This window comes from Variovorax paradoxus EPS (assembly GCF_000184745.1).
GTDB classification, from domain to species: Bacteria; Pseudomonadota; Gammaproteobacteria; order Burkholderiales; family Burkholderiaceae_C; genus Variovorax; species Variovorax paradoxus_C.
Map to the genome: position 1 here is coordinate 166096 of NC_014931.1, position 113463 is coordinate 279558.

The window sequence follows — 113463 nt, forward strand, 5'->3', positions numbered from 1 at the left end:
ACGAGGTCGACCTCGTCGCTGTCGATGCGGCGCACGAGTTCGCGGGCCTGTGCGTGTTGATCGTCGGACCAGAGACCGAAGCGGTCGACGAATGTGTTGGTGTTGCTGCTGCTCATGGCGCGCGTGCTCAGGCGGCGAGCCGTGCGGAGGCCCAGTCGGACTTCAGGCGCCGCGCGCGGTCGGCTTCCTGCCAGTAGGTCTCGGTGGCGGCTTCATCGACCACGTGGCCGATGCCGTCGATGGAGGGCGGGCCGGTCATCGTGCTGGCCTGTGCGGCGTCGATGAGCATCGGCGCGGTCTCGCCGGCCAGCGTGGCCTCGATGGCCTTCACCAGCACGCGGCGGTAGGCAATGATTCCCTTGTCGGTGCTGCCCAGGTGCTCGCGCGTGCGGTCCTGGATGGCTCCCTGCGACTCCACCGCCCACTGGTCGTGCACGTTGATGTCGTCGCCCATGCCGGTGTAGGTTTCGGTGAGCTGCTCGTCGATGCTGTAGCCGTAGTTGTTGCGCTTGTTCTTGCGCGAGGTGTAGTCGGGCAGCTCGTAGAGCTTCAGGCGCTGGTCGCGCATCTGCTGCTTGTCGACCGGGCCGGTGAAGCTGGTGAAGATGGCGTACCAGTAGCAGTGCGTGTCGTCGACCGGCACGTGCCACTGCGAGATGGTCATCTCCGCGCTCATCGGGATCACGAAGGCCTGCGGGAACACCACGTTGGTCACGCGCACGTGGGTGGTGTCCTCGGAGAGCTTGCGCAGCGCCTTCAGGCGGAAGCCGTAAGGCGCGGGCTCCACGCTGATCTCGGGCCGGTCGTACTCGCGCAGCACCTTGGTGATCGGCATGTCCGAATCGGCCGAGGCGCCGCGGAACTGCTTGCCGTAGCTCTCGGACGTGTCCTCGTCCTCGAAGAAGCGGTGCAGGTACGAGGCGTGCGCGGGGTCGATGCCCACTTCGAGCGCCTGCAGCCAGTTGCATTCGAACAGGCCCTTGAACGCGAAAGTGTGGGTGTCGGGGGCGACGAAGCAGTCGAAGTCAGGGAAGGCCGGGGGCTCGCCTTCGCCGATGTACGCGAAGACCACGCCCGCCTTTTCGACCACCGGATAGGCCGACTGCTTGATGCGGCTGCACAGCTTGCTGGTGGCGGGTTCGGCGGGCGTTTCGAGGCAGTTGCCCTTGGCGTCGAACAGCCAGCCGTGGAAGGCGCAGCGGATGCCGCCGTTTTCCAGCCGTCCGAAGGCGAGGTCGGCGCCGCGGTGCGGGCAGTCGCGGTCGAGCATGCCGAGCTGGCCGTTTTCGTCGCGGAACAGCACGAAGTCCTGGCCCATGAGTTTCACGGGCTTGACCGGGCGCGGGCCTGCCAGTTCGTCGGCCAGGGCCACTGGCTGCCAGTAGCGGCGCAGCAGCTTGCCGGCGGGGGCGTCAGGTCCGACGCGGGTGATGAGATCGTTTTGCTCGGCGCTGATCATCGTGCGGGCTCCATCGTGGGTCTTCGGAAAGAGGCTGCAAGACATTGCATGCAACTGTATGCATTGTCTTGGTGATCCTCGATCCGGGTCAAACTTTCATCTGCGGTTTTGCCCTGATTTGGGGCTTGTGGCGCTCGAAATCAGGGTTAATGCTGAGTGTGGCGTGTGTTTTTGACACTTCTTGTGACGTGATGCATGCAACAAGCGAGCCAGGGTAAATATCTTGCGTGCAATGATCGACCCGTCTCCTAGAATCCGCTCATTCCTGCTCCCGGCGCCTCCTGATGGACTCTCAACAATCCCGCGTGCTCGTGCAGTTGCGCGACATGATCCTCAAGGGTGAATTCGTGCCTGGAGAGCGGCTGGCCGAGATCCCGCTCGCCGAAAAGCTCGAAGCCTCGCGCACCCCGGTGCGCCTTGCGCTCGCCAGCCTCGAGCACGAAGGCCTCATCGAACAATCGCCCAGCGGCGGCTACCAGATGCGCCGCTTCACTTCGCAGGAAGTGGCCGACGCGATCCGCGTGCGCGGCGTGATCGAAGGTTTCGCGGCGCGCCTGCTGGCCGAAGACGGCGCATCGCGCCAGCTGCTGCGCGACCTGAAGGATTGCCTGGACGCCGGCGATCGGGCGGTGAACAAGCCCACGATGGAAATCGACGACTACGCCGCCTACGTCGAGATGAACGACCGCTTCCACAAGCTGATCGTCGAAGGCTGCGGCAACCTCGCGCTCAAGCGGGTGATGGACATGCTCGGCGGCCAGCCCTTCGCCGCGCCCAGCGCGATGCTGCCGATGCAGTCGTCGATGGAAGAGGGCCAGCAGTGGATGCGCCAGGCGCACCGTACGCACCATGCAATGGTGCAGGCCATCGAGCGTGGGCAGGGTTCGCGCGCACAGGCGCTGGGCGAGGAGCACGTCGAGATCGCGCGCATGAACCTCGATTACGCGCTGGAGCGGCCCGAGCTCGCGGCCGAGTTGATGCCGGGCATCAAGCTGGTTTCCAAAGGGCGCAACGCCTGAGTGGAACTGGCCGGTCTGCATCGAAGACCGGACGGTATTTCCGCACTCGCCCCGTCTGGCCGGCGACGGTCAAGACTAGAATTTCCGCATGACCACTGCTGCTGCCGCCCCCGCCAAGCCCTCGTTCAAGGAACAGATGCTGCAGGCCCGCGAAGAGGCCATCGTCCAGACCGCGAACCGTCTGCTCGCCGAGAAGGGTTTCGAATCGATGACGGTCGACGAGGTCGCGGCCTCCGTCGGCATCGCCAAGGCCAGTCTCTACAAGCACTTTCCCAGCAAGGAAGACCTCGCGGCCGCCGCGATGGTGCGCCTCATGCAGCGCACGCAGGATGTGCTGGCGTCGGTGCAGGTCGACCAGAAGCCCATCGACAAGCTGCGCGCCGTGGTGCGCTGGTCCATGGAAGCACAGCTGGCCGGCGAGATGCCATCGCTGCCGCACCAGAACTCGAGCCTGCGCGCCGCGCTGATGAACAACCGCGGCTATCTCGACCGGCTGGTTGCGATCAGCGACACGCTCGGCGGCTGGATCCAAGCCGCGCAGGCCGATGGCACGCTGAACCCGAAGCTGCCCGCGATTGCCGTGCTCTACACGCTGTTCGCTCGCGCCTGCGATCCGGTCCTCGGGTTTCTCAAGTCGAGCGGGCTGCAAAGCGATGCGGAGATCGTCGACCTGGTGCTCGGCACCTGTTTCGACGGGCTCGCCTCGCGCTGAACGCGCTTTCGTCCTTCGCCGTTCAACAGCCCCGCGGGATTTGCCGCCGCTTCTTCGCAGGCGGCGAAGTGTCGGATGGCCGCTATTTCACGTCGATGAGCAGGTCGGGCCTGTAGCCCTCTTGCTCGCCGTTGCGCTTGTAGCCCAGCGGATTGGCCACCACGCGGCAGCCGTCCTTCACATAGTCGAAGGCACAGTGCAGATGGCCGTGCAGCCAGAGCTGGGCGTTTGGCAGGAGTTCGTCCAGGGAATTGCAGAAACCGGCGGTGCCGGGCGTCAGACCGTAGCGCGGATCGGCGCTTGCCAATGTCGGCGCGAAGTGAGTGATGGCAACCGTGGTGCCGTCGAAAGGCTGGGCCAGCGCTTCGCGCAGCCACGCCTGGCACACGAGCGCCTGCTCGCGCAGCGGGCCGGACAGGAAGATTTCGCCGTGGCGCCGGGTGGCCATCTTTTCCAGATAGAAATCGGCAGCGCGCATCGCCTTGCCGCGCTTCTTGAGCGCTTCGGCCAAACCGTCGGTGGGTTCCACCAGCGCGTCGAAGTCGGCCCAGAGCGTGGTGCCGACGAAGCGGATGCCCTCGATGACGAGGGTTTCGCGCTCGAGCCACTGGATGTCGAGCTCGGCGCAGAGCGCGCGCAGGCGGTCGTGCGTCTCGTCGAAATCGGCGTTGTCGTATTCGTGGTTGCCCGGCACATAGATCACCGGCACCGGCCAGCCGTTGCGGGGCGAAAAACGGCCCAGGCCGAAGTCGGTGTCCGGGAGGCGGGAGCCTTCCTGGTACGAGCCGATGTCGCCCGCCAGAACCAGCAGATCGGCGCCCGGAATCGGCTCGGCGTGGAAGCGGGGGTTGGACTCCAGGTGCAGGTCGGAGAGCAGTTGAAGCTTCATCGTCGGGTCAGTCTAGGTGAATTGCCCCATGCATGAAGCGCATAAGGCCAGGGTTGTTTTCCTAGGGAAAACCCTTAATCTTGGAGCATCAACCACTCAGAGCACGGCCATAAGCCGCGCAACACCATGTTCAGCCTCCTCGCCCAAGTGGCCCGTTTCTTCCGTTCCTCCAGCGACAGCGCACCGGCCAGCCACGCCGCCACATTGATGGAAAGCGCCGACGTTCGCGCCGGCCGCGGTGCGCACCACGCGCAGGAACTGCGCGCTGCCGCATCCGCCTGGCTCAGCGTCGTCCGCTGATCGACCGACGCCGGTCAGTCGGGCACCTTCTGCCCGAGGATCGAGCCCGCGAAGGCTGCCGCGGCCGACCGCAACAGCGCGGTCCGCAGCCATTCATGCGCATGCCCATGCTGGGCGCGCCGGTGCCAGATGGCATCCACGTGCACCGGCGGCTGGTCGAAGGGCAGGTCGCGCAGCACCAATTGGTCGTCGATGCCGGTCACGGTCACGAAGTGGCGGGGCAGCACGGTCAAGAGGTCTGAATTAGCGACCACCCGGCCCGCCGTAAAGAACTGGTTCACCGTCACCACGATGCGCCGCTCGCGCCCCATGGCGCCGAGCGTCTGGTCGATGAAGCCGTATGGGCGCCCCGAGAAACTTACCAATAGATGCCGCGCGGCGCAGTAGTCGTCCAGCGTGAGCGGCGCGTTCGCGAGCGGATGGCCACGGCGCATCACGCATACATATTGGCCCAGGTAGAGCCGCTGGGTCTCGAACGGCACCCCCACTCCCGATTGGCCCCGCGCCGCCAAGCTGGCGATGACGGCCGGGAAGTAGCCGATCGCCATGTCGACCTCTTCGTTCTCCAGCATCCGGCGCGGATCGCGCGTGGTCAGCGGGAGCACGCGCAGGGAAATGGCGGGCGCTTCCTTTTCGGCGATCTGCACCAGGCCGGGAATCAACTCCGCCGCGGTGGCATCGGCCATGGCCAGCAGGAAGGTGGTGTCGGCGGTCGCTGCGTCGAACTCGCCTGGGGCCAGGGTGTGTTGCAGCTGGCGCAGCGCGTCGCGCACTGTGGGCCAGAGCGCCAGCGCCCGCGGCGTGGGCTCCACGCCAGCACCTGCGCGGCGCACCAGTTCGTCACCTATCACCTCGCGAAGGCGCCGCAGGGCATTGCTCACTGCCGGCTGGGTAATAGAGAGGTTGCGGGCGGCGCGCGTGAGGTTGCGCTCCGCCATAACCTCGTCGAAGACGCGAAGCAGGTTGAGGTCGAGCGTGCGAAAGTTGACATCCATCAGTGCTGTGAATGATAAACATCAGAAAGATAAAGTGGCAAAGCATTAGGGTAACCCCTAATATCACGGCATCGGCACTCGTTGCCATTCATCCCCGGAGGGATCGCACCATGACCAGCTTTGTCCACGTTGACCAACCTACTGTTCACCCCGGCGTCCGTCGCGCCGAAGTCCTGTTCGGCCAGATCCAGGCCGCCCGCGCAGGCGCCGAAGGCGCCCGTCCGCTGATCGCCTTGTTCATCGTTGCCATCGCTGCAGCGGTTCTGGTGGTCGCCGACACGCTCGTCTCCAACTGGAACGAAGGCGCATTGCTCGCCGCATGGACCATCTTCTGCCTCGCAGCGATCGCGTTGTTTGCCCTGTTCGCCAGCTCGGTGCGCAAGAGCAGCATCGCCAGCCTCTGGCAAGCTGCTGCCGAGCGCCGCGCTGCAAACCGGGCTGATGCACGTTTCATGGAAACTGCGAAGAACGACCCACGCGTGATGCAGGAACTGCAAGCTGCCGTGTGGCGCCAGCAATCGGAAGGCACTGTGCCTGCCGCTGCAGTTGCCAAGGTCGACGCGCTGGCTCGCATGAGCACCCGCTCGCAGGAAGCGCGCATGCCGACGCTCTATGAAGCGATGCGCCGCATGAACAGCTCGCGCTATTACTAAGCTGAGCTGAAGCTCGCTTTAGATAGATAGCCGCCTTCGGGCGGCTTTTTTCTTGTTTGGTCGAATCCTCCTTGGGCAGCTGCGGCTCGCTCTCCCTAGCTGCGGCTCGCTCTCCCTAGCTGCGGCTCGCTCTCCCTAGCCGCGGCTCGCTCTCCCTATTAGTTAGTAAGAGAAGAGCGTGCGGGCTGCGCGTGCGCTAAGGGGATCACGAGCGAGCTTGCCTGGCAAGTAGGGGTGGTTCGCATGCACCGCATGAGAACAAAACATCTCCGGAGTGGCGCCAAGCTGAAAAAGCGATGTATACTCGTGGGCTCGGCTGACAACGCATTGATGTGTTGTTCGGTGGTTGCCCTGGAAGGGGTGGTTGCTGAGGGTTGGCTGAGAAAAAGATTCTTCGAAGTTGACTGGATTGCAAAAAACAGTGCATAATCGAAGGCTCCGCTGAAACAGCTTCAGCGTCTCGCAGCGAAGGTTGCGGGGTGCAAATAAGAAGATGTTGAAAGCGAAAAAAGTTTGACGGTTCTGTAAAAACCGTGATAGACTACAAGGCTTCGCTGATCGCAGCAAAGCAAGACGAAGTAAACGATGAGTTGCTTCGGTGATCGTTAAAAATTTACAGCCGATAAGCGTGGGCGTTTGAAGGTAATTGCGTAAGTTCTTCGGAACAAGTCGCAAGACTTAAAAACGCTCATGAGATAGAAGTGAAGTTCACTTTAATTCTTTTTTTATGAGTTTTGCTTGACCGCGAGGTCAGGCGCAAAAATCAAGATCGAACTATAGAGTTTGATCCTGGCTCAGATTGAACGCTGGCGGCATGCCTTACACATGCAAGTCGAACGGCAGCGCGGGAGCAATCCTGGCGGCGAGTGGCGAACGGGTGAGTAATACATCGGAACGTGCCCAATCGTGGGGGATAACGCAGCGAAAGCTGTGCTAATACCGCATACGATCTACGGATGAAAGCAGGGGATCGCAAGACCTTGCGCGAATGGAGCGGCCGATGGCAGATTAGGTAGTTGGTGAGGTAAAGGCTCACCAAGCCTTCGATCTGTAGCTGGTCTGAGAGGACGACCAGCCACACTGGGACTGAGACACGGCCCAGACTCCTACGGGAGGCAGCAGTGGGGAATTTTGGACAATGGGCGAAAGCCTGATCCAGCCATGCCGCGTGCAGGATGAAGGCCTTCGGGTTGTAAACTGCTTTTGTACGGAACGAAACGGCCTTTTCTAATAAAGAGGGCTAATGACGGTACCGTAAGAATAAGCACCGGCTAACTACGTGCCAGCAGCCGCGGTAATACGTAGGGTGCAAGCGTTAATCGGAATTACTGGGCGTAAAGCGTGCGCAGGCGGTTATGTAAGACAGTTGTGAAATCCCCGGGCTCAACCTGGGAACTGCATCTGTGACTGCATAGCTAGAGTACGGTAGAGGGGGATGGAATTCCGCGTGTAGCAGTGAAATGCGTAGATATGCGGAGGAACACCGATGGCGAAGGCAATCCCCTGGACCTGTACTGACGCTCATGCACGAAAGCGTGGGGAGCAAACAGGATTAGATACCCTGGTAGTCCACGCCCTAAACGATGTCAACTGGTTGTTGGGTCTTCACTGACTCAGTAACGAAGCTAACGCGTGAAGTTGACCGCCTGGGGAGTACGGCCGCAAGGTTGAAACTCAAAGGAATTGACGGGGACCCGCACAAGCGGTGGATGATGTGGTTTAATTCGATGCAACGCGAAAAACCTTACCCACCTTTGACATGTACGGAATTCGCCAGAGATGGCTTAGTGCTCGAAAGAGAACCGTAACACAGGTGCTGCATGGCTGTCGTCAGCTCGTGTCGTGAGATGTTGGGTTAAGTCCCGCAACGAGCGCAACCCTTGTCATTAGTTGCTACATTCAGTTGGGCACTCTAATGAGACTGCCGGTGACAAACCGGAGGAAGGTGGGGATGACGTCAAGTCCTCATGGCCCTTATAGGTGGGGCTACACACGTCATACAATGGCTGGTACAAAGGGTTGCCAACCCGCGAGGGGGAGCTAATCCCATAAAACCAGTCGTAGTCCGGATCGCAGTCTGCAACTCGACTGCGTGAAGTCGGAATCGCTAGTAATCGTGGATCAGAATGTCACGGTGAATACGTTCCCGGGTCTTGTACACACCGCCCGTCACACCATGGGAGCGGGTTCTGCCAGAAGTAGTTAGCTTAACCGCAAGGAGGGCGATTACCACGGCAGGGTTCGTGACTGGGGTGAAGTCGTAACAAGGTAGCCGTATCGGAAGGTGCGGCTGGATCACCTCCTTTCTGGAAACAAGCAATTTAATTTAAACGCCCACACTTATCGGTTGTTGGAAGAAGTCGAAATCTTTATTGATTCTCGATTGGGTCTGTAGCTCAGCTGGTTAGAGCACCGTCTTGATAAGGCGGGGGTCGTTGGTTCGAGCCCAACTAGACCCACCAAATCTTCTGATTTCTCGTGTGAGAGTTTTGGGGGATTAGCTCAGCTGGGAGAGCACCTGCTTTGCAAGCAGGGGGTCGTCGGTTCGATCCCGTCATCCTCCACCAATAAATCGATACTTAAAATTCAACACCAAAGCGGCTTTGTGCGTGAGCATGAGGCTTCTTTGTTGTTGATCGAGATCTCTTGATCAATCGGCTGTTCTTTAAAAATTCATAGAGTCGAATCAGCGTTGCTGATGGAAACTGCACATTCGTAAAGGTTTAGTGCAGACCGTGCCATCAGCAACATAGAATTTTTGATTGCGTCAAAAGAAACTTCAATTTCGAGTCAAATCGAATTTTGAATGTAACGGCATAACGCGTCAGGTGAGAGACCTGACATATTCCTTGAAATGATTTTGTAGTTTCGCAAGAAACGTCAAAGTTATAGGGTCAAGTGAATAAGAGCACGTGGTGGATGCCTTGGCAATGATAGGCGACGAAGGACGTGATAGCCTGCGATAAGCTTCGGGGAGCTGGCAAATTAGCTTTGATCCGGAGATTTCCGAATGGGGAAACCCACCGAAAGGTATCGCATGATGAATACATAGTCATGCGAGGCGAACCGGGTGAACTGAAACATCTCAGTAGCTCGAGGAAAAGACATCAACCGAGATTCCGAAAGTAGTGGCGAGCGAAATCGGAAGAGCCTGTTAGTGATAGCACAAGACATAACGGAACAGTTTGGAAAGACTGGCCATAGCGGGTGATAGCCCCGTACGTGAAATGACCTGTGTGGTACTGAGCTAACGACAAGTAGGGCGGGACACGAGAAATCCTGTCTGAATATGGGGGGACCATCCTCCAAGGCTAAATACTCATCATTGACCGATAGTGAACTAGTACCGTGAGGGAAAGGCGAAAAGAACCCCGGGAGGGGAGTGAAATAGATCCTGAAACCGCGTGCTTACAAAAAGTAGGAGCCTCGTAAGGGGTGACTGCGTACCTTTTGTATAATGGGTCAGCGACTTACATTCAGTGGCAAGGTTAACCGAATAGGGAAGCCGTAGAGAAATCGAGTCCGAATAGGGCGATCAGTCGCTGGGTGTAGACCCGAAACCAAGTGATCTATCCATGGCCAGGATGAAGGTGCCGTAACAGGTACTGGAGGTCCGAACCGACTAGTGTTGCAAAACTAGCGGATGAGCTGTGGATAGGGGTGAAAGGCTAAACAAACTTGGAAATAGCTGGTTCTCTCCGAAAACTATTTAGGTAGTGCCTCAAGTATTACCATCGGGGGTAGAGCACTGTTTTGGCTAGGGGGTCATGGCGACTTACCAAACCAAGGCAAACTCCGAATACCGATGAGTACAGCTTGGGAGACAGAGCACCGGGTGCTAACGTCCGGACTCAAGAGGGAAACAACCCAGACCGCCAGCTAAGGTCCCTAAAATTGGCTAAGTGGGAAACGAAGTGGGAAGGCTAAAACAGTCAGGATGTTGGCTTAGAAGCAGCCATCATTTAAAGAAAGCGTAATAGCTCACTGATCGAGTCGTCCTGCGCGGAAGATGTAACGGGGCTAAGCCAGTTACCGAAGCTGCGGATTTGCAATTTATTGCAAGTGGTAGGAGAGCGTTCTGTAAGCCTGTGAAGGTGCGTTGTAAAGCGTGCTGGAGGTATCAGAAGTGCGAATGCTGACATGAGTAGCGTTAAAGGGGGTGAAAAGCCCCCTCGCCGTAAGCGCAAGGTTTTCTACGCAACGTTCATCGGCGTAGAGTGAGTCGGCCCCTAAGGCGAGGCAGAGATGCGTAGCTGATGGGAAACAGGTCAATATTCCTGTACCGTTATATAGTGCGATGTGGGGACGGATCTTAATAGGTCATCCAGTTATTGGATTATTCTGGTTTAGTTGGATGTAGGCGTGCATTAGGCAAATCCGGTGCACATATACCGAGGCCAACGATCGAGCGGACTTGTCCGTGAAGTGACTGAACGAGGTTCCAGGAAAAGCCACTAAGCTTCAGCTATATACGACCGTACCGCAAACCGACACTGGTGCGCGAGATGAGTATTCTAAGGCGCTTGAGAGAACTCAGGAGAAGGAACTCGGCAAATTGACACCGTAACTTCGGAAGAAGGTGTGCCCTATTAGTGTGTAGTGAACAACGAAGCATGAATGGGTTGCAAAAAATCGGTGGCTGCGACTGTTTATTAAAAACACAGCACTCTGCAAACACGAAAGTGGACGTATAGGGTGTGACGCCTGCCCGGTGCTGGAAGATTAAATGATGGGGTGCAAGCTCTTGATTGAAGTCCCAGTAAACGGCGGCCGTAACTATAACGGTCCTAAGGTAGCGAAATTCCTTGTCGGGTAAGTTCCGACCTGCACGAATGGCGTAACGATGGCCACACTGTCTCCTCCTGAGACTCAGCGAAGTTGAAATGTTTGTGATGATGCAATCTCCCCGCGGAAAGACGGAAAGACCCCATGAACCTTTACTGTAGCTTTGTATTGGACTTTGAACAGATCTGTGTAGGATAGGTGGGAGGCTTTGAAGCAGGGTCGCTAGATCTTGTGGAGCCAACGTTGAAATACCACCCTGGTGTGTTTGAGGTTCTAACCTAGGTCCATTATCTGGATCGGGGACAGTGCATGGTAGGCAGTTTGACTGGGGCGGTCTCCTCCCAAAGCGTAACGGAGGAGTTCGAAGGTACGCTAGTTACGGTCGGACATCGTGACGATAGTGCAATGGCATAAGCGTGCTTAACTGCGAGACTGACAAGTCGAGCAGATGCGAAAGCAGGACATAGTGATCCGGTGGTTCTGTATGGAAGGGCCATCGCTCAACGGATAAAAGGTACTCTGGGGATAACAGGCTGATACCGCCCAAGAGTTCATATCGACGGCGGTGTTTGGCACCTCGATGTCGGCTCATCTCATCCTGGGGCTGTAGCCGGTCCCAAGGGTATGGCTGTTCGCCATTTAAAGAGGTACGTGAGCTGGGTTTAAAACGTCGTGAGACAGTTTGGTCCCTATCTTCCGTGGGCGCTGCAGATTTGAGGAAGCCTGCTCCTAGTACGAGAGGACCGGAGTGGACACACCTCTGGTGTATCGGTTGTCACGCCAGTGGCATTGCCGAGTAGCTAAGTGTGGAAGAGATAACCGCTGAAAGCATCTAAGCGGGAAACTCGTTTCAAGATGAGATCTGCCGGGGCCTTGAGCCCCCTAAAGAGTCGTTCAAGACCAGGACGTTGATAGGTCAGGTGTGGAAGCGCAGTAATGCGTTAAGCTAACTGATACTAATTGCTCGTGCGGCTTGACCCTATAATTTTGATCATCAGATCAAGGTGTTATGCCAAGTTGACGCATTCAAAATACATTCAAGCAAGCGCAAGACAGTTGCGTGCTGATTCCAAACTCTATGAATTCGTTTATCTGATCACGTGATCAGGTAAGCAACCCTTTATGCCTGATGACCATAGCGAGTTGGTACCACTCCTTCCCATCCCGAACAGGACAGTGAAACGACTCAGCGCCGATGATAGTGCGGGTTCCCGTGTGAAAGTAGGTCATCGTCAGGCTCTTACAGCCCAGAAAACCCCAGTCAGCAATGACTGGGGTTTTTTGCATTTGGAAAAACCACTTCAATTACCGACGCCAAATCGTGAGTAATTGATGTTGGCTAAACCAGCGGCCAAGAAAAAGCCCGGTGGAGCAATCCACCGGGCTTTTTCTATTTAAGAACCGCTGAGGATCAGGCAGCCAAGCGCTGCTCAATAGCAGCCTTGGTCTCCGGCAATTCCTTTGGCAGGTGATGCGACAGTTGTTGGAACAACTCCGCGTGCAGCTTCAGTTCCGCTTGCCAGGCTGCCTTGTCGATGCTGGTCACAGTCGCGAATTGCTCGGCGCTGAATTCCAGCCCCGTCCAGTTCAGATCTTCATACCGCGGGCTCACACCAGTGATGTGCTCGACGCCTTCGGTCTTCTTGCCTTCGATGCGATCGATCATCCACTTCAGCACGCGCATGTTCTCGCCGTAACCAGGCCAGACGAACTTGCCGTCGGCGCCCTTGCGGAACCAGTTGGTCGTATAGATCTTCGGCAGCTTCGCGCCCGATGCTTCGAGCTTCTTGCCGACGTTGAGCCAATGCTGGAAGTAGTCGGCCATGTTGTAGCCGGCGAACGGCAGCATCGCGAACGGGTCGCGGCGCACCACGCCTTGCTGGCCGCCGGCGGCTGCCGTGGTTTCAGAGCCCATCGTTGCAGCCATGTAGACGCCTTCGACCCAGTTGTGGGCTTCGGTCACCAACGGAACGGTCGTCGAGCGGCGGCCGCCGAAGATGAAGGCGTCAATCGCCACACCCTTCGGATCGTCCCAGGCGTCATCCAATGCCGGGTTGTTGGTCGCGGCCACGGTGAAGCGCGAGTTGGGGTGCGCTGCCTTGGCGCCCGTTTCCTTGGCGATCTGCGGCGTCCAGTCCTTGCCCTGCCAGTCGGTCAGGTGCTCGGGCAGCGTCTTGGTGTCCTGCTCCATGCCTTCCCACCAGACGTCACCGTCGTCGGTCAGCGCGACATTCGTGAAGATCACGTCGCTGTTCAGGCTGTCCATGCAGTTCGGGTTGGTCAGCATGTTGGTGCCGGGCGCCACGCCGAAATAACCGGCTTCGGGATTGATCGCGTACAGGCGGCCGTCCTTGCCGGGTTTGATCCAGGCGATGTCGTCGCCGATGGTCGTGACCTTCCAGCCTTCGAAACCAGCGGGCGGCACCAGCATCGAGAAATTCGTCTTGCCGCAGGCACTCGGGAAAGCGGCGGCCACGTGGTACTTCTTGCCCTCGGGGTTCGTCACGCCGAGGATCAGCATGTGCTCGGCCAGCCAGCCTTCGTCGCGGCCCATGTTCGAGGCGATGCGCAGCGCGAAGCACTTCTTGCCCAGCAGCGCATTGCCGCCGTAGCCCGAGCCATAGCTCCAGATCTCGCGCGTCTCGGGGTAGTGAACGATGTACTTGGTCTTGTTGCAGGGCCAGGACACGTCCTTTTGCCCAGCTTCGAGCGGCGCACCCACGGTGTGCACGCAGGGCACGAACTCGCCGTCGGCGCCGAGCACCTCGTACACGGCCTTGCCCATGCGGGTCATGATGCGCATGTTGACCGCCACGTAAGGCGAGTCGGAGAGTTCGATGCCGATGTGTGCGATCGGCGAACCCAGCGGGCCCATGCTGAACGGCACCACATACATCGTGCGGCCCTTCATGCAGCCGTCGAAAAGCGGCTGCAGCGTCGCACGCATTTCGGCCGGGGCCATCCAGTTGTTGGTGGGGCCGGCGCTCTCTTTTTCGTTGGAACAGATGAAGGTGCGGTCTTCGACGCGCGCGACGTCGGTCGGGTCGGACACCGCGAGGAACGAATTGGGGCGCTTGGCGGGGTTGAGCTTCTTGAAGGTGCCCGCGTCGACCAGTTGTTGGCAGAGGCGGTCGTACTCCTCCTTGCTGCCGTCGCACCAGTAGATGGACTCGGGTTTGCACAGCGCGGCCATGTCGGCCACCCAGGCAATCAGTTTCGCGTTCTTGACGTATGAGGGCGCCTGAATGGTGAGGCCCTTCATCGTGGGTGCGTTCATCGGAAATCTCCTAAGTTGAAAAATCGTCTTTCCGAACGGGACGCCGTGCCTGCATGGGCGCGGAGGTCCGTTTGAGAAAACGTTTCGCGAAGGGAGATTGCGCTGCCGCGGGCCGCACCGCCCGCGGACGACAGCCCAAGAGGCTGTCAGGCCAAGTAGACAGCGATGGATGCCAGCAGAAGCATCAGCACGCCGCCAGCGAGCGGCAGCACGATCGGCATCAGGTGAACGACCGATTCGACGGCGTCTTTTTCGACGGCGGCGGCGTGGCCGGGCTCGACGGGAGTGGGGTTGGACATCGGGAAGTACCTCGAATACACAAATGACAAAACTGCGGGCATTTTACCGGCGAGGCCCTGCGGAGCGGTCTAGGGGGTTGCGAGCCCTTGTGGACATCTCAATGCTGCTCCTCGGCCTCGAAGCCGGCGTCTTTCAGTGCAGTCAACACGCTGGCCAGGTGCGCCCTTCCGCGGGTTTGCAGGACCAGCTCGATATCCACGTTCTGGGCCGCGAGCATGGTGAAGGCGCGCTGATGGTGAACCTCGTCGACGTTAGCGCCCGCTTCGGCGACAGTTGCCGTGATCTCGGCCAGTGAGCCCGGCACGTCGCGCGCACTCACACGCACCCGCGCCAGCCGCCCGGCCCTGACCATGCCGCGCTCGATGATGGCCGCAAGCAGCAGCGGATCGATGTTTCCGCCCGAGAGCACCAGCCCGACGCGCTTGCCCTTGAAGCGTTCCGGATGCCGGATCAGCGCCGCAAGGCCCGCAGCACCCGCACCTTCGACCAGGGTCTTTTCGATCTCGAGCAGCATCAGCACGCCCTGCTCGATGTCGCCTTCGTCCACCAGCACCAGGTCGTCGACCTTGCTCGCGATGATTTCCTGCGTCAGCACGCCCGGCGTACCCACCGCGATGCCTTCGGCGATGGTGCTCTTGCCCTGCGCGTGGTGCGTGCCCTTGATGGCGTTGACCATGCCCGGGAAGCGCGTGGTCTGCACGCCGACGATCTCGATGCCGGGCTTGCGATCGCGTGCCGCGACCGCCATGCCGGCGATGAGCCCGCCGCCGCCGACCGCCACGACCAGCGTGTCGAGGTCGGGCACCGCGTCGAGCATTTCGAGTGCGACAGTGCCCTGGCCGGCGATGATGGCTTCGTCGTCGTAGGGGTGCACGAAGGCCAGTCCTTCGCGCTCGGCAAGCTCCAATGCATGCGCGCGCGCCGCATCGAGCGTGTCGCCGTGCAGCACCACCTCGGCGCCAAAGCCGCGGGTGCGCTCGATCTTCACGCCGGGCGTGAAGCGCGGCATCACGATCAGCGCCCGAAGGCCCAGCCGCTGCGCGTGATAGGCCACACCCTGCGCGTGGTTGCCGGCCGACATGGCGATCACGCCGCGCGTGCCCGCCTCCGACAGGTCGACCAGCTTGTTGCAGGCACCCCGCTCCTTGAAGGAGGATGTGAACTGCAGGTTCTCGAATTTCAGGAACACCTGCGCGCCGACGATTTCGGAGAGCGTGCGTGATTCGACACAGGGCGTATTGAGCACCTGACCCTGGAGGCGCACCGCGGCGCGCCGGATTTCTTCGATTCCGACCATGGCGCGCATTGTGGGCTGGAATCGCCAGATCAGGGTTTTTACCCTTTCGGCGTCTTCCCGAAGCCAAAAGTCTGCGTTATGGTCTCTCCACGAATTTCCTCATTGGAGGTTTCCTGATGGTCAAGCGTGCGGGTGTCGATGTAGTGGCTGCTGCGGTACGCGGGCAGGCATTGCCTTCGCCTGGACTCAAGGAGGCACCGGTGCTCGAGCTCATGTGCTCGCACTTCGTGCTCACGCTCGCAGCCAAGCAGGGGCCGCGCTTCAATGTGCGGCGCGATATCAACGGATTGCTCTCGCTCACGGGGCGTCACCTCGTGTGGCCCGCCCCGGTGCTGCAGCGATTGCGCGAGTTCCTTGGCAGACGCTGTGCGGGCAACGAAGCGTGGAAGGGCGTCGAGAATTTCGATGGCCGCACGCTGCTCGAACGCCACGGCGTGTGGCGCGGCCCGTATGAAGAAGGCACGCTCTTCTTCTATCTCGACGAATACGCGAAGGACCAGCCGAAGGACCTGCTCTCGGTGCTCGCCGTCACGCGCGACTGGCTCACGCATGCGCTGCGCAAGCAATCGACATTGGTCGAGAAGAACATCGATGCGCTCGCGGGCCTGCTGCAACTCAACAAGGCCGAGCGCGCGCTGCTGCTCTACGGCACGCTCGCGCGTTACCAGCGCGACCTGCGCTCGCTGCTGGTCGAGTTCAAGGTCAACAACGCGCCCGAGGCGTACGCCGCCATCGCCGACATCGCGGGCGTCAACGCGAGCGAAGTGGGCGAGGCCTTGCGCGCGGGCTCGCGGCTCGAGCGCATCGGTCTCGTCGAGAACCTGATCTCCGAGCACAACATCACCGACCTCGCCGATCTGATGAAGGTCAGCGAGAAGCTTCCGCCGGTGCTGATGCGCGAATACCGCGACCACAACGAATTGATGGCGGTGTTCACGCGGCCGTCGGCCAAGAGCGCGCTCACGCCGCACGATTTTTCCTTCGTCGAGGAAGACGCGCAGATGCTCGTCACGCTGCTGCGCGCCGCGGTTGCGCGCAAGGAGCCCGGCGTCAACGTGCTGCTCTACGGCCCGCCCGGCACCGGCAAGACCGAGCTCGCGAAAGTGGTCGCGCAGGCCGCGGGCCTCGAGCTCTTCGAGGTCGAATATGCCGACCGCGACGGTAACTCGCTGAGCGGCCGCGACCGCTACCGCTCTCTGCAGATCGCCCAGGTGTTCCTGAAGGGCAGCGCGCAGGCCGCGTTGCTGTTCGACGAAGTCGAGGACGTGTTCCCCCCGATCAGCACCGAAGCTGCGCAGTTCATGGCGCGGGCCGAGCAGATTCCGTCGTCCACCAGCGGCAGCGTGAGCGGCAAGGCGTGGGTCAACCAGATCCTCGAAGCCAACCCGGTGCCGACGCTGTGGGTCACCAACCGCATCGAGCAGATCGACCCTGCGTTCCGCCGCCGCTTCGCCTACCACCTCGAACTCAAGTCGCCGCCGCCCGGCGCGCGTGAGCAGCTCGTGAAGAAGACGCTCGAAGGCGTGGTCGTGTCCGAGGCGTTCACCGCCAAGCTCGCCGAGCGCAAGGGCCTCACGCCCGCGCAGATTCGCACCGCTGTGCGCTTCGCCGGGCTTGCGAAGACCGACGACGCCTCGATGGAAGGCCTCATCGAGCGGCAACTGCGCAACGCCGACCTGGCGCTGGGCACGCTGGACACCGGTCGCGGCGAGCGCCGAAACGTCACCACCTACGACCTCGACATGCTCAACGTCGAGACCCGCTTCGAGATTCCGCGCATCGTCGAGGCGCTCAAGGCGCGCGGCCATGGCACGCTGTGCTTCTACGGCGCGCCGGGCACCGGCAAGACCGCGCTGGCCGAGCACATCGCGCGGGCCGTGGGCCGGCCGCTCATCATCAAGCAGGCCAGCGACCTCATGAGCAAGTACGTCGGCGAGACCGAGCAGAACATGGCCGCCATGTTCAAGGAAGCCGAGGCCGAAAAAGCCGTGCTGTTGCTGGACGAGGCCGACTCCTTCCTGCAGGACCGGCGCGGCGCGCAGCGCACCTACGAGGTCACCGAAGTCAACGAGATGCTGCAGGGCATGGAGCGCTTCAACGGCGTGTTCGTCTGCACCACCAACCTCTTGGACCGGCTCGACCAGGCGGCCCTGCGGCGCTTCACCTTCAAGATCAAGTTCAAGCCGCTCACGGCCGCGCAGCGCGAGCGCATGTTCGTGACCGAAGCGCTGGCGGGCGATGCGGCGCTCCTGACCGGCGAAGTGAAAACGCGGCTCGCGCAACTGGCGCAGCTGTGCCCGGGGGATTTCGCGGCGGTGAAACGCCAGACCGATATCCTCGCGGTCGAATTTTCGGCTGCGGAGTTTCTCGACCAGCTCGAGGCCGAGCACCGCATCAAGCCCGAGGTCCGGGAATCGCGCGGCATGGGCTTCGTCCAGTAGCAAAGATCAACAGGCAGGGTGCTCCGTCAACGCGGGCACGAGGAGGATTCCATGGGCTCTCGCACCACAGACCTGCGGCGGCTGCCGCGTCCCGGCGCATGGGCTGCTGCGGCAGCGCTTGCCATCGCCGGCCTCCTGGCGGGTTGCGGAGGTGGCGGTGGAGGAGGAGGTGGGGGCGGCGGTTTCCCCATCGTCGGTGGTGCGCCGCCACCGGGCGGCACTCCACCCACCAACGGCGGCGGCGGTGGCCTTGTTCCATCGTCGGAAGTCGCCGGCCAGTGCGCCGCGCCGCGCCGAGGCATCGACCCCGCAACCGGCACCGCCTATCCCGACACCGCCGGCACGGTCGACAACGAAAAGAGCTGGGTGCGCAGCTGGATCGACGAGACCTACCTTTGGTACAACGAAGTGCCGGCCACGCTGGTGGCGGCCGACTACGCGACGCCCGTGGCGTTCTTCAACGTGCTCAAGACCACGGCCACCACCGCCTCCGGCCGCGCCAAGGACCGCTTTCATTACATCTACGACACCGAGGCATACCGCCAGCTGTCGAATGCCGGCATTTCGCCAAGCTACGGAATCGAGTTCGCTTTCGTGCGCGGCTCCCGCCCGAACCGCGACCTGCGCGTGGCCTTCGTCGAGCCGCATTCCAGCTCGCCCGCCGCAGCCCAGGGCATCGCGCGCGGCGCGAGGATTCTCGAGATCGACGGCGTCGATGTGCTCAACGGCACGAACACGGCAGTCATCAACCGCGGCGTCTCGCCGCAGGCAGCCGGCGAGACGCACACCTTCAAGTTGCAGGAAGGCAGCGCGACGCGAACCATCGACCTCACGGCCGCCCAGGTGACGCGCACGCCGGTGCAGAACGTCAAGACCATCGACGATGCGGGCAGTCGCGTCGGATATTTGCTGTTCAACGACCACATCACCACCTCCGAGGCGCAGCTCATCGCGGCAGTCAACAAGCTCAAGGGCGACGGCATCCAGGACCTGGTGCTCGACATGCGCTACAACGGCGGCGGCCAGCTCAACATCGCGAGCCGGCTCGCCTACATGGTGGCCGGGCCCAGCCAGACGGCCGGCAAGACCTTCGAGTTGCTGACCTTCAACGACAAGAACCCGTTCCGCCTCACGTTCGCGCAGGCCCTGACCCCGTTCATCGGCACCAGCCGCGCCAACCAGCCGCTGCCCACGCTCGGCCTTTCGCGCGTCACCGTGCTCACCAGCCCCGACACCTGCTCGGCCAGCGAGTCGGTGATCAACAGCCTGCGCGGCATCGGCGTCACGGTCAACCTGGTGGGCGGCACCACCTGCGGCAAGCCCTACGGCTTCTATCCGAAGGACAACTGCGGCACCACCTACTTCGCGATCCAGTTCAAGGGCGTGAACCAGGCGGGCTTCGGCGACTACGGCGATGGCTTCGCGCCCAACGCCAATTGCGTCGTGGCCGACGACTTCGGCCACCAACTCGGCGATCCCGCCGAGGCGCGGCTGGCCGCGGCGCTCACGCTGCGCAGTTCCGGCGCGTGTCCGGTGCCCGTGGCATCTTCCAAGGCCGTGCCAGGCATCGGCCTGGACAAGGCCGAGGTCGCACCATCTGAAGAGCAACCCGCTCTTCTCAATCGCTCGCCACTGCGCGAGAACCGCCTGATCGATCCCCCGCCCAACGCGGGTTGACAGGCATCTGCGGCGCCAGTCAGCGCTTCCCGGAAACCGGGTTTAAACGGCGCTTGCCACGCCCGTGCTTCGCGATTTAGAGTTTGGCAAACGTTTGCGCAAAGCTTTGCGCACGTTTGTATTCAGCGCCCTCTCGAACTGAAAACCAAACACCTAGGAGAAGCAGATGCGCAAGTTGCACAAATGGATCGGGGCCGTTTTCGCCCTCGTCGCCGCGGCCGTGGTGGCGGGCTGCGGCGGAGGCGGTGACGGCAACGGGGGCTTCGGGCTCGCGCCCGGCTTCGGCGGTCCGCCGCCGCCTGCGCAGAAGATCATCATCGACAGCGACTACAACACCATGAGCGACGACGGCCAGCTTGGCGTCATGGCCGCGCAGCTGCAGGCCGAGGGCAAGGTCCAGGTCATGGGCATCAGCGTGGTCTCGGGCAACCAGTGGCTCAAGCAAGGCGTGGCCGATGCGCTGATGTCGGTCGAGCGGCTCGGCGTGGGCGACCGCATCGGCGTGTACGTGGGCGAGAACTACGCGCTCAACCACACCTTCGCCGACGTCGAGGCCGAAATGGCGGCGGGCGCGGGCGGCGACGGCTACCTGGGCGCCTGGAGCGGCCCCGAGCCCAAGACCGACGCCGACCTGAAGCCTTCGCCCGACGGCTTTGCCACCCGAACGCTGGTGCAGCGCAAGAGCGCGGTCGACTTCATCATCGACACGGTCAAGGCCAATCCGAACGAGATCACCATCCTGGCCATCGGCCCGCTCACCAACATCGCGCTTGCGGTGAAGAAGAGCCCCGACATCATTCCGCTGATCAAGAAGATCGTCTACATGGGCGGCGCGATCGACGTGCCGGGCAACACCACCAAGGCCGCCGAGTTCAACTGGTGGTTCGACCCCGATGCCGCGCAGTTCGTGGTGCGCCTGCCGATCCCGCAGGTGGTGGTGCCGCTGGACGTGACCGACACCGTGTTCCTCACCAAGCCGATCTACGACCGCATCGCCCATCCGGCCAAGCCGACCGCGGTGACGGAAGTGTTCCGCAAGCTCAACGGCTACGGCTTCAGCGGCACGAACGGCTTCGAGAACAACCCCGACTACACGCAGAACATCTGGGACACCCTCACGCTGGCCTACCTGATCGATCCGACCTACGCGACCAGGACGGTGGAGCGCTATGTCGACGTGGTCGCCAAGCCGGGCGCCGCGGACAACGGCCGCTCCATCGGCTACGCCTCGCAGCCCGCGGGCCCGACGCTGCAGAAGATGACGGTGGTGCAGCGCTTCGACAACACGCGCTTCTTCGAGCTCTTCGTCGACCTGCTGACGCGGCCGGTGCCGATCACGCTGCCGCCGGCGAACTGAAGCAGCGTTGCTGCTCGGTCAGAAGGCCGAGCACACGCGCAGCACTTCGGTCCCATAAGCCTCGAGCTTCTTGGTACCGATGCCGCTGATGCCCTGCAGGTCCTCGAGCGTTGCGGGTGCGCGCTCGGCAATCGACGCCAGCGTGGCGTCGTGGAAGATCACATAGGCCGGCAGGTTGTGCTCCTTGGCCACCTCGGCGCGCCAGGCCTTGAGCGCCTCGAAGCGCTTCTTGCCGGTGTCGTCCAGCTTGGCGGCCGCCGGCGACGGCGCGCCCTTGGCGACCTTCTCGCGGCGGGGCTTGCGCTCCGCCGGTGACGAAATGGATTCGCGCAGCGTCACGTTCGCCTCGCCCTTGAGCACCGCACGCGATCCCTCGGTGAGCTTGAGCGTGTTGAAGGCTTCCGCATCGACCGCCAATGCGCCCGTGGCGATCAACTGGCGCAGCACGCCGCGCAGTTGCACCTCGCTGAACTCCGCGCCCAGGCCGAAGGTGCTGATGCGCTCGTGGCCGAACTGCTTGACCTTCTCGGTCTCCTTGCCGCGCAGGATGTCCATGATGTGCCCCGCGCCGAAGCTGATGCCGCTCAGCTGCTGCACCCGGTAGATGGTGCTCAGCAGCTTGCGCGCGGCATCGGTGCCGTCCCACACGTTCGGCGGGTTCAGGCAGTTGTCGCAGTTGCCGCAGGGCGTGCTCTTCTCGCCGAAATAGCCCAGGAGGCGCACGCGCCGGCAGTCGCTCGCCTCGGCCAGCGAGAGCAGGGCGTCGAGCTTGCCGCGCATCACCTGCTTGAACTCCTCGCCCGCCGGGCTCTCGTCGATCATGCGGCGCTGGTTGACCACGTCGTTCAGGCCGTAGGTCATCCAGGCATCGGCCGGAGCGCCGTCGCGGCCGGCGCGGCCGGTTTCCTGGTAGTAGCCCTCGATGTTCTTGGGCATGTCCAGGTGGCCGACGAAGCGCACGTCGGGCTTGTCGATGCCCATGCCGAAGGCGATGGTCGCGACCATCACGATGCCTTCTTCGCGGAGGAACCGGTCCTGGTGCTTCTGGCGCACCGCGGCGTCGAGGCCCGCGTGGTACGGCAGCGCATTGATGCCCGCACCCTGCAGCGTGGTCGCAAGGTCTTCCACACGCTTGCGCGACTGGCAATAGACCACGCCCGCATCGCCCTCGTGCTCGCGCTCGATGAAGCGCAGCAGTTGCGTGGTCGCGTCTTTTTTCTCGACGATGGTGTAGCGGATGTTCGGCCGGTCGAAGCTGGAGACGAACTGGCGCGCTTCTTCGAGCTGCAGCCGCTCGACGATGTCGGCGCGCGTGAGGTCGTCGGCCGTGGCGGTGAGTGCGATGCGCGGCACGCCCGGGTAGCGCTCGTGCAGCACGGTGAGCGCGCGGTATTCGGGGCGGAAGTCGTGGCCCCACTGGCTCACGCAATGCGCCTCGTCGATGGCGAACAGCGAGAGCTTGCCGCGCTCCTTGAGCGAATCGAGTTGCGACAGGAAGCGCGGCGTGTTGACGCGCTCGGGCGCCGCATAAAGCAGCGTGATCTCGCCGCGCAGCATGCGGCGCTCCACGTCCTGCGTCTGCTCCCAGTCGAGCGTGGAGTTGAGGAACGCCGCGTTCACCCCCGCCTCGTGCAACGCGCCGACCTGGTCGTGCATCAGCGCGATCAGCGGCGACACCACCACCGCGACGCCGCGCCCCGCGCGCTGCCGGGCAATGGCCGGGATCTGGTAGCAGAGCGACTTGCCGCCGCCGGTAGGCATCAGCACCAGTGCGTCGCCGCCGCCCACCACGTGATCGACGATGTCCTGCTGGGCCCCGCGGAATTGCGAATAGCCGAAGACTTCGTGGAGGATTTCGGCCGGCGAGGTGCTGCTGCCGGGGGCGTCGAGGGGGTGGGGTGCGAGGGAGGACACGGGCTGCGAGGCGGACTTCGGGAGAGATGAAAGAGGAACGGGCGGGGGGAGGGCGGTCGATTGTCCCCCAGCCACCCAGTTATGACTGTGGCACGAGCTTTGCAATGGTTGCTCCCGTCCCGCCGCCCTATTTGTCTAGACAGCAATCTGGTGCATCTTCCTTGCGAAATGCACCGAAACGGTCCTCCCGGGTTATCCTGTATATACAAGTTGGGGCGCTTGGCAACAATGCGAGGCGCGCGCAGCCCGGTCACCGGGGCGCATCGCCGAGCCATCTCTCAAGAAACAGAACCAGGAGTACCCATGGTCAAGACGGTAAATATCAGCGCCCCCGAACCTGCCGCTGCGCGTCAGGCCCCCCGAGGGGGACAAGAAAACTTGGGGCGGCCCGGCGTTTTCTTGAAAGTCGCTTCGCTGCTGGCAGCAGGTGCATGTGCAGCGGGCATGGCCGGAACGGCCGCCGCCCAGGACACCAAGATTGCACTCGGCATGTCCGGCTGGACCGGCTTCGCGCCGCTCTCGCTGGCCGACAAGGCCGGCATCTTCAAGAAGAACGGGCTGGACGTCGAACTGAAGATGATTCCGCAGAAGGACCGCCACCTGGCGCTGGCCTCCGGCGCCATCCAGTGCGCCGCCACCACCGTGGAAACGCACGTCGCCTGGAACGCCAACGGCGTGCCGATCGTGCAGATCTTCCAGATGGACAAGTCCTACGGCGCCGACGGCATCGCGGTGCGCAACGACGTGAAGACCTTCGCCGACCTCAAGGGCAAGTCCATCGGCGTGAGCGCCCCCGGCACTGCGCCGTATTTCGGCCTGGCCTGGATGCTCAGCAAGAACGGCATGAGCCTGAAGGACGTGAAGGTCGTCTCGCTCGAGCCCCAGCCCGCCGCGCAAGCCTTCGTGGCCGGCCAGAACGACGCCGCCATGACCTACGAGCCCTACCTCTCGACCGTGCGCGCCAACCCGGCCGCCGGCAAGATCCTCGCGACGACGCTCGACTACCCGATGGTGATGGACACCGTCGGCTGCGCGCCGACCTGGCTCAAGGCCAACCCCAAGGCCGCGGCCGCGCTCACCAAGTCGTACTTCGACGCGCTGGACATGATCAAGGCCGACCCAGCCAAGTCGAACGAGCTCATGGGCTCGGCCGTCAAGCAGAGCGGCGAGCAGTTCGCCAAGTCGTCGGCGTACCTGCGCTGGCAGGACAAGGCGGCCAACCAGAAGTTCTTCGCGGGCGAACTCACCACCTTCATGAAGGAAGCCGCGGCGATCCTTCTGGAAGCCGGCGTGATCCGCAAGGCCCCTGAAGACTACGCAGTCACCTTCGATGCAAGCTACGTCAAGTAAGGCGCTGCCGCAGCAGGTGCCGCCTCGCGCGGCATCGGCGGGCGCCGCGTCCTCCCAGCCCGTCGTGCCTCCCGTGCGCCGCCGCGCGTTCGCGCCGCTCGAACCCATCGGCGCCCGTGCGCGGGTGCTGCTGGGGCTCGGCTTCTTCGTCGTGTTCGTGCTCGTGTGGTCGCTCGCCACGCTCGGCGGCTTCGTGTCGCCGACCTTCCTCGCGAGCCCGCCGACCATGGTCAAGGAAGGCTGGCTGCTCTTCACCGAGTACGGCTTCATCGGCGACATCGGCATGACCGTGTGGCGCGTGTTCGGCGGCTTCCTGTTGGCGGCGGTGTTCGCGGTGCCGCTGGGCATCGCGATGGGCACCTGGAAGACGGTCGAGGCCTTCTTCGAGCCCTTCGTGTCGTTCTGCCGCTACCTGCCGGCCTCGGCCTTCATTCCGCTGCTCATCTTGTGGGCAGGCCTGGGCGAGATGCAGAAGCTGCTGGTGATCTTCATCGGCTCGTTCTTCCAGATCGTGCTGATGGTGGCCGTCACCGTGGGCGGCGCGCGGCGCGATCTCGTCGAGGCCGCCTACACGTTGGGCGCCAACAGCCGCGGCATCGTCGCGCGGGTGCTCATTCCGGGCGCCGCGCCGGGCATCGCCGAAACGCTGCGCCTCGTGCTCGGCTGGGCGTGGACCTACGTGATCGTCGCGGAGCTGATCGGCTCGTCCTCGGGCATCGGCCACATGATCACCGACAGCCAGGCGCTCCTGAACACCGGGCAGATCATCTTCGGGATCATCGTGATCGGCGTCATCGGCCTTCTGTCCGATTTCGCTTTCAAGGCGCTCAACCGCCGCCTTTTCGCATGGGCCGCACTGTGAAGAATCAGCTCTCCATCCAGGGCGTCTCGCGCGTCTTCACCGGCACCAAGGGCCAGAGCACGCAGGCGCTCCTGCCCATCGACTTCGAGGTGAAGGAGAACGACTTCGTCACCATCCTCGGCCCCTCGGGCTGCGGCAAGTCGACGCTGCTGCGCATCGTGGCGGGGCTCGATTTCCCGACCACCGGCCAGGTGCTGCTCGACGGCGAGCGCATCGAAGGCCCGGGCGCCGACCGCGGCGTGGTGTTCCAGAGCTACACGCTCTTTCCGTGGCTCACCGTGGCGCAGAACATCCGCTTCGGCCTGCGCGAGCGCGGCATGAGCGAGGCCGACCAGAAGGAGCGCAGCGAGTTCTTCATCGCCAAGGTGGGCCTGCGCGGTTTCGAACACCACTTTCCGAAGCAACTCTCGGGCGGCATGCAGCAGCGCACCGCGATTGCACGCGCGCTCGCCAACGACCCCAAGATGCTGCTGCTCGACGAGCCTTTCGGCGCGCTGGACAACCAGACGCGCGTGCTGATGCAGGAACTGCTGCTGGGCATCTGGGAGTCGGCGCAGAAGACGGTGCTCTTCGTCACGCACGACATCGACGAGGCGATCTTCATGGCCAACCGCGTGGCGGTGTTCAGCGCGCGGCCGGGCCGCATCAAGACCGAGATCGCGGTGGACTTTCCGCATCCGCGCAGCTACACGATCAAGACCTCGCCCGAGTTCATGGACATCAAGGCGCGCCTGACCGAAGAGATCCGCGCCGAGTCGATGGCCGCTGCAGAGCATTGAACAACCCACGATGAAACGCGACCTGCCGACCCTCGCGCTCTACGCGCAAGTCAAGGATCACATCTCCCGCAAGATCCAGGATGGCACCTGGCCGCCCGGCCACCGCCTGCCGTCGGAGCACGAGCTGGTCGCGCAGTTCGGCATGGCGCGCATGACGGTGAACCGCGCGCTGCGCGAACTGGTGGAGCAGGGGCGCATCGTGCGCGTGGCCGGCGTCGGCAGCTTCGTGGCCGAGAACAAGCCGCAATCGACGCTGCTGCAGATCGCCAACATCGCGAGCGAAATCCGCCAGCGCGGCCACGACTACCGCTGCGAGATGCTCGCGGTCGAGCGCATCGCCGCCTCGCCCGACGTGGCCGCATGGCTCGACCTGCGCGCGGGCGACTCGGTGTTCCACAGCGCCTGCCTGCACCTGGAGAACGACACGCCGGTGCAACTGGAAGAGCGCTACGTCAACCCGCAGGTCGTGCCCGATTACCTCGAGCAGGACTTCAGCGCGATGCCGCCCAGCGAGTACCTGGTGCGCAACGTGCCTTTCGACCAGATCGAACACGTCGTCGATGCCGTGCTGCCCAACGCCGAACAGGCCGAGCGGCTCGCGATGGACGTGACCGACCCCTGCCTCCTGCTCACGCGCCGCACCTGGACGCGCAACACGCCCGTGACCTGGGTGCGCTGCCTGCATCCGGCATCGCGCTACAGCCTGGGCAGCCGCTTCCGAGCTGACGGCAACCCAAGCTTCGGTTAGTTTTTTTCTTGTCGCACCGACCGATCGTTATCTCTCGCAACCACTTGTATAGACAGGTTCACATGCCAAGCAACAACACCGCTCCAACTGATGCCATCGATGCCACCCTGACCCTCACGCCCGGCAAGGTCGACCTTGCGATGCTGCGACGCATCCAGGCCGGCGGCGTCCGGCTCGCGCTCGATCCGTCTGTGCTCGACGGCATGCAGAAGGCCGAGGCGGCGGTGCGCCACATCGTCGAGAACGACCAGGTGGTCTACGGCATCAACACTGGCTTCGGCAAGCTCGCGAGCACGCGCATCGGCAACGACCATCTGGCCGAGCTGCAGCGCAACCTGGTGCTCTCGCACAGCGTGGGCACGGGCGAGCCGCTGGCCGCGCCTGTGGTGCGGATGATCTTGGCAACCAAGGCGGTGAGCCTGGCGCGCGGGCACTCGGGCGTGCGGCCCGCGCTGGTCGATGCGCTGCTGGCGCTGTTCAACGCGGGCGTCACGCCGAGCATTCCGTGCAAGGGCTCGGTCGGCGCATCGGGCGACCTCGCGCCGCTCGCGCACATGGCCTGCGTGCTGATCGGTGAAGGCGAGGCGACGCTGGCCGACGGCAAGAAGGTCAGCGGTGCCGAAGCGATGCGCAGCATCGGCCTCGAGCCCTTCGTGCTCGGGCCGAAGGAAGGCCTCGCACTGCTCAACGGCACGCAAGTGTCGACGGCGCTGGCGCTCGCCGGCCTCTTCGGCGCGGAAGACGTATTCGCCTCGGCGCTGATGTCGGGCGCGCTGTCGCTCGAAGCGATCCAGGGTTCGATCAAGCCCTTCGATGCGCGCATCCACGCCGCACGCGGCCAGCCCGGCCAGATGGCAGTCGCCGGCGCCGTGCGCACGCTGCTCGAAGGCAGCGAAATCGTCCCGTCGCACGCCGATTGCGGCCGCGTGCAGGACCCGTACTCGGTGCGCTGCATCCCCCAGGTGATGGGCGCCTGCCTCGACAACTTGGCCCACGCATCGCGCGTGCTGGTCATCGAAGCCAATGCCGCATCGGACAACCCGCTCGTGTTCTGCGACACCGGCGAAGTGATCTCGGGTGGCAATTTTCACGCCGAGCCGGTCGCCTTCGCGGCCGACATCATTGCGCTGGCCGTGAGCGAAGTCGGCGCGATTGCCGAGCGCCGTATTGCGCTGCTGCTCGACACCGGCCTCTCGGGCCTGCCGCCGTTCCTCGTGCGCGATGGCGGCCTGAACTCCGGCTTCATGATTGCGCAGGTCACCGCCGCCGCACTCGCATCGGAGAACAAGTCGCTCGCGCATCCCGCGAGCGTCGACAGCCTGCCCACGTCGGCCAACCAGGAAGACCACGTCTCGATGGCCACCTTCGCCGCGCGGCGCCTGGGCGACATGGTCAACAACACCGCGGTGGTGGTCGGCATCGAAGCGATGGCCGCCGCGCAAGGCATCGAGCTCAAGCGCAAGCTCAAGAGCTCGCCGCTGGTCGAAGCGGAATTCGCCCGCATCCGCCAGAACGTCGCTTTCCTCGAACGCGACCGCTACCTCGCTCCCGACATCGAAGCCATGCGCCTGTGGGCGTTGAAGGCCGAGTTGCCGGCCGCGCTGCTGAACATCCTGCCCAGTCACTCGTAAACATCGCCCGATAGGAGAACCACGCCATGAACGCTCCCGAAAAATTCGCCTTGAACAATCCCGATGCCGCCGACCCGCGCCATGACCCGACGCGCGTGATCCGCGCCCCGCGCGGCAGCGAACTCAATTGCAAGAGCTGGCTCACCGAAGCGCCGTTCCGCATGCTGCAGAACAACCTTGACGCCGAGGTGGCCGAGCGTCCGCAAGACCTCGTGGTCTACGGCGGCATCGGCCGCGCCGCGCGCAACTGGGAGTGCTACGACCAGATCCTCGCGTCACTGAAAGAGCTGAACGACGACGAGACGCTGCTCATCCAGTCGGGCAAGCCCGTGGGCGTGTTCAAGACGCACGAGAACGCACCGCGCGTGCTGCTCGCCAATTCGAACCTCGTGCCCAAGTGGGGCACCTGGGAGCACTTCAACGAGCTCGACCGCAAGGGCCTCTTCATGTACGGCCAAATGACCGCTGGCAGCTGGATCTACATCGGCAGCCAGGGCATCGTGCAGGGCACCTTCGAGACCTTCGTCGAAGCCGGCCGCCAGCACTACAACAACAGCCTCGCGGGCAAGTGGATCCTCACGGCCGGCCTCGGCGGCATGGGCGGCGCGCAGCCGCTCGCGGCCACGCTCGCGGGCGCGGTGTCGCTCAACATCGAGTGCCAGCAGTCGAGCATCGACTTTCGCCTGCGCACGCGCTATGTCGACAAGCAGGCGCGCGACATCGACCACGCGTTCGAACTCATCAAGCAGCACTGCGACGCGAAGGAAGCCGTGTCGATCGCGCTGCTCGGCAACGCGGCCGACATCCTTCCCGAACTCGTGAAGCGCGCAAAGGCCGGTGCCCACAAGCCCGACCTCGTGACCGACCAGACCTCCGCGCATGACCTCATCAACGGCTACTTGCCTTCGGGCTGGACCGTGCAGCAATGGCAGGCCGCGATGAAGGATGTCTCGCAGCACGACGCGCTCAAGAAGGCCGCGGCCAAGTCGTGCGCCGTTCACGTGCAGGCCATGCTCGACTTCCAGTCCATGGGCATCCCGACCGTCGACTACGGCAACAACATCCGCCAGGTCGCCTTCGACGAGGGCGTGAAGAACGCCTTCGACTTCCCCGGCTTCGTGCCCGCCTACATCCGCCCGCTCTTCTGCGAGGGCAAGGGGCCGTTCCGCTGGGTCGCGCTCTCGGGCGATCCGGAAGACATCTACAAGACCGACGCCAAGATCAAGGAGCTGTTCCCCGAGAACACGCACACGCACCGCTGGCTCGACATGGCGCGCGAGCGCATCGCCTTCCAGGGCCTGCCCGCGCGCATCTGCTGGCTGGGCCTGGGCGAGCGCCACATCGCGGGCCTGGCCTTCAACGAGATGGTGAAGAACGGCGAACTGAAGGCGCCCATCGTCATCGGCCGCGACCACCTGGATACCGGCTCGGTCGCGAGCCCGAACCGTGAGACCGAAGCCATGAAGGACGGCACCGATGCGGTGAGCGACTGGCCGCTGCTCAACGCGCTGCTCAACACCGCGGGCGGCGCCACCTGGGTCAGCCTGCACCACGGCGGCGGCGTCGGCATGGGCTACTCGCAGCACTCGGGCGTGGTGATCGTGTGCGACGGCACCGATGCCGCGGCCAAGCGCATCGAGCGCGTGCTCTTCAACGACCCGGCCACCGGCGTCATGCGCCACGCCGATGCGGGCTACGACATCGCCATCGCCACCGCGAAGAAGCAGGGCCTGAAGCTGCCGATGGTGCGCTGAGCGGCCCCCTGGACGCGCACAGGTCGGTAAGACAAAGGTAGAAGTAAAAATCCAGCCCATTCCCACCCGGTGGGAATCAGGGCTTGGAAGTGAGAACGGCCAGCAAGATACTGCCTGCGATGACGCCCCCGACCGATGCTCCCGCCCACAACGACCGCGCGCTGTTCGTGCTGTCGGTGCTGGCGCAGAGCAAGGTCGCGATGACGGCGGCCGAGCTGGTGCAGGCCACCGGCCTCGTCAAGAGCACGCTGTACCGCCAGATCGCCACGCTGCGCCGCTGGGGCTTCGTGATGGAGTCCGATGGGCGCTATTCGCCAGGCCCGGTGAGCGTGCAACTCGCGAGCGGCTTCGACGACAACTCCGACCTCGTCATGGCTGCGCGTGCCGATATGCGCGCGCTGGTGCAGCAGAGCCACGAGAGCGTGGCGCTGGTCACCGCGGTGAACGACCGCGTGGTGTGCCTGGAGATGATCGACAGCGAACATTCGCTGCGCTGCTCGTTCGACCGGGGCCGCAGCGTTCCGGCCAGCGATGGCGCGAGCGCCAAGTGCCTGCTCGCGCACATGCCGCTCGACCAGCGCGATGCCCTGCTCGACGGCCTCGGCGAAAGCGCACAGCGCCGCGCCGAACGCGCCGCCGAACTCGATGCGATCCGCGAAGCCGGCCATGCCGTGACAGAGGGCGAGGTCGACGCCGGTGTCTGGGGCGCAAGCGCACCGGTGCTGGCCTCGGGCCGGCGCCTTCGCGGTGCGATCACGCTCATGGCGCCGATCACGCGCGTCCAGGGCATGGAAGCTGCATTGCTCCACATGACCGTCGTCACGGCGGCCCGTATATCTCGCGCGCTTCAGTAGCCAATCGCTCCTGCCTTTTTCAAACCCACGAAAGCCTCACCTCATGAACACCCGTCGCACTCTTTTCACCGTTGCCGCCGCCGCTCTCTTCGGTTTCGCCGGCGCCGCACATGCGCAAGGCGAGCCGCTGCGCGTGGCCACCGATGCCACCTTCCCGCCGATGGAGTTCGTGGAGAACGGCAAGCGCACCGGCTTCGACGTGGAACTGGTCGAGGCCGTCGGCAAGACGCTGGGCCGCAAGATCGAATGGATCGACATCGACTTCAAGGGCCTCGTGCCGGGCCTGATTTCCAAGCGCTTCGACATGGCCGTCTCGGCCATCTACATCACCGACGAGCGCAAGAAGGTCGTCGACTTCACCGTGCCGTACTACGCGGGCGGGCTCGTCGTGATGGTGAAGGACGGCAATACGGCGATCAAGGCGCCGGCCGACATCAACGGCAAGAAGGTCAGCGTGCAGGTGGGCACCAAGTCGGTCGCCTTCACGAAGGAGAAGTACCCGCAGGTGCAGCTGATGGAAGTCGAGAAGAACCAGGAAATGTTCAATCTCGTGGACATCGGCCGTGCCGACGCCGCCGTCACCGGCAAGCCCGCCGCTTATCAGTACGTGCGCACGCGGCCGGGCCTGAAAGTCCTGCCCGAGCAGATCACCACCGAGGAATACGGCATGGCGATCCGCAAGGACACGCCTGAATTGACCAAGGCGGTGAACGGCGCCATCGAAAAACTCAAGGCCGACGGCACCTACGCGCAGATCGAAAAGAAGTGGTTCAGCGCCAGCGCCAAGTAAGCGCGCGATGGATCTCGATTTCTCGCCGGTCTGGCAGGGCTGGCCCGACCTCTTGCGCGGTGCGCTCGTCACGGTGGAGATCACCGCCTGCGCGCTCGCGCTGGGCTGCGTGCTCGGCCTCATCGTCGGCATCGGCCGGCTGAACCCGAAGCGACGGTGGATCTACAGCGTGTGCACTGCTTACGTGGCGGTGATTCGCGGCACGCCGCTGCTGGTGCAACTGTTCATCCTGTTCTTCGGCTTGCCGCACTTCGGCATCCTGCTGCCCGCATTCCTCTGCGGCGTGCTGGGGCTCGGCGTGTACTCGGGCGCGTATGTGTCGGAGATCGTGCGCGGCGCGATCCAGTCGATCGACAAGGGCCAGACGATGGCCGCGCAGTCGCTGGGCATGACGCCCGGCGTCGCAATGCGCGAGATCGTGCTCCCGCAGGCGGTGGTGCGGATGATTCCGCCGCTGGGCAACGAGTTCATCGCGTTGATCAAGAATTCGGCGCTGGTATCGCTGTTGACGATTCATGACGTGATGCACGAGGGGCAGAAGATCATCAGCGTGTCGTACCGCTCGCTGGAGGTGTACCTGGCGATTGCGCTCGTGTACTTCGTGTTGACCGGCACGATGACGCTGGTGCTGCGGCACTTCGAGCAGAAGCTGCGGCAAGGCGGGTTGATGCGATGAGCGTGCATCTTGTCTTTCTCCCTCCCCTCCCGGGGGAGCAACCGTGTCAATACCTACCGAGCAATCGGGTCAGTGCGCCAGGGCTGCTCGGACTTGAGCATGGCGTTGAGAATGACGAGCAGCTTGCGCATGCAGGCGGTGATGGCAACCTTGAAGGGCTTGCCGGCAGCGCGCAGGCGCTCGTACATCGCCTTGATCACGGGGTTGCATCGCGCTGCGCTGAGCGCGGCCATGTACAGCACGCAGCGCACGTCTGCGCGCCCGCCCTGGATGTACCTCTGGCCACGGCGCTTGCCGCTGTCGTCGGCAAACGGGGCGACGCCCGCCAGCGCAGCGATGCGCTTTCTCTCCAGCGTGCCCAGCTCGGGCATGCGGCTGAGCAAGGTGGTGATCGTCACCCGTCCCACGCCCGGCACGCTGTCCAGAAGGTCGTATTTGGGCCGATACAGAGGCGAGTCCTTCAAGCGCCCGTCCAGGTCACGCTCGATCTGCCTGATGCGTGCATCGAGCCACGCGATGTGCTCGCGCACGCTCTTGCGCGCAACCGGCTTGACCGTGGTCAGGCGCGCCTTCTCCTGCGCTCGCATCGCCACCAGTTGCGCGCGCCGGTCCACCAGCTCGGTAAGTTCCTGCTGCGCCTCGTCAGGCAGTGCATGCACCTGCGGGCGCATGCGTTGGGCAAATACCGCGAGCACCTGCGCGTCCAGCTTGTCGGTCTTGGCCAGGATGCCCGCGGCGCGGGCAAAGTCGCGCACCCGCTTCGGATTGACCACCGCCACGGGAACGCCGGCCAGGCACAACTGGCTTGCCAGCGAAGTTTCAAAGCCACCCGTGGCTTCCAGCACCACCAGCGTGGGTCGCAGCCGTTTGAGTTGCTCCACGAGAACGGCACGGGCACCATCCTCGTTGTCCACGCGCAAAGCAAATGCACTGGCTTCACCTGCAGCCAAGGCGGGCACTTGTGCCACGTCCAGCCAGGCCTTGCATACGTCGATACCGATAAAGATTTCGTCGTTCATGACACAGCGCCCTTCCTTGTGTTCGATGCGGTCTCTCAGACCTCACAACCGTTCGGGCTGTCTGTTCACTACGAACCGAGGTCGGCCGGCACGACCCTCGCTCCCCCTCGGTATGACCATGAAGGCCTACCCTGGGTCGATCGGCCTGTGCCGGCCAAGCGCTACTTTGCTACATACAAGGGTTGGGGTGGGGGCACGACGGCCTCTACTCCAACATGGCGCTCGTTGGGCGCTGCCCCCATCCCAACCTTCCCCCGGAAGGGGAAGGAGCAAGAGGGGCGGTCATGAACGACGTGCATCGCTTCTCGCGCAGTTCTCTCCCCGCCATGCCCTGGAAAAACGGCGGCGGCACCACCCAGGAAATCGCCAGCTGGCCGCAGGGCGCCGCGCTCGACAGCTTCGGCTGGCGCGTGAGCATCGCCACCATCGCCGCCGCAGGCCCGTTCTCGGTGTTCCCCGGCATAGCCCGCAGCATCATGCTGCTCGAAGGCGACGGAGTGCGGCTCTTCACGCACGACGGACGCGTGGAGCACCGGCTCGATGTGCCGCACCGTCCGTTCGCATTCAGCGGCGAAGACGCGATCGACTGCACGCTGCTGGGCGGTGCATCGAACGATTTCAACGTGATGACGCGGCACGGTCAGTGGCGTGCCGATGTGCAGGTGCTGGACCGCGCAACTGCCATCGAGGCCGCACCGCACGGCGTGCTGCTCGCTCTGCGCGGCGCATGGCGCTTGAACGACGAGCGATGCACCGAAGGCGAGGGCCTGCACTGGGCCGACGCGTCGTTGGCATGGCAAGCAGCGCCGGAGAGCGAAGACGCGCGGCTGGTGGCCGTACGCATCGTGCCGGCGTAACCTGCAGAAAGAAAAAGACGATGAAACCTGCCAACGAATACCCCTCGGCCGATGGCCTCTGGACCGGCCTGCGCCTGGCGACCGATGCCGGCGCCGAAGCCGCCATCGTGGTCGTGGAGGGCGCGATCCGCTGGGTCGGCGCACGCAGCGCATTGCCGGCCGAATTCGCAGGGCTTGCTGTGCACAACGGCGGCGATTCGCTCGTCACGCCCGGCCTCGTCGATTGCCACACGCACCTCGTCTACGGCGGCCAGCGCGCGAACGAATTCGCGATGCGGCTTGCAGGCGCTACTTACGAAGAAGTGGCAAAGGCCGGCGGCGGCATCGTCTCGTCGGTGCGCGCCACGCGCGAGGCCGATGAAGACACGCTCTTCGCACAGGCTGCACCGCGCCTCGAACAACTGCTGGCCGATGGCGTGTGCGCCATCGAGATCAAGTCGGGCTACGGTCTTTCGCTCGAACACGAGCGCAAGCAACTGCGCGTGGCGCGGCGCCTCGGCGAAGCGTACGGCGTCACCGTGCGCACCACCTTCCTCGGCGCGCACGCACTGCCGCCCGAATACACAGGCCGAAGCGGCGACTACATCGACCTCGTGTGCCGCGAGATGCTGCCTGCGCTCGCGGCCGAGGGGCTGGTCGATGCGGTCGACGTGTTCTGCGAACGCATCGCCTTTTCGCTCGAAGAAACCGAGCAGGTCTTCCAGGTCGCCAAGGCGCTGGGCCTGCCGGTGAAGCTGCATGCCGAGCAGCTGTCGGACATGGGCGGCGCCGCGCTCGCCGCGCGCTACGGGGCGCTCTCGTGCGACCACATCGAGCATCTGTCAGCCGATGGCATCGAGGCGATGCGCCAGTCGGGCACCGTGGCCGTGCTCCTGCCCGGCGCTTACTACACGCTGCGCGACACGCACCTGCCGCCCATCGAGGCGCTGCGCACTGCCGGCGTGCCGATGGCCGTGTCCACTGATCACAACCCCGGCACCTCGCCGACGCTGAGCCTGCTGCTGATGGTGAACATGGCATGCACGTTGTTTCGCCTGACGGTGCCCGAGGCGCTTGCGGGCGTCACGGTGCATGCGGCGCGCGCGCTGGGCCTTGAGGCCACGCACGGCGCAATCGCCGAAGGCATGCCCGCCAACTTCGTGCTGTGGAACGTGCGCGATGCGGCCGAGCTCGCGTACTGGTTCGGACAACGTCCGCTGCGCACCGCGGTGCGCCAGGGCCGTATTTGTATTTCTTTCCCCTCTCCCTTTGGGAGAGGGCAGGGTGAGGGCCTGCGGCCATGAACACGACGACGGCGCTATCGAAGGCCGACGGCCCTCACCCCAACCCTCTCCCGGAGGGAAAGGGAGCAAGACAAACACTTTTCGCAGCCGACGCGCTGCTGCCCGCGGGCTGGACGAAGAACGTCCTGCTGACATGGAGCGACGCAGGCCGGCTCACACAGGTCCAGTCCACTGCGCAACCCCCAGCAGGTGTGCAGGTGGCGACCGGTCCTGTGATCCCCGGCATGCCCAACCTGCACTCGCACGCCTTCCAGCGCGCCTTCGCGGGCCTTACCGAACACCGCGCCGAGCAGCACGACAGCTTCTGGAGCTGGCGCACGCTGATGTACCGCTTCGCCGCGCGCCTCGGTCCGCAGCACATGGAAGCGATCGCGACCTGGCTCTACGCCGAGATGCTCGAAGCGGGCTACACGAGCGTGTGCGAATTCCAGTACGTGCACCACGACGCCGACGGCCGCCCCTACGCCGACGACGCGACGCTGAGCCTTGCGCTGCTGCGCGCTGCGCAGAAGACCGGCATCGGCTTCACGCTGCTGCCGGTGCTCTACCAGACCAGCGGCTTCGGCGACCAGCCGCCCAGCGAAGGACAGCGCCGCTTCGTGCGCTCGACCGAGTCGATGCTGCGCCTGCTCGAAGCGCTCAAGCCCGCATGCGATGCGCAGGGCGCGCGCTTGGGGCTCGCGCCGCATTCGCTGCGCGCCGTGCCGCCCGAGGCGCTGCGCGATGCGGTCGCGGGGCTCGAAGCCGTCGACCGCACCGCGCCCATCCACATCCACATCGCCGAGCAGACCAAGGAAGTGGACGACTGCGTGGCGTGGAGCGGCCTGCGCCCCGTCGAGTGGCTGCTCGACCATGCGCCGGTCGATGCGCGCTGGTGCCTCGTCCATGCGACGCACATGAACGACGCCGAGTACGAGTACGCCGCCAAGAGCGGTGCGGTCGCGGGCCTGTGCCCGACGACCGAGGCGAACCTCGGCGACGGCATCTTCGATTTCTCCAAATGGCGCAGCCACGGCGGCGCGTGGGGCGTGGGCTCCGACAGCCACGCGAGCGTCAACGCGGCGGAAGAACTGCTGATGCTCGAATACAGCCAGCGCCTGGCCAAACGCCAGCGCAACGTCGGCGCGAGCGCGGCGCAGCCGCATGTCGCCACGGCGCTCACGCTCGAAGCAGTGCAGGGCGGGGCGCAGGCCTCGGGCCGCGCGACCGGCGGGCTCGCCGCGGGGCAGCAGGCCGACTTCGTCGTGCTCGATGCGGCGCACGTTGCGCTGCAAGGTTTGTCCGCGCCCGACATGCTCTCGGCGCATGTCTTCGCGAGCCATCGCACTTCCGCCATCGACACCGTGTGGGTGGCCGGCCGCAAGCGCGTCTCGGGCGGGCGCCACACGCTGCACGCCGAATCCGTGTCCGCCTTCGTGGCGGCGCGCACCCAACTCCTCCAGGACTGAAACCACCATGGCCTTCACCACCGCCGAACCGGCGTTCCGCTTCCGCCAGGGCGCGCGCCCGCTGTTGATCTCGATGCCGCACGTCGGCACCCACGTGCCGCCCGCGCTGGCCGCGCGCCTCACCGACGAGGCGCGCCATGTGCCCGACACCGACTGGCATCTCGAACAGCTCTACGACTTCGCCGACGAACTCGGCGCCTCGGTGCTCGTGGCCACGCACTCGCGCTACGTGATCGACCTCAACCGTCCGCCGGACGGCGCGAGCCTGTACCCCGGCCAGAGCGTCACCGGCCTGTGCCCGGTCGACACCTTCGACGACACGCCGGTCTACGCATCCAAGGACGACCTGCCCAGTGACGCGGAAGTCGCCGAACGCCGCGATGCGATCTGGCACCCGTACCACCGCCAACTGCAGGCCGAGCTCGACCGCCTGAAAGCCGCGCACGGCACCATCGCCCTGTGGGACGCGCACTCGATCCGCTCGGTGCTGCCGCGCTTCTTCGAAGGCAAGCTGCCCGACCTGAACCTGGGCACCGGCAACGGCACGAGCTGCGATCCGGCGCTGGCCGCCACGCTGCTGGGCATCGCCGAATCGGCCACGGGCTACACGGGCGTGCTCAATGGCCGCTTCAAGGGCGGCCACATCACGCGCCAGTACGGCAATCCGGCCGGCGGAGTGCACGCGGTGCAGCTGGAGATGACCCAGTCGAGCTACATGCAGGAGAAGCTTCCCTTCGACTACCTGCCGGCGGTGGCGGCGGGCGTGCAGCCGCATGTGCGGCGGATGCTGGAAGCGGTGCTTGCCTTTGTCGAGAAGAAGTAGGCGCGGCATGCGTACGACGCTGCGATGGCTGCCCTGCGTGCTGGCGCTCGCGCTGGCCATGGGCGTGGCGCAGGCCCGCACGGCGAGTACCGTGCCGCTGCTCGACGACGTCGAGGCGATGTACGTGCGCGAAGGGTCGTTCCTGCGCAGCTGGGGGCTCGAACAGCTGGACGGCGTCAAGGCGAAAGAGGCTGCGGGCGCGCCGGTGAGCGGCATGTCACTGGGCCAACTCATCAGCGGGCTCGATGAAGAAAGTCAGAAGGAAGCCGTGCAGAACCCGGCGCGCGCGCTGCGCAAGGTGGAACTCGGGCTACGGGCCTCGCAGGCGTGGCGGTCACGTTTCCAGGAGTGGACGAACATCGCCCTGACGACCGAAGGCTCGCTGCACATGACGCGCTGGTTCCTGCTCGGCGAGGCGCAAGACCGCGAAGCTGCGCATGCGATCCACGAAGCCGTGGACGATGCGGAAACCCGACCGGACTGGAAGGGAAGCGGCCGCTACTTTCTCGGCGCCCGCTACGAGCGGTTGTCGGGCTGGGCGAAGGACGCGGGCCGCCCGAGGTTCGAGCAGATCGCGCTGATCGACGCTGGCATCGCGGTGAACAAGGCAGGCCGCGAGAAATACAGCTTCGATTCGCTGATCGGTCTCAATGCGCTGTACGGGTCGTATGCCTACGTGAGCGGCGGCTCGGCCCTGGCCTCGCACCTGGACGAATGGCTGGCCTACCTGCGCACCCAGTCGCCGGTCGACCAGGCGAAGTCGGGCGCGCTGCTGGCCGATGCGTTGTTCCAGTCCGGCCGCGATGCCGAAGCTCTGCCGTGGTTCGATCGCTACGCCGCGTACTGGGCAGTCGAGCCGGTGAAGCCAGCGCTGCGCGCGACGATGCAGGAATCGCGTTGCTTCGGCGGGCTGCAGGGCGAGGGCTTTCGGGCCTACGCTCGCCGTGAGCCTGCGCGTTTTGCCGCGATGCGAGAGCGGATCTGCACCGGCAAGGCATAGCGCAGCGCGGGGCGCCATGCCCCCGGGCGGCGCGCGTGCATCGGTCGCTCCTTAAAATCGCGGGCATGAAGCCCCTCGTCTACACCCGCGGCCAGGCCCTGGCCGGCATCCTCGAAAAGCGCATCGCCATCCTCGACGGCGCCATGGGCACGATGATCCAGCGCTTCAAGCTCACCGAGGAGCAGTACCGCGGCGAGCGCTTCAAGGACTTCGAGCGCGATGTGAAGGGCAACAACGAGCTGCTCTCGCTCACCCGGCCCGACGTCATCTCCGACATCCACGAGGGCTACCTCGCGGCGGGCGCCGACCTCATCGAGACCAACACCTTCGGCGCGACCACCATCGCGCAGGAGGACTACAAGATGGCGCACCTGGCGCGCGAGATGAACCTCGAATCCGCCCGCATCGCGCGCGCGGCCTGCGACAAGTTCAGCACGCCCGACAAGCCCCGCTTCGTGGCCGGTGCCCTCGGCCCGACACCCAAGACGGCGAGCATCAGTCCCGATGTGAACGACCCCGGCGCACGCAACGTCGATTTCGAGCAACTGCGCGCGGCCTACTACGAACAGACTGAAGCGCTGGTCGAGGGCGGCGCCGACGTGATCCTGGTCGAGACCATCTTCGACACGCTCAACGCCAAGGCAGCGCTGTTCGCGGTGGACGAGTACTTCGACAACAGCGGCGAGCGCCTGCCGCTGATCATCAGCGGCACGGTGACCGACGCCTCGGGCCGCATCCTGAGCGGCCAGACCGTCACCGCGTTCTGGCACAGCGTGCGGCATGCGCGCCCGCTGGCCATTGGCCTGAACTGCGCGTTGGGCGCGGCGCTGATGCGCCCCTACATCCAGGAGCTGGCGCGCGTGGCGGGCGACACCTTCATCAGCTGCTACCCGAACGCGGGCCTGCCCAATCCGATGAGCGACACCGGCTTCGACGAGACGCCCGATGTCACCTCGCGCTTGCTGCACGAGTTCGCGGCCGAGGGGCTGGTGAACATCGTGGGCGGCTGCTGCGGCACGACGCCGGACCACATCGCGGCGATCGGCCGTGCGGTGGCGCCAGTGCCAGGACGCCTGCTGAACAACACCGCCGGCTTCTACAGCGAAGCCGCCTGAGCCAGTGCAACCCGTGGGCGCTGCCGGGCTCCGCTTTGCAGGGCTCGCGCTCGTGATGTCGGCGCTCGCGGCGGGTTGCAACGACACCGGCAAGCCGCCTTCGTGGGACACGCTGCTGTCCGGCCGTATTGCTGATGCGCGCCCCGACTGCAAGGTGAGCGTGCCCCTGCCCGGCAAGATCACGGTGGCCTGCCCCGGTCTGAAGCCGGCCATCTTCGACGTCGCGCCCACGGCCGCCTACTGCCAACGCGGGCCGCGCGATTGCGAGTTCGCGGTTGCGCAGATGGTGTTGATGTTGCCGCTGCCGTCCCCGGCGCCTTGAGAGCGATCCGTCGGGGGAGCACCCGGTGTCCTGTGCGCCCAGCCTGAGCCGGCTGTTCACCCAACGGCGTAACGCATCAGGGATGCACATTTTTCGGCGCATGTGCTGCCTGCCGATCCCGCGCGATCAGCGCCACGAAGCGCTGCGCGCCCAGCCCTAGCGGGCGCTCCCTCGACCACACCACATCGACCCACAGGTCGAGCCCGTTGCTGAGGTTCTCGAACGGAATCTCGATCAGCGCGCCCGCCGCCACGTGCGGCCGCGCGAAATTGCGCGGCAGCCAGCCCCAGCCGAGACCGGCGGTGATCAAGCTCAGTGCCGCCAACGCGTTGTCGGTGCGCCAGACGTGGCGCGCGAAGACGAAGCGCGGATCGCTGGTGGCCAGGTCGCGGCCGGCCACGACGATCTGCCGGGTGTTCGTGAGGTGCTCTTCCCGCAGGCGCTCGCCAGCCGCCGCGACGAGTGCCGGGTGGTCGGGCGCCATCACGGCCACCATCGTGTCGCTGCCCACTTCCTGAAAACCTTCGCGGCCGTCCAGGCTCGGGCGCTCGAACACCAGCGCCAGTTGCGCGCGGCCGCTGTGCAGCAGCGCGAGCGCGTCGGCCTGAGGCGCGGCCAGCACTTCGACCTGCAGCAGCGGGTATTCCTGCGCGAGTTCAGCGAGCGGGCCGCTCCAGGGCGCGGCCAGCAGTTCGGGCGCGATGGCGAGCGTCAGGCGGTTTTCCAGCCCCTGGGTGAGCGCGAGCGCCTGCACCTGCAACTGCTTGAGTTGCGCCGCGAGCATTCGCGCCTGTGGCTCCAGCGAACGGGCGGCGGCGGTCGGTTGCGGTTCGCGGCCCTTGCGGTCGAACAGGGGCAGGTTCAACTCGGCTTCGAGGCCGGCGATGGCCATGCTCACCGCCGACGGCACCTTGTGCAGCGCCCGCGCGGCCGCTGAAAAGGAGCCGTGGTCGATCACGGCCAGGAACACCTCGACGTTGTCGCTGGAGAATGCCATGGCGTTCGATCTATCAATTAAATTGAAATAAGGCGACTTTTTATATCAGTAAATAGCAAATAAAGTCCAGCCATCGCATCAAGTTCAAGAGGAAAAGTCATGCAAGGGCTCCAGCGTCGTGTCGTCTACATCTCCCTGTACGAAGGGATCGCCATCGTCTGCGCCAGCGCCGGCCTGGCCCTGATGACGGACGCGGGGCTCGGCCATTCCGGCGTGCTGGCGGTGGCCGCGTCGGTGGTCGCGGTGATCTGGAACCTGATCTTCAACGCGCTGTTCGAGCGCTGGGAATCGCGCCAGGCCGTGCGTGGCCGCAGCGTGCGCCGCCGCATCGCCCACGCCATCGGTTTCGAGGGCGGGCTGATCGCGTTCCTGGTGCCCCTGTTCGCCTGGGGCCTGGGCGTGACGCTCTGGCAGGCGCTTGTGATGGACCTGGGTCTGGTGCTGTTCTTCCTGGTCTACACCTTCGTCTTCAACTGGGGCTTCGACCGGGTGTTCGGCCTGCCGCGGTCGGCACAGGCCTTGCCGAGCGCAATGCCAGCGCCCCGCTCAGGCGCAAGCGCTCCCGCTCGTTGAAGAGCGACTCGCGCAACTGCGCCTGCTGGTCCGGGGGCGCGTTGGCGTACTGGTCCAGGCGGCTGTTCCAGTCCTGGTTTTCCTGGTCCAGCGCGGCCAGTTGGCGGGCCGCCTCGTAGCCGTAGGCGGTGCTGCGTTCGGCAAAGCGCTCCTGGGCGCTGGCGCCGCGCGCGTCCATGGCGTCGGTCTGGCGCTGCACATCGACCTGCGCGGTGAAGGCGCGCCGCTGCTCGCGCTGCTCCGGTGTGAGCAGGGCTTCCTCGCTGCGCTTGGCGGCGGCCTCGCGCTCGCCGGGCGTGAGGTTGGCGTCGCGGGCGATCGCCATCTTGTCGGCCATGAGGGCGTCCTGGCGAATCTCGTCGCCGAAGAGGCCTTCGATTTCCTCGGGCGCGAAGTACCTGCGCCGCACTTCGGCGCGCGCCTCGATGGTCTTGAGCAGCGATGCGGGGTCGCCGGCTTCGGGCGGCGGCAGGGCCTGCATGGCTTCCTGCATGTCGATGTAGCGCTCGAGCAGGCCCATGGCGCGAGCGACCAGCTCGGCCGGCAGGCGCTTGGCGAGCAGGGCGGGGGCCATCGCCATGAAGGCGGCCTTGCCGGTGGCCTGCGCCTCGGCGAGCGCGCTTTCGAAGATGAGGATCAGCGACGGGTTCAGCATCGCGTCGGGGGCGGGGCGGGCATCGCCGATAGGTTGTGCCGTTGCCGGCATCGCGCCGCCGGGCGCGGTGGCGGTGATGGTGGAAGTCGCCACCACCGTCTCCGGGGCGTCGGCCGGAGGCAGCCCGTCCACCAGCCACCATCCGGCAAGGATGGCGAGCACCGCGGCGCCCGCCATCGCGCCGAGCTGCAGCGGTCTCGCTTTTTTCACAACAAGGCGCGCCGCATCGTCAGAGGCCCGCGCTCTTCAGTCGCGCGGCCTGCTCCTGGTAGAGCTGCACCGGCTTCTTCTCGAACAGCGTCCACAGACCGATGTAGGTCAGGCCGAAGAGCTGGTTGACCTCGTCCAGGTGGTTCTGGCGGTAGTCGCCCAGGTGCGTGCCCAGGCGCGTGGAGCACACGGCCAGCAGGCCGTCGTTGGTCTCGCTCCCGAACGCGATAAGGCTCAGCCCGCCCATGGCCACGTCGCTCGCATCGAACGCGTTGGTGAGCGGCTGCACGCCGGACCATGAGTAGTAGCGCACGCCGTTCGCCTCGGCCGGGCCGCTCTTCACGTCGCACGAAGAGCCGGGGGCCGGGCGGCCCTGCGGAAACTTCTTGTCGAAGGCCGCGCCGCCCGCGGTGGTGAGCGAGTTCAACGCGTTCAGCGGCACTTCGGGCAGCTGGCTCGGGTCCTTGCCCGAGATGGCGCCGAGCAGCAGCATCGCGAGCCGCAGCGTTTCTGCAACCACCGCCTCGGAGACGCTGCCCTCGGGAATCTTGCGCAAGAGATCCGCCACCTTCGATCCGCCATTGGCCCCGCCCACGGAGGTGACCGAGGCGACCAGCCCGGGCTCCACCGCCGCCACGTAGCGCGCAGTGGGGGCGCCCTGCGAATGACCGACGAGGTTGAACTTGAGCGACGGGTTGCCCGAGAGCGCCCGCAGGTTCTTCAGCTCCTGGATCAGCTGCTCGCCGCGGATCTCGGAGCTGTTGGCGCCCGAGACCTGGGCCACGTACACCTTCGCGCCCGCGCCGGCCAGGCTCTCGGGGATGCGATAGAAGTAGTCGATGCCCAGCACGTTGTCGAAACCGAAGAGGCCGTGCACGAGCACGATCGGGTTCTTGGTCTTCGCTTCGCTGGACGTCACCCGGGCCTGGACCTGCGTGGGGGTGTCGGTGATGGCCGCCTGGCTCAGCGTTGTCGTCCCCACCAGACCGAGAAGCAGTGCGGCGCACACCGGGCGGGCGGCGAGGCGCAGCAGCCTCGAATTCCTCTTTCTTGGCATATGTTCATTCCTTTGTTTTCAGATAAAAACACGAACGTTCGTTCTTCGACGAATTGCGCGCCCGCATTCTGTGGGGGGTGGTTGTGCAGGCTGACTAGGGCTTTCCCGCTGGCGGGATGAGCGGGCATGGCGGATTCGTTCACGGCTTCTCAGGCGAACGCCCTTAAAATGCATCCCCTCCCAAGGAGCGTTGCAGCGGTCCGCACGGCGGGCCGTCAGGCTTGGGATTTCAAAACGACGCTCGCCTGTCCGTTCCTTTCGCAGGTGAGCCCATGGCGCAGACCCCACAGATTTCCGTTCCCCCCATGAAGTTGTCCGGCCTCGAGCCGGTCGCCATCGGCGAGGGCACACTGTTCGTCAACATCGGCGAACGCACCAACGTCACCGGTTCCAAGGCCTTCGCGCGGATGATCCTGAACGGCCAGTTCGAGGAAGCGCTGGCCGTTGCGCGCCAGCAGGTCGAGAACGGCGCCCAGGTGATCGACATCAACATGGACGAGGCCATGCTCGACAGCAAGGTCGCGATGGTCCGGTTCCTGAACCTCATTGCGAGCGAACCCGACATCGCGCGCGTGCCGGTGATGGTCGACAGCTCCAAGTGGGACGTGATCGAGGCGGGCCTGCGCTGCATCCAGGGCAAGGGCATCGTCAACTCGATCTCCATGAAGGAGGGCGTGGACAAGTTCAAGCACGAGGCCAAGCTCGTGAAGCGCTACGGTGCCGCCGCCGTGGTCATGGCCTTCGACGAGAAGGGCCAGGCCGACACCTACGAGCGAAAGGTCGAGATCTGCGAGCGCGCCTACCGCATCCTGGTGGACGAGGTGGGCTTTCCGCCCGAAGACATCATCTTCGACCCGAACATCTTCGCCATTGCCACCGGCATCGAGGAGCACGACAACTACGCGGTCGACTTCATCAACGCCGTGCGCTGGATCAAGGAGAACCTGCCGGGCGCGAAGGTGTCGGGCGGCGTGTCGAACGTGAGCTTCAGCTTCCGCGGCAACGATCCGATGCGCGAAGCCATCCACACCGTGTTCCTGTACCACGCGATCAAGGCGGGCATGGACATGGGCATCGTCAACGCCGGCATGGTGGGCGTGTACGACGACCTGGAGCCCGAGCTGCGCGAGCGCGTGGAAGACGTGGTGCTCAACCGCCGGCCCGACGCCGGCGAGCGCCTGGTCGAAGTGGCCGAAACCGCCAAGAGCGGCGCCAAGGACGAGAGCAAGCGCCTGGAGTGGCGCGGTACGCCCGAGAGCCCGGTGCACGTCAACCAGCGCCTGTCGCACGCGATGGTGCACGGCATCACCGACTTCATCGTCGAGGACACCGAAGAGGCCTACCAGCAGATCCTCGCCAAGGGCGGCCGTCCGCTGCATGTGATCGAAGGCCCGCTCATGGACGGCATGAACATCGTGGGCGACCTCTTCGGCGCCGGCAAGATGTTCCTGCCGCAGGTGGTGAAGTCGGCGCGGGTGATGAAGTCCGCCGTGGCCCACCTCTTGCCCTACATCGAGGAAGAAAAGCTGCGCGATGAAGCCGCGGGTCGCGACGTGCGCACCAAGGGCAAGATCATCATCGCCACGGTGAAAGGCGACGTTCACGACATCGGCAAGAACATCGTGACCGTCGTGCTCCAGTGCAACAACTTCGAAGTGGTGAACATGGGCGTGATGGTCCCGTGCCACGAAATTCTGGCGCGCGCCAAGGTCGAGGGCGCGGACATCGTGGGCCTCTCGGGCCTGATCACGCCGAGCCTGGAAGAAATGCAGTACGTGGCCGGCGAGATGCAGCGCGACGACCATTTCCGCATCAAGAAGATCCCTCTGATGATCGGCGGCGCCACCACCAGCCGCGTGCACACGGCCGTGAAGATCGCGCCGCACTACGAAGGCCCCGTGGTCTACGTGCCCGATGCGTCGCGCAGCGTGAGCGTGGCGCAGTCGCTGCTCTCCGACCAGGCCACCGCGTACATCGACGAGATCAACGCCGACTACGAGAAGGTGCGCACGCAGCACGCCAACAAGAAGCAGGTGCCGATGTGGCCGCTGGCCAAGGCGCGCGCCAACAAGACGCCGATCGACTGGACGAACTACGTGCCGCCGGTGCCCAAGTTCATCGGCCGGCGCGTGTTCAAGAACTTCGACCTGACCGAGCTCGCCAAGTACATCGACTGGGGCCCGTTCTTCCAGACCTGGGACCTGGCCGGCCCGTTCCCCGCGATCCTGAAGGACGAAGTCGTCGGCACCGAGGCCGTGCGCGTGTACGCCGACGGCCAGCGCATGTTGAAGCGCCTGATCGAAGGCCGCTGGCTCAGCGCGAGCGGCATCGTCGGCTTCTGGCCCGCCAACACGGTGAACGACGACGACATCGAGCTCTACACGGACGAGACGCGCAGCGAAGTCGCGCTCACCTGGTACGGCATGCGCCAGCAGACCGAGAAGCAAATGATCGACGGCGTGATGCGCCCCAGCCGGTGCCTGGCCGACTTCGTCGCGCCCAAGGACAGCGGCTTGAAAGATTACGTGGGCGTGTTCGCGGTCACCGCGGGCCTGGGCGTCGAGAAGAAAGAGAAGTACTTCATCGACGACCTGGACGACTACTCGGCCATCATGCTCAAGGCCCTGGCCGACCGGCTGGCCGAGGCCTTTGCCGAATCGCTGCACCACCGTTCGCGCACCGACCTCTGGGGCTACGCGCCCGACGAGGGCCTCAGCAATGAGGACATGATCGGCGAGAAATACCGCGGCATCCGCCCCGCGCCCGGCTACCCGGCCTGCCCGGACCACAGCGTGAAGGGCCCGATGTTCGACCTTCTGGCCTGCGCGGACATTGGCATGACCCTGACGGAAAGCCTCGCTATGATGCCCGCCGCCAGCGTCAGTGGCTTCTACCTGAGCCACCCCGATGCGACGTACTTCAACGTCGGCAAGATCGGGCACGACCAGTTGCAGGACCAGGCCGCGCGGCGCAAGGAGAGCGAGTCCGATCTCGAGCGGCTCCTCGCGCCCAACCTTTGAACCTGCCGGCCGGCCTGGCCGACCGGCACCGGGAGTTGTTATTCAGAAGCTGATGTTTGCAGCCGCGCATTACGCGGCACTCGTGGTTTTCGTCGTCAGCTGCTGGGGGTGGGGGCGCGGCGTGCTGGCTCGCCTGGCGCCGCCGTCGCGGCGCGATGGCTGGCTCGAAGCCGCAGTGGCGGTCGCGCTCGGCGTCGGGCTCTTCATCTGCGCGTTCCAGGTGCTGGCGATCTTCGGTGTGTTCAAGCTCGGCGCCACGCTGGCGGTGATTGCCGGGGGCGTCGTCGTCGCCGCGCTGCAGTTGCCCGCGTGGCTGCGCGAGCGGCGCACCCTGAAAGCGAGCGCCGTCGCCGTGCCGTGGACCTACTTCGACCGCATCGCGATGGTCGCGCTGGTGCTCGTCGCGCTGCCCGCACTGATCGCGCCGCTCGCGCCGCCGGCCGCGTTCGACGAGCTGATGTACCACCTGCCCTATGCGCGCGAAGTCGCGCAGCAGGGCTCGCTCGGCATCCACGAGTGGCTGCGCTACCCCTGGTTTCCGTACAACTACAACCTGCTCTACGCCGCCGCCCTGCAGGTGGGCGACGACGTGCTGCCGCACTTCCTGAACGCGCTGGCGGGCGGGCTCTCGGTGGTGATGATCTATCGCCTCGGGATGCTCCACGCCAACCGGCTCACCGCCTGCATCGGCGCGGCAATCTGGCTGGGGCTCGGCGATTACTCGAACGCGCTGATCGACATGGGCGTGGCGCTCTTCGTGCTCACGGCCTGCGTGTCGCTGTGGTGGTGGCGCGAATCGCAACCCGTGCACAGCGGCATGCGCTGGCTGGGCCTTGCTGCCTTCTGCCTCGGCGTGGCCGCGGGCTCCAAGTACCAGGCGCTGGTCTTCATGCCGCTGGTGGCGCTCTTCGTCGTGTGGCACGAGCGTCGGCCCAAGGCCTGGGCGCTGGCGTTCGTGTGCTTCCTCATTCCGTGCATCTACTGGTATGCGCGCAATGCCGTCATGACCGGCGATCCGTTCAACCCGATCGGTGCACGCGTGTTCGGCTTCAGCGAGTGGATTCCGGCCGACTACGTGCAGCAGCTCGCCGACGTGCGCGACCACGCCGAGATGCCGAACGCGCTGATCTGGTCGGTGTTCCTCGCGCCTTTCGGTGTGTTGTGGAAGCGCTCGGCCGCGGTGCGCGCCGCGGGCTGGTTCTGCTTCTATTCGCTCGCGGTATGGGTCGTGACCTCGCGTTATCCGCGCTATCTGACGGCCTCGTTCCCTCTCCTTGCGATGACCGCGGCCATCGGCTGGCAGGTGCTGTTCGGCTGGATTGCAGCGGGCGTGCGCCGCGTTTTCGGCATGAAGGCGGCCACCGCGGAAGGCGTGCCCGAACTCACCAACCGGCGCAGCGCGGCGCGCGTCGGCGACTGGGTCGTGGTGTTGCTCCTGGCCGTGCTGGCGGCCGTGTCGGTGCGGCAGACCGCAGGCAAGGTCGCGATGATCTCGCCCACGCCCGAGACACGCGAGGCGTTCCTGCGCAAGCACGTGCCGGGCTATGCGGTGATGGATTACCTGCGCCGCAACCCGACCGGCCGCGTCTACCAGATCGCATTGAACGAGGCGATCTACTACGGCCCGAACCCGATCTGGGGCGACACGCTCGGCCCGTGGCGCTATGCCGACTTCCTGCTGCTGCCGCCCGGCGACATGGCGAACAAGCTCGCCAAGCTGGGCTTCACCGCCATCGTCATGCCCGACCAGCTGGTGCCGACGCTGGCGACTCGCGCTGGCTTCGACACCCACTTCGCCCCGCTGTTCGCGCAAGATGGCAGCCGGGCCTACCGAATCCTTCCGACCGCACCATGAACGACGTTGACCACGCCGCCGACACCGTGAGCCGACGAAGCGCCGCGCCGCGCATTGCCGCGGTGATTCCGTGCTTCAACGAAGCGCTGGCCATCCGCCAGGTGGTCGAGGGCTTCCGCGCCTCGCTGCCGGCGGATGCCGAGATCCACGTGTTCGACAACAACTCGACCGACGACACGGCCGCCGTCGCGCGCGCGGCCGGCGCCATCGTCACGCACGTGGCGGCGCCGGGCAAAGGCAACGTGGTGCGGCGCATGTTCGCCGACGTGGAGGCCGACATCTACGTGATGGTCGACGGCGACGCCACCTACGAGACCGCCGCCGCGCCGCGCCTCATCCAGCGGCTGATCGACGGCAACCTGGACATGGTGGTTGGCAACCGCATCGACGACGGGCAGAACGCGCTCACCTACCGCGCCGGCCACCGCCTGGGCAACCGCATGCTCACCGGCGCGGTGGTGCAGCTTTTTGGCGGCGGCCTCACCGACATGCTCTCGGGCTACCGCGTGTTCTCGCGGCGCTACGCGAAGTCGTTCCCGGCGCTGTCGCGCGGTTTCGAGATCGAGACCGAGCTCACCGTGCACGCGCTGGAACTGCGCATGCCCTGGGCCGAGGAAAGCACCGCCTACAGCACGCGTCCCGAGGGTTCGCACAGCAAGCTCTCCACCTACCGCGACGGCTGGCGCATCCTGAAGACCATCTGCAAGCTCTTCGTGAGCGAGCGGCCGCTGCAGTTCTTCTCGATCATTGCGGCGCTGCTCGCGGCGGGCGCGGTCGCGCTGGTCGTGCCGCTCGTGGTCACCTACATGCACACCGGCCTGGTGCCCCGGCTCCCCACGGCGGTGCTGGCCACCGGCGCGATGCTGGGTGCGATGCTGTCGATGGTGTGCGGCGTCGTGATGCACGCGGTGACGCTCGGCCGCAGGGAGGCCAAGCGGCTGCGCTACCTGGCGATTCCCGGCGTGCGCAACTGCAGCTCCAACGCGCCGCGATGAAGCTGGGGCGGGAGTTCCTGTCGTTTGCCGTGGTCGGCGCGGCGGGCTTCGTGGTCGATGTGGCGGTGCTGTACCTGACGGCGCCGCTGCTGGGCTGGTATGGCGCACGGGTGCTGTCCTTCCTGGCGGCCGCTACCGCGACTTGGGCACTGAACCGGCGCTATACGTTCAGCGCGCGGAGCGCCAATGCCTCCGTACTGCGCGAATACCTCGGCTATCTCGTGACGATGCTGGGCGGCGCCGTCGTCAACTACGGCGCCTATGTGCTCGTGCTGCATTGGGTCACGGGCGCCTGGGCGCCGGCGGCCGGCGTGGCGCTGGGGAGCTGCGCGGGGCTGGTGGTGAACTTCCTGTCCGCGCGCTATCTGGTGTTCAGGGCCAGGTAGGGTGCCCGTCTTGCGCCCTCTCCCCTCGGGGAGAGGGTTGGGGTGAGGGTCTGCGGCGCTCGCGACTGCGGTGCTTGTGCGAAGGCCGATGCCCTCACCCTAACCCTCTCCCGCAGGCGGGAGAGGGGACAAGACCGGTGTCTCTCAGTGCGCGCCCGACACCACCACCGGAATCTCGGTCGCGGGCGGCGTGTTGCGGCTGCGGCCGCAGCGCACGATGCCGTCGATCATCACCATGCCCACGCCCGGGATGTCGCCCAGCTGCACGCTCTCGAGCAGCCCCGGCGCGGGCGAATGCTGCGCGCGGTCCATGAAGACGAAGTCGGCATCGCGGCCCACCTCGATCAGGCCGCAGTTGAGCTTGCGGATCTTCGCTGTGTTGCCGGTTGCGAAGCAGAACACCAGCTCGGCCGGAATGCTCGCGATGGACGACAGCATCGCCACCATGCGAAGGATGCCCAGCGGCTGCACGCCCGAGCCCGCGGGCCCGTCAGTGCCCAGGATCACGCGGTGCGGGCACTTCAATTCGAGGGCTGCCTTGGCCGCCGCGATGGCGACCTTCTCGTTGCCGTTGTGCACGATCTCGATCGCGCGCGAGCTCTTCTCGCACAGCTCGCACACATGCGCCTCGGGCAGCGAGGTGTGGCCGCCGTTGATGTGGCCGATGATGTCGGCGTCGGCTTCGAGCACCACGTCCTTGTCGATCAGGCCCGAGCCAGGGATCGATGGCCCGCCCGTGTGGATCGTGCTCTGGATGCCGTACTTGCGCGCCCAGGCCACCATCTCCTTGGCTTCGTAGCCGGCCTTCACCGAGCCCAGGCCCACTTCGCCCAGGAGGCCCACACCGGCTTCGGCGAGTTCCTTGAAGTCGCTCTCGACCATGCCCTTCTCGATGACGGGCGCACCGGCGAGAACCTTCACGCCGCCGGGGCGGAAGTTGTCGAACGCACGCTGCGCGGTGATGGCCAACGCCTTCAGGCCGACGATGTCCTTGGGGCGCCCCGGCAGGTGCACTTCGCCCGCCGAGATCATGGTGGTCACGCCGCCGTGCATCGTGGAGTCGATCCAGCCGATCTGGCCCTGGCGCGGCGTCCAGTCGCCGAACACCGGGTGCACGTGGCTGTCGATGAGGCCGGGCGCGACGCAGGTCTTCTTCGCGTCGATGACGGTCTTCGCGCCTTCGAGGTCGCAGTCCTTTTCCTTGCCGACCGCGACGATCAGGCCGTCGTTCACCACGATGGTGTCGGCATCCAGGATGGGCTTGTCGATGTCGCCCGAGAGCAAGAGCCCGATGTTCTTTATGACGACCTTGCCCGACTTTGCGCCGGCTGCGATTTCTGCCATTTCGTGGTGTCCTCGTCGTGGGGTGGGATGTTGTCTTGTTGTTCCTGGATGTCGTCCGCGCGCACGGTGCGCAGCAGAGTCTCGATCACGAAGTTTTCCCAATGCGTGATCGCCTCCGGCGACTCCAGCGGCTCGCCGAGGAAGGCGGTGAGCGTGTGGCGGTTGGAGGTGTAGAAATAGCCGGTGGACGCGATCAGCAGGTAGATGTCGCGCGCCACGAGGTCCTTGCGGAACAGGCCCTGCGCCGAGCCGCTCGCAAGGATTTCCGCAATGATCGCCACTGCTCGCGACGAATACTCACGCGCCCGCAGCGACTTGGAAATGTGCCGCCCCTTGTGCAGGTTCTCGGTGTTCAAGAGCGTCACGAACTCGGGGTTCTTGCGGTAGTAGCCGAGCACGAAGCGGATGACTTCGGTGAGCGCTTCCACGGGGCGACTGGCGTCGAGCGCGATGGCGGCCTCGGCATCGTCCATGCGCTGGTAGATGCCTTCGAGCACCGCGATGAAGAGGCCTTCCTTGCTGCCGAAGTAGTAATAGATCATCCGGTCGTACGACTTGGCGGCCTTGGAGATCTTCTCCACGCTGCCGCCGTCGTAGCCGTACTTGGCGAACACCTTGGTCGCCGACTTCAGGATGCTGTCGCGCGTGGCCTGGGCGGCCGCCTCGCGCACGCCGGTGCGGCGCTGGGGCTTGGTTGCCTTGCTTGTTTTTGAAGCGGTGCGGCTGTCGGCCATCGTGCGCGCGGCGTCTCTGTCTTACTTTTCCGCGAAGGCGCGTTCGACGACGAAGTCGCCGGGCGTCGAGGTGTTGCCTTCCTTGAAGCCGCGCTTCTCCAGGATGTGCTTGAGGTCCACCAGCAAGCCGGGGCTGCCGCACAGCATGACGCGGTCTTCCTCGACATTGAGCGGCGGCAGGTCCAGGTCGTCGGTGAGCTTGTTGCTCTCGATCAGGTCGGTGATGCGGCCCTGGTTGCGGAACTCTTCGCGCGTGACGGTCGGGTAGTAGAGCAGCTGCTTCTCGATCATCTCGCCCAGGATCTCGTGCTTGGGGAGGTGATCGGTCACCAGGTCGTGATAGGCCAGTTCGTCGACCTGGCGCACGCCGTGCACCAGGATGACCTGCTCGAACTTCTCGTAGGTCTCCGGGTCGCGGATGATGCTCATGAACGGTGCGAGGCCGGTGCCCGTGCCGAACAGGTACAGGCGCTTGGCGGGCAGTGTGTAGTCGATCAGCAGCGTGCCCGTGGGCTTGCGGCCCACGATGATGGTGTCGCCCACCTGGATGTGCTGCAGCTTCGAGGTGAGCGGGCCTTCTTCCACCTTGATGCTCAGGAACTCGAGATGCTCCTCGTAGTTCGGGCTCACGATGCTGTAGGCGCGCAGCAGGGGCTTGTTGTTGACCTTCAGGCCGATCATCGTGAAATGACCGTTCGAGAAGCGCAGCGCCGGGTCGCGCGTGGTGGTGAAGGTGAACAGGCGGTCGGTCCAATGGTGGACGCTCAGGACGCGTTCTTCGCTGAATGCACTCATACGGAACTCAAGAGTTGGTTGGTAACAGGGGAGGGGCTGGCTGAGCCGCGGATGCACACCCTTGGGGCATGACCGCCGGCCGGCTGTGAACCCTCCATTGTCGTTGGTCGTAAAAACCCCGATGAACACCGCGAGAAAACACCATTGCAAGCATCGGGCCTGTTTGCTACATTGATCTTCAATGTAGTGATTGCAACATGAAAGTGTAGGGAATGCTACACAAACGGCAGGCGGCGCACAAGCGGGCAGACGGCACGTTTGTTGCAAACCTCACCGGACCGATTGCCCCATACAGACAGCCCACGAGATCGCCCCGATGACCGAACACACCAAGACAGACGGATTGCCCGGCATGGACATGCCGGTGGTCGCCGAAGCCGGCGCCAGCGCTTTCGGCAAGGCGCCGCCGCGCAACGAGAAGATGAGCACCGCCAAGGTCGAGTGCAACGCGTGTCCGGTGCTTTGCCAGATTTCCGACGGCCGCACCGGCGCCTGCGACCGCTATGCGAACCGCGAAGGCGTGCTGGTGCGCGTCGACCCCGTCGTGCTGCTGCGCCGAGAGATCGCGAGCGAGGCGCCCACGCTGGTGCCCTTCGATCGCCCGGCCGCCGACAAGAGCGAAGTGATCGAAGCGGGCGCCCCCGACTGGAACGGCGACCTGCTGCACGCAGACGAAGTCTTCGTTACCGGCGTGGGCTCGTCCACCACCTACCCCGACTACAAACCCGCCCCCTTCATCGTGGCCTCCAAGGCCCAGGGCGTGGACATGGTCACCGTCGTCACCGAAGGCATCTTCAGCTACTGCAGCTTCAAGGTGAAGATCGACACCGACCGGTTTCTGGGCTCCGAGCAGGCCAATGTGCGCTACCGCGGCGAGGTCGTGGGCCACGTCACCACGGCCGAATACGGCTCGCAGATGCTGTCGCTCGGCGGCGTGCACCACCTCACCGGCGGCAGCAAGAAGGAAGGCCGGATGACGGCCGAGCTGATGCAGTTCCTGGGCAACAAGAAGGCGGTGGAGTGCACCATCGACGGCGGCTCCACGCTCGTCATTCAGGCTGGCAAGGCGCCCATCGTCAACGGCGTGGAAGAGCAGCGCATGCGCGTGGGCTGCGGCTCCGCGGCGGTCGGCATCTTCGCGCGCCAGTTCGCTGGCGTGGCCGACGAGGTGGTGGTGGTCGACGACCACATCACCGGCGTGCTCACCGAGCACCAGGCCGGCCGGTGCCTCGACATGGCGCCCTCGGGCATCCAGATGCTGGGCCGCAAGTCCACGCCGGGGCGCTACTTCCAGGTGGCGAATCCGGGCAACGGCTGGGGCGGCACCGACATCGCCGATCCGCTCGCGATCATCGAAGGCTGGGAAGAGGGCGTTGCGCGCCCGGGCCTGCGATTGCTCATGACATCGACCACCGGCGAACACGCTCAGTGGTATGTGCTCGACGACGCGCTGAAGCCCGTCGAACTGGAGATGCCCGCCGAAGTGAAGCGCATCGTCGACCGCATCGGCGAGAACTGCGAGCCGTCGCTGTGCACCGTGCTGTTCCTCGGCGGCGCCGGTGGCAGCCTGCGTGCCGGCGTGACCGAAAACCCTGTGCTGCTGACGCGCGCCATCAAGCGCGCGCTGGTCAACGTCACCTGCGGCGGCGCGCCGGCCTACGTGTGGCCCGGCGGCGGCATCACCGTGATGGCCGATGTCATGCGCATGCCCGACAACAGCTTCGGCACCGTGCCCACGCCGGCCATCGTGGCGCCCATCGAATTCAGCATGCGGCGCGCCGACTACGAGGCGCTCGGCGGCCACATGGAACACATCTTCTCGCTCGAACAGGCGCTCGCGCGCGGTGCATGGCAGGAAGACGGCGCGCCGCTCGCGCGCCAGTGGCTCGCGATGGACGCAGCCAACCCGTGGCCGCTCGGCCACGCACCCATGCTGGGCTGAACCATGTCTGCCCAACGCAGCGCGCTTGACTCGAGTCGCTGGCACTTCAACCACGGCCCGATCGACATCGTGGCCGAGGCGCACGGCGATCCGTACGCCGTCGCGGCCGCGCACGACGCGGCTTGGGCGCGCTTCGGCCATGTGCTCGACGAGCTGGTGCGCGAGCTGCCGCTCTTGCGTTTGCCGGTGACCGACAAGCTGCGCCCGCGCGGCGTCGTCGGTCAGCGCATGTGGGACGCGTGCGCCGCGTTCTCGCCGATGTTCATCACCCCGATGGCGGCCGTCGCCGGCTCGGTGGCGCAGGAGCTCATCGCGTTCTACGACCGCCCCGGCATCGAGCGCGCCTGGATCAACAACGGCGGCGACATCGCGGTGCACCTCGCACCCGGCCACTCGGCGCGCGTGGGCGTGTTCGCCGACATTGCGCGCTTCGACTGGCGCAACCACAGCAACAGCATCCTCACCACCGACGGTCAGTTCGAGCTGCATGCCGACGAGCCCGTGCGCGGCGTCGCCACCAGCGGCTGGCGTGGCCGCAGTTTCTCGCTGGGCATCGCCGACAGCGTGACGGTCCTGGCCGCCACCGCAGCACAGGCCGATGCGGCGGCGACAGTGATCGCCAACGCCGTCGATGTCGACGACGCGCTCATCCAGCGCAAGCCCGCCAGCGAATGCAAGGACGACAGCGACCTGGGCGACGCCTTGGTCACCGTCGACGTGCCGTCGCTCGCACCATCACAGGTGAAAAGCGCACTCGATACGGGCGCGATCTGCGCCAAGGTCCTGCAAAAAGGAGGGCTCGTCTGGGCCGCTCTACTCGTTTGCCAGGGGCAGTTCCGACATGTCGAGCCCTTATGCTCGAAGTCGCTGCAGACCGTGCTGCCGAAATCACTTGGTTCAGTATTTGCTTAACGAAAGCAAGGTTCTTTTTCATGATCGATATCCGCCGCGTCTTCACCCATGTCGAGCACATCCACCACGAGTTCGGACCGCGTGCCGACACCCCGTTGGTGCGCGGTGCCATCGGCGCGGTGCTGACCAATCCTTTCGCCGGCCGCTACGAGCCCGACATCCTGCCGATGATGGCGCTGCTCGATCCCGTGGGCGTGGACATGGCGCACAAGCTGCACGCCGCGATGGACGTGCCGCTCGAGCAGATCGCCACTTATGGCAAGGGCGCCATCGTCGGCGCCGACGGCGAGCTGGAGCACGGTGCGCTCTGGCACGTGCCCGGCGGCTACGCGATGCGCGAACTGCTCGGCTGGAAGGGCAGCCGCGTGGCCTACACCCAGGGCGTTGCCGAAGAAAAAAGCGGCCAGCCCGCCAACGCGCTTTCCATCGTGCCGTCGACCAAGAAGGTCGGCCCACCCGGCGCCGCGCTCGACGTGCCGCTCACCAACATCAACGCAAGCTACGTGCGCGGCCAGTTCGATGCCATCGAGGTGCGCGTGCCCGGCGCCCCCGCGGCCGACGAGATCGTCTTCATCCTCGCGATGAGCACCGGCTACCGCGTGCATGCCCGCGTTGGCGGGCTGCTCGCGAAAGACATCAGCAAGTGGGACGGCCTGCGCTGATCTCACGCACACAGAGACAAGACAAGGAACACACAGAACATGACCGCCAACATCCGCAAGCTCGTCATCCAAGTCGATGAAGTCCGCAAGGAAATGGGGCAGGACGTGACGCCGCCCACCCGCCGCGCCGTCGCCATTGCCGTGATCGAGAACCCCTACGCCGGCCGCTACAGCGAGAACCTCGACGAGCTCATCGCCATCGGCGAGGAGCTCGGCGCGCTGCTCGGCCAGAAGGCCGTGAAGGCGCTCGGCATCGAGCCCGGCCAGGCGCAGAGCTACGGCAAGGCCGCCATCGTCGGCGAGCGCGGCGAGCTCGAACATGCGGCCGCGATCCTGCACCCCAAGCTCGGCGCGCCGCTGCGCGTGGCGGTCGAGAAGGGCGCGGCGCTCGTGCCTTCGGCCAAGAAGCAGGGCACGCTCGGCACCGCCATCGACGTGCCGCTCGGCCATAAAGACGCCGCCTTCGTGCGCAGCCATTTCGACGCCATCGAGGCCCGCGTGTCCGATGCGCCTCGCGCCAACGAGATCGTCGTCGCCGTGGCCGTCACCGACAGCGGCCGTCCGCTGCCGCGCATCGGCGGTCTGCAAGCCAGCGAAATCAAGGGCGAAGACGGCCTGCGCTGATCGATCCGTCTTTTCGTCATCACCACCGCACACGTGTTTTCTGTTCGAACCCCTAGGAGCTTCCCGATGAATCCATTGCGCCTTGCCTTCTGCGCCGCTTCCGTCGTCACGCTGGCCACAGCCCTCGTCCCCGCGCATGCGCAGGGCGTGATCAAGATCGGCGAAATCAACAGCTACAAGGCGCAGCCCGCCTTCCTGGAACCCTACAAGAAGGGCATGGAACTCGCCGTCGACGAAATCAACGCCAAGGGCGGCATCAACGGCAAGAAGATCGAACTCATCAGCCGCGACGACAACGCCAACCCCGGCGACGCGGTGCGCGTGGCCGAAGAGCTCATCTCGCGCGAGAAGATCGACGTGCTGGCCGGCGCGTTCCTCTCGAACACGGGCTTGGCACTCACCGACTTCGCCAAGCAAAAGAAGTTCTTCTACCTCGCTGCCGAGCCGCTCACCGACAAGATCGTCTGGAGCAACGGCAACAAGTACACCTACCGCCTTCGCCCCTCGACCTACATGCAGGTCGCGATGCTGGTGCCCGAGGCCGCCAAGCTCAAGAAGAAGCGCTGGGCGATCGTGTACCCCAACTACGAATACGGCCAGTCGTCGGCCGCCACCTTCAAGACGCTGCTGAAGGCTGCGCAGCCCGATGTCGAGTTCGTCACCGAACAGGCGCCGCCGCTGGGCAAGGTCGATTCGGGCAGCGTGGTGCAGGCGCTGGCCGATGCCAAGCCCGACGCGATCTTCAACGTGCTGTTCGGTGCCGACCTTTCCAAGTTCGTGCGCGAAGGCAACACGCGCGGCCTTTTCAAGGACCGCGAAGTGGTCAGCGTGCTGACCGGCGAGCCCGAGTACCTCGATCCGCTGAAGGACGAAGCGCCCAACGGCTGGATCGTGACCGGCTACCCGTGGAACGGCGTGAAGACGCCCGAGCACAAGGCCTTCCTCGATGCCTACCAGGCCAAGTTCAAGGACTACCCGCGCCTCGGCTCGGTGGTCGGCTACAGCGCGATCCACTCGATCGCGGCGGGCATCAAGAAGGCCGGTGGCACCGACACCGAAAAGCTGGTTGCGGCCTTCAAGGGCCTGCAGGTCGACACGCCCTTCGGCAAGATCAACTACCGCGCGCAGGACAACCAGTCCACCATGGGCGCGTATGTCGGCAAGACCAAGAACGACGGCGGCAAGGGCGTGATGGTCGACTACGTGTACCTCGACGGTGCCAAGTTCCAGCCTTCTGATGACGAAGTGAAAAAGATGCGCCCTGCGGACTGACCGCACGGCTCCTGCAACGCGCCTGCCGCCGCTGATCGAGCGGGGCACGGCGCGGTGTCTCCAGTTTCCTCAGGGTCCTTATGAGCTTTTCAGGCTTCGTTGTTCAGTTGCTCAACGGGTTGGCCGGCGCGTCCTCGCTTTTCCTCGTGGCGGCCGGCTTGTCGTTGATCTTCGGCGTGACGCGCATCGTCAACTTCGCCCATGGATCGTTTTTCATGGTCGGCATCTATGTCGCGTACACGCTCGTCGAGAAGCTGGGTTCGACCCTGGGCTTCTGGCCTGCGCTCTTGATCGCGGCGCTCGCGGTCGGCGTGCTCGGCGCGCTGATCGAGGTGCTGCTCTTGCGCCGCATCTACAAGGCGCCCGAGCTGTTCCAACTCCTGGCCACCTTCGCGCTGGTGCTCGTCATCAAGGACGCGGTGCTGTGGCTCTGGGGGCCTGACGAACTGCTCGGCCCGCGCGCGCCGGGCCTCAAGGGCTCGATCGAAATCCTCGGTCGGCAGTTTCCTTCCTACGACCTGTTCCTGATCGTCGTCGGCCCGCTCGTGCTCGGCCTCGTCTGGCTGCTGCTTACCCGCACACGCTTCGGCACGTTGGTGCGCGCCGCCACGCAAGACCGCGAGATGGTCAGCGCGCTCGGCGTCAACCAGGCCTGGCTCTTCACCGCGGTGTTCGCGCTCGGCGCACTGCTCGCGGGCTTGGGCGGTGCGCTGCAGCTGCCGCGCGAACCCGCCACGCTGGAGATGGACCTGAACACCATCGGCGCCGCGTTCGTGGTGGTGGTGGTCGGCGGCATGGGCTCGCTGCCCGGCGCCTACGTGGCCGCATTGCTCATCGCCGAGATCAAGGCGGTGTGCATCTGGCTCGGCGTGGTGCAGATCTTCGGCGTCGACGTGTCCTTCTCCAAGCTCACGCTGATGGTCGACTTCCTCGTGATGGCGATCGTGCTGGTCTGGCGGCCGTGGGGCCTGTTCGGCCGGCCGCAGGCGCCGAGCCGCTACGTCGGCATGCAGGAAGAACCGCTGCGCCGGCCGAGCAATGCCTACCTCATCGCCGCTGCGGTGCTCGCACTGATGCTCGCGGTCCTGCCGTTCCTGACGGTGAATTCGCCCTACACGATGGTGCTGATGATCGACCTGCTGATCGCCGCGCTCTTCGCGACCAGCCTGCACTTCATCATGGGTCCGGCGGGCATGCACTCTTTCGGCCACGCGGCGTACTTCGGGCTGGGTGCCTACGGCGCCGCATTGCTGGTGCGCTCGCTGCACCTGCCGATGGAAATCGCACTGATCGTCGCGCCGGTCGTGGCCGCGCTCGGCGCGCTGGTCTACGGCTGGTTCGCGGTGCGGCTCTCGGGCGTGTACCTCGCGATGCTCACGCTGGCCTTCGCGCAGATCACCTGGGCCATCACCTACCAATGGGACAGCTTCACCGGCGGCAGCAACGGCCTGACCGGCGTGTGGCCTTCCGAATGGCTCTCGAACAAGCAGGCCTATTACTGGCTCACGCTGGTGCTCGTCGGCGCCGGCGTGTGGTGGCTGCGCCGCGTGCTGTTCTCACCCTTCGGCTATGCGCTGCGCGCGGGCCGCGACTCGGTGCTGCGCGCCGATGCCATCGGCATCGACGTGAAGCGCATGCAGTGGATGGCCTTCGTCATCGCGGGCACGGTGGCGGGGTTGGCCGGCGCGCTCTACGCGTTCTCCAAGGGCAGCATCTCGCCTGAAAGCCTCTCGGTCGGCAAGTCCGTCGACGGCCTCGTGATGGTGCTGCTCGGCGGCATCCAGACGCTGGCGGGACCGGTGGTCGGCGCCGTGACCTTCACCTGGCTGCACGACACCGTCGCGCGCAACACCGACTACTGGCGCGCGATGCTCGGCGCCATCATCCTGATCCTCGTGCTGCTGTTCCCGCAGGGCATCGCAGGCTCCGTCAAGCAACTTGCCGACCGCTGGCGCGCACCGAAGAATGATGAATCTGCTGAAGCAGATGCCAAGCTCAAGGAGGTGAAGGCATGAGCCTCCTCAAAGTCGAAAACCTCGGCAAGTCCTTCGGCGGCGTGAAGGCCGTGGACGGCATCAGTTTCGAACTGCCCGCGGGCGAGCTGCTCGCGCTCATCGGCCCCAACGGCGCCGGCAAGTCCACCACCTTCAACATGGTGAATGGCCAGCTCAAGGCCGACCAGGGCTCGATCACGCTCGACGGCCACGAACTCGTGGGCCGCAAGCCACGCGAGATCTGGCGGAAGGGCGTGGGCCGCACCTTCCAGATCGCCGAGACCTTCGCCTCGCTCACCGTGGTCGAGAACGTGCAGATGGCCTTGCTCTCGCACGACCACAAGCTGTTCTCGATGTGGCGCCGCGCGGCCGACCACAAGCGCGACGAGGCACTCGCATTGCTCGACCAGGTCGGCATGAAGTCGCAGGCCGACCGGCCCTGCAGCGTGCTGGCGTACGGCGACGTGAAGCGCGTTGAACTCGCCATCGCAATGGCCAATTCGCCCAAGCTGCTCCTGATGGACGAGCCCACCGCCGGCATGGCGCCCAAGGAGCGCAACTCGCTCATGGCACTGACCAAGGACCTCGTCATTCAACGCGGCATGGCCGTGCTCTTCACCGAGCACAGCATGGACGTGGTGTTCGCGTACGCCGACCGCATGATCGTGCTCGCGCGCGGGCGCCTCATCGCGCAGGGCAAGCCGCTGGAGATTCGCGACCATCCGAAGGTGCAGGAGGTGTACTTCGGCAGCGGCAAGACATTCGAAAAGAAGATCGCAGAGAAAGCCGCAGCGCTGGGAGTGACAACCGCATGAGCACGCACGAACCTCTTCTTCAAGCGAAGGCGTTGTGCGCCTGGTACGGCGCCGCGCAGATTCTTTATGACGTTGACCTCGACGTGCGCCGAGGCGAAGTCGTCGCGCTCATGGGCCGCAACGGCGCAGGCAAGTCGACCACGCTGAAGGCGCTGATCGGCATGCTTGCCAAGCGCCGCGGCGCGGTGCGCTTCCTCGGCCACGACATCTCCAAGAGCGAGCCGCACCACGCGGCGCGCCTGGGCCTGGGTTTCGTGCCCGAAGACCGGCGCGTGTTCACTGACCTCACGGTGATGGAGAACCTCGAAGTCGGCAAGCAGCCCGCACGCCAATGGGCCGACGGCACCGAGGCGCCGCTGTGGACGCCCGAGCGCCTGTTCAAGCTCTTTCCCAATCTCGGCGAAATGCCCAACCGCCCCGGCGGTCGCATGAGCGGCGGCGAGCAGCAGATGCTGACGGTCGCGCGCACGCTGATGGGCAACCCCTACCTCGTGCTGCTCGACGAGCCGTCCGAAGGCGTGGCGCCCGTCATCGTCGAACAGATGGCCAACATGATCCTGGAACTCAAGGCGCAGGGCGTGAGCATCCTCCTGTCGGAGCAGAACATGCACTTCGCCGAGCTCGTGTCCGACCGGGCCTATGTGCTCGAGAAGGGCCAGATCCGTTATCACGCCACGATGGCCGAACTTTCTGCCAACGAAGAAGTGCGCCGCGCGTATCTCAGCGTTTGATCGTTCCCTGATCGTTTTCGTCAACCCACCGGAGTCCACACCATGCATCGCAGAATCGTCTTGAAGTCCGCAGCAGCCCTTGGGCTCGTGAGCGGGCTCGGCAGCTTCGGCCTCTCCGCCTTCGCGGCCGGAAAGATCAAGCCTGGTGCCAAGGCCGCGCTGATCGTGGTCGATGTGCAGAACTGTTTTCTCGATGGCGGCACGCTCGCGGTGAAGGGCGGCAACGAGGTGATCCCGGTCATCAACGGCCTCGCGCCCGCGTTCGAGAACATCGTCGTCACGCAGGACTGGCACACCGCAGGTCATGCGTCGTTCGCGAGCACCTACTCGGGCAAGAAGCCTTTCGAGACGACCAAGCTCAACTACGGCACGCAGGTGCTGTGGCCCGACCACTGCGTGCAAGGCACCGAAGACGCCGCGCTCGGCAAGGCGCTGAAGGTGCCCACCGCGCAGCTCATCATCCGCAAGGGCTTTCATAAAGAGATGGACAGCTACTCCGCCTTCGAGGAAGCCGACCACAAGACGGCGACCGGCCTTGCCGGCTACCTCAAGGCGCGCGGCATCAAGACCGTGTTCGTCACGGGTCTGGCCACCGACTTCTGCGTGGCCTGGACCGCGATGGACGCGCGCAAGGCCGGCTTCGAGGCCTACGTGATCGAAGACGCCACGCGCGGCATCGACCTCAACGGCTCGCTCGCCGCCGCATGGAAGCAGATGAGTGCCAAAGGCGTCAAGCGCATCCAGTCGGCGGACATCCAGACCGCCTGAAGGCGCCGCCGGCACCACCACAACCACAACAACTCCGAAGCAGACGACGCATGAAGCTTTCGATTTCAAGGCGCGCCATGGTGGCGGGCGGCGCAGCCCTGGCATTGGGCCCGGGCCTTCTCCGGTCGGCACGCGCAGAGAACGGCGTGACCGACACCACCATCCGCATCGGCCAGTCAGCCGTGTTCAGCGGGCCGGCGAAAGACTTCGGCGTCGACTACCGCGCGGGCATCAAGCTCTACTTCGACCGCGTCAACAAATCGGGCGGCATCAACGGCCGCAAGATCGAACTCGTCACGTACGACGATGCCTACGACCCCGCGAAGACGGCGGTGAACACGGCCAAGCTGATCGACGAGGACAAGGTCTTCGCGCTCACCGGCTTCGTGGCCACCGGCAACCTCGCGGCGGCGATGCCGCTCGCCGAGAAGGCGGGCGTGCCGATGTTCGCGCCGCTGGTGGGCACCACCTCGTTCCGCACCAAGGTCAACCGTTACCTGTTCCATGTGCGTGCCGGCTACGACCTGGAGCTGCGCAAGATCATCAGCCACCTCTCGACCATCGGCATCTCGTCGATCGCGGTGGTGTTCCAGGACAGCCCCTTCGGCAAGTCGAACCTCGCCACCTGCGAGCAGCTCGCGGCCGAGTACAAGGTGCAGGTGGTCAAGACGCTGCCGCTGGCCATCACCGCGGAAGACGCGAAACAGGTCGCCACCGAGATCTCTGCGGCCAAGCCCGGCGCGGTCGTGATGATCATGGCCGGCCGCATGGTCGAAACCTTCATTCGCGACTACCGCGCGGGTGGCGTGGGTGCGCCGCTGTACACGCTGTCGGTCGGCATCACCGATGCGGCCGGCTCGGCCAAGCGGCTCGACGGCAAGCTCGCGGGCCTGGTCACCGCCAGCATCGTGCCGCCGCCGCAGGCGCAGCGCGTGCCCATCGTGGCCGACTACCAGCGCGACCGCGCCGAGTTCGGCGAGAAGATCGACAGCTACACCACGCTGGAGGGCTACATCGTCGCGCGCGTGATGGTCGAAGGCCTGCGCCGCGCGGGCAAGACGCTCACGCGCGACAGCTTCATCGCCGGGCTCGAGAGCATCGGCAGCACGCGCTTCGGCGATTTCCCCATCGACTACAGCGCGAAGAACCACAACGGCTCGACCTTCGTGGACCTGGAGATGTACACCCGTGACGGCCAGTTGCGGCGCTGAGCCGCTGCACCTGCAGGTCAACGGGCAGGCGCAGTCGCTCGCGGGTGTTCCCCGCGAGGCGTCGCTGCTGCACTTTCTGCGCAACGACCTCGGGCTCAACGGGCCGAAGTACGGATGCGGGTTGGGGCAGTGCGGTGCGTGCACGGTGCATGTCGATGGCGTGGCCGCGCGGTCGTGCGTGATTCCCGCGCACGGCGTCGCGGGTCGCGCGATCACCACGCTCGAGGGCCTCGGCATGCGCGGTCGCTGGCACCCGGTGCAGGCCGCCTTCCAAGAGGCGCAGGCCGCGCAGTGCGGCTATTGCCTCAACGGCATGGTGATGCAGGCGGCGGCGCTGCTCGCGCGCGATCCGCATGCAAGCGAAGCGCGCATCCGCAGCGAACTGTCGGGCAACCTGTGCCGCTGCGGCACGCACATTGAAATCCTCGATGCCGTGCAGCGCGCGGCCGCGCGCATGAGCGCAAAGGTGAATCCATGAGCGGCCGGTCTTGTCCCCGCTCCCCGTCTTGTTCCCTCTCCCTCGGGGAGAGGGTTAGGGTGAGGGCATCGGCCTTCGCACAAGCACAGCCCTTGCTATCGCCGCTTTCCCTCACTCCAACCCTCTCTCCGAGGGGAGAGGGAGCGAGCCTGTGACACGCCGCGCCGACCTGCCGCAGACCCGCGCGGAGTTCCTCGCCGCCGATGGCGTACTGCTCGTGGTGCGTGAGACGCCCGTTGCGCCGGCGCCCGCCAAGGGCCAGCCCGCGGTGATCGCCGGCAACCCGATCGAAGGCGACGAGATCCTGATCGCGGTGTGGGACGACGGCAGCGTCTCCGCGCTGAACGGCCACGTCGATCTCGGCACCGGCATCCAGACCGCGCTGTCGCAGATCGTGGCCGAAGAACTCGACCTCGGCATGCCGTGCGTGCGCGTGATGCTGGGCGACACCGCGCGCGTCCCCAACCAGGGCGCAACGATCGCAAGCGCATCGATCCAGATCCATGCGCAGCCGCTGCGCCTTGCCGCTGCACAGGCGCGCGCGTGGCTGCTGGCGCGAGCGGCCGAACGCCTGGGCGTGGCGGTCGAAGCGCTGCAGGTACGCAACGGCGTGGTGCGCGTCACGGAGACGCCGGACCGCCACGTCAACTACGCGGACCTCGTGGCGCATCAACGCACGGTGTTGCGCCTCGACCCCGCCGCGAAGCTCAAGGACCCGGCCGACTACCGCATCGTCGGCACGCGCCAGGCGCGCGTGGACATTCCCGCCAAGCTCGCGGGCGAGCTCGTGTTCGTGCACGACATGCGCGTGCCGGGCATGCTGCACGGCCGCGTCGTGCGTCCGCCGTACGCGGGCGCGGACCACGGTGACTTCATCGGCAACACGCTCGAGTCGGTCGATGAATCGTCGATCGCGCACATCCCCGGCATCCGCGCCGTCGTCGTGATCCGCGACTTCGTCGGCATCGTCGCCGAGCGCGAGGAGCACGCCGAGCAGGCACTGCGAGAACTGCGCGTCACCTGGAAGGCGTGGCCCGGCATGCCCGACCTTTCCGATGTCGCGCAGGCCCTGCGCGACAACCCCTCGACGCAGCGCCTGCTGGTCGACGAAGGCGATGTCGATGGCGCCATCGCTTCCGCCGCGAAGCCGATGCAGCGCACCTATGTCTGGCCGTACCAGATGCACGCTTCCATCGGCCCCTCGTGCGCGCTGGCCGACTGGCAACCGGCCGATGGCAGCGGCGTGCAGTTGCGTGTGTGGGCCGGCTCGCAGAACCCGCACGTGCTGCGCGCCGATCTGGCAAAGCTCATGGGCGTGGACGACGTGCAGGTCGATGTGGTCCGCATGGAAGCCGCCGGCTGCTACGGCCGAAATGGCGCCGACGACGTGGCAGCCGATGCCGCATTGCTCGCGCGTGCCGTCGGCAAGCCGGTGCGCGTGCAGCTCACGCGCGAACAGGAGCATGCGTGGGAGCCCAAGGGCGCCGCGCAACTGATGGAGGTCGATGGCGGCCTGATGGCCGACGGCCGCATTGCCGCCTACGACTTTGAGACCTCCTACCCATCGAACGGTGCGCCGACGCTCGCGCTGCTGCTCACGCGCACCATCGAGCCGGTCGCGCAGGCCTACGAGATGGGCGACCGCACCGCGCGCCCGCCCTACAGCTACGACAACCTGCGCGTGAAGGTCAACGACATGGCGCCGATCGTGCGCGCCTCGTGGCTGCGCGGCGTGTCGGCATTGCCGAGTTCGTTTGCGCACGAGTCGTACATCGACGAGCTGGCGACTGCCGCGGGCGTCGATCCGGTGCAGTTCCGCCTGCGCCACCTGAACGATCCGCGCGCGGTCGAGCTGGTGCAGGCCACCGCGCAGAAAGCCGGCTGGCGCATGCGCACCGGCCCGCAGGAGAACGCGGACGGTGGACTGGGCGAGGGCGGCGACGTTCTCTTCGGCCAGGGCTTTGCGTATGCGCGCTACATCCACAGCAAGTGGCCGGGCTTCGGCGCCGCATGGGCCGCGTGGGTGGCCGACGTCGAGGTCAACCGCAAGACCGGCGAGGTGCATGTGCGCTGCGTGGTCGTGGGGCACGACGCGGGGCTGATGGTCAACCCCGCGGGCGTCGAGCACCAGGTGCACGGCAACGTGATCCAGACCACGAGCCGCGCGCTGATGGAAGAGGTGAAGTTCGCGCCGCAGCAGGACACGCCGTCGGGCGGCGCGCAGTTGCCGGGCGTGCTGCCGACCGGCGTGGTGGCAAGCCGCGAATGGGGCAGCTACCCGATCATCAACTTCCGCGACGTGCCGGTGATCGAGGTGATGCATATGCCGCGGCCGGGCGAGCCGTCGCTCGGTGCGGGCGAGTCGTCGTCGGTGCCGGGGACGGCTGCGATCGCGAATGCGATCTTCGATGCGACGGGGGTGCGGTTCAGGGCGCCGCCGTTCACGCCGGAGACGGTGCTGGCGGCGTTGAACCGGGAGTTTCTTCCGCCGCCTCCGGGGGCAGGTGGAGGCGAGCAGCGCTCGAATGGTGACGCTGCCGTGCCCCCATCCCAACCTTCCCCCGGAAGGGGAAGGAGCAAGACGGATGCACCGTGGCCTCGGCGCAAAGGTGTGTGGGCCACAGGCGCCGCGCTCTTCATCGGCGGCATCGGCGTCATCGCTGGCCTCCTCGGCTGGCGCTCGTCCATCGCGCCCGTCTCGCTCACCGCGCCGGTCTACAGCGAGTCCACCATCGAACGCGGCCGCGTGCTTGCCGCGCTCGGCGATTGCGCGGTGTGCCACACCGCACCCGGCGGCGCGCCCAACGCGGGCGGCCGCGCGATGGACACGCCCTTCGGCACGCTCTACACCACCAACCTCACGCCCGATGCCGACACCGGCCTCGGCCGCTGGTCCTTCAGCGCGTTCCAGCGCGCGATGCGCGAAGGCGTCTCGCGCGATGGCCATCACCTGTATCCGGCGTTCCCGTACACCGCATTCGCCAAGACCAGCGACGACGACCTGCAGGCGCTCTATGCGTACTTCATGTCGATGCCCGCGGTGCGCGCGGAAACGCCGAAGTCCGAGCTCAAGTTCCCGTTCAGCATGCGGCCGCTGATGGCCGGATGGAACGCGCTCTTCCACGACCCCGCGCCGCTGCAGCCCGTCGCCACGCAAAGCGCCGAGTGGAACCGCGGCGCGTACCTCGTCAACGGCCTCGGCCATTGCGGCGCCTGCCATACGCCGCGCAATGCGCTCGGGGCGGAGCAGGGCGGCAGCGCGTTCCTCTCGGGCGCGATGGTCGATGGCTGGGAAGCACCGGCGCTCACACACCTGTCGAAGTCCGCCGTGCCATGGGACACCGAAGAGCTGTACCGGTACCTGCGCAACGGCCACACGCAACGCCACGGCATCGCCGGCGGGCCGATGGCCGAGGTGGTGCGCGAACTCGGCCAGGTGCCCGACGCAGACGTGCGCGCGATGGCGACCTACCTCGGCTCCTTCAACCCCGCACCGGCAGCAGAGCCGCAAGCCCTCGCGCAGCAGGCCGTCGACAACGCGGCCCGCACGCAAGGCCAACTGCTCGGCCCCGCGCAGCGCATGTTCGACAGCGCCTGCGCCTCCTGCCACCACGACGGCAACGGCCCCACGCTGCTGGGCGTGAACACGCCGCTCGCGCTCAACAGCAGCCTCACGAGCGCACACCCCGACAACCTGCTGCGCACCATCCTCGACGGCGTGCGCGAGCCCGCGAACCGCGACATCGGCTTCATGCCCGCGTTTCGTGAAGCGCTCGACGACCGACAGATCGCCGAGCTGGCCGGCTACATGCGCGCGCGCTTCGCACCGCAGGAGCCGGCGTGGACCGACCTGCCCGCGCAGGTGACGCGCGCACGCGCCGCGAAGGCGCACGGCGCGGGGCACTGAGCCCAGTGTCCCGGTGCGCCCGCGGACGCACCGCCGACGCTACGATGCGGCGTCGCGCACCGGCCTCGTCGCTCGCGCGCTGCACCACCGAACACCATCAACGGAGACACACAGCACCATGGCCCTGAACCTCTCGCCCGCGACCAGCCTTCCCACCGACGCCGACCGTGCCACCCTGGTCGGCCGCATCTGGCAACCCGATGTGGGCCCGGTGCTGGTGGCCGTGCACGAAGGCGGCCTGCATGACCTGTCGAAGCTTGCGCCGACCATGAGCGACCTGCTCGAAGCCAAGGGCTCGCCGTCCGCCGCCGTGCGCGATGCGCTCAAGAGCGGCAAGGCGCCGCGCATCGCCGCGCTCGATGCCGTGCTCGCCAACAGCGACGAGACCGCGCGCGACAACGCCAAGCCCTGGCTGCTCGCGCCTTGCGACCTGCAGGTCATCAAGGCCAGCGGCGTGACCTTCGTGGCGAGCCTGCTCGAACGCGTGATCGAGGAGCAGGCCCGCGGCGATGCGTCCAAAGCCGAGGCCACGCGCGCGGCCATCGGCAAGGTGCTCGGCGACAACCTCGCCGACATCGTGCCCGGCTCGCCCGAGGCTGCGCGGGTCAAGGAGGTGCTGATCGCGCAGGGCGTGTGGTCGCAGTACCTCGAAGTGGGCATCGGCCCCGATGCCGAGATATTCACCAAGGCCCCGGTGCTCGCCGCCGTGGGCACAGGCGCCGACGTGGGCATCCATTCGGGCTCGGTCTGGAACAACCCCGAGCCCGAGGTCGTGCTCGCCGTGAACAGCCGCGGCGAGACACTGGGCGCCGCGCTCGGCAACGACGTCAACTTGCGCGACTTCGAAGGCCGCAGCGCGTTGCTGCTCGGCAAGGCGAAGGACAACAACGCCTCGTGCGCGATCGGTCCATTCATCCGCCTGTTCGACGAGCACTTCGGCATCGCCGATGTGCGCCGCATCACCGTTGGGCTTCAGGTGACCGGACCCGAAGGCTTCGTGCTCGAAGGCTCGAGCTCGCTCACGAAGATCAGCCGCGATCCGTTGGACATCGTGTCGCAGGCTGTTGGCATTCACCATGATTACCCGGACGGCTTCATGCTGTTTCTGGGCACCATGTTTGCGCCGACGCAGGATCGGCATGGGCCGGGGCAGGGATTCACGCATGTCGTGGGGGACCACGTGCGCGTGGGGGCGCCGGAGCTTGGTGCGCTGTTCAACCGGGTTGTGTATGCGGATCAGGCGCCGCGCTGGACTTTCGGGCTGAGTGCGTTGATGCGCAACCTGGGCGCGCGCGGCCTGTTGTAGCCCGGGTCATCGGCGCGGCGTGCCTCACACCACACCGTGCAACCCCCTGCGGTACTGCACCGCCTCCGCCACATGCATAACCTGCACCGTCTCCGACGAAGCCAGGTCCGCAATCGTTCGCGCCACCTTCAGCGCCCGGTGCGTGCTGCGCGCCGACCACCCCAGCTTGGCGGCCGCGTTGTAGATGAACTTCAGCGCCGTGGCGTCCAGCTCCGCATGCTTGTCGATCGCGCTGCCCTGCAGGTTCTGGTTGGCGTGGCCCTGGCGCTGCATCGCGCGTTCGCGCGCCGCCACCACGCGGCTGCGGATGCTCTCGGTCGATTCGCCCGGGGGTGAATTGAGCAGCTGCTCCGCCGACACCGCGGGCACTTCGATGTGCAGGTCGATGCGGTCCAGCAGCGGCCCGCTGAGCTTGCCCTGGTAGCGCGAGACCTGGTCCGGCGTGCAGCGGCAGGACTTCAGCGATGAACCGAGATAGCCGCAAGGGCAGGGGTTCATCGCCGCGATCAACTGGAAGCGCGCAGGAAATTCGGCGCGACGCGCAGCACGAACGATCGTGATCGTGCCGGTCTCCAGCGGCTCGCGCAGCGCTTCCAATGCGGAGCGCGCGAATTCGGGAAATTCATCGAGAAACAGCACGCCGTGATGCGCTCTTGAAATCTCTCCCGGCCGCGGCGGCGAGCCGCCACCCACCAATGCGACGGCGGAAGAGGTGTGATGCGGCGCCGAAGTCGGCCTGCACATCCACCGCTCCGTCGCGAAGCGCCCGCCCAGGCTCGCGACGGCTGCGCTCTCCAGCGCTTCGTCGATGCTCATCGCCGGCAGCAGGCCCGCAAAGCGCTGCGCGAGCATCGACTTGCCCGAGCCCGGCTCGCCCACCATCAACAGGCTGTGGCCGCCGGCCGCGGCGATCTCGAGTGCGCGCTTGGCACCGACATGGCCCTTGACCTCGGCCAGATCCGCGTACTGCGATGCGGCGACGCCCGGTGTGACGTAAATCCGCGCCCAGCCATCGTCGGAGGGTTCGGGTGCCGCGGCCTTGTCCTCCTCGGGCAGGAACTGCCGCACCACATCGAGCAGGTGCCTCGCGCCGTACACCTCTCCGCCGGGCACCAGCGCGGCCTCTTGCGCGCTGTCCATCGGCAGTACCAGCTTCGTCGCGACGCCACGCGTGTGCAGGGCCAGCGCCATGGCCAACGCGCCGCGTACCGGCCGCAACTCGCCCGACAGCGACAGCTCGCCCGCGAACTCGTGCCCCGCCAGCCGCGTGCCCTGGAACTGCCCGCTGGCCGCGAGGATGCCCAGCGCAATCGGCAGATCGAAGCGGCCGGAATCCTTCGGCAAGTCGGCTGGCGCGAGGCTCACCACGATCTTTTTGTTGTTCGGAAACTCCAGGCCCGCGTTCTGGATGGCCGAACGCACCCGGTCGCGCGATTCCTTTACCTCGGTTTCCGCCAGCCCCACGAGCGTGAAACTGGGCAAACCGTTCGCCAGATGCACCTCGACCGTGACATCGGCCGCTTCCAGCCCAAGCAAAGCGCGGCTTTGCACCAAAGACAGACTCATTTTTCTCCCTCTCCCCAAGATGGTGCATCCATCTTTTGTTGACCCCGCGGCCGCGCGGCACGGTGGTGCCTGCAACCGATCGAAACAACGCTTGTAACGAATTGGCGCTCATCGGCAGCCGTTCGCTCCCTGCTGGATGAAGGTATTCGTGCACTTTGGCACGCTCCCTGCTTTGAGGGTGTCAGGTCCCCCAACACTTACTTACTCGCGAGGAGTTTCCCGATGACGCACCGTTCCGCCGTTCAGGCGCTGATCGTTCTGGCCACTGCATTGACCGCATCGGGCGCCGCCCTGGCGCAGACGGCTCCGGCAGATCCGGCGCCGGCCCCGGCTCCCTCGCTGACCGGCAACATCTCGCTGACCACGAACTACAAGTTCCGCGGCCAGGACCAGGACATGATCGGCCGCAACGACTACGCCAAGACCCGCGGCCTGAAGCCCGCCATCCAGGGCGGTTTCGACTACGCCTTCGGCGACAGCGGCTTCTACGTGGGCAACTGGAACTCGAGCGTCAACTGGCTCAAGGGCAACAGCATCGAGACCGACCTGTACGGCGGCTACAAGTTCAAGGCCGGCCCGGTCGACATGGACGTCGGTGCCCTCACCTACATCTACCCGGGCAACTCCGCCGGCAACACCACCGAGCTCTACCTTGGCGCCACCTACGCCGACGAAACCTTCGGCTCGTTCACCGCCAAGTACTCGCACACCGTGTCGAAGGACTACTTCGGCTACGCAGGCAACAAGGCCGGCTCGGGCCTGAAGGGCCGCAACACCGGCTACCTGAACCTCGCGTACAGCAAGGAAATCGTGCCCAAGGTCACGCTGAAGGCAGCCGTTGGCTTCACCAACATGTCCAGCGACATCCGCAGCCTGGGCTACAAGAGCTATGTCGACTACAACGTCGGCGCCTCGTACGACTTCGGCAACGGCCTGTCGCTCACCGGCTCGGTGCAGGGCGCCAACAAGAAGGCGAACTACCAGGTCGTCGCGAACCCGGGCCTGGAGATCCCCGACTTCGGCACCTTCGGCACGACGTACTACTCGCCGAACAAGGCGCGCTTCATCCTCACGCTGACGAAGACGCTCTAAATAAAAACAACGAGGTGCGGCCCAAGCTGCCGCACCATTTCATTTCCATCCAAAGGAGAAGTTCACATGAAGCTGGTCACAGCCATCATCAAACCGTTCAAGCTCGACGAAGTGCGTGAAGCACTGTCGGCGATCGGCGTGCAGGGGATCACCGTCACCGAGGTGAAGGGCTTCGGCCGCCAGAAGGGCCACACCGAGCTCTACCGCGGCGCGGAGTACGTGGTCGACTTCCTGCCCAAGGTCAAGATCGAAGCGGCCGTCTCCGACGACCTGGTCGATCGCGTGATCGAAGCCGTCGAAGGTGCCGCCCGCACCGGCAAGATCGGCGACGGAAAGATCTTTGTCTACAACCTCGAGCAGGTCGTACGCATCCGCACCGGCGAAACGGGCCGCGAAGCCCTCTGATCGTGTTTGGCACTAAAGAACAACGACTATGAAAAAACTGCTTGTCTCTCTTGCGCTCGGCCTGAGCGTTCTCGCAGCCGGCACGTCCGGCTTCGCACAGACACCCGCCGCGCCTGCTGAAGCGCCCGCCGCATCCGCGCCGGCTGCCGCAGCACCCGCGGCCGCTCCCGCCGCTGCAGCGCCTGCCGCCGCAGCAGCTGCAGCACCCGCCGCGGCCGAAGCAGCACCTGCTGCCGCACCCGCGCCGTCCTTCAACAAGGGCGACACCAGTTGGATGATGCTGTCCACGCTGCTCGTGATCATGATGACCATCCCCGGCCTCGCGCTGTTCTACGGCGGCCTGGTCCGCAGCAAGAACATGCTGTCGGTGCTGATGCAGGTGATGGTCACGTTCTCGCTGATCGTCGTGCTGTGGCTTATCTACGGCTACAGCCTCGCGTTCACCGAGGGCAATGCCTTCATCGGCGGATTCGACCGGCTCTTCATGAAGGGGATCTTCGATCCGGCCACCGGCGTGTTCGCAGCCGGCGCAACCTTCAGCAAGGGTGTCTACATCCCAGAACTGCTGTTCGCCGCCTTCCAGGCCACGTTCGCCGGCATCACCTGCTGCCTGATCGTGGGTGCCTTTGCCGAACGCGCCAAGTTCTCGGCCGTGCTGCTGTTCATGGTGATCTGGTTCACCTTCAGCTATGCACCGCTGGCTCACATGGTCTGGTTCTGGATGGGCCCTGACGCCTACACCGCCGCCAACGTGGTGGACGCACAGAACGCCAAGGCCGGCCTGATCTGGCAGTGGGGCGCGCTCGACTTCGCAGGCGGCACCGTGGTGCACATCAACGCAGCCGTCGCCGGCCTCGTGGGTGCCTTCCTGATCGGCAAGCGCGTGGGCTACGGCAAGGAAGCCTTCACGCCGCACTCGCTCACGCTCACCATGGTCGGCGCTTCGCTGCTGTGGGTCGGCTGGTTCGGCTTCAACGCAGGTTCGGCCCTGGAAGCCGGCACCAGCGCCGTGCTCGCCTTCATGAACACCTTCTCGGCCACCGCCGCCGCCGTGCTCGCATGGTGCATCGGTGAAGCGCTGATGCGCGGCAAGGCCTCGATGCTGGGTGCCGCTTCGGGCGCCGTTGCAGGCCTCGTGGCCATCACCCCGGCCGCCGGCAACGTCGGCCTGATGGGCGCCATCGTCATCGGCTTCATCGCCGGCTTCGCCTGCCTCTGGGGCGTCAACGGTCTCAAGAAGCTGCTCGGCGCGGACGACTCGCTCGACGTGTTCGGCGTGCACGGTGTCGGCGGTATCGTCGGCGCGCTGCTCACCGGCGTGTTCAACACCCAGGCACTCGGTGGCCCCGGCCTCGTGGGCGACTGGGTCACGGCCAGCGTCGTCTCCAACGGCATCGGTGCCCAGGTCTGGATCCAGCTCAAGGGCGTGCTGCTGACCATCGTGTGGTCGGGCGTGGTGGCGTTCATCGCCTTCAAGATCGCCGACCTCACCATCGGTCTGCGTGTGTCGGAAGAAGAAGAGCGCGAAGGCCTCGACATCTCCTCGCACGGCGAAACCGCCTACAACCGTTGATTCCCTACTGCGGAGCCCTCCGGGGCTTCGCAGCCGGATGACCACCATCCTTTTTCTTCACAAGAACAATTCTTCGTAACGAGTTTTTCAAGCGAGGTCTCCTTTGGATGTTCAGCCCGCGAGCGCTTCGGCGCCAGCGGGCTTTTTTTTGCCTGCCGCGGCCATCGCCAGGGGCACAATCGCCCCACCATGTGGACCTCCCTCGACAACAGCCTCTGCGAGCTCGGCGAATCGCCGTTCTGGCACCCTGAAGAACGCTCCCTCTATTGGCTCGACATCCCTGGCCGCGCCGTGTTGCGAACGCGCGGCGACATCGGAACGACAAGTGCCACGGTCGAGCGATGGGCCCTCTCCACCGAACCCGGCTGCATGGCGCCGGCCCGAAGCGGCGGCCTCGTGATCGCACTGCGCGACGGCATCTACCGCGCGCGCGAATGGGGCGGTGAACTGGTCGCGATGGCGCGCGTCGAGCACGACGTGCGCACCATGCGTTTCAACGACGGCAAATGCGATCCGCTCGGGCGCTTCTGGGGCGGTTCGCTCAACGAGGCGAAAGACCGCGCCAACGCCGCGCTCTACTGCTTCGATGCACGCCCTGGCACCGACATTTCGCCCACGCTTTCGCAGATGGCCAACGAGTCCACCACCGCCAACGGCCTCTCGTTCTCCCCCGACGCGCGCACTCTCTACTGGGCCGACACCGCCGCGCACGTGGTCTGTGCATGGGACTGGGATGCCGAGGCCAACGCGCTCTCGCGCGCCCGCGTGTTCCACCAGTTCGACGCCAAGCCCGAAGGCTGGACACCCGACTCGCCGGTTCGCTACGAAGGCCGGCCCGATGGCGCGACGGTCGATGCCGAAGGGCACTACTGGGTCGCGATGTTCGAAGGCGCGCAGCTGCTGCGCTTCGCGCCGTCCGGTGAAATCGTGGCCTCGGTGCCGGTCCCTCTTCAATGCCCGACCATGCCTTGTTTCGGCGGCGATGACCTCAAGACGCTCTTCGTCACCAGCGGCCGCAAAGGCCGGCCTGCTGCGGAGATCGAACGACTTCCGGCATCGGGCACGGTGATCTCGACGCGCGTCGATACGCCCGGGCTGCCGGTCAGTTTTTTCGAGGACTAGGGTGAGACGTTCAGGGCGCGATCCCGCCGACGGGGTACCTTGCTCCGCGAATGTCCCCCGCCTTCGGCTCCTCCTTGATTTCGCTGCGCAAGGCACCCCATCGGCGTGCTCGTCATTCAGTGCAGTCGTTGATCGGCCAGCACCACGGCAGCGCTCTGTGTGCGCAGGGCATCGGGTGCTCCCCGCAGCGAAATCAAGGAGGAGGGCGAAGCCCGGGGGACATTCGCGGAGGGGAGTACCCGGTGGCCTGTGCACGCGCCCTGAACAGAAGTCCGGAGCGTAAGAACCAAGTGGCTCTCCAGCACATCCCGCCGATCCAATGCCTGCTGACGTTCGAGGCGGTGGCACGTCTGCGGCACGCGGGCCGCGCGGCCGACGAGTTGTGCGTCACCCCCAGCGCCGTCAGCCACCGCATCCGCCAACTCGAAGCGCACGTCGGCTTCAAGCTTTTCGGCCGCAGCGATTTCAGCCTGACGGCCGACGGCGCGGCCTACCTCGCGAACGTGCGCACCGGCCTTGCGGCATTGCAGGCCACGCCGCTGGCCAACGCCGCACCGCGCGCCACACGCCTGCGCATCGCCGTCACGCCGACCTTCAGCCGCCAGTTCCTGATGCCCCGGCTCGAGCTGTTCCGCAACATCTATCCGGACATCGAACTCGTGCTGCAGGTGTCGATCCCGCTACTCGACGTGACGGCCGAGCAGGCCGACCTCGAAGTGCGCTACGGCACCGGCGCCTATGCCGACTGCGAACACCGCCTGCTGCTCGAGGAAGAAGTGGTGCCCGCCTGCAGCCCGAGCTTCCTCAACGAGTTCGGCCCGTTCGACGGCTTTCGCACGGCAGCCGAGATCGCGAGTGCGCGGCTCATCCGCAGCCCGCTCGAACCCTGGGGCACCTGGTTCGCGCACTGCGGCATCGACCAGCCGGAGCCGCACGTCGGCTCGCAGTTCAACGACCTGGGGCTCGTCTACGACGCGGCCGCGAGCGGCTTCGGCGTGGCGCTGGTGCGGCAGAAGATGGGCGCTGCGTGGTTCGAATCGGGCCGTTTGGTGGCGCTCTCCGACCGGGCCGTGCCGTCGCCGCACCGGCACACCATCTGCTGGCAGCCCGGCACCCTCGAGCGCTGGGAGTGCGCGGCCTTCGTCGACTGGCTCGCGCAGAGCCTGCGCTGAGCGGGCGGCCGGGCCCGCCGGCAAAGTTCTTTCAAGCGCGGCGCAAAAAAGCTTCAACCCGGCGCCGCCGCATTTCCGTAGAGTGCGTTACCCCCGAGACATCCGCCAGAAAAGACAAGAGGCCCGCCGCATGAATGCGCCGCTCACTGCCGTCCAGCAAGATTCGCTACAGAAAACGGAGCGCCAGTCGCAAGTCGTGCGCGCGCTGCAGGTCCACCTGCCCGCGCATGCCCTGATCTGGCATGCCGAAGACACCACGCCCTACGAGTGCGACGGCCTCACCGCCTACCGGCAGCGGCCGCTCGTCGTGGCCCTGCCCGAGACCGAGGCGCAGGTCGCCGCCGTGCTCAAGACCTGCCATCAGCTTGGCGTGCCCGTGGTGGCGCGCGGCGCGGGTACCGGGCTTTCGGGCGGCGCGATGCCTCATGCGCTGGGCGTGACGCTCTCGCTCGCCAAGTTCAACCGCATCCTGAAGATCGACCCGGTGAGCCGCACGGCCGTCGTGCAGTGCGGCGTGCGCAACCTCGCGATCAGCGAGGCGGCCGCGCCGTTCAACCTCTACTACGCACCCGATCCGTCGAGCCAGATCGCCTGCACCATCGGCGGCAACGTGGCCGAGAACTCGGGCGGCGTGCATTGCCTGAAGTACGGACTCACGCTGCACAACGTGCTGCGCGTGCGCGGCTTCACCGCCGAAGGCGACGCCATCGAGTTCGGCGGCGAGGCGCTCGATGCGCCGGGGCTCGATCTGCTCGCGCTGGTCATCGGCAGCGAAGGCATGCTGGCCGTGACCACCGAGGTCACCGTCAAGCTCGTGCCCAAGCCGCAGCTCGCGCGCTGCATCATGGCCAGCTTCGACGACGTGCGCAAAGCCGGCGATGCGGTGGCCGCGGTGATCGCGGCCGGCATCATTCCCGCGGGGCTGGAGATGATGGACAAGCCGATGACCGCCGCCGTCGAAGACTTCGTGCGCGCGGGCTACGACCTCGATGCCGCGGCGATCCTGCTGTGCGAATCGGACGGCACGCCTGAAGAAGTCGAAGAAGAAATCGGCCGCATGACCGCCGTGCTGCGCGGCTGCGGCGCCACCGCCATCGCGGTGAGCAACAGCGAAGAAGAGCGCATGAAATTCTGGAGCGGCCGCAAGAACGCCTTTCCGGCGTCGGGCCGCATCAGCCCGGACTACATGTGCCTGGATTCGACCATTCCGCGCAAGCGCCTCGCGGACATCCTGCTCGCGATCCAGGAGATGGAGAAAAAGTACAACCTGCGCTGCTGCAACGTGTTCCACGCGGGCGATGGCAACCTGCATCCGCTGGTGCTGTTCGATGCGAACGACCCCGACGAGCTGCATCGCTGCGAGCTCTTCGGCGCCGACATCCTGGAGACCAGCGTCGCGATGGGCGGCACGGTGTCGGGCGAGCACGGCGTGGGCGTCGAAAAGCTCAACAGCATGTGCGTGCAGTTCACCGCGGCCGAGAACGAGCAGATGTTCGGCGTGAAGCGTGCATTCGATCCGGCCGGGCTGTTGAATCCCGGCAAGGTGATTCCGACGCTGCAGCGCTGCGCCGAGTACGGCAAGCAGGTGGTGCGTGGTGGGAAGCTGCCGCATCCCGATCTGCCGCGCTTCTGAGAACAACAACAAAAAGAGACTATGGATTCAGCTCTCCACCAGATCGTCGAGCGCATCCGCGCCGCAACCGCCAACGCCACGCCGCTTTGCATACGCGGCGGCGGCACCAAGGATTTCTACGGCGAAGCGCTGCAAGGTGACATCCTCGACACCACAGCGCTCACTGGCATCACTAGCTACGAGCCGAGCGAGCTCGTTGTCACCGTGCGCGCAGGTACGCCGCTCGCCGAACTCGAAGCCGCGTTGGCCGAGAAGGGTCAGTGCCTGCCCTTCGAGCCGCCGCACTTCGGAAGCGACGGCACGGTGGGCGGCATGGTCGCTGCTGGCCTCAGTGGCCCCGCGCGCGCCAGCGTGGGCGCGGTGCGCGACTACGTGCTCGGCGCCACGCTGGTCAACGGCCGCGGTGATGTCCTGAGCTTCGGCGGACAGGTGATGAAGAACGTCGCAGGCTACGACGTCTCGCGCGTGCTGGCTGGCTCGCTCGGCACGCTGGGCGTGATCGCCGAAGTGAGCCTCAAGGTGCTGCCCGTTGCGCCGGCCGAGGCCACGCTGGAGTTCGCCTGCAGCCAGGCCGATGCGCTGCGGCTGCTCAATGAATGGGGCGGCCGGCCGCTGCCGCTGAATGCGAGTTGCTGGTTCGAATACGCGGGAGCCGGCGCGCTTTACCTGCGGCTGCGCGGCGCGGTTGCTGCCGTGGAGGCGGCATGCACGCACCTCGGCGGCGAGCGCAAGGACAACGCACGTGCCGCTGCCGACTGGCAGGCGCTGCGCGACCAGCAGTTGCCGTGGTTTGACGTCGCGAGCGGGCCAGATGCACTCTGGCGCCTTTCGGTGCCGCAGACCGCGCCGGTGCTCGCCATCGATGGCAACGCGCCGTTGATCGAGTGGCATGGCGGAGAGCGCTGGTACAAGGCGCTGCCGGATCAGGCCGCACGCATCCGCGAGGCCGCGCACGCAGCCGGCGGCCACGCCACGCTGTTCAGAACGCCTGCCTCCAACATCCCCCGCTTCGACGCGATGAGCGCCCCGATCGCCCGCATCCACCGTGCGCTGATGCAGGAGTTCGATCCGCACCGCATCTTCAATCGCGGCCGGCTTTTCGCAGACGCATAAAAAAGAGACGACACCCCGCGATGCAAACCGAACTCGCCCCCGAATTCCGCGACACCGACGAAGGCCGCGAAGCCGAAGCCATCCTGCGCAAGTGCGTGCACTGCGGCTTCTGCACCGCCACCTGCCCGACCTACCAACTGCTCGGCGACGAGCTCGACGGCCCGCGCGGACGCATCTACCTCATCAAGCAGGTGCTCGAAGGCAAGGCGCCGACGCGCAGCACGCAGCTGCACCTCGACCGGTGCCTGACCTGCCGCAACTGCGAGAGCACCTGCCCGAGCGGCGTGCAATACGGCAACCTCGTGGACATCGGCCGCAAGATCGTCGACGAGAAGGTGCCGCGCCCGGCGATGGAATCGGCCAAGCGCTGGCTGCTGAAGGAAGGGCTGCCGTCGCCGCTGTTCGGCCCCGCGATGAAGCTCGCGCAGTCGGTGCGCGGCCTGTTGCCCGATGCGCTCAAGGCCAAGGTGCCGGCGAAGCAGGAAGCGGGCGCCTGGCCCACCGCCACGCATGCGCGCAAGGTGCTGATGCTCGCGGGCTGCGTGCAGCCGTCGATGATGCCCAACATCAACAGCGCCACCGCGCGCGTGCTCGATGCGGCCGGCATCCAGGTCGTGATCGCGAAGGAGGCCGGCTGCTGCGGCGCGGTGAAGTTCCACCTCAACGACCAGGAAGGCGGCAAGGCGCAGATGCGCGCCAACATCGATGCGTGGTGGCCAGAGGTCGAGCGCAATGAAGTGGAAGCCATCGTGATGAACGCGTCGGGCTGCGGCGTCACCGTGCGCGAGTACGGCCACCTGCTGCAGCACGATGCGGCCTATGCGGCGAAGGCGGCGCGCATCAGCGAACTGACGCGCGACCTGAGCGAGCTGCTGCCCGATCTCTTGCCCGCGTTGAAGGCCCGCGTGCGCGCGCCCGAAGGCGTGGTCGCCTACCACCCGCCGTGCACGCTGCAGCACGGCCAGAAGCTGCGCGGCGGCGTCGAGACGCACCTGCGCGCACTCGGCTTCGACGTGCGCGTGGCCATGAACGAATCGCACCTGTGCTGCGGCTCAGCGGGCACGTATTCGGTGCTGCAGCCCGAGCTGGCCTACCCGCTGCGCGACCGCAAGCTGGGGCACCTGAAGCAGCTGCAGCCCACCACCATTGCCTCGGCCAACATCGGCTGCATCACGCACCTGCAAAGCGGCAGCGGGGAGACGCCGGTGCGGCACTGGGTCGAGCTGCTGGATGCCGCACTGGATCGCCGGCCGGGCGCGCAGGGTAGGGCCTGATCGCACAGCAGGGCAGGGCGCGGTCCGACTCGCGCGGCGGACGCTTGCGGCGCATCATGGCGGCACCGAATCTGCAAGGAGCCTGTGCCATGTCCCACGTTATCCAACTTCCGCTGCGACGCGTTCTGCTGGCCTGCGCTTGCGTGGCCGGTGCCGTGGCGGCGCACGCCCAGTCCGCCATGCCTGCGTGGCAGGGCGCCGGTCCTACGCGCTACGTCTGCGGCGGTATCGGCTCCGACGAATCGAATGCGATGCGCGGGGCCATGAAGGAGCATCCGCTCTCGCTGTTGTTTGCACGCGCCGACGGCGCCTACATGGCCAGCGTCGACGTCACGATCAAGGGCGGCGACACCAACTCGTCCGCTGCCATGGCCTTTCGCGCCGGCGGTCCGGTGTGCCTGATCGACATCCCGGACGGGCGTTACACCATCGATGTCACCACGCCCGGCGGGCAGGCCAAGAGCCAGACGGTGACGGTGGGCGGCGGCGCGAAGACCGCCAGCTTCCGCTTCTGAAGAAGGCGTGAAGCGGGTGTTCAGCCCGCTGCGAGCGCCGCCTCGACGTCGCGCGTGAGCGAGGCGGGCGTGTCGAGCGGCGCATAGCGCTTGAGCACCGTGCCATCGCGCCCGATGAGGAACTTGGTGAAGTTCCACTTGATGGCGGTGAGGCCCAGGAGGCCCGGCTTCTCTTTGGTGAGCCACTGGTAGAGCGGCGCGGCGTTGCTGCCGTTGACGTCGATCTTCTCCATCATCGGAAAACTCACGCCGTAGTTCTTGGTGCAGAACGCGCCGATTTCCTCGTTGGTGCCCGGGTCCTGCGAGCCGAACTGGTTCGACGGAAAACCCAGCACCGCGAGGCCCTGGTCGGCGTACTTCTCGTGCAACGCTTCGAGCCCGGCGAACTGCGGCGTGAACCCGCATTTGCTCGCCGTGTTGACGATCAGCAGCACCTTGCCCTTGAAGGCGGAAAGCTTCACGGGCTTGCCGTCGATCTGGTTGGCCTCGAAGTCGTAGACGCTGGTCATGGAGATGTTCCTCAGGTGGACGCAGAGGCGCGATCATCGCCCCGGGCCGGCGTTCGTGCAAACGCGGCCCAGACGGCGCCCAGCACGATCAGCGCGCCGCCCGTGAGGATGCGCGGGTCCATCGTGGAGGCGCCGAGCGCCACCGACGAGACGCTGGCGAACAGCACTTCCGACAGCATGATCACCGAGGTCGCGCTGGCCGCGAGCCGTGCCGCGCCGTATTGAAGACACACGTTGCCGATCACGAAACCCGCACCCAGCAGCACGGCCCAGCCGAGCCAGCCCGGCGTGGCCTGCAGAGGCGAAGCAATGGCGCCGAGCGAGGTGCCGACCAGCGCCGCGATGCCCGCCACGAAGGTGCAGCCGCAGAACATCGCGAGCGCACGCGATTCGCCCGGCGCGGGCCGCAGGTGGCGCAGCACGATGTTGGTCACCGCGAAGCTGAAGCCGGCCGCCAAGCCCAGCCAGTCGGGCAGGCTCGACGGCACTGGCCAGTCGGTGCCCGGCGCCTTGAGCACCACGACCACCCCGGTGAGCGCCAGCGCCACGCGCGCGAGCGCGCCGCCCGTGGGCCGCTCGCCCAGCAGCAGCCAGCCCAGCAGCACGCTCCAGAGCGGCATCAGATAGAACAGCAGCACCACGCGCACGACGTCGCCCTGCGTTACCGCCCAGTTGAAACCCACGTTGGTGAAGCCCGCCGCAAGGCCCAGCACCGCGAGCATCGGGTAGGCCGTGAAGCTCTTCCAGGCATGACGGCGCACGATCCCCATCACCGTCGCGATGGCCAGGTAGATGAGGCAGGTGGTCCACAGCGGGTGCAGGCCGTGGCTTTCGATGTGCCGGAAGGGAAACCACGACAGCCCCCAGACGAAGGCATTGAAGATCAGCGCGAGGGCGGGCATGGTGGCGTCGGGAGAAAAGGGGCTTCGGCGCTCGGCGCGCCGGCCGTCTCACCAACGCAGTCGCGCAAGGTCAGTGGTGTTTGTCGCTGCGGGCGATGGCCAGCAGATGCTCGACTTCTTCCGGGTACTTCTTCAGGTTGTTCTCGTGCCAGCGCTTGATGAGCCACATGCAGCCCGCCACCACGAGGCCGAAGGCGCTGATCGCACCGTAGGCCGACAGGCCCAGCCCGGTGCACACGCTGTAGAAGCCGCCCAGCAGAAGGATGCAGGCCTGCTCGTTGAAGTTCTGCACGGCAATCGAACGGCCCGCGCCCATGAGGTTGTGGCCGCGGTGCTGCAAGAGCGCATTCATCGGCACCACCAGGAAGCCGCCAAGGCCGCCCAGGATGATGAGGAACGGCACCGCGAGCCACACGTTGCCGATGAAGTTCATGCAGATGACCATGAGACCCATCGCGATGCCCATCGGGATCACGCGGGTGGCCATGTCCAGCCGCATGCGCATCGAGGCCACGATGGCGCCCACGGCCGTGCCGATGGTCACCACGCCAGTGAGCGCCGAGGCCTGCGTCGTGTTGTAGCCCAGCGCGAGCGAAGCCCACGCCAGCACGATGTACTTGAGGTTGCCGCCCGCGCCCCAGAAGAGCGTGGTGGTGGCCAGCGAGATCTGGCCGAGGCGGTCGCGCCACAGGCGCGCATTGCAATGCCAGAAGTCGGGCAGCAGCGCGGCGAGGTTGCGTGCGAAGCCGTGCTCGGGGTTGGAGCGCAACGGGCGCATCTCGACGCCGGTGTGCGGGATGCGCGTGTTGAACCAGGCGGCCAGCATGTAGACCAGGATCAGCACCGAGATCGCGGCCTCGGCGGGGGAATCGATGCCGGTGTCGATCAGCGGGAAGTCGAAGGCCAGCAAGTGGCTGGAGACCGCATGGCCCACGAGCGTGCCGCCCAGCACGATGCCCAGGAGGATGGAGGCGATGGTGAGGCCCTCGATCCAGCCGTTGGCCTTGACCAGTTGCGAGGCGGGCAGCAGTTCGGTGAGGATGCCGTACTTGGCCGGCGAGTAGGCCGCCGCGCCCAGGCCCACGATCGAATACGACAACAGGGGGTGCGAGCCGAACAGCATCATCAGGCAGCCGATCACCTTGATCGCGTTGCTGATGAACATCACCTTGCCCTTGGGCAGCGCGTCTGCAAACGCGCCCACCAGCGGCGCAAGCACCACATAGAAGACTGCGAAGATCGGCACCAGTGCCGCGCGCTGCCATTCGGGCGCGCCCGAACTTCGCATGAGATCGACGGCAACAACGAAAAGCGCTTGGTCGGCCAGCGACGAAAAGAACTGGGCCGACATGATCGTGTAGAAACCGCGCTTCATCGATGGGCTGGCTGGCCAGAGGGGTCTGCTGGCGGTAGTGAAAAAGTGTCGCGTCCGGTGCGAATGGGCGGTTATAGCATGGGGGTACGACGTGGAAATGGGCATCCCTTCCGTATTCGACCCCATTCCCGGAAATGCTAAAACGTGGTCTGAACTTACCCCCAGTCCGCCTGCAGCCTGCCCAGAGCACCCCATGCCGCGCCCCATTCTTGCCACCGTCCACACCGCCGCCCTTCGCAACAACCTGGAGCGGGTCCGCCGTTCGGCGCTCGACGCCCGTGTCTGGGCCGTGGTCAAGGCCAATGCCTATGGCCACGGCATCGAGCGGGTCTATGAAGGCCTGCGCGGCGCCGACGGCTTCGCGCTGCTCGACCTGGCCGAGGCCGAGCGCGTGCGCGCCCTGGGCTGGCGCGGCCCCGTGCTGCTGCTGGAAGGCGTGTTCGATGCGCGCGACCTGGAGCTGTGCTCGCGCCTGGACCTCTGGCACACCGTGCATTGCGACGAGCAGATCGACATGCTCGCAGCGCACAAGACCCTCAAGCCGCAGCGTGTTTTCCTGAAGATGAACTCGGGCATGAACCGCCTGGGCTTCACGCCCGAGCGCTTCGGCTCGGCCTGGACGCGCCTGAACGCGCTCACGCAGGTCGACGAGATCTCGCTGATGACGCACTTCAGCGACGCCGACGGCGCCCGCGGCATCGCGCACCAGCTCGAAGCCTTCGAGCGCGCCACGCGCGACCTGCCGGGCGAGCGCTCCATTGCCAACAGCGCCGCCACCCTGCGTCACGCCGACCAGACGCGCGGCGACTGGGTGCGCCCCGGCATCGTGCTGTACGGCAGCGCCCCCGACTTTCCGTTGCACGACGCGGCGCACTGGCAACTGCAGCCCACGATGACGCTGTCGACGCAACTGCTCTCGGTGCAGACGCTCAAGGCCGGCGACACCATCGGCTATGGCTCCAACTTCACGGCCGAGGGGCCGCTCACCATCGGCGTGGCCGCGGTTGGCTACGCCGATGGCTATCCGCGCCACTGCAACACCGGCACGCCGGTGCTGGTGAACGGCGTGCGCACCCGCATGGTGGGCCGCGTGAGCATGGACATGATCACCGTCGACCTCACGCCGGTGCCCGATGCGAAGTTCGGCGCCGAAGTCACGCTGTGGGGCCGCTCCGCTTCGACGGGCGCGGTGCTCCCCATCGACGAAGTCGCGCAGGCCGCGGGCACCGTCGGCTACGAACTCATGTGCGCCGTGGCCCAGCGCGTGCCGTTCGCCGCTCCCACCGACGAATGAAGATCCTTTCCAACTGGCGCTCGGTGCGCCTTTGGGAAACGGAGGTCGAGCGCGACCTGCACCGCAACCACAGCCTGCGCACGCACGGCATCCTGATCGGCACGTTCACGCTCCTCCTGATGTGGGGCGTGTCGGCGCTACAGATGCACCTGCTGCATGTGGACTCGCTGGCGGTGCGCTACTTCCTCACGCTGGGCGTGGGCTACCTCGGCTACTTGCTCGTGCTGCGCTGGTGGGCCCGGCGGCTGGTGGAGGACGGCGTTGGCGCCAACCTGGACATGGGCGCCGGCGACGCGGTGGATGCCGGTGAATTCGCTTTGGACGTTGCCGGCAGCGTAGGCCGTGCCAGCCGCGCGAGCGGTGTCGGCGATGCCGCCGACATGGCGGGCGGTGCGCTGGAACTCGCGGGCGCTTCCGACGAAGGCGCGATCATCGTCGTGCCGGTGGTCGCCATCTTCCTGATCTGCGTGGCCGTGCTGTTCGGCGTCGGCTCGCTCGTGCTGCTGTATTTCAGCTGGGACGCGCTGCTGGCCGTGGCGATCGAGGTGGCGTTTTCTTATGTCTCGGCCCGCGCCGCGGTGCGCGTGGCGCGCGAAGGCTGGCTCATGGCCGCCGTGCGCCTGACCTGGAAGCCGCTGCTCGGCGCGCTGATTTCCGCGGTGATCCTCGGCGCGCTGCTCGACCACTTCATGCCGCAGGTCAACTCGCTGCCCGAGGCGGTCCGCGTCTTGCTGAAGACGAACTGAGCTTCTTCTCGGGGCCGGTGGCCAGTGCATCGAGCAAATGGTCGATGAGCACCCGGCACTTGGGCACGGTGAAGCGGCTGGGCGGATAAAGAATCCACGCGTGCCCGCGGTAGTTGCCCTGGAATTCCCAGCCGGCCAATACCTGCACAACGCGGCCGCTCTCCAGCGCTTCCTGTGTCATGAAGGCCGGCACGCACGCCACGCCCAGGTCCGCGAGTGCGGCTTCGAGGCGCACCTCGCTGTGGTTCGAAACGTAGCGGCCCCGCACCACGACCTCGGCTTCTTCCGCATCGCCCTGCCTGAAGCGCCAGTGGTTGTCGCGCTCGTGCTCGCCCAGCGACAGGCAGCTGTGCGCGACCAGGCCGCGGGGATGCGCAATCGCCTCGTGTTGTTCAAGGTAGCGCGGTGAGGCGCAGAGGATGTGCGCCACCGGCATCAACTGCCGCGCCACCAGTCCCTCGGGCGGCTCGGTCGTCAGGCGCACCACGAGGTCGACGCCTTCGCGGATCGGATCGATGTTGCGGTCCTGCACGATGAGCTGCACATCCACTTCGGGGTAGCGCCGAAGAAAGTCGAGGATGTGCGGATGCAGCACCCGACGCGCGAACGCCTTCGGCGCGCTGATGCGCACCAGCCCGCTCGGCTTTTTCGAGAACCGCTGCGCGATGTCCATCGCGCCCTGCGCCACCGCGACCAGTTCGCGGCAGCGCGCGAAGGCTTCGGCACCGGGCTCGGTCAGCCGCAGCTGGCGCGTCGTGCGCTGCAGCAGCTGCACGCCGATTTCCTTTTCGAGCCGCTTGACCTGCCGGCTCGCGGCCGATGGCGTCATGCCCAGCAGGTCGGCCGCGGCGGAGAAGCTGCCGAGCTCGGCGACCCGCAGGAAGGTCACCATCTCGGGCAGCACTTTGAGAAATGAATTCGTTCCCACGGCGCAAGGGTCCTGTTCCGGCCGATGGCTGTTCGGCGTGTGTGATGCCCTGAACAATCTTTTCTTTCTTGTTCATGGACGGCGGCCGACAGTATGGATTCAAAGCAAGTGCGGGGCATCGCACCGGACACGTGGGGTGCGAGGAAGTGGGCCGGCATCGGCGCCGCCGAGGTCATGCTGCTGCTGGTGGCGGCCGTGTGGGGCGGCAGCTATGCGGTCGCGAAGCAGGCGACGCAGCAGTTGCCTGTGATGGAGTTCATCGCGCTGCGCTTCGGGCTCACCTTCATCGTGCTCTTGCCGGCACTCAAGCCTCTGTTCAATGCGCAGTGGCGCCAGGGGCTCGCGGTGGGCGGGCTGCTCGGCGCCAACCTGCTGGCGATCTTCGTCTGCGAGACCTTCGGCGTGTCGCTGACCACGGCGAGCAACGCCGCGTTCCTGATCAGCCTGTGCGTGGCGCTCACGCCGTTCGTCGAATGGTGGCTGCTGGGGCAGCGCCCGGCGCAGCGCATCTTCTGGGCCGCGGGCCTGTCGGCGGTGGGAGCGGCGATGCTGTCGGCCACCTCGCCCGCCAACATCGCCGTGGGTTGGGGCGACGCGCTGATGGTGCTCGCGGCGTTCCTCCGCGCCGTGATGGTGTGCATGACGCGGCGACTCGCCGGCCACCACGCGATGCCGGCGCTGACGCTCACCGCGGTGCAGTCGGGCGTGATGGCGCTCGGCGCGATGGCGATCTCGCTCCTAGCCTCCAACGGCGCCTGGCACATGCCGCCCGCAACGGCTTCCTTCTGGTGGGGCATGGCGTACCTCGTGCTGCTGTGCACGGTGTTCGCCTTCTTCGCGCAGAACCATGCGGCCTCGCGCTCGAGTCCGAGCCGGGTGTCGCTGCTGATGGGGAGCGAGCCGGTGTTCGGCGCGTTGATCGCGGTGTATGGGTTTGGGGAAACGGTCGGGGTGTGGGGATGGGCCGGCGGGCTGCTGATCGTGGCGGCAGCGTGGTGGGTGACGATGCCGCAAAAGCTTGAGGCACGGCCGCGAATTCCGTGAACTTGTAGCCGTGCGGCGTCGAACAGCGCCCTTCGTCCAATGACAATGCCGGCCGGAGGAAAACAGCTCACATGATCTCGACACACAAGACCCGCGCTGCATTCACTGCTTGCGGCATCGCGATGCCAGCCCTTGGCTTCTCGGCGCACGCCGCAGAGCCGGATGTGCCGGCGCCACCCGCCCCTCCCGAGAAGTTTTGGTGAGCGCGGCGCCGCTCAGTACAACCCAAGCTGCCGCGTCCTCAACCGCGCCAACCCCAGCAACGCATCGGTGAACGGCGTCGCCACCCCGGTCAACTCGCCCAACTCGCGCACCACCGTCACCAGCGCATCGAGTTCCACCGAGCGCCCGGCTTCCACGTCCTGCAGCATCGAGGTCTTGAACGCGCCGAGCTTCTTCGTCACCTCGTGGCGGTCTTCGGGGCTCTGCGTGATCTCGATGCCGATGCGCCGGCCGATCTCCTTGGCCTCCAGCATCACGGCCGAGATGAACCCGCGCACGTAGTCGTCGCCCATGATGAGGTCGGTGGTGGCACCGGTCAGCGCGCTGATCGGGTTCACCGTCATGTTGCCCCAGAGCTTGAACCACACGTCCTTCTGGATCTGCGGCGACAGCGTGGTGTTGATGCCCGCGCGGGTCAGCAGCTCGACGAGCGCCTGCACGCGCGGCGTGGCCTCGCCCGAAGGCTCGCCGACGATCAGCCCGTTGCCGAAGTGATGCCGCACCACGCCCGGCCCGTCGAGCGAGCAGCTCGCATGCACCACGCAGCCGATCACGTTGCGCGCCGGAATGGCCTTCGCGATCGCGCCATCGGGGTCGACCGCGGCCAGCCGGCGGCCGGTGATTTCGCCGCCGAAGCCGCCTTCGAGAAACCACCACGGCACGCCGTTCATCGCGACCAGCACGATGGTGTCGGGCCCGATAAGCGGCCCGATGCGTTCGGCCACGGCCGCCAGCGCGGGCGCCTTCACGGCGATGACCACCAGGTCCTGCACGCCGAGGGCGTCAGGATCGGCCACTGCGTTGACGGGGACGCGCGTGCGCACGTCGGCGCGCATCAGCGAGAGGCCATCGCGTTGCAGCACATCGAGCGTCGCACCGCGCGCCACCACGTTGAGCCGTTCGCCGGCCTGTGCGAGGCCGGCACCGATCCAGCCGCCGATCGCACCGGCGCCGTAAATACAAATCTTCATGGGAGAGGCCGCTTCGATCTTTTCAGTTTCTGTAGCTCGGGTCGATGCGGTCCACCTGCCGCACCAGCGCATTGAACACGTCCTGCCCGGCGCCGTGCGCGGGGCTGAACTGCAGTGCGTCGCGGGTGCAGCGCTCGGCGATTTCCTCGCTCACCGGAATGGCCGCGCCCATCGAGAAGGTCGCCATCTGGATCTCGCAGGCGCGCTGCAGCGTCCACAGGATCGCGAAGGTCTGCGGCAGCGTCTGGCCCCAGGCCAGCAGGCCGTGGTTGCGCAGGATCACCGCGTTGCGGTTGCCGATGCTCTGGAGGAGGCGCGGGCCTTCGTCGGCATGGATCGTGATGCCCTCGAAGTCGTGGTACGCCACCATGCCGTGCAGCTGGGCGGTATAGAAGTTGGTCTGTCGCAGGCCGCCCTCCAGGCACGCCACGGCCACGCCGGCCGTGGTGTGGGTGTGCATCACGCAGTGCGCGCCGGGCAGGCCATCGTGGATGGCCGCGTGCACCGTGAAGCCGGCCGGGTTCACCGGATACGACGAGCCGTCGAGCACCTTGCCCTGCAGGTCGATCTTCACGAGGTTGCTGGCCGTCACTTCGCTGTAGTGCAGGCCGAAGGGGTTGATGAGGAACTGCTTCTCTCCGCCCGTCACGCTGTCGGGCAGCCGCACCGTGATGTGGTTGTAGATCATCTCGACCCAGCCCAGCATCGCGAAGACGCGATAGCAGGCCGCGAGCTCTTCGCGCGCGGCGCGCTCGTCGGGGTGGATGGAGGGATGGACCAGCGCCGAAGGCGAGGTGGCGAGCGAGGTGTTCATTGCAGTTCCTTCATACGGTTAACCCTCCGCGGTGAAGCCGACTTCCTTGACGATCGGCGCCCACTTGGCGGTGTCTTTCTTCAGCAGTTCCGTGAGCTCCGCGGGCGTGGAAGACATGGCTTCCAGCCCGAAGGTGCCCAGGCCGTCGATCACGTCCTTCTGCGCGAGCGCGTTCTTCATCGCGGTGTTCAGGCGCGCGACCAGCTCGGGCGATGCCTTGGCAGGCAGGAAGAAGGCGAACCATTCGCTGTGCGCCATGTCCTTGATGCCCTGCTCGCCGAAGGTCGGCACATCGGGCGCGAAGCGGTTGCGCTTGGCGCCCGAGACGCCCAGGATGCGCACCTTGCCCGACTGCAGGTGCTGCGTGATGTCGCCGATCGGGCCCGACACGGCCGAGATGTTGCCGCCCAGGAGGTCGAGCATCGCCGGCTGCGTGCCGCGGTAGGCGGCGTGCTTGAGTTCGACGTCGCCCTTCTTGCCCAGCAGCGCGCCGATGAAGTGCGGCGTGGAGCCCGCGGCCGGCGAGCCGAAGTTGGCGCCGGCCGGGTTGGCCTTGGCCCAGGCGAGGAACTCGGGCACGCTCTTCACGCTGGCCGGCACCGACGGGCCGACCGCAAAGCCGAAGTCGAAGATGCAGCCGATGCTCACCGGGGTGAGGTCCACCATCGGGTCGTACGGCAGCTTCTTGTAGATGTGCGGATAGATCGTGAGGATCGAGGTCGGCGTCTGCAGGATGGTGACGCCATCGGCCGGCCGGCCCTTCACGTAGGTGACCGCGATCTGGCCGCCTGCGCCGGTGCGGTTCTCGACCACCGCCGCCTTGGCGTATTCGGGGCTGAGCTTCTGCGCCAGGCGACGGCAGATGGTGTCCGAGGTGCCGCCGGCCGCGAAGCCGGTGACGATGGTCGCGGTCTCGATGCCCGCCTGCGCGTAGGCCTGCTGGCCGATGCTCGCAAGCAGCGCCGAGGCGCCGGTGGTCTGAAGGATCTGGCGGCGTGTGAAGCTCATGATGGGTCTCTCTCCGGGTGGTGGTGGTTCGGGAGCGCGTATTTTTCCAGCAAGGCATGGGGCGGGACCCCCGCGTTTACCTCACGTTTTGAAAGCCGCGACACGTTTTCCTCGACCGGCGAGTTCGTTGTCAGAACATTCCGTTCTTGTTGGCGGCGGTTTCGGGCACGGGCTGCACCACATCCCAGTGTTCGACGATCTTTCCGTTCTCCAGCTTGAAGATGTCCACGATGGCGTTGCCGCGCGTGCCAGGCTCGCGCACCGCGTTCACATGCAGGATCACGTAGTCGCCATCGACGAAGGAGCGCTTGATCTCGCTGCGCGAATTCGGAAACTTCTCGCGCAGGAAGGCGATGAACTTGCGAAAGCCCTCGGGGCCGTCGGCTGCGGTGGGGTTGTGCTGCACGTAGCGGTTGCCGACGTACTGCAGGGCCGCGTCGGCGTCCTTCTGGTTCAAGCCCTTCTCGTAGAAGGCGAGCACCGTCTGGCGGTTGGCTTCCTGCCGTGCCTGGGCGGTCGGACTGCCGCCCGGTTGTGCGCAGGCTGCGAGGAAGAGGGTGGCCGTCGCGAAGGCGGCGGCGAGGATCATGCGTTTCATCATCTAAGACTCCCGGTATGAAAGGACTTCAGTAGCCGTTGGGCACTGCGCCACTCGCAGCGCCCGCGGCGTTCTTGTATTTCGCCGCCAGCTGCTTCGCCGCGGCCGTGAGCACGATGGTGTCCACGCCCACCGCCACGAACAGCGCGCCGGCCGCGAGCCACTTGCGCGCCTGCTCCTCGGTGGTCGAGAGGATGCCCGGCGCCTTGCCGGCTTTCAGAATGCGCGCGATGGCATCGGCGATCACCGCCTGCACCTCCGGGTGGTTGGGCTGGCCCACGAAGCCCATCGACGCCGACAGGTCGGCCGGTCCGATGAACACGCCGTCCACGCCCGGTGTCGCCGCGATGGCATCGAGGTTCTTCATCGCCTCGACCGTCTCGGCCTGCACCAGGAGGCAGGTCTGCGCGTTGGCTTCGTGCAGGTACTGCGGATAGGCCTGCCAGCGCGACGCACGCGCGAGCGCACTGCCCATGCCGCGAATGCCCTCGGGCGGATAGCGCATGCCCTGCACCATGCGCGCGGCCTGCTCGGCGGTGTCGACCATCGGCACCAGCAGCGTCTGCGCGCCGATGTCCAGGTACTGCTTGATCAGCGTGGTGTCGCCGGTCGGAATGCGCACCACCGGATGCGAGCGCTCCGATTCGGGTTGCGCGGACCACGCGCTCGAAATGCCCTGCAACTGACCGAGCACCGAGCGCACGTCGTTGGGCGCGTGCTCGCCGTCGACCAGCAGCCAGTCGTAGCCGCAGCCCGCGAGGATTTCCGCGACGTAGCCATCGGCGAGGCCGACCCAGAGGCCGATCTTTTGCTCGCCGGCGAGCATGGCTTGCTTGAAGGTGTTGATGGGGGTGTGCATGAGCGTCTTTCTTTCAGACAAGGCGGAACGAGATCGCGCCGAGAGGGCCGTAGTCGGCATGGAAGGTGTCGCCCGGCAGCGCCGTGGTCGGCCGCGTGAAGGAACCCGCCAGCACCACTTCACCGGCTTCGAGGCGTTCGTCCCACGGCGCGAGCTTGTTCGCGAGCCACGCCACGCCGGTGGCGGGGTGGTTGAGCACGCCCGCGGCCACGCCCGTTTCCTCGATCACGCCGTTCTTGTAGAGCAGGGCGCTCACCCAGCGCAGGTCCACCGCATCGGGCTTCACCGGCCGCCCGCCCATCACGATGCCGGCGTTGGCCGCGTTGTCGGAGATGGTGTCGAACACCTTGCGCGGCGCCTTGGTGTGGCGGTCGAACTGCTCGATGCGCGCATCGATGATCTCGATGGCCGGCACCACGTAGTCGGTGGCGGCCAGCACGTCGAAGATGGTCACGCCCGGGCCCTGCAGCGTCCTGCCGAGGATGAAGGCCAGCTCCACCTCGATGCGCGGCGCGATGAAGCGCGTGAAGGGAATGTCGCCGCCCTGCGCGAAGAACATGTCGTCCAGCAGCGTGCCGTAGTCGGGTTCGTCGATCTGGCTGGACTGCTGCATCGCGCGCGAGGTGAGGCCGATCTTGTGGCCCTTCACCGTGCGGCCCTCGGCGATCTTGTGCTTCACCCATGCGCGCGAGACGGCGTAGCCGTCTTCGACGGTCATCTCGGGAAAGCGCTTGGAGAAGTGCTCGACCTGCACGCGCGACTTCTCGCTCTCGTGCAGCTCGGCGGCCAGCTTGGCAATGGTGTCGGAAGAGAGCATGGAGGCCTTCGCTCAGGTCTTGTTGAACAGAGGGTGCAGGTTGCTGTGCTTGCCGTCGTACACCTGCCCCGGGCTTTCGTCGATCTGCAGCGTGATGCCGATGTGGCGCTGGTCGAAGATCGGCGCGAAATGCGCGCGCACATCGGCCAGCAGTTCATCGCCGGCCTTCTTCTTCACCGCTTCGGAACGCCCCGCGGCCATGCGGATGTTGAGGTAGACGAAGGCGTAGTCGGCCTTGCCGTCGGCCACCGCGTAGTGCGCGGCGGGGTAGGCCAGCACGCGCGTGCCGCCGATGGGGAACACGGGCTTGTCCGCCTCGTCGCGTTGCTTCAGCATCGTGTCGGCGAGCGTGCGGCACAGGGCCGACATGTCGGTCTCGGCTTCGATGTTGGGCGTGTAGAGGATCACCAGGTGCGGCATGCGTGCTCTTTCGTTCAGGCCACCGACATGACGGCGGCCGTGCAGGTCACCGCGAAGATCGGGATGGCCTTCATATGGAAGATCTCGCCCTTGCCGCGCGCGGCCGCGGCCACGCTCAGGAAGGTGCGGATCTCGAAGCCGCCCTGGCCCGCTTCGCGGTAGGTGGCCTCGTCGTTGTAGTCGTCCTGCGAGAGCAGTGCCTCGCGGTCGTTGGCGCACCAGCGGCGCATGAACTCGGCGTCCCACTCGGCGTTCACCTTGCCCGAATCGGGCGTGGCCGGCCAGTGCGAGATGCCGCCCGTGCCCACCAGCGCGATGCGCTCTGGCGCGTTGTCGCAGGCGCGGCGCAAGGCTTCGCCGAAGGCCCAGGCGCGGTGCAGCGGCGTGAGCGGCGGACCCTGGCAGTTGATGTTCACGGGGATGACCTTGGTGTCGAAGGCCGGCGTGAGGAAGTGCAGCGGCACCATGATGCCGTGGTCGAACTTCCATTCTTCCGCGTAGGCCACGTCCACCGTCTGCATCACCTCGCGGATCAGGCGCTGCGAGAGCGCGGCGTCGCCGGGCACCTTCGTCTTCTCGATGCCCAGCCACTTCGGGTCTTCGATCGGGCCTTCGTAGCTGTCGGCCATGCCGATGGCGTAGGCCGGCATGTTGTTCATGAAGAAGTTCGCGAAGTGCTCGGCGGCGATCACGATCACCGCGTCGGGCTTCGTCGCGCGCATCGCCTCGCCGAAACGATGGAACTGCGCGTGGAACTCGTCCTTCACCGCCGGGTCGGCGAGATGCGCGCGGCCGGTGATGCCGGGGGCGTGGCTGCACACGCCTGCGAATACGAGACTCATACGCCTGCCACTTTCTCGTTCGTTCCAGTTGTCATTGCGTAAATGCCCGCGCGCACCGGGCCGTACTTGCGCACGCCTTCGCGCATCGCTTCGAGGTAGTCGGCCCATGCGATGCCGAGCAGCGGTGCGAAGTGCATCAGCAACTGGCCGTTGCAGCCGAGCACATAGAGCTTGCCGATGTCCCCGGTGGCGATGGCTTCGCGCTCTTCATCGTTGAAGTCGTAGGCGCACAGCAGCGCCGCACGCGCATCGCCGCCATCGAGATAGCGGCGCTGCACCTCGGCTTCGCGGTTGAGCGCGAAGAGGAATTTCTGCATCGCATAGAGGCTCATCGTTCTTCAGCCCTCGATCTGGATGTTGGCCTTGCGGATCACGTCGCCGTACTTCGCGATCTCGCTCTGGATGAACGCCGCGAAGCGCTCGGGCGTGCCCGACAGCGACGCGATGCCGCCCTTGCGGAAAGCCTCGGTCACGGCAGGGCCCGCGAGCGCGCGGTTCACCTCGTCGTTCATGCGCAGCACGATGGCATCGGGCGTGCCAGCGGGCGCCAGCAGGCCGTTCCACGAATTGGACTCGATGGCCACGCCCTGTTCTGCGAGTGTGGGTATCGCGGGCGCGTACTGCGATCGCTGCGCGGTCGCCATGCCCAGCGCGACCAGCTTGCCGCTCTGGATTTGCCCGCGGAACTCGGGCCAGTTGCCGAACATCATCGTCACTTGCCCGCCGAGCAGGTCAGTGAGCGCGGGGCCCTGGCCCTTGTAGGGCACGTGCACGATGTCCAGGCCCATCTGCAGCTTGAGCTGCTCGCCCGACAGGTGCGCCGAGGTGCCGTTGCCGAAGGAGGCGAAGCTCAGCGTGCCGGGCTTCGCCTTCGCCTGGTTGCGCAGGTCGGCCAGCGTCTTCAGGCCGCTCGATGGATGCGTGGCGAGCACGTGTTCCGACATGCCCATGAGCGCGACGGGGCGCAGGTCTTTCTGCGTGTCGTAAGGGAGCTTGCGCACCAGCGTCTGGTTGGCTGTGAAGCTGTTCGCCACGCAGACGAAGCTGTAGCCATCGGGGGCGGACTTGGCGACCGAATCCACGCCGATCACCGTGCCCGCGCCGGGCTTGTTCTCGACGATCACCGCCTGATCGAGCGTCTTGCCGAGTTCGACCGCCATGAGCCGCGCGACGAAGTCGGTGGTGCCGCCGGGCGGAAAGGGCACGACGATGCGCACCGGCTTGTTGGGCCAGTCGCCGCGTGCGTGGGCGAATGGCGCGAGCGACGGCAGGGCCGCGAGCGCGGCGGCGCCTTGCAGCAGCGCACGGCGGCTGGTGTTCACGCCACGCCCCAGTGCGGAATGTGGTGCGAGCCCATCGACACCGCGACGTTCTTCGGCTCGCAGAACACTTCATAACTCCAGGTGCCGCCTTCGCGGCCGGTGCCCGAAGCCTTGGTGCCGCCGAAGGGCTGGCGCAGGTCGCGCACGTTCTGGCTGTTGACGAAGCACATGCCGGCTTCCACGGCAGCGGCCACGCGGTGCGCCTTGCCGATGTTCTCGGTCCAGACGTAGCTCGAGAGGCCGTACTGGATGTCGTTGGCGAGGCGAATCGCATCGGCCTCGTCCTTGAACGGGATGAGGCACGCGACCGGGCCGAAGATTTCTTCCTGCGCAATCTTCATGCGGTTGTCGACGTCGGCGAAGACGGTGGGCATCACGTAGTTGCCGCGCTGAACGCGGTCGGGCAGGTTCGAGGGCGCATCGAGGCCGCCGCACAACAGCGTCGCACCTTCCTTCGGACCCAGTTCGATGTAGCTGCGCACCTTGGCCAGGTGGGCCTGCGAAATCATCGGGCCGACGATGGTCTTCTCGTCGAGCGGGTCGCCCACCGTGATGCGCTTGGCGCGCTCGGCGAACTTCGCGGCGAAGTCGGCGTAAATCGACTGCTGCACCAGGATGCGCGAGCCCGCCGTGCAGCGCTCGCCGTTGTTGCTGAAGATCATGAACACGGCCGCGTCGAGCGCGCGGTCGAGGTCGGCATCCTCGAAGATCACGAACGGACTTTTCCCGCCCAGCTCCATGCTGAACTTCTTGAGGCCCGCGCTCTTCACGATGCGGTTGCCCGTGGCGGTGGAACCGGTGAACGAAATCGCGCGCACATCGGGGTGCGCGACCAGCGGCTCGCCGGCTTCCTTGCCGTAGCCATGCACGAGGTTCAGCACACCGGGCGGAATGCCGGCTTCGAGCGCGAGTTCACCCAGGCGCGCGGCCGTGAGCGGCGAGAGCTCGCTCATCTTCAGCACCGCGGTGTTGCCGAAGGCCAGGCACGGCGCGACCTTCCAGGTGGCCGTCATGAACGGCACGTTCCACGGGCTGATGAGCGCGCACACGCCCACCGGGTGGAACAGCGTGTAGTTCAGGTGCGTCGGCGTGGGGTAGGTGTGGCCGTCCACGCGCGTGCACATCTCGGCGAAGTAGTAGAAGTTGTCGGCCGCGCGCGGAATGAGCTGCTTGCCCGTTTGCGCGATGACCTGGCCGCAGTCGTTGGTCTCGGTCTGCGCGATCTCGGGCACGTGCGCGGCGATCAGGTCGCCGAGCTTGCGGATGAGCTTCGCGCGTTCGGGCGCGGGCATGCCGGCCCATTTCGGGAATGCTTCCTTCGCCGCGGCGACAGCCGCGTTCACCTCGGCTTCGCCGCCCGAGGCGACCTCGGCCAGCACCTCCTGCGTGGCCGGGTTGACGGTTTCGAAGTAGTCCTTGCCCGTGACGGACTTGCCGCCGATGAGGTGGTTGATCTGTTGCATGGGGGGTGTCCGGTTCTTCAGTCGAGCTTGATGTCGCGCGCCTTGATCAAGGCATGCCATTTCTTGCGCTCCGCATCGGCGTAGCGCGTCATTTCGGTGGCATCAGCGGGACGTGCTTCCCAGCCGGCGTCGTAGAGCTTCTGCTTCACGCCGGCGTCGCCCATGGCCTTCTGGAGTTCGGTGCCGAGCTTGGCCTGCACTTCCTTCGGCGTGGCTGCGGGCGTCACCAGGCCTTGCCAGGTGTAGGCCTCGACGTTGGCGTAGCCCAGTTCCTTCGCAGTGGGCACGTTGGGCAGTTGCGGAATGCGCTCGGCCGACATCGCCAGCAGCGGAATCACCTTGCCGGCCTTCACGGCGCTCACGCCGCTGGGCAGGTCGAGCATCATCAGCGGCACCTGGCCGCCCATGAGGTCTTGCAATGCAGGAGCGCCGCCCTTGTAGGGCACATGCAGCATCGACACGCCGGCCTCGCGCTGGAACAGTTCCAGCGCCAGATGGTGCGGGCTGCCGGTGCCGGGCGTCGCGATGCTGAACTTGCCGGGCGAAGCCTTCAGCGCGGCGATGAGCGCCTTCGCATCGGCCACGCCGGCATTGGGCGCGGCGGTGATGACCAGCGGCGAGCGGCCCATCATGCCCACGAGCGCGAAGTCTTTTTCGGCGTCGTAGGGCAGCTTCTTGTAGAGCGCGGGGTTGTAGACCAGCACCCCGTTGTCGGCGGAGAACACCGTGTAGCCGTCGCCCGGTGCGCGTGCCACGTTCTCCGACGCGATGATCGCGCCCGCGCCGGGCTTGTTGTCGACGAGCACCGGCTGGCCGATCTGCTGCGACACCTGCGCGCCGACCGTGCGCGCGAGAAAGTCGGTGCCGCCGCCGGCCGGGTAGCCGACCACCCAGCGCACGGGCTTGGTGGGGTAGGCGGCCGTCTGCGCCGGTGCATCGGGCGCGAGCATCGAGGCAGTCAGCGCCACGAGGGCGACGGCGAGTGTTTTCTTTCTGGCGTTCATTGCGTTTGTCTCCGCTGGTTTTGTGTGTGTGACAGGAAAAAAATCAGGCCGCGTCGATCGTGTTGATCAGCGCGCCGATGTGCTCGATGTCGGTGACGATCACATCGCCCGGCTCGCAGTCGACCACGCCGTCGGGTGTGCCCGTGAGGATCAGGTCGCCCGGCGAGAGCGTCATGAAACGGCTGAAGTACTCGATGAGAAAGGGCGCATCGAAGATCATGTCGCGCGTGTTGCCCTGCTGCGTGACGGTGCCGTTGACGGTGGTGCGCAGCGCAAGCGCCATCGGGTCGGATACATCGGCCGCATCGACGAACCAGGGGCCGAGCGGCGTGCAGGTGTCGCGGTTCTTCACACGCAGGTTCGGGCGATACCAGTTCTCCAGGTAATCGCGGATCGCGTAGTCGTTGGCCACCGTGTAGCCGCCGATGAAGTCGTAGGCGTCGTCGCGCTTCACATGGCGCGCGGTCTTGCCGACGACGATGGCGAGCTCGCATTCGTAGTGCATGAACTGCACGCCGGCGGGGCGGTGCGTGAGCTGGCGGTGACCGATCAGCGTGCTCTGGCCCTTGACGAAGACCAGCGGTTCCTCGGGCGCCTTGAACTCGAGCTCCTTCGCGTGGTCGGCGTAGTTGAGGCCGAGCGCGAGGATGGTGCGCGGCCGTGCGGTAGGCGCGAGCGGTGGGAGCCAGGTGAGCTGCTCTTGCGGAACGACGCGGCCGTCTTCGAGACGCACGGCGGCGTCTGGCTGGCCGTTGAATTCGTGCGCGATGCCGGTGTGCTCGCGGCCTTCGTGGATGACGCGTGCGTGCTTCATGCGGCGGTCTCCTGCACCAGCGTGTTAATCAGAGTCTCGAACCCCGGTGCGGAGATCTCGATGCGGTCGCCCGCGCGCGCCAGCGGTCGGCCCGCATCGCAACCGAGCAGCAGCACGTCGCCGTGGGCGAGCGTCATGAATTCGCCGACGTCGGCGAGCAACTGCTGCGCAGGACGCACGAGCTGCGAGAAGTCGATCGACTGCTTCAGTTCGCCGTTGATGCGCACCTCGGCGCGGAAGTTCGCGGGGTCGGCCACCTCCTGTGCATCGCGCATCGCGGGGCCGATGCCGAGGAAGCCGTCGAGGCACTTGAACTTCACCGGCGGGCGGAAGAAGCTCGCATGCGGGATCGACAGATCGTTCATCAGCACGAAGCCTTCGATGTCGCCCTCGGCGCCGATCACCATGCCGATGCTCGCGCCGATTTCCACTTCGGGAACCGACGAAGGCACGGCGATGGCGCTGCCGTGCGTGCTCCAGGTGTTGGCGGTCTTCACGTAGAGCACCGGTGCTTTGGGCGGTGCCTTGTAGGGCAGCTGCGTCATCTGCGGCGCGAGTGCTTCGACTTCGGCGCGGAAGTTCAGCAGCGTGCCGTACACGGTGCCCATCGGAAGGAAATGCGGGGTGCTCATGAAGGCTGCTCCAGTGCGATCAGTTCGTCGAGCAGGCCGTATAGCTGCGTGAGCTTGGCCTTGCCGAGCGACTTTTCCATCCAGTCGTAGTGCGCCTCGATGCTGGTCCCCAGGCGCTTGACCAGCTTCATGCCGTGCGGCGTGGCCTCGACCACGGTGCGGCGCTGGTCGGCCGGGTCGCGGGCACGCGTGATGAGGTTGTCGCGCTCCATGCGTGCGAGCACGCCGGTAAGGCTCGGGCCGAGGATGAAAGCCTCGCGCGCAACGCGGCCGGTGTCGACCGCGCCGTGTTCGCCGAGCACGCGCAGCACGCGCCATTGCTGGTCGGACAGCGCGTGTTCGCGCAGGCTGGGCCGCGTGTGGGCCATCACGGCTTCGCGGGCCTGCAGCAGCAGGCGCGGCAAATTGCGGTGGGTGAAGGTGGTGCTCAAGAACAAGGCCTCATCATCAAATTAGTTAACATGTTAAATGAATGGCGATTTCTTTCCAAGCCTCCAGTCATCAGGGTTTGTGCGGACACCTAAACTCGACCGATGGCCAAGGACAAAACGACTTTCGTCTGCAGTGAATGCGGCGGCACCAGCCCCAAGTGGCTCGGCAAATGCCCGAGCTGCGGTGCGTGGAACACATTGATTGAACAGGTGGCCGGCAGCAACGCCCCGGCCAACAACCGCTTCGGCACGCAGTTCTCGCCGCTGGCGGGCGTCTCCGAACTGGCGACGCTGTCGGAGATCGAGGCGACCGACATCGCACGCACGCCCACCGGCATCGACGAACTCGACCGCGTGCTGGGCGGCGGCATCGTGTCGGGCGGCGTGACGCTGATCGGCGGCGACCCGGGGATCGGCAAGTCGACGCTGCTGCTGCAGGCGGTCGATGCGCTCCAGCGTGCTGGGCAGAACGCGCTCTATGTGACGGGCGAGGAAAGCGGTGCTCAGGTCGCGCTGCGCTCGCGCCGGCTCGGGCTCGATCACTCGCAGGTGCAGGTGCTCGCCGAAATCCAACTCGAGAAGATCATCGCCACGCTCGACGCCACGCGGCCTGCGATCGCGGTGATCGACTCCATCCAGACGGTGTACTCCGACCAGCTCACTTCAGCGCCAGGCTCCGTGGCGCAGGTGCGCGAATGCGCCGCGCACCTCACGCGTTTTGCCAAGACCAGCGGCACGGCCGTGGTGCTGGTGGGCCATGTCACGAAAGAGGGCGCGCTCGCAGGCCCGCGCGTGCTGGAGCACATGGTCGACACGGTGCTGTATTTCGAAGGCGACACGCATTCGAGCTTCCGCCTCGTGCGCGCCATCAAGAACCGTTTCGGCGCCGTGAACGAGATCGGCGTGTTCGCGATGACCGAGCGGGGCTTGAAGGGCGTGGCGAATCCGAGCGCGATCTTCCTGAGCCAGCACGCCGAGCCGGTGCCCGGCAGCGTGGTGCTGGTCACGCTGGAGGGCACGCGGCCGATGCTGGTGGAAATCCAGGCGCTGGTCGACAACGGCGGGCCGAGCCCGCGGCGCCTCTCGGTGGGCCTGGACCGCGACCGTCTCGCGATGCTGCTCGCGGTGCTGCACCGCCACGCGGGCGTGGCCTGCATGGACCAGGACGTGTTCGTGAACGCGGTGGGCGGCGTGCGCATCAGCGAGCCCGCGGCCGACCTGGCCGTGATGCTGGCCATCACCTCGAGCCTGCGCGGCAAGCCGCTGCCCAAGGGTTTCATCGCGTTCGGTGAAGTGGGCCTCGCCGGTGAAGTGCGTCCCGCGCCGCGTGGGCAAGAACGTCTGCGCGAAGCCGCCAAGCTGGGCTTCAGCATCGCGGTGGTGCCCAAGGCCAACGCACCGCGCAAAGGTTCGAAGGAGATCGAAGGCTTGACCATCCATCCCGTCGAACGCATCGAAGAGGCGATGGACGTGGTCCGCCGCCTCGATTGATTCATTCATTGGGGAAAAAAATGCCCGGCGCGCCTGTGGCGCGCCGGGCCACCCTCCCTATCCCCCGATGTGCATCGTGAACGCCGGCCCGCTGTTGAGCACGCATTGGCCGCTGCCCAACGTGGCCGAGTTCATCGTGTACTGGCAACTCAGGTTGCCGCCGCGATTGCCGCTGGCATTTGCCACACCGGCACCTCGCGAGCCGGCAACCCGGGTCGCCTCTCCCTGAAACTGTTCACCGCCGATCTGCGCGTTGAAGTGGCCGCGGCCGTTCATGTCGTTGGTCACCGTGCCTGCGACGGTTCCGTAGCGCGCCGCTTCGGCGTTCGACGGATACAGGCGTGCACTGAAGCTCTGCGCGATCGGTCCCGGTGCAACGGCATAGGCCTGCGAAGGCGGCGCCGCGGGTGCGGGTTGTGCGATGGGCACCACATAGCAACCGCTGAGTGCGGCGGCCGTGAGCGTGGCGGCGAGAGTGAGACGAACGATGGTGGCGGAACGCGAAATATTCATACGCTTTTCTGTGGCCCGGGTTGATGCCCGTGCGGTGAAATGTGCCGCCTCGCGCCACCGCGCCACTCGCATTTCGCGGTGAGTACCGTTTTTCGCGCCCGGTGGTAGCCACGGCCGATACAGCGCCGCTGCGCCCATGTCGATATGTGAACTTTCGAATGCGCCGACAGGGCGCAAAGCATCGAGCGGCGACAATGCGCGCCATGAATTTCCAGAAATTGCTGGTGCCCGTAGGCGGCATCGTCCTTCTCGGCCTGGCGTGGCGCAGCTACGGCTGGGCCGGCGTCGCACTGACCGGCGGCGTCATCGTGATGTTCCTGCTGCTGCACTTCAACCGCGCGATGCAGGTGCTCAAGCGCGCTGCCGACCGGCCGGTGGGCTACGTGGCCAGCGCGGTGATGCTCAACGCCAAGCTCAAGCAGGGCGCGACCCTGATGCACGTCATCGCCATGACACGCGCACTCGGCGAACTGCGCTCCCCCGCGGACACGCAGCCCGAGCTCTACCGCTGGACCGACACGGGCGGCTCGTACGTCGATGCGGTGTTCAACGGCGGCAAGCTGCAGAGCTGGGAAATGACGCGGCCCGAAGCCGCTCCCGAAGAAGAAACACCCGCCAGCTAATCCGCAGCGGCCTTGCGGCGCGGCCGGCGCCACAGCGGATTCACCTTCGCATGGTGGCGCACTTCCTTGGTGAACTCCGCGCACATGTGAGTCATGAGGTCGGCCGAGCGATAGACCAGGTAGACGTCGAAGTCCGGCACTTCGTCGGTGATCGGCAGGCGCTCCAGCAGGCCGGGCTGCATCCGCACCGCGCCCGCGTCGTGGAACACACTGTCCGACCACATGCTCACGAGGTCGGTCTGCGTGGCCAGCTGCAGCCCCAGCAGGTTCGATGCGCTCTGCACCATGCGCTTGGGCATCTCCAGCCCGTTCACGCGCATCGTCGATACCAGCGGGCTGCCGGGCTCGTCGATGGGGTCCAGCACCAGCCAATCGGCCTCCAGCAGCGTGCGGAGCTTGCGCACCCGCCGCAGCGGATGCCCGGTGCGCACCGCCACATGCATCGACAGCGAGAACAGCGGCTCCCACTGAAAGACGTTGGTGCCCGGTCCGTTGCAGGTCGAGACCAGCGCCAGGTCGAGCCGGCCTTCGCGCAGCCCCTCGAAGAGCTGCTGCGGCCGCTGCTCGTAGGCGCGCAGCGCCACGTTGGGAAAGCGCTGCCTGAACGATGCCATCGCATTGGGCAGCGGCCCGCCCGAGGCGACCGCGGTAAAGCCGATATTGAGCTGTGCCTCGTCGCGCCCGCGAATCGCCTCGATGTCCTCGAGCGCGTGTCGCAGCTCCTGCTCGACGAGGCTCGCGCGCCTGACCAGTGCCGTGCCATAGGCCGTGAGGTTCACCCCGCGCGTGGTGCGCAGCATCAGCGTCACGCCGAGTTCGCGTTCCAGTTCGGCGATCGTCTTGGACAGCGCCGGCTGCGTGATGTGCAGGCTGCGCGCCGCCTCATGGATGCTTCCGTTCTGGGCGACCGCCAGGAGAACGCGCAGTTGTTGCAGCTTCATCTTTCCTCCGTGATCCCGGTGGAATCCCTTGGGGGATTCCATTTGGTTATCAGCATGAAAATATGTGATTCTGCGCTGGCGCGCTTTGCCTGAATACTCCGCCGCTGTTCTGTTCGTGGAGTCGATTCGATGAGTGAAGCCGCTTTGCCCGCAAGCCAGATGGGGGGCGCTCCCCCGACGGCCGCCGCGCCGTCTTCCCCTGCCGACACCGTGCAGGCGAAGGGCAAGCACAAGGGCAAGCAGACCCAGTTCCGCCTGATCGCCGCCTGCTCGCTGGGCAATGCGCTCGAGATGTACGACTTCACCGTCTACAGCTTCTTCGCGCTCCTGATCGGCAAGCTGTTCTTCCCGTCCGACAGCCCCTACGGCTCGCTGCTGCTGGCCGTAGCCACCTTCGGCATCGGCTTCGTGATGCGGCCGCTGGGCGGCGTGGTCATCGGCAGCTACGCCGACCGCAAGGGACGCAAGGCCGCGTTGACGCTCACCATCGGCCTCATGGTGGCGGGCACGCTGTGCATCGCGCTCGCGCCCACATACGCTTCGGCCGGCGTGTTCGGCTCGCTGATGATCCTGGCGGGGCGTCTCTTGCAGGGCTTTTCGCTCGGCGGCGAGATCGGCGCCGCCACCTCGATGCTCATGGAGTCGGGCGGCATCCGGGGCCGCGGCTTTCGCGTGAGCTGGCAGCTCGCGAGCCAGGGCATCGCGGCGGTGTTGGGCGCACTCACCGGCGCCGCGCTGTACGCCGCGCTGCCGCAGGCCTCGCTCGAGAGCTGGGGCTGGCGACTGCCGTTCCTGTTCGGCCTGCTGATTGCGCCGGTCGGCTTCTACATCCGCGCCAACCTGGAGGAAACGCATCAGGGCGGCCGCCATGAATCCAGCCCGATGGGCCGGCTGCTGCGCGAGCACGGAGGCACGGTGCTCAAGGGCATCTTCTCCATCACGGCGGGCACGGCCGCCATGTACCTGGTCGTGTTCTTCATGCCGACCTACATGATCCGCGTGCTGCACATGCCGCCGTCGCTGTCGCTGCTGTCGGGCTGCGCCACCGGCATCACGATGTTCGCGGTGGCGCTGCTGGCGGGGCGCCTGGCCGACAGGCTGCCCAACCGCAAGCCGCTGGTGATCGGCTCGCTGGTGCTCGGCGTGCTGGCGGTGTATCCGGCCTTCTGGCTCATCAACCACTACCCGAGCGTGCCGCTGGTGTTGTGCCTGTCGGTGCTGCTGACGGCGATCGTGAACCTCGGCACCACGCCCCTGTTCCTGATCCTGCTCGAGATGCTGCCGATCGGCGTGCGCGCGAGCGGCATCTCGGTGATCTACAGCGTCGGCGTGACGGTGTTCGGCGGCTCCTCGCAATTCATCGTGACCTGGCTGCTCGCGACGACCGGCAACCCGATGTCGCCGGCCTTCTACATGATGGCCTGCGGCGTGCTGAGCATCTGTGCGCTCGTGAGCCTGCGCGCACGCCGGGCCGACTGAAAAGATTTCCTCCCCGCAACATCGAAGAACAACAGACAACCACATCCATCCATGACCCGCGAACTCAGTCTCCAGACCTCCCGGCTCCTGTCCCGATTGCTGCCGCAGGCCGACGTCGACACCCAGGCCTTCATCGACATCCGCCGCCAGATCCACGCCAACCCCGAGCTCGGCTTCGAGGTGGGCGCGACCGGCGAGCTGGTCGCCAACCTGCTGCGCGAATGGGGCTACGAGGTGCACACGGGCATCGGCAAGACCGGCATCGTGGCGCAGCTCAAGGTCGGCAGCGGCACGCGGCGGCTGGGCATCCGCGCCGACATGGATGCGCTCCCCATCGTCGAGGCCACGGGCCTGCCCTATGCGAGCAAGACCCACGGCCGCATGCACGCCTGCGGCCACGACGGCCACACCGCCATCCTGCTCGCGGCTGCCAAGGCGCTCGCGAAGCGCCGCGATTTCGACGGCACGCTGAACCTGATCTTCCAGCCCGACGAGGAGAACCTCTGCGGCGCGCGCGCAATGATCGAGGACGGCCTGTTCGAGCGCTTTCCCTGCGATGCCGTCTACGCGCTGCACAACGCGCCGGGCGTGCCGGTCGGCAGCTTCCTGGTGATCGAGGGGCCGGTCACCCTGTCTTCGGACGTGGCCGACGTCACGATCAAGGGCGTGGGCGGGCATGGCGCCATGCCGCACCTCTCGCGCGATCCCGTACCCGCGGCGGCTGCGGTGGTCACGGCCCTGCAGACCGTGGTGGCCCGCAACGTGACGCCGGGCGACACCGCCGTCGTGTCGGTCGGTTTCATCCGCGGCGGCGCCACGCACAACGTGATTCCGCAATCAGTGGCGCTGGGCCTCAACGTGAGGGCGGCGCGGCCCGAGACGCGCGCGGTCGTGGAGCAGCGCATCCGCGAGATCGTGAGCCTCACGGCGCAGGCCCACGGCGTCGAGGCCGAGATCGACTACCGCCAGCTCGTGCCGCCGGTGGTCAACACCGCGGCCGAATGCCGGCTGATGGCGCAGGTCTGCGCCGAGCTCGTCGGCGCGGAGCATGTGGTCACCGAGGCGCCGAAGGGCTTTGCAGGCAGCGAGGACTTCGCCTGGATGCTCGCCGAGTTGCCGGGCTGCTATGTGCTGCTCGGCAACGGGGAGGGCGAGTTCGGGGGCTGCATGGTGCACAACCCCGGCTACGACTTCAACGACCAGGTGCTGCCGCTGGGCGCCGCGTGCTGGGTGCGTTTGGCACAGACTTACCTGGCGAAGACATGAATAAACCTGCTGCGCAACCCGATCTCGCATCTGCGGTCCTCACCGTACGTGAGTACGGTTCCGGTCCTTGACGCAAGCTCGGGCTGCTCGCTACGGTTTCTTCACGTCTTCGGAGCGCCTTGACTTAAAACGGCGCGTCTTCCTCTTCCTCGGCGGCATCGACCGGGGTCGTGGGCACTGCCGCTTTGGCGGCCGGCTTCGGCGCTTCGTCCGCCGGTGCCGCGCCGAACGCCGCCTCGCCGCCCAGCGCATCGAGCAGCGCCGGCACCAGTTGGCCAAGTTCGCCGGTGGCGATTGCCACGTCGGCGTCGTAGTTGTCTTCCTTCTTGCCGCCTGCCGCGCCGTCGCCCGTGCCTTCCAGGAACACGATCTTGCGGATCAGCATGCCGTGCGTCAGCTCGAACGACACGCGGTCGTCCCAGGTGAGCGCGAGGCGAGTGGGCCGCTTGCCGTCGGTGATGTGCTTCTGCACTTCCTCGATATCGAGCGGGTGCTTGGCGTAGCGCACCACGGCCTTCGAATCGTCCGAGGCCTTGAGTTCGCACTCGCGGTCGATGGTGAAGCCGGCCGGCGGCTCCTGCGTCAGCAGCCAGTTCGCCATGGCGGCGGCCGGTTCGATCTGCGTGTTGATCAGTGCCACCGCAAAGCCGTCGAGCGACTTCACGAGGCTGGTGACCACTTCGTCGGCGCGCGAGGCGTTGCCGCTGTTGATCACGAGGCGGTGCTCGGCCTTGTCGATCCACACCGCCACGCGCGCGCTGCGGGTGAAGGCCATCGGCAGCAGCTCCAGGGTGATGTCTTCCTTGAGCTCCTTCTTTTCCTTCTTGCCGGGCTTTCGGCCGGTGGTGGCCTCGATCTGCGCGCAGCGCTCGTCGAGCTTGCGGCGCACCACGGAGCCGGGGACCTGCTTGCTCTCGATCATGTATTCGACGAGCCACTGGCCGTCGATGGATTCGACCAACGGGCCGCCGGCCTCGCCGCGGGGCTCGGCCCAGCCGGCAGACTTTTCCTGCGAGGGGCCGCAGGGCTCGAAGCGGTGCTTGCCCAAGCCCTCTTCCGCCTCGGCCAATGTTTGGGACCAGGCAGGTTCGATGCGATAGACGATGACGTTCTTGAATACGGACACGGAAACCCTTTTTCCACTGGTTTGCACAACCGGCCATTGTCGGGCACCCGGAGAGGGTCTGTCATCCGTCAAACGCCCTCGCGAAACCCTGCTGCGCGGCGCAGTGCGAGGCGCCCTGAGCGCCGCGTAGGCTGCTACGCAAGCGAAGGGCAACGCCGCAATGCGCCGCGCAGCAGGGTTTCCCTCCGGGCCGGCCCCGCCATACGGCGTCTGCTTTGTCGGCCGGCTTGCCCATGGGGGCCCATGGGCTGCGCCGCCCTTCGCGCATACACCATATGGCAGGGCCGGCGCGAGGGTGTTTGACGGATGACAGACCCTCCGGGCGCCGCCTTAAAATCGAAAGCTTTTGCGACTTCCCCCTCTGTCGCACCCCCACACCGCTCCCAAAGGAATCAGGAAATGAGCTCGATCCCCCCCTCGCTGGACGACCGTGACGGCAAGATCTGGATGGACGGCGAACTCGTGGACTGGCGCGACGCCAAGATCCACGTGTTGAGCCACACGCTGCACTACGGATGCGGCGCCTTCGAGGGCGTGCGCGCCTACAAGACGGCGGACGGCGGCACCTCCATCTTCCGCCTGGCCGAGCACACCGAGCGCCTGTTCAACAGCGCCAAGATCCTGCGCATGAAGATTCCCTTCTCGCAGGAGCAACTGAACGAAGCCCAGAAGCAGGTGGTTCGCGAGAACAAGCTGGAAAGCTGCTACCTGCGCCCCCTCATCTGGATCGGCTCCGAAAAGCTGGGCGTGAGCCCCAAGGGCAACAAGATCCACGCCATGGTCGCGGCCTGGTCCTGGGGCGCCTACCTCGGCGAAGAAGGCATGCGCCGCGGCATCCGCGTGAAGACCTCCAGCTACACCCGCCACCACGTCAACATCACGATGACGCAGGCCAAGTCGGTGAGCAACTACACGAATTCGATCCTGGCCAACATGGAAGCGCTGGACGACGGCTACGACGAAGCGCTGCTGCTCGATGCGAGCGGCTTCGTGTCGGAAGGCGCGGGCGAGAACATCTTCGTGGTCAAGGGCGGCGTGGTCTACACGCCTGACCTCTCGGCCGGCGCCCTGAACGGCATCACGCGCAACACGATCCTGCACATCTGCAAGGACTTGGGGTTGGAACTCGTGCAGAAGCGCATCACGCGCGACGAGGTCTACATCTCCGACGAAGCCTTCTTCACCGGCACCGCCGCCGAAGTGACGCCGATCCGCGAACTCGACCGCATCGAGATCGGCAACCGTGGCGACGGCGGCTCGCGCGGCCCGATCACCGAGAAGATCCAGTCTGCCTTCTTCGACATCGTGAACGGCAAGAATCCCAAGTACGCCCACTGGCTCACGAAAGTCTGAGAAAACCCATGTCTACCAATGCAGTCGTCGAACTCCTGGCCAAGGAGCTCAACCATCAGGGCGGCGTGTTCTGCCCCAGCCCCAAGGCCGACATGAAGCTCTGGAACAGCCACCCCAAGGTCTACCTGGACGTGGCGCGCACCGGCGAAGCCAAGTGCCCGTACTGCGGCACGGTGTACCGGCTGAAGGCCGGTGAAGCCGTGTCGGCGCGCCACTGAGTTGCGCCTGACCTGACGTGACGCTTCGCGGCCTGCTGTGGCGCTTTGCCGCAGCTTACGTGGTGCTGCTGATCGTCGTCGGCGTCGCGCTGAACCTGGCGGGCGCCAGCTCCAGCACGGGCGGCAACATGGCCGCCTTGCTCGGCACCGTGGCGTGGGTGTGCATGGACTCCGCCAAGAAGAACGGCCGCTACTTCACCCCTGAGGAAAAGAAGCGCGCCGTCCTGGGCATGCTCGTCATCGACATGGCGATCCAGGCCGCGGTGACGGTGGCGGTCGGGCTGTTCGCCGGTGCGACGGGCCTGTCGCTGGGGCCGGCCCTGCTGGTGCTGCTTTTCGTCGGCGTGCTGCACGCGCTGGTGATCTGGTTCTTCGTCGGCTTTGCCGGCAAGCAGCACGCGGCGGCCGAGGCCCGGCGCAACAAGATCGGTTGAATCAGGGCGCGAGGACCATCGGCAACGTCTTCTGGCCGCTGATCCATTCGCCGCGCAGGCCGGCGCCATCGGGCTTGAGGCGCAGGCGCGTGTCGCTGGACTCCTCGAGCAGCAGCACGCCGTTCTGGTATTTGCCGAACACCGAGATCGCTTTGCGATAGCGGTCGTAGAAATACGTGGCGGCGACAGAGCCGTCGCTGCGCAGCGCCTCCAGCCGCAGGGTCACCGGCAGGCGCGCATCGATGGTGCCGTGCAACACCTGGTCGAACGGCGATGCCGGAGCAGGCGCCGCGCCTTCGCCCAGCAGCAGCGCGCGGCCGTAAGCCGTGAGCCACGGCCCGAGCTGGGCGGGCGTGAAGCGGGTGCTGAGGTCATCGAGGTCGTCCAGCGCGCGCATCGCGTGGTTGCTGCAGCGGCCCTGCGTGAACAGCACGCCCTTCGCATCGATCTCCATGCCGCGCATGCCCTCGATCTTCTGGTAGACCGGGTCCTGGCGCGACGTCAGGCACTCGGTGTAGAGCGCGATCTTGTCTTCGCGCGCTTCTTCCTTGCTGCGCGCCTTGTTCCCCAGCGCGGCAATCTCCTTGCGCAGCCTGGCGGCGTTGTTCGCCTGGATCTTGCGCGCCATGTCGGCAAGGCCCTCGGCGGTGAACAGGTCGCCCGGCGAGAGATGACGCCCGGTCGTCGCATCGAACGCGTGCCCGACGGAGAAGCTTTCGCAATACGCGCCGCAGCCTTCCCCTTCGACGCGCAGCGACAGCACGCGGCCGTCGTTGCGCAGCACCGCGTAGCCGAGGTTCGGCAACCGCTCCCAGTTTTTCGCATCGACGCCGCGCAGGCCCTCCGCGGCGCGCGCCGGCGCCATGGCCTCGAAGGTGTCGATGAAAAGAAACTGGTTGATGCGATCGGCGACCTTGGCGTCGTCGGTGCGCACCCAGGGAAAGCGTTGCGCCTCGGGGCCTGAGCCGTGGACGAGGCCCTGCACGACGGCGGGGGCCGCGTGCGCACCGAAGGTGCAGGCCAGAAGCAGGATGAGGGTGGCGAGGATGCGTCGCATGGTTTTATGCCGTGGGATTGGTGTTCAGGTTCGGCCGACGCCACGGCCACAGGTCGCGCCACGGCGCGGGATCGTTCTTTTCCTGCGCGAGCCTCAGATACACCATCGCGATCCAGAGCAGCGCGAGGCCGATCTGCGCATCGCGCATGGCCGAGTTCACGCTCGATGCGATCAGCGCGATCAGCGTTGCGGCCAATGCGAAGCGGCCGGCGATGTCGGGACGCCGCCACGCCTGCCATACCGCCGCCACCATGATGACCAGCAGGCTCAGCAGCGCGGGCAATCCGCCCTGCGCGCCCACCCAGAGAAAGTCGTTGTGCGGCATGTTCGAGTCCGCGAACAAGGCCGGGCCGCGCTTGTGCCACTGGCTGGTCCAGCCGCCGATGCCCCAGCCGGTGAGCGGCCGGTCGGCGATCATGAGGCCGGTGTCGCGGTACATGTAGTACCGGATGACCCAGCTTCCGTGGAAGACCGCGCCGGTTTGCGCCTCCTCGATTTCCTGCACGCCCGTCTCGACCTTGTGCTGCAGCTGCGGCAACTGATAGAGCGCGGCCCCGATCACGACCGCTCCCAGCACCAGCGCGCTCACCAGCATCTTCAGATGGTTGCGCCACTGGTGGATGCACACCACCGGAACCACCAGCAGCAGCGCGAGCACCGAGGTGCGCGAGGTCAGCGGCAGCGCGACCACGAAGCCCAGCCCCAGCATCAGCAAGAAAGCCGGAATGGCGCGCAGCGGCTTGTGACCGGCGGTCTGCGCAATGCCCCACACGGCAGCCGTGGCGGCCACCACGCTGAACAGCAGCGCGTTGCTGATCGACTTGTTGCCCACCTCCATGACCACCCCGCGCAGCGGCGACCAGACCGGAAAGCCGATGGCGTAGTGCAGAACGATCAGCAGGATGTTCAGCGCCGCGATCAGCAGGAAGCCGCGCAACGCCCAGATCGCTTCTTCGCGCGTGAGCGCCATCGCCATCAGGATCGTGAGGCCGATGCGCACGCCGTGAAAGAGGTTGGAGCCGGTCTCCGGGTAGTGCGGCCCGAAGGCCAGCACCAGAAGGGTCCAGGCCAGGTAGGCGACCACCGGCCACCACAGCGGATTGGCGCGCAGGCGCGCGAAGCGTTCGGCGTATCCGCCGGCGAGCAGCATCGCGAGCAGCAACAGGATGGCCGACAGGTAGGTGACGCCGACCGGCATGAACACCACCAGCCCCCAGAACATGGCCGCGGGCCGAACGATGTGCGATCTCTGCATAGGGGCGGGATTTTAGGGTGCAGGCTTGGTACTCCCCCAGGCTTCGCGCACTTCGTGTCGCTTCTCCTTCCCCCTCGCCGGGGGCGACGCCTGCGGCCCGGCGAAGCCGGTTCCGCGGCGTCCCGCGAAAGGGATTCGGGTGTGTCAGTGCGCGGTCGCGGCCACCGGCAGCCGGATCACGAAGCTCGCCCCGCCTTCCGGCGCGTCTTCGCATCGCACGGTGCCGCCGTGCCGCTCGGCAATCGACTTCACCAGCGCCAGCCCGAGGCCCACGCCGCCGTTGCGCTCGCTCGCGCCGGGCAGCCGGTAGAAGGGTTCGAAGATGCGTTCGCGCAGGGCCGGCGGCACGCCGGGGCCGCGGTCGTTCACGCGCACGGTGGCAAAGCCGTTGGCGCTGCCCAGTTCCACGCTGATGCTGCCGGCGCCGTAGCGGCGGGCGTTTTCCAGCAGGTTGCGGATCGCGCGGCGCAAGAGGCGCGACACGCCCGGCACCGTGAGCGCCGCGTTGTCGGTGCCCTCGGCCAGGTCGAGTTCGGCATTCACCTGCGAGCATTCCTCGGCGGCGAGACCCGTGAGGTCGACCGCCTCGATGGTGCCCATGTCGGCCTCGCTCGCATCCAGGCGGCTGGCGAGCAGGATCTCGTCGATGAGCTGGTCGAGTTCGCCGATGTTGCGCGAGATTTCCTCGCGCGCCTTGGGGCTCGGATGCTCGCCCATCAGCTCCAGCCCCATGCGGATGCGGGTGAGCGGCGAGCGCAGCTCGTGCGATGCGTTGGCCAGCAGCGACTTGTGCGAGCGCACCAACTGCTCGATGCGTTCGGCCGACGCGTTGAATCGTTTGGAGAGATCAGCCACTTCGTCCTGTCCTTCTTCGGTCACGCGCACCGAGAGATCGCCATCGCCCCAGCGCTGCACGCCGCGCTGCAGCGTTTCCAGCCGCTGCGTGATGCGCCGCACGATGGGGTAGACGCCCAATGCCACTGCCACACCCACCAGCGCGATCATCCAGCCGAGGCCGAAGGGCGTGCGCCACGGCGCGAAGCCGCCGGTGCCGGTGGCCCGCTCGCGGGGCGCCACGCGCAGCGTGATGGCCTTGCCGTCGCTCAGCGTCACGTCGAATTCCAGTCCCTGGCCCGGCACGCGCAATGCGGTGCCCGAACCGATCGTCCGGTCCTGCGCATCGAGCACGACCACGTGGCGCGGCACCGGCGCCAGCCGCTCGCGCTCGGCCTCGGCGGCCTCGCGCACGATCCAGTTGGCCATCAGCGTGAGGATGACCACGCCGCCCACCACCGCGAGCCAGATGCGGACGTAGAGGTGGCCGGAGTAGAGCTTGCGCAGCATCAAGCCTCAGTCTTGTTGCTTGGCGAAAACGTAGCCGACGCCGCGCACGGTGAGGATGCGCTTGGGGTTCTTCGCATCGACTTCTATCGCGGCGCGGATGCGGCCCATGTGCACGTCGATCGAGCGGTCGAAGGCCTCGAGCTCGCGGCCGCGCACGGCTTCCATGATCTGGTCGCGCGTGAGCACGCGACCCGCGCGCTCGGCCATCGCGACCAGCAGGTCGAACTGGTAGGAGGTGAGGTCGGCCAGCGCGC

At 66.1% G+C, this 113463-nt stretch carries 102 protein-coding genes, 2 tRNA genes, 3 rRNA genes and 1 riboswitch (2 of these 108 cut by a window edge); of the genes, 65 read left to right on the plus strand and 42 right to left on the minus strand.

What is annotated here, in order from left to right:
- Both VARPA_RS00805 and VARPA_RS00810 read right to left on the minus strand, forming a co-directional pair.
- Positions 1-116, minus strand: partial view of a glutamine synthetase family protein gene (locus VARPA_RS00805; RefSeq protein WP_013538633.1) — the 5' portion only. The gene continues 1339 nt to the left of window position 1, outside the view; the window shows 116 of its 1455 coding nt (coding positions 1-116); its start codon is at positions 114-116; its stop codon lies beyond the left edge, outside the window.
- 11 nt (positions 117-127) lie between these two features.
- Complete coding sequence (locus tag VARPA_RS00810; RefSeq protein WP_013538634.1) at positions 128-1459, minus strand: aromatic ring-hydroxylating dioxygenase subunit alpha; 1332 nt, start codon at positions 1457-1459, stop codon at positions 128-130.
- A gap of 284 nt (positions 1460-1743) precedes the next feature.
- Here VARPA_RS00810 and VARPA_RS00815 point away from each other — a divergent pair, with 284 nt between their 5' ends.
- Together VARPA_RS00815 and VARPA_RS00820 are read left to right on the plus strand one after the other, a co-directional pair.
- The gene (locus VARPA_RS00815; protein ID WP_013538635.1) at positions 1744-2478 is read left to right on the plus strand and encodes a GntR family transcriptional regulator; all 735 of its coding nucleotides are present in this window, start codon (positions 1744-1746) and stop codon (positions 2476-2478) included.
- Positions 2479-2566: 88 nt separating this feature from the next.
- Entirely contained in the window at positions 2567-3190 is a 624-nt protein-coding gene (locus VARPA_RS00820; protein WP_013538636.1) for a TetR/AcrR family transcriptional regulator, read from the plus strand.
- 82 nt (positions 3191-3272) lie between these two features.
- On the opposite strand, the gene VARPA_RS00825 is transcribed toward VARPA_RS00820, so the two are convergent.
- Positions 3273-4079, minus strand: a complete 807-nt coding sequence (locus tag VARPA_RS00825; RefSeq protein ID WP_013538637.1) for a metallophosphoesterase — start codon at positions 4077-4079, stop codon at positions 3273-3275.
- A gap of 126 nt (positions 4080-4205) precedes the next feature.
- On the opposite strand from VARPA_RS00825, the gene VARPA_RS31285 reads away from it, so the two are divergent.
- Positions 4206-4379 carry a hypothetical protein gene (locus VARPA_RS31285; protein ID WP_013538638.1) on the plus strand — a complete coding sequence of 58 codons (174 nt, stop codon included), beginning with the start codon at positions 4206-4208 and terminating at the stop codon, positions 4377-4379.
- 14 nt (positions 4380-4393) lie between these two features.
- Here VARPA_RS31285 and VARPA_RS00830 read toward each other — a convergent pair whose 3' ends face one another.
- Positions 4394-5374 carry a LysR family transcriptional regulator gene (locus tag VARPA_RS00830; RefSeq protein WP_013538639.1) on the minus strand — a complete coding sequence of 327 codons (981 nt, stop codon included), beginning with the start codon at positions 5372-5374 and terminating at the stop codon, positions 4394-4396.
- 110 nt (positions 5375-5484) lie between these two features.
- On the opposite strand from VARPA_RS00830, the gene VARPA_RS00835 reads away from it, so the two are divergent.
- From VARPA_RS00835 to rrf, 6 genes are all read left to right on the plus strand, one after another.
- Positions 5485-6027 carry a hypothetical protein gene (locus VARPA_RS00835; protein ID WP_013538640.1) on the plus strand — a complete coding sequence of 181 codons (543 nt, stop codon included), beginning with the start codon at positions 5485-5487 and terminating at the stop codon, positions 6025-6027.
- 771 nt (positions 6028-6798) lie between these two features.
- Positions 6799-8333 (plus strand): 16S ribosomal RNA (locus VARPA_RS00840).
- A 79-nt stretch (positions 8334-8412) separates the two neighbouring features.
- A tRNA-Ile gene (locus VARPA_RS00845) sits at positions 8413-8489 on the plus strand.
- Between the two features lie 29 nt (positions 8490-8518).
- A tRNA-Ala gene (locus VARPA_RS00850) sits at positions 8519-8594 on the plus strand.
- Positions 8595-8919: 325 nt separating this feature from the next.
- Positions 8920-11793, plus strand: a 23S ribosomal RNA gene (locus VARPA_RS00855).
- A 144-nt stretch (positions 11794-11937) separates the two neighbouring features.
- Positions 11938-12050 (plus strand): 5S ribosomal RNA (gene rrf / locus VARPA_RS00860).
- The 16S, 23S and 5S rRNA genes sit together here with 2 tRNA genes alongside, the layout of an rRNA operon.
- Positions 12051-12223: 173 nt before the next feature.
- On the opposite strand, the gene VARPA_RS00865 is transcribed toward rrf, so the two are convergent.
- From VARPA_RS00865 to VARPA_RS00870, 3 genes are all read right to left on the minus strand, one after another.
- Positions 12224-14089 carry a phosphoenolpyruvate carboxykinase (GTP) gene (locus VARPA_RS00865; protein WP_013538641.1) on the minus strand — a complete coding sequence of 622 codons (1866 nt, stop codon included), beginning with the start codon at positions 14087-14089 and terminating at the stop codon, positions 12224-12226.
- A 146-nt stretch (positions 14090-14235) separates the two neighbouring features.
- Entirely contained in the window at positions 14236-14388 is a 153-nt protein-coding gene (locus VARPA_RS31290; RefSeq protein ID WP_013538642.1) for a hypothetical protein, read from the minus strand.
- Positions 14389-14486: 98 nt separating this feature from the next.
- A complete protein-coding gene (locus tag VARPA_RS00870) occupies positions 14487-15686 on the minus strand; it encodes a threonine ammonia-lyase (protein ID WP_200861447.1) in 1200 nt (399 codons plus the stop codon).
- 116 nt (positions 15687-15802) lie between these two features.
- On the opposite strand from VARPA_RS00870, the gene VARPA_RS00875 reads away from it, so the two are divergent.
- The 3 genes from VARPA_RS00875 (at position 15803) to VARPA_RS00885 (ending at position 21161) form a co-directional block, all read left to right on the plus strand.
- On the plus strand, positions 15803-18127 hold the full coding sequence (locus VARPA_RS00875) for an ATP-binding protein (RefSeq protein ID WP_013538644.1): 2325 nt from the start codon (positions 15803-15805) through the stop codon (positions 18125-18127).
- Positions 18128-18178: 51 nt separating this feature from the next.
- Positions 18179-19804, plus strand: coding sequence for a S41 family peptidase (locus VARPA_RS00880; protein WP_013538645.1), 1626 nt, complete (start codon positions 18179-18181; stop codon positions 19802-19804).
- Between the two features lie 166 nt (positions 19805-19970).
- Positions 19971-21161, plus strand: a complete 1191-nt coding sequence (locus VARPA_RS00885) for a nucleoside hydrolase (protein ID WP_013538646.1) — start codon at positions 19971-19973, stop codon at positions 21159-21161.
- A gap of 18 nt (positions 21162-21179) precedes the next feature.
- On the opposite strand, the gene recQ is transcribed toward VARPA_RS00885, so the two are convergent.
- The gene (gene recQ, locus VARPA_RS00890) at positions 21180-23075 is read right to left on the minus strand and encodes a DNA helicase RecQ (protein ID WP_013538647.1); all 1896 of its coding nucleotides are present in this window, start codon (positions 23073-23075) and stop codon (positions 21180-21182) included.
- Between the two features lie 444 nt (positions 23076-23519).
- On the opposite strand from recQ, the gene VARPA_RS00895 reads away from it, so the two are divergent.
- From VARPA_RS00895 to VARPA_RS00935, 9 genes are all read left to right on the plus strand, one after another.
- Positions 23520-24425 carry an ABC transporter substrate-binding protein gene (locus VARPA_RS00895; RefSeq protein WP_144299070.1) on the plus strand — a complete coding sequence of 302 codons (906 nt, stop codon included), beginning with the start codon at positions 23520-23522 and terminating at the stop codon, positions 24423-24425.
- A complete protein-coding gene (locus tag VARPA_RS00900; RefSeq protein WP_013538649.1) occupies positions 24406-25287 on the plus strand; it encodes an ABC transporter permease in 882 nt (293 codons plus the stop codon). The genes VARPA_RS00895 and VARPA_RS00900 overlap by 20 nt, the downstream gene beginning before the upstream one ends.
- Complete coding sequence (locus tag VARPA_RS00905) at positions 25272-26066, plus strand: ABC transporter ATP-binding protein (protein ID WP_013538650.1); 795 nt, start codon at positions 25272-25274, stop codon at positions 26064-26066. Before VARPA_RS00900 ends, VARPA_RS00905 begins: the two co-directional genes overlap by 16 nt.
- 10 nt (positions 26067-26076) lie before the next feature.
- Entirely contained in the window at positions 26077-26814 is a 738-nt protein-coding gene (hutC, locus tag VARPA_RS00910; RefSeq protein WP_013538651.1) for a histidine utilization repressor, read from the plus strand.
- Positions 26815-26876: 62 nt separating this feature from the next.
- A complete protein-coding gene (hutH, locus tag VARPA_RS00915; protein ID WP_013538652.1) occupies positions 26877-28445 on the plus strand; it encodes a histidine ammonia-lyase in 1569 nt (522 codons plus the stop codon).
- A 26-nt stretch (positions 28446-28471) separates the two neighbouring features.
- Entirely contained in the window at positions 28472-30199 is a 1728-nt protein-coding gene (gene hutU, locus VARPA_RS00920) for a urocanate hydratase (RefSeq protein ID WP_013538653.1), read from the plus strand.
- A gap of 119 nt (positions 30200-30318) precedes the next feature.
- Positions 30319-31053 carry an IclR family transcriptional regulator gene (locus VARPA_RS00925; protein ID WP_041942727.1) on the plus strand — a complete coding sequence of 245 codons (735 nt, stop codon included), beginning with the start codon at positions 30319-30321 and terminating at the stop codon, positions 31051-31053.
- A gap of 43 nt (positions 31054-31096) precedes the next feature.
- A complete protein-coding gene (locus VARPA_RS00930) occupies positions 31097-31843 on the plus strand; it encodes a transporter substrate-binding domain-containing protein (RefSeq protein ID WP_013538655.1) in 747 nt (248 codons plus the stop codon).
- Between the two features lie 7 nt (positions 31844-31850).
- Positions 31851-32519 (plus strand): amino acid ABC transporter permease, encoded by a 669-nt coding sequence (locus tag VARPA_RS00935; protein ID WP_013538656.1) that lies wholly within the window; start codon positions 31851-31853, stop codon positions 32517-32519.
- Between the two features lie 53 nt (positions 32520-32572).
- Here the strand turns inward: VARPA_RS00935 and VARPA_RS00940 are convergent, their stop codons facing one another.
- Positions 32573-33538, minus strand: a complete 966-nt coding sequence (locus VARPA_RS00940; protein ID WP_013538657.1) for an IS110 family transposase — start codon at positions 33536-33538, stop codon at positions 32573-32575.
- A 284-nt stretch (positions 33539-33822) separates the two neighbouring features.
- Here VARPA_RS00940 and VARPA_RS00945 point away from each other — a divergent pair, with 284 nt between their 5' ends.
- From VARPA_RS00945 to VARPA_RS00975, 7 genes are all read left to right on the plus strand, one after another.
- Positions 33823-34395, plus strand: a complete 573-nt coding sequence (locus tag VARPA_RS00945) for a HutD family protein (RefSeq protein ID WP_013538658.1) — start codon at positions 33823-33825, stop codon at positions 34393-34395.
- 20 nt (positions 34396-34415) lie between these two features.
- Positions 34416-35678: an imidazolonepropionase gene (gene hutI / locus VARPA_RS00950; protein WP_013538659.1), complete on the plus strand. Its 1263-nt coding sequence runs from the start codon at positions 34416-34418 to the stop codon at positions 35676-35678.
- Positions 35675-37126, plus strand: coding sequence for a formimidoylglutamate deiminase (locus VARPA_RS00955; RefSeq protein WP_013538660.1), 1452 nt, complete (start codon positions 35675-35677; stop codon positions 37124-37126). The genes hutI and VARPA_RS00955 overlap by 4 nt, the downstream gene beginning before the upstream one ends.
- Before the next feature lie 7 nt (positions 37127-37133).
- Positions 37134-37949, plus strand: coding sequence for an N-formylglutamate deformylase (gene hutG, locus VARPA_RS00960; RefSeq protein WP_013538661.1), 816 nt, complete (start codon positions 37134-37136; stop codon positions 37947-37949).
- Positions 37950-37956: 7 nt separating this feature from the next.
- Positions 37957-38949 carry a hypothetical protein gene (locus VARPA_RS00965; RefSeq protein WP_013538662.1) on the plus strand — a complete coding sequence of 331 codons (993 nt, stop codon included), beginning with the start codon at positions 37957-37959 and terminating at the stop codon, positions 38947-38949.
- A gap of 65 nt (positions 38950-39014) precedes the next feature.
- On the plus strand, positions 39015-40064 hold the full coding sequence (locus tag VARPA_RS00970; RefSeq protein ID WP_013538663.1) for a homocysteine S-methyltransferase family protein: 1050 nt from the start codon (positions 39015-39017) through the stop codon (positions 40062-40064).
- A gap of 13 nt (positions 40065-40077) precedes the next feature.
- Positions 40078-40386 (plus strand): hypothetical protein, encoded by a 309-nt coding sequence (locus VARPA_RS00975; protein ID WP_013538664.1) that lies wholly within the window; start codon positions 40078-40080, stop codon positions 40384-40386.
- 76 nt (positions 40387-40462) lie between these two features.
- On the opposite strand, the gene VARPA_RS00980 is transcribed toward VARPA_RS00975, so the two are convergent.
- The gene (locus VARPA_RS00980; protein WP_013538665.1) at positions 40463-41383 is read right to left on the minus strand and encodes a LysR family transcriptional regulator; all 921 of its coding nucleotides are present in this window, start codon (positions 41381-41383) and stop codon (positions 40463-40465) included.
- A 99-nt stretch (positions 41384-41482) separates the two neighbouring features.
- Between VARPA_RS00980 and VARPA_RS30390 the strand changes: the two genes are divergently transcribed.
- Positions 41483-41956 (plus strand): PACE efflux transporter, encoded by a 474-nt coding sequence (locus tag VARPA_RS30390; protein WP_013538666.1) that lies wholly within the window; start codon positions 41483-41485, stop codon positions 41954-41956.
- Here the strand turns inward: VARPA_RS30390 and VARPA_RS00990 are convergent.
- Both VARPA_RS00990 and VARPA_RS00995 read right to left on the minus strand, forming a co-directional pair.
- Positions 41853-42821, minus strand: a complete 969-nt coding sequence (locus tag VARPA_RS00990; RefSeq protein ID WP_144298933.1) for a lipase secretion chaperone — start codon at positions 42819-42821, stop codon at positions 41853-41855. The genes VARPA_RS30390 and VARPA_RS00990 overlap by 104 nt on opposite strands.
- Positions 42822-42840: 19 nt before the next feature.
- Entirely contained in the window at positions 42841-43878 is a 1038-nt protein-coding gene (locus VARPA_RS00995) for a lipase family alpha/beta hydrolase (RefSeq protein WP_013538668.1), read from the minus strand.
- Between the two features lie 176 nt (positions 43879-44054).
- A riboswitch (S-adenosyl-L-homocysteine riboswitch) is annotated at positions 44055-44128 on the plus strand.
- Between the two features lie 22 nt (positions 44129-44150).
- Between VARPA_RS00995 and metH the strand changes: the two genes are divergently transcribed.
- From metH to VARPA_RS01015, 4 genes are read left to right on the plus strand one after another with little or no spacing between them, the layout of a single operon-like run.
- Positions 44151-46898, plus strand: coding sequence for a methionine synthase (gene metH / locus VARPA_RS01000; protein ID WP_013538669.1), 2748 nt, complete (start codon positions 44151-44153; stop codon positions 46896-46898).
- A 52-nt stretch (positions 46899-46950) separates the two neighbouring features.
- Positions 46951-48753 carry an ArnT family glycosyltransferase gene (locus tag VARPA_RS01005; protein ID WP_013538670.1) on the plus strand — a complete coding sequence of 601 codons (1803 nt, stop codon included), beginning with the start codon at positions 46951-46953 and terminating at the stop codon, positions 48751-48753.
- The gene (locus tag VARPA_RS01010) at positions 48750-49748 is read left to right on the plus strand and encodes a glycosyltransferase (protein WP_013538671.1); all 999 of its coding nucleotides are present in this window, start codon (positions 48750-48752) and stop codon (positions 49746-49748) included. Before VARPA_RS01005 ends, VARPA_RS01010 begins: the two co-directional genes overlap by 4 nt.
- Entirely contained in the window at positions 49745-50134 is a 390-nt protein-coding gene (locus VARPA_RS01015) for a GtrA family protein (protein WP_013538672.1), read from the plus strand. The genes VARPA_RS01010 and VARPA_RS01015 overlap by 4 nt, the downstream gene beginning before the upstream one ends.
- 144 nt (positions 50135-50278) lie before the next feature.
- Here VARPA_RS01015 and VARPA_RS01020 read toward each other — a convergent pair whose 3' ends face one another.
- The 3 genes from VARPA_RS01020 to VARPA_RS01030 are packed head-to-tail and all read right to left on the minus strand — an operon-like array spanning position 50279 to position 53007.
- A complete protein-coding gene (locus VARPA_RS01020) occupies positions 50279-51478 on the minus strand; it encodes an amidohydrolase family protein (protein ID WP_013538673.1) in 1200 nt (399 codons plus the stop codon).
- Positions 51433-52212 carry a TetR family transcriptional regulator gene (locus VARPA_RS01025; protein WP_013538674.1) on the minus strand — a complete coding sequence of 260 codons (780 nt, stop codon included), beginning with the start codon at positions 52210-52212 and terminating at the stop codon, positions 51433-51435. The genes VARPA_RS01020 and VARPA_RS01025 overlap by 46 nt, the downstream gene beginning before the upstream one ends.
- A gap of 21 nt (positions 52213-52233) precedes the next feature.
- Entirely contained in the window at positions 52234-53007 is a 774-nt protein-coding gene (locus VARPA_RS01030; protein ID WP_013538675.1) for a ferredoxin--NADP reductase, read from the minus strand.
- Positions 53008-53323: 316 nt separating this feature from the next.
- On the opposite strand from VARPA_RS01030, the gene VARPA_RS01035 reads away from it, so the two are divergent.
- The 13 genes from VARPA_RS01035 to VARPA_RS01095 all read left to right on the plus strand — a co-directional run bounded on the left by VARPA_RS01035 (position 53324) and on the right by VARPA_RS01095 (position 69629).
- The gene (locus tag VARPA_RS01035; RefSeq protein WP_013538676.1) at positions 53324-54949 is read left to right on the plus strand and encodes a hypothetical protein; all 1626 of its coding nucleotides are present in this window, start codon (positions 53324-53326) and stop codon (positions 54947-54949) included.
- Between the two features lie 3 nt (positions 54950-54952).
- The gene (locus tag VARPA_RS01040) at positions 54953-55861 is read left to right on the plus strand and encodes a UPF0280 family protein (protein WP_013538677.1); all 909 of its coding nucleotides are present in this window, start codon (positions 54953-54955) and stop codon (positions 55859-55861) included.
- Between the two features lie 20 nt (positions 55862-55881).
- On the plus strand, positions 55882-56523 hold the full coding sequence (locus VARPA_RS01045) for an amino acid synthesis family protein (RefSeq protein WP_013538678.1): 642 nt from the start codon (positions 55882-55884) through the stop codon (positions 56521-56523).
- A gap of 39 nt (positions 56524-56562) precedes the next feature.
- Positions 56563-57147, plus strand: coding sequence for an amino acid synthesis family protein (locus VARPA_RS01050; protein WP_013538679.1), 585 nt, complete (start codon positions 56563-56565; stop codon positions 57145-57147).
- Between the two features lie 66 nt (positions 57148-57213).
- A complete protein-coding gene (locus VARPA_RS01055) occupies positions 57214-58419 on the plus strand; it encodes an ABC transporter substrate-binding protein (RefSeq protein ID WP_013538680.1) in 1206 nt (401 codons plus the stop codon).
- Positions 58420-58499: 80 nt separating this feature from the next.
- Entirely contained in the window at positions 58500-60434 is a 1935-nt protein-coding gene (locus VARPA_RS01060; protein WP_013538681.1) for an ABC transporter permease, read from the plus strand.
- On the plus strand, positions 60431-61228 hold the full coding sequence (locus tag VARPA_RS01065) for an ABC transporter ATP-binding protein (RefSeq protein ID WP_013538682.1): 798 nt from the start codon (positions 60431-60433) through the stop codon (positions 61226-61228). The genes VARPA_RS01060 and VARPA_RS01065 overlap by 4 nt, the downstream gene beginning before the upstream one ends.
- Positions 61225-61959, plus strand: coding sequence for an ABC transporter ATP-binding protein (locus VARPA_RS01070; protein WP_013538683.1), 735 nt, complete (start codon positions 61225-61227; stop codon positions 61957-61959). Before VARPA_RS01065 ends, VARPA_RS01070 begins: the two co-directional genes overlap by 4 nt.
- Before the next feature lie 42 nt (positions 61960-62001).
- Positions 62002-62727, plus strand: coding sequence for a bifunctional nicotinamidase/pyrazinamidase (pncA, locus tag VARPA_RS01075; RefSeq protein WP_013538684.1), 726 nt, complete (start codon positions 62002-62004; stop codon positions 62725-62727).
- 50 nt (positions 62728-62777) lie between these two features.
- Complete coding sequence (locus VARPA_RS01080; RefSeq protein WP_234974902.1) at positions 62778-63938, plus strand: ABC transporter substrate-binding protein; 1161 nt, start codon at positions 62778-62780, stop codon at positions 63936-63938.
- The gene (locus tag VARPA_RS01085; protein WP_013538686.1) at positions 63916-64416 is read left to right on the plus strand and encodes a (2Fe-2S)-binding protein; all 501 of its coding nucleotides are present in this window, start codon (positions 63916-63918) and stop codon (positions 64414-64416) included. Before VARPA_RS01080 ends, VARPA_RS01085 begins: the two co-directional genes overlap by 23 nt.
- Positions 64417-64567: 151 nt before the next feature.
- Positions 64568-68323, plus strand: a complete 3756-nt coding sequence (locus VARPA_RS01090) for a molybdopterin cofactor-binding domain-containing protein (RefSeq protein ID WP_013538687.1) — start codon at positions 64568-64570, stop codon at positions 68321-68323.
- A gap of 118 nt (positions 68324-68441) precedes the next feature.
- On the plus strand, positions 68442-69629 hold the full coding sequence (locus VARPA_RS01095; protein ID WP_013538688.1) for a fumarylacetoacetate hydrolase family protein: 1188 nt from the start codon (positions 68442-68444) through the stop codon (positions 69627-69629).
- A gap of 24 nt (positions 69630-69653) precedes the next feature.
- On the opposite strand, the gene VARPA_RS01100 is transcribed toward VARPA_RS01095, so the two are convergent.
- Entirely contained in the window at positions 69654-71195 is a 1542-nt protein-coding gene (locus tag VARPA_RS01100) for a YifB family Mg chelatase-like AAA ATPase (protein ID WP_013538689.1), read from the minus strand.
- Between the two features lie 222 nt (positions 71196-71417).
- Between VARPA_RS01100 and VARPA_RS01105 the strand changes: the two genes are divergently transcribed.
- The 9 genes from VARPA_RS01105 to VARPA_RS01150 all read left to right on the plus strand — a co-directional run bounded on the left by VARPA_RS01105 (position 71418) and on the right by VARPA_RS01150 (position 81094).
- Positions 71418-72287: a TorF family putative porin gene (locus VARPA_RS01105; RefSeq protein WP_013538690.1), complete on the plus strand. Its 870-nt coding sequence runs from the start codon at positions 71418-71420 to the stop codon at positions 72285-72287.
- A gap of 66 nt (positions 72288-72353) precedes the next feature.
- On the plus strand, positions 72354-72692 hold the full coding sequence (glnK, locus tag VARPA_RS01110) for a P-II family nitrogen regulator (RefSeq protein WP_007833403.1): 339 nt from the start codon (positions 72354-72356) through the stop codon (positions 72690-72692).
- 28 nt (positions 72693-72720) lie between these two features.
- On the plus strand, positions 72721-74265 hold the full coding sequence (locus VARPA_RS01120; RefSeq protein ID WP_200861448.1) for an ammonium transporter: 1545 nt from the start codon (positions 72721-72723) through the stop codon (positions 74263-74265).
- A 189-nt stretch (positions 74266-74454) separates the two neighbouring features.
- On the plus strand, positions 74455-75387 hold the full coding sequence (locus VARPA_RS01125) for an SMP-30/gluconolactonase/LRE family protein (protein WP_013538692.1): 933 nt from the start codon (positions 74455-74457) through the stop codon (positions 75385-75387).
- A gap of 290 nt (positions 75388-75677) precedes the next feature.
- Positions 75678-76559, plus strand: coding sequence for a LysR substrate-binding domain-containing protein (locus VARPA_RS01130; protein WP_041942729.1), 882 nt, complete (start codon positions 75678-75680; stop codon positions 76557-76559).
- A 130-nt stretch (positions 76560-76689) separates the two neighbouring features.
- Entirely contained in the window at positions 76690-78192 is a 1503-nt protein-coding gene (locus VARPA_RS01135) for an FAD-linked oxidase C-terminal domain-containing protein (RefSeq protein WP_013538694.1), read from the plus strand.
- 21 nt (positions 78193-78213) lie between these two features.
- On the plus strand, positions 78214-79305 hold the full coding sequence (gene glcE / locus VARPA_RS01140; RefSeq protein ID WP_013538695.1) for a glycolate oxidase subunit GlcE: 1092 nt from the start codon (positions 78214-78216) through the stop codon (positions 79303-79305).
- Between the two features lie 20 nt (positions 79306-79325).
- Entirely contained in the window at positions 79326-80579 is a 1254-nt protein-coding gene (gene glcF, locus VARPA_RS01145; RefSeq protein WP_013538696.1) for a glycolate oxidase subunit GlcF, read from the plus strand.
- Positions 80580-80668: 89 nt separating this feature from the next.
- Positions 80669-81094, plus strand: a complete 426-nt coding sequence (locus VARPA_RS01150; protein ID WP_013538697.1) for a hypothetical protein — start codon at positions 80669-80671, stop codon at positions 81092-81094.
- Positions 81095-81114: 20 nt separating this feature from the next.
- On the opposite strand, the gene VARPA_RS01155 is transcribed toward VARPA_RS01150, so the two are convergent.
- From VARPA_RS01155 to lplT, 3 genes are all read right to left on the minus strand, one after another.
- Positions 81115-81603 carry a glutathione peroxidase gene (locus tag VARPA_RS01155; protein WP_013538698.1) on the minus strand — a complete coding sequence of 163 codons (489 nt, stop codon included), beginning with the start codon at positions 81601-81603 and terminating at the stop codon, positions 81115-81117.
- Positions 81604-81614: 11 nt separating this feature from the next.
- The gene (locus tag VARPA_RS01160) at positions 81615-82505 is read right to left on the minus strand and encodes a DMT family transporter (protein WP_013538699.1); all 891 of its coding nucleotides are present in this window, start codon (positions 82503-82505) and stop codon (positions 81615-81617) included.
- 70 nt (positions 82506-82575) lie between these two features.
- Positions 82576-83880, minus strand: a complete 1305-nt coding sequence (gene lplT / locus VARPA_RS01165; RefSeq protein ID WP_013538700.1) for a lysophospholipid transporter LplT — start codon at positions 83878-83880, stop codon at positions 82576-82578.
- A 193-nt stretch (positions 83881-84073) separates the two neighbouring features.
- Here lplT and alr point away from each other — a divergent pair, with 193 nt between their 5' ends.
- Positions 84074-85174, plus strand: coding sequence for an alanine racemase (gene alr / locus VARPA_RS01170; protein WP_013538701.1), 1101 nt, complete (start codon positions 84074-84076; stop codon positions 85172-85174).
- Positions 85171-85920: a hypothetical protein gene (locus VARPA_RS01175; RefSeq protein ID WP_013538702.1), complete on the plus strand. Its 750-nt coding sequence runs from the start codon at positions 85171-85173 to the stop codon at positions 85918-85920. Before alr ends, VARPA_RS01175 begins: the two co-directional genes overlap by 4 nt.
- Here VARPA_RS01175 and VARPA_RS01180 read toward each other — a convergent pair.
- A complete protein-coding gene (locus tag VARPA_RS01180; RefSeq protein WP_013538703.1) occupies positions 85874-86848 on the minus strand; it encodes a LysR family transcriptional regulator in 975 nt (324 codons plus the stop codon). The genes VARPA_RS01175 and VARPA_RS01180 overlap by 47 nt on opposite strands.
- Positions 86849-86941: 93 nt before the next feature.
- On the opposite strand from VARPA_RS01180, the gene VARPA_RS01185 reads away from it, so the two are divergent.
- Positions 86942-87892, plus strand: coding sequence for a DMT family transporter (locus VARPA_RS01185; RefSeq protein ID WP_013538704.1), 951 nt, complete (start codon positions 86942-86944; stop codon positions 87890-87892).
- A 215-nt stretch (positions 87893-88107) separates the two neighbouring features.
- Here VARPA_RS01185 and VARPA_RS01190 read toward each other — a convergent pair whose 3' ends face one another.
- The 15 genes from VARPA_RS01190 to hpaR all read right to left on the minus strand — a co-directional run bounded on the left by VARPA_RS01190 (position 88108) and on the right by hpaR (position 100109).
- On the minus strand, positions 88108-89085 hold the full coding sequence (locus VARPA_RS01190) for a 2-dehydropantoate 2-reductase (RefSeq protein ID WP_013538705.1): 978 nt from the start codon (positions 89083-89085) through the stop codon (positions 88108-88110).
- Between the two features lie 22 nt (positions 89086-89107).
- Positions 89108-89899, minus strand: a complete 792-nt coding sequence (locus tag VARPA_RS01195; RefSeq protein ID WP_013538706.1) for a class II aldolase/adducin family protein — start codon at positions 89897-89899, stop codon at positions 89108-89110.
- Between the two features lie 18 nt (positions 89900-89917).
- Positions 89918-90907: a Bug family tripartite tricarboxylate transporter substrate binding protein gene (locus VARPA_RS01200; RefSeq protein WP_013538707.1), complete on the minus strand. Its 990-nt coding sequence runs from the start codon at positions 90905-90907 to the stop codon at positions 89918-89920.
- Between the two features lie 130 nt (positions 90908-91037).
- Positions 91038-91505, minus strand: a complete 468-nt coding sequence (locus tag VARPA_RS01205) for a nuclear transport factor 2 family protein (protein ID WP_041943152.1) — start codon at positions 91503-91505, stop codon at positions 91038-91040.
- A gap of 28 nt (positions 91506-91533) precedes the next feature.
- Positions 91534-92364 carry a 4-hydroxy-2-oxoheptanedioate aldolase gene (gene hpaI, locus VARPA_RS01210; protein WP_013538709.1) on the minus strand — a complete coding sequence of 277 codons (831 nt, stop codon included), beginning with the start codon at positions 92362-92364 and terminating at the stop codon, positions 91534-91536.
- Positions 92365-92377: 13 nt separating this feature from the next.
- Positions 92378-93181: a 2-oxo-hept-4-ene-1,7-dioate hydratase gene (hpaH, locus tag VARPA_RS01215; protein ID WP_013538710.1), complete on the minus strand. Its 804-nt coding sequence runs from the start codon at positions 93179-93181 to the stop codon at positions 92378-92380.
- A 12-nt stretch (positions 93182-93193) separates the two neighbouring features.
- Positions 93194-93601: a 5-carboxymethyl-2-hydroxymuconate Delta-isomerase gene (locus VARPA_RS01220; protein WP_013538711.1), complete on the minus strand. Its 408-nt coding sequence runs from the start codon at positions 93599-93601 to the stop codon at positions 93194-93196.
- Between the two features lie 14 nt (positions 93602-93615).
- Entirely contained in the window at positions 93616-94443 is an 828-nt protein-coding gene (locus tag VARPA_RS01225; protein ID WP_013538712.1) for an extradiol ring-cleavage dioxygenase, read from the minus strand.
- Complete coding sequence (locus tag VARPA_RS01230) at positions 94440-94775, minus strand: aromatic ring-opening dioxygenase subunit LigA (RefSeq protein ID WP_013538713.1); 336 nt, start codon at positions 94773-94775, stop codon at positions 94440-94442. Before VARPA_RS01230 ends, VARPA_RS01225 begins: the two co-directional genes overlap by 4 nt.
- 6 nt (positions 94776-94781) lie before the next feature.
- Positions 94782-95765 (minus strand): tripartite tricarboxylate transporter substrate binding protein, encoded by a 984-nt coding sequence (locus VARPA_RS01235; RefSeq protein ID WP_013538714.1) that lies wholly within the window; start codon positions 95763-95765, stop codon positions 94782-94784.
- Complete coding sequence (gene hpaE / locus VARPA_RS01240) at positions 95762-97228, minus strand: 5-carboxymethyl-2-hydroxymuconate semialdehyde dehydrogenase (protein ID WP_013538715.1); 1467 nt, start codon at positions 97226-97228, stop codon at positions 95762-95764. Before hpaE ends, VARPA_RS01235 begins: the two co-directional genes overlap by 4 nt.
- A 17-nt stretch (positions 97229-97245) precedes the next feature.
- The gene (locus VARPA_RS01245) at positions 97246-98232 is read right to left on the minus strand and encodes a Bug family tripartite tricarboxylate transporter substrate binding protein (protein ID WP_013538716.1); all 987 of its coding nucleotides are present in this window, start codon (positions 98230-98232) and stop codon (positions 97246-97248) included.
- Between the two features lie 43 nt (positions 98233-98275).
- The gene (locus VARPA_RS01250; protein WP_013538717.1) at positions 98276-99046 is read right to left on the minus strand and encodes a fumarylacetoacetate hydrolase family protein; all 771 of its coding nucleotides are present in this window, start codon (positions 99044-99046) and stop codon (positions 98276-98278) included.
- Positions 99043-99678, minus strand: coding sequence for a fumarylacetoacetate hydrolase family protein (locus VARPA_RS01255; RefSeq protein WP_013538718.1), 636 nt, complete (start codon positions 99676-99678; stop codon positions 99043-99045). Before VARPA_RS01255 ends, VARPA_RS01250 begins: the two co-directional genes overlap by 4 nt.
- The gene (gene hpaR / locus VARPA_RS01260; RefSeq protein WP_013538719.1) at positions 99675-100109 is read right to left on the minus strand and encodes a homoprotocatechuate degradation operon regulator HpaR; all 435 of its coding nucleotides are present in this window, start codon (positions 100107-100109) and stop codon (positions 99675-99677) included. Before hpaR ends, VARPA_RS01255 begins: the two co-directional genes overlap by 4 nt.
- Before the next feature lie 102 nt (positions 100110-100211).
- Here hpaR and radA point away from each other — a divergent pair, with 102 nt between their 5' ends.
- Positions 100212-101600 (plus strand): DNA repair protein RadA, encoded by a 1389-nt coding sequence (radA, locus tag VARPA_RS01265; protein WP_013538720.1) that lies wholly within the window; start codon positions 100212-100214, stop codon positions 101598-101600.
- A 57-nt stretch (positions 101601-101657) separates the two neighbouring features.
- Here radA and VARPA_RS01270 read toward each other — a convergent pair whose 3' ends face one another.
- Positions 101658-102308, minus strand: a complete 651-nt coding sequence (locus VARPA_RS01270; RefSeq protein ID WP_234974903.1) for a hypothetical protein — start codon at positions 102306-102308, stop codon at positions 101658-101660.
- On the opposite strand from VARPA_RS01270, the gene VARPA_RS01275 reads away from it, so the two are divergent.
- On the plus strand, positions 102308-102736 hold the full coding sequence (locus VARPA_RS01275) for a hypothetical protein (RefSeq protein ID WP_013538722.1): 429 nt from the start codon (positions 102308-102310) through the stop codon (positions 102734-102736). The two genes, VARPA_RS01270 and VARPA_RS01275, sit on opposite strands and share 1 nt — an antisense overlap.
- On the opposite strand, the gene VARPA_RS01280 is transcribed toward VARPA_RS01275, so the two are convergent.
- Positions 102733-103677, minus strand: coding sequence for a LysR family transcriptional regulator (locus tag VARPA_RS01280; RefSeq protein ID WP_013538723.1), 945 nt, complete (start codon positions 103675-103677; stop codon positions 102733-102735). The genes VARPA_RS01275 and VARPA_RS01280 overlap by 4 nt on opposite strands.
- 129 nt (positions 103678-103806) lie before the next feature.
- Between VARPA_RS01280 and VARPA_RS01285 the strand changes: the two genes are divergently transcribed.
- Positions 103807-105156: an MFS transporter gene (locus VARPA_RS01285; RefSeq protein WP_013538724.1), complete on the plus strand. Its 1350-nt coding sequence runs from the start codon at positions 103807-103809 to the stop codon at positions 105154-105156.
- 51 nt (positions 105157-105207) lie between these two features.
- Complete coding sequence (locus VARPA_RS01290) at positions 105208-106422, plus strand: M20 aminoacylase family protein (RefSeq protein WP_013538725.1); 1215 nt, start codon at positions 105208-105210, stop codon at positions 106420-106422.
- 124 nt (positions 106423-106546) lie between these two features.
- Here the strand turns inward: VARPA_RS01290 and VARPA_RS01295 are convergent, their stop codons facing one another.
- Positions 106547-107548, minus strand: a complete 1002-nt coding sequence (locus tag VARPA_RS01295; RefSeq protein ID WP_013538726.1) for a recombination-associated protein RdgC — start codon at positions 107546-107548, stop codon at positions 106547-106549.
- Between the two features lie 399 nt (positions 107549-107947).
- Between VARPA_RS01295 and VARPA_RS01300 the strand changes: the two genes are divergently transcribed.
- The 3 genes from VARPA_RS01300 to VARPA_RS01310 are packed head-to-tail and all read left to right on the plus strand — an operon-like array spanning position 107948 to position 109553.
- Complete coding sequence (locus VARPA_RS01300) at positions 107948-108901, plus strand: branched-chain amino acid transaminase (RefSeq protein WP_013538727.1); 954 nt, start codon at positions 107948-107950, stop codon at positions 108899-108901.
- Between the two features lie 8 nt (positions 108902-108909).
- Positions 108910-109119, plus strand: coding sequence for a zinc-finger domain-containing protein (locus tag VARPA_RS01305; RefSeq protein WP_013538728.1), 210 nt, complete (start codon positions 108910-108912; stop codon positions 109117-109119).
- Positions 109120-109136: 17 nt separating this feature from the next.
- Positions 109137-109553, plus strand: a complete 417-nt coding sequence (locus VARPA_RS01310; protein WP_013538729.1) for an ABZJ_00895 family protein — start codon at positions 109137-109139, stop codon at positions 109551-109553.
- Position 109554: 1 nt separating this feature from the next.
- Here VARPA_RS01310 and VARPA_RS01315 read toward each other — a convergent pair whose 3' ends face one another.
- The 4 genes from VARPA_RS01315 to VARPA_RS01330 form a co-directional block, all read right to left on the minus strand.
- Positions 109555-110610 carry a hypothetical protein gene (locus VARPA_RS01315; RefSeq protein ID WP_013538730.1) on the minus strand — a complete coding sequence of 352 codons (1056 nt, stop codon included), beginning with the start codon at positions 110608-110610 and terminating at the stop codon, positions 109555-109557.
- A 4-nt stretch (positions 110611-110614) separates the two neighbouring features.
- Positions 110615-111865: an O-antigen ligase family protein gene (locus tag VARPA_RS01320; RefSeq protein WP_041942730.1), complete on the minus strand. Its 1251-nt coding sequence runs from the start codon at positions 111863-111865 to the stop codon at positions 110615-110617.
- 144 nt (positions 111866-112009) lie between these two features.
- On the minus strand, positions 112010-113209 hold the full coding sequence (locus VARPA_RS01325; RefSeq protein ID WP_013538732.1) for an ATP-binding protein: 1200 nt from the start codon (positions 113207-113209) through the stop codon (positions 112010-112012).
- A gap of 6 nt (positions 113210-113215) precedes the next feature.
- Positions 113216-113463, minus strand: the final stretch of a protein-coding gene (locus tag VARPA_RS01330; protein WP_013538733.1) for a response regulator transcription factor. 475 nt of this gene lie beyond the right edge of the window; the window shows 248 of its 723 coding nt (coding positions 476-723); its start codon lies beyond the right edge, outside the window; it ends in the stop codon at positions 113216-113218.

Bases quoted from the DNA above. Each gene is read 5' to 3' on its own strand.
- VARPA_RS00810 (WP_013538634.1), bottom strand. From the start codon at position 1,459: ATGATCAGCGCCGAGCAAAACGATCTCATCACCCGCGTCGGACCTGAC.
- VARPA_RS00815 (WP_013538635.1), top strand. From the start codon at position 1,744: ATGGACTCTCAACAATCCCGCGTGCTCGTGCAGTTGCGCGACATGATC.
- VARPA_RS00820 (WP_013538636.1), top strand. From the start codon at position 2,567: ATGACCACTGCTGCTGCCGCCCCCGCCAAGCCCTCGTTCAAGGAACAG.
- VARPA_RS00825 (WP_013538637.1), bottom strand. From the start codon at position 4,079: ATGAAGCTTCAACTGCTCTCCGACCTGCACCTGGAGTCCAACCCCCGC.
- VARPA_RS31285 (WP_013538638.1), top strand. From the start codon at position 4,206: ATGTTCAGCCTCCTCGCCCAAGTGGCCCGTTTCTTCCGTTCCTCCAGC.
- VARPA_RS00830 (WP_013538639.1), bottom strand. From the start codon at position 5,374: ATGGATGTCAACTTTCGCACGCTCGACCTCAACCTGCTTCGCGTCTTC.
- VARPA_RS00835 (WP_013538640.1), top strand. From the start codon at position 5,485: ATGACCAGCTTTGTCCACGTTGACCAACCTACTGTTCACCCCGGCGTC.
- VARPA_RS00865 (WP_013538641.1), bottom strand. From the start codon at position 14,089: ATGAACGCACCCACGATGAAGGGCCTCACCATTCAGGCGCCCTCATAC.
- VARPA_RS31290 (WP_013538642.1), bottom strand. From the start codon at position 14,388: ATGTCCAACCCCACTCCCGTCGAGCCCGGCCACGCCGCCGCCGTCGAA.
- VARPA_RS00870 (WP_200861447.1), bottom strand. From the start codon at position 15,686: ATGGTCGGAATCGAAGAAATCCGGCGCGCCGCGGTGCGCCTCCAGGGT.
- VARPA_RS00875 (WP_013538644.1), top strand. From the start codon at position 15,803: ATGGTCAAGCGTGCGGGTGTCGATGTAGTGGCTGCTGCGGTACGCGGG.
- VARPA_RS00880 (WP_013538645.1), top strand. From the start codon at position 18,179: ATGGGCTCTCGCACCACAGACCTGCGGCGGCTGCCGCGTCCCGGCGCA.
- VARPA_RS00885 (WP_013538646.1), top strand. From the start codon at position 19,971: ATGCGCAAGTTGCACAAATGGATCGGGGCCGTTTTCGCCCTCGTCGCC.
- VARPA_RS00895 (WP_144299070.1), top strand. From the start codon at position 23,520: ATGGCCGGAACGGCCGCCGCCCAGGACACCAAGATTGCACTCGGCATG.
- VARPA_RS00900 (WP_013538649.1), top strand. From the start codon at position 24,406: ATGCAAGCTACGTCAAGTAAGGCGCTGCCGCAGCAGGTGCCGCCTCGC.
- VARPA_RS00905 (WP_013538650.1), top strand. From the start codon at position 25,272: ATGGGCCGCACTGTGAAGAATCAGCTCTCCATCCAGGGCGTCTCGCGC.
- hutC (WP_013538651.1), top strand. From the start codon at position 26,077: ATGAAACGCGACCTGCCGACCCTCGCGCTCTACGCGCAAGTCAAGGAT.
- hutH (WP_013538652.1), top strand. From the start codon at position 26,877: ATGCCAAGCAACAACACCGCTCCAACTGATGCCATCGATGCCACCCTG.
- hutU (WP_013538653.1), top strand. From the start codon at position 28,472: ATGAACGCTCCCGAAAAATTCGCCTTGAACAATCCCGATGCCGCCGAC.
- VARPA_RS00925 (WP_041942727.1), top strand. From the start codon at position 30,319: ATGACGCCCCCGACCGATGCTCCCGCCCACAACGACCGCGCGCTGTTC.
- VARPA_RS00930 (WP_013538655.1), top strand. From the start codon at position 31,097: ATGAACACCCGTCGCACTCTTTTCACCGTTGCCGCCGCCGCTCTCTTC.
- VARPA_RS00935 (WP_013538656.1), top strand. From the start codon at position 31,851: ATGGATCTCGATTTCTCGCCGGTCTGGCAGGGCTGGCCCGACCTCTTG.
- VARPA_RS00940 (WP_013538657.1), bottom strand. From the start codon at position 33,538: ATGAACGACGAAATCTTTATCGGTATCGACGTATGCAAGGCCTGGCTG.
- VARPA_RS00945 (WP_013538658.1), top strand. From the start codon at position 33,823: ATGAACGACGTGCATCGCTTCTCGCGCAGTTCTCTCCCCGCCATGCCC.
- hutI (WP_013538659.1), top strand. From the start codon at position 34,416: ATGAAACCTGCCAACGAATACCCCTCGGCCGATGGCCTCTGGACCGGC.
- VARPA_RS00955 (WP_013538660.1), top strand. From the start codon at position 35,675: ATGAACACGACGACGGCGCTATCGAAGGCCGACGGCCCTCACCCCAAC.
- hutG (WP_013538661.1), top strand. From the start codon at position 37,134: ATGGCCTTCACCACCGCCGAACCGGCGTTCCGCTTCCGCCAGGGCGCG.
- VARPA_RS00965 (WP_013538662.1), top strand. From the start codon at position 37,957: ATGCGTACGACGCTGCGATGGCTGCCCTGCGTGCTGGCGCTCGCGCTG.
- VARPA_RS00970 (WP_013538663.1), top strand. From the start codon at position 39,015: ATGAAGCCCCTCGTCTACACCCGCGGCCAGGCCCTGGCCGGCATCCTC.
- VARPA_RS00980 (WP_013538665.1), bottom strand. From the start codon at position 41,383: ATGGCATTCTCCAGCGACAACGTCGAGGTGTTCCTGGCCGTGATCGAC.
- VARPA_RS30390 (WP_013538666.1), top strand. From the start codon at position 41,483: ATGCAAGGGCTCCAGCGTCGTGTCGTCTACATCTCCCTGTACGAAGGG.
- VARPA_RS00995 (WP_013538668.1), bottom strand. From the start codon at position 43,878: ATGCCAAGAAAGAGGAATTCGAGGCTGCTGCGCCTCGCCGCCCGCCCG.
- metH (WP_013538669.1), top strand. From the start codon at position 44,151: ATGGCGCAGACCCCACAGATTTCCGTTCCCCCCATGAAGTTGTCCGGC.
- VARPA_RS01005 (WP_013538670.1), top strand. From the start codon at position 46,951: ATGTTTGCAGCCGCGCATTACGCGGCACTCGTGGTTTTCGTCGTCAGC.
- VARPA_RS01010 (WP_013538671.1), top strand. From the start codon at position 48,750: ATGAACGACGTTGACCACGCCGCCGACACCGTGAGCCGACGAAGCGCC.
- VARPA_RS01015 (WP_013538672.1), top strand. From the start codon at position 49,745: ATGAAGCTGGGGCGGGAGTTCCTGTCGTTTGCCGTGGTCGGCGCGGCG.
- VARPA_RS01020 (WP_013538673.1), bottom strand. From the start codon at position 51,478: ATGGCAGAAATCGCAGCCGGCGCAAAGTCGGGCAAGGTCGTCATAAAG.
- VARPA_RS01025 (WP_013538674.1), bottom strand. From the start codon at position 52,212: ATGGCCGACAGCCGCACCGCTTCAAAAACAAGCAAGGCAACCAAGCCC.
- VARPA_RS01030 (WP_013538675.1), bottom strand. From the start codon at position 53,007: ATGAGTGCATTCAGCGAAGAACGCGTCCTGAGCGTCCACCATTGGACC.
- VARPA_RS01035 (WP_013538676.1), top strand. From the start codon at position 53,324: ATGACCGAACACACCAAGACAGACGGATTGCCCGGCATGGACATGCCG.
- VARPA_RS01040 (WP_013538677.1), top strand. From the start codon at position 54,953: ATGTCTGCCCAACGCAGCGCGCTTGACTCGAGTCGCTGGCACTTCAAC.
- VARPA_RS01045 (WP_013538678.1), top strand. From the start codon at position 55,882: ATGATCGATATCCGCCGCGTCTTCACCCATGTCGAGCACATCCACCAC.
- VARPA_RS01050 (WP_013538679.1), top strand. From the start codon at position 56,563: ATGACCGCCAACATCCGCAAGCTCGTCATCCAAGTCGATGAAGTCCGC.
- VARPA_RS01055 (WP_013538680.1), top strand. From the start codon at position 57,214: ATGAATCCATTGCGCCTTGCCTTCTGCGCCGCTTCCGTCGTCACGCTG.
- VARPA_RS01060 (WP_013538681.1), top strand. From the start codon at position 58,500: ATGAGCTTTTCAGGCTTCGTTGTTCAGTTGCTCAACGGGTTGGCCGGC.
- VARPA_RS01065 (WP_013538682.1), top strand. From the start codon at position 60,431: ATGAGCCTCCTCAAAGTCGAAAACCTCGGCAAGTCCTTCGGCGGCGTG.
- VARPA_RS01070 (WP_013538683.1), top strand. From the start codon at position 61,225: ATGAGCACGCACGAACCTCTTCTTCAAGCGAAGGCGTTGTGCGCCTGG.
- pncA (WP_013538684.1), top strand. From the start codon at position 62,002: ATGCATCGCAGAATCGTCTTGAAGTCCGCAGCAGCCCTTGGGCTCGTG.
- VARPA_RS01080 (WP_234974902.1), top strand. From the start codon at position 62,778: ATGAAGCTTTCGATTTCAAGGCGCGCCATGGTGGCGGGCGGCGCAGCC.
- VARPA_RS01095 (WP_013538688.1), top strand. From the start codon at position 68,442: ATGGCCCTGAACCTCTCGCCCGCGACCAGCCTTCCCACCGACGCCGAC.
- VARPA_RS01100 (WP_013538689.1), bottom strand. From the start codon at position 71,195: ATGAGTCTGTCTTTGGTGCAAAGCCGCGCTTTGCTTGGGCTGGAAGCG.
- VARPA_RS01105 (WP_013538690.1), top strand. From the start codon at position 71,418: ATGACGCACCGTTCCGCCGTTCAGGCGCTGATCGTTCTGGCCACTGCA.
- glnK (WP_007833403.1), top strand. From the start codon at position 72,354: ATGAAGCTGGTCACAGCCATCATCAAACCGTTCAAGCTCGACGAAGTG.
- VARPA_RS01120 (WP_200861448.1), top strand. From the start codon at position 72,721: ATGAAAAAACTGCTTGTCTCTCTTGCGCTCGGCCTGAGCGTTCTCGCA.
- VARPA_RS01125 (WP_013538692.1), top strand. From the start codon at position 74,455: ATGTGGACCTCCCTCGACAACAGCCTCTGCGAGCTCGGCGAATCGCCG.
- VARPA_RS01135 (WP_013538694.1), top strand. From the start codon at position 76,690: ATGAATGCGCCGCTCACTGCCGTCCAGCAAGATTCGCTACAGAAAACG.
- glcE (WP_013538695.1), top strand. From the start codon at position 78,214: ATGGATTCAGCTCTCCACCAGATCGTCGAGCGCATCCGCGCCGCAACC.
- glcF (WP_013538696.1), top strand. From the start codon at position 79,326: ATGCAAACCGAACTCGCCCCCGAATTCCGCGACACCGACGAAGGCCGC.
- VARPA_RS01150 (WP_013538697.1), top strand. From the start codon at position 80,669: ATGTCCCACGTTATCCAACTTCCGCTGCGACGCGTTCTGCTGGCCTGC.
- VARPA_RS01155 (WP_013538698.1), bottom strand. From the start codon at position 81,603: ATGACCAGCGTCTACGACTTCGAGGCCAACCAGATCGACGGCAAGCCC.
- VARPA_RS01160 (WP_013538699.1), bottom strand. From the start codon at position 82,505: ATGCCCGCCCTCGCGCTGATCTTCAATGCCTTCGTCTGGGGGCTGTCG.
- lplT (WP_013538700.1), bottom strand. From the start codon at position 83,880: ATGAAGCGCGGTTTCTACACGATCATGTCGGCCCAGTTCTTTTCGTCG.
- alr (WP_013538701.1), top strand. From the start codon at position 84,074: ATGCCGCGCCCCATTCTTGCCACCGTCCACACCGCCGCCCTTCGCAAC.
- VARPA_RS01175 (WP_013538702.1), top strand. From the start codon at position 85,171: ATGAAGATCCTTTCCAACTGGCGCTCGGTGCGCCTTTGGGAAACGGAG.
- VARPA_RS01185 (WP_013538704.1), top strand. From the start codon at position 86,942: ATGGATTCAAAGCAAGTGCGGGGCATCGCACCGGACACGTGGGGTGCG.
- VARPA_RS01190 (WP_013538705.1), bottom strand. From the start codon at position 89,085: ATGAAGATTTGTATTTACGGCGCCGGTGCGATCGGCGGCTGGATCGGT.
- VARPA_RS01195 (WP_013538706.1), bottom strand. From the start codon at position 89,899: ATGAACACCTCGCTCGCCACCTCGCCTTCGGCGCTGGTCCATCCCTCC.
- VARPA_RS01200 (WP_013538707.1), bottom strand. From the start codon at position 90,907: ATGAGCTTCACACGCCGCCAGATCCTTCAGACCACCGGCGCCTCGGCG.
- VARPA_RS01205 (WP_041943152.1), bottom strand. From the start codon at position 91,505: ATGAAACGCATGATCCTCGCCGCCGCCTTCGCGACGGCCACCCTCTTC.
- hpaI (WP_013538709.1), bottom strand. From the start codon at position 92,364: ATGCACACCCCCATCAACACCTTCAAGCAAGCCATGCTCGCCGGCGAG.
- hpaH (WP_013538710.1), bottom strand. From the start codon at position 93,181: ATGCTCTCTTCCGACACCATTGCCAAGCTGGCCGCCGAGCTGCACGAG.
- VARPA_RS01220 (WP_013538711.1), bottom strand. From the start codon at position 93,601: ATGCCGCACCTGGTGATCCTCTACACGCCCAACATCGAAGCCGAGACC.
- VARPA_RS01225 (WP_013538712.1), bottom strand. From the start codon at position 94,443: ATGAGTCTCGTATTCGCAGGCGTGTGCAGCCACGCCCCCGGCATCACC.
- VARPA_RS01230 (WP_013538713.1), bottom strand. From the start codon at position 94,775: ATGAGCCTCTATGCGATGCAGAAATTCCTCTTCGCGCTCAACCGCGAA.
- hpaE (WP_013538715.1), bottom strand. From the start codon at position 97,228: ATGCAACAGATCAACCACCTCATCGGCGGCAAGTCCGTCACGGGCAAG.
- VARPA_RS01245 (WP_013538716.1), bottom strand. From the start codon at position 98,232: ATGAACGCCAGAAAGAAAACACTCGCCGTCGCCCTCGTGGCGCTGACT.
- VARPA_RS01250 (WP_013538717.1), bottom strand. From the start codon at position 99,046: ATGAAGCACGCACGCGTCATCCACGAAGGCCGCGAGCACACCGGCATC.
- VARPA_RS01255 (WP_013538718.1), bottom strand. From the start codon at position 99,678: ATGAGCACCCCGCATTTCCTTCCGATGGGCACCGTGTACGGCACGCTG.
- radA (WP_013538720.1), top strand. From the start codon at position 100,212: ATGGCCAAGGACAAAACGACTTTCGTCTGCAGTGAATGCGGCGGCACC.
- VARPA_RS01275 (WP_013538722.1), top strand. From the start codon at position 102,308: ATGCGCGCCATGAATTTCCAGAAATTGCTGGTGCCCGTAGGCGGCATC.
- VARPA_RS01280 (WP_013538723.1), bottom strand. From the start codon at position 103,677: ATGAAGCTGCAACAACTGCGCGTTCTCCTGGCGGTCGCCCAGAACGGA.
- VARPA_RS01285 (WP_013538724.1), top strand. From the start codon at position 103,807: ATGAGTGAAGCCGCTTTGCCCGCAAGCCAGATGGGGGGCGCTCCCCCG.
- VARPA_RS01290 (WP_013538725.1), top strand. From the start codon at position 105,208: ATGACCCGCGAACTCAGTCTCCAGACCTCCCGGCTCCTGTCCCGATTG.
- VARPA_RS01300 (WP_013538727.1), top strand. From the start codon at position 107,948: ATGAGCTCGATCCCCCCCTCGCTGGACGACCGTGACGGCAAGATCTGG.
- VARPA_RS01305 (WP_013538728.1), top strand. From the start codon at position 108,910: ATGTCTACCAATGCAGTCGTCGAACTCCTGGCCAAGGAGCTCAACCAT.
- VARPA_RS01315 (WP_013538730.1), bottom strand. From the start codon at position 110,610: ATGCGACGCATCCTCGCCACCCTCATCCTGCTTCTGGCCTGCACCTTC.
- VARPA_RS01320 (WP_041942730.1), bottom strand. From the start codon at position 111,865: ATGCAGAGATCGCACATCGTTCGGCCCGCGGCCATGTTCTGGGGGCTG.
- VARPA_RS01325 (WP_013538732.1), bottom strand. From the start codon at position 113,209: ATGCTGCGCAAGCTCTACTCCGGCCACCTCTACGTCCGCATCTGGCTC.